The following is a 115343-nucleotide window of genomic DNA, read 5'->3' as shown; positions in this document are numbered from 1 at the left end:
GGTTGGTCGTTGACGATTGCCGGTCCACCTAAGTGGTAATTCGTACCTTTAGCAAAATGAATGCCCAATTTAGATAAAGCCGACCTAGCCATTCCTGAAATGCTAGCTACGATATTAAAACGTTTGGTAATTGTTTCGCTTCCGCCAAATGCTCTTACGTTACGAGTAGCTTCTTTAGCCGGAGCAGATGCATTATCAATACCAGTCATTGTCTTAGACCCAGGTGTAATTCCTTTAAATCTATTTAATGCATCACTACCACGATTGGCTTCGCTAACTACACTGTTCGAGTTACCAGTCAATTGCTTTTGTGGTGGATTATTAGATGCATAGCTATTTAACGATTGCTCGCTTTGTAATGCTTTATTTAACAAATCTTGGTTATTCGCATACATTTGCTTAATACCAATCGGTAACGCATTCCATTCATTCATGCGCTGTTCTGATGATAGTATTTTAAACAATGCATCTTGGTTGTTTGCTAACATTAATTTCTCGTTGCTAGGCAAAGCGTTCCAACGATTAAAGTATTCTTCCGACTCATAAATCGTCATTTTGAGATTTTCGTTTTTAGCCAGTAATTCCTTGACTTCGACTGGCAATGTTCCCCAAGATTTTACTTTTTCTTCAGATTGATTAATCACATTTAAAAAGTCGTAATTGCTAGCTTTTAATTCTTTAATCTGTGGTGCGTATTGGTCCCACAATCCTAAATTCATTAATGTTTCTGCCATGACTTCTGGTGTGTTTGAATATAGGACAGCTTTCTTTTGTTCAAAGGTTAAATTATCCCAGTCACCTTTAACTTGTAACGCTTGGGTAATTGTTTTAGTTGCATTACTCTTGATTAATGCCTGTTGCTCGGTAAACGTCATAGATTCCCATTTACCATTCGCAATTGCTGCCTCTGCAATCATTAACTTAGCATTAGATGATAATTTTGCTGTTTTACTTGCAAAAATTAACTGATTCCATCCTTGCTCTGAGTTAGCTGCTTCGTTAATAGCTTCTTGTGCGTTGGTTTTGATTTCTCCTGTCTTAGGATCTAACACTAAGCTATTCCAAAACTCACCGTACTCATTTGCTTCATCAGCCATTAATTTTAATGTCTTAGCATTCTTTTCAGCTGATTGCGCTGATGTAGTTGTTAAATCGCTAAACGATTCCATCATGCGTTTATTTTGCGCAATCATCGCTTGCCCTGCGCCGTTGCTAGCGTCAATAATTTGACCGTTGGCTAAAAAGATTTGATTAGCTAATTCTGGATATTTTTCTAATATCATTGCCATTTGTTGGTCAACGGCTGTAGTGGCTGTCTCGGAGCTTTCTTTAAGCAAGTTGAGGATATTCTTCGCATACTGGCTGTTTAAATCATAACCTGCATCCTGCAATGATTTCTTGGTATTCTCAACTAATTGGGAATATTCTTGTTGTGCATTTTGTCGTTGTTTTCCTAATGACTCTAGCCACGCTCTTGCTTGCGACTCGCTCGCTTCTTGCACGTTACCAGTCATTGCAGCTAAAATCTGTTTCGTTTCCTTTTCGGATTTTCCTAAAGATTGGACATAAGCGGTCGCACTTTCATTGGCTAACTGTTTAATTTGTGTCGTTTCAGCAAAAGTTAACTGGCGATGATGATTGGATGCTTGTTCACGGATAGCTGCAATCTTATCGTTATTTTCTTTAACGATATTCAGATATTCTTGCTGATTATTGATTTCGTCGTTTGTTAACTCATTAGCTGCATTTTGGATATCTTGTGGCAATTGATTAACTAATTCTTTTAATTTCGTAATACGATTCGTCATTTCTGTTTCAATTGCTGTACCCATTTTTGCGAAGTTAGCAACTGCCTTATCTGTATTACTAGATATGCCTTGCTCTAGCAAAGTAAACTGACCGCTTGCTGTTTGTGCGCTGTTTGATACTTTGGTTAATGCTTCATCGGTTGCTTGGCCGACATCGCTACCCCAACGTTTTGTTCGTTGCGCGCTGTTCCACGCTTCTTCGCCCCAAAGCTTCCATGCGCCGTATCCAGCGCCTAACGCTAATACTGTACCACCTATTGCTAAACCAACTGGTCCGGTCAATACACTAGCAAATCCAGCTAAGCCACCAGCACCACTTGCCACACTAGCTGATGTACCTACACCGGTTAGGGCTGTGGAAATACCTGTAGCAGCTGCCTTGGCTTCTGCTTGTTTAGCGATTAAGTTGACTAAGCCTTTTTCTAACGTTCCAAATGCTTTAAATAATCCGCCTATCGTGGTTATGCCGCTACCTAAAATTTTAAAAGTAGGTCCAGCAGCTGCACCCATCGCAATCCATTTCAAAATACTTCGTTGTTGCTCTGGCTCTAGCTTACTAAATCTATCTGCCATATCGCCGAGCGTTTTTAGCCAAGGTTTCGCCGCTTGCAAGCCATCACGTAAGGCATCTACCAACGGACCTCCAAAATCAATTGCTACATTAACTGCTTCGTTACGTAGCATTTTTAACTTAGATTCAGTCGTTTCATATCGTTTGCTTGCTTCGTTGGCTAAAGCATTATTTTCATTGAATGCTTTATTACCACCTTCGATGGCTTTAGTCATTAAGTCACCGGCATTTGCAGCACGAAGTAAAGTGTCTCGTAAACGTACTTCGGTAATACCCATTTCGTCCAAGACTGCAATAGCTGATTTACCATGTTTTTCGGATTCTCCTAACCCTTTGATAAATCGTTCCAAAGCTACTTCTGGCTTGGATTTAAATAATTGTGCGAATTTATCGCTTGTCATCCCGGCTACACTAGCGAATGATTCTAATGATTCACCGCCTTTTTCGACTGCCAATTGAAGAGAGACCATCAATTTGGAAAAGGCAGAACCACCTTGTTCTGCTTCAATTCCGACAGAACTTAAAGCAGCAGCAATCCCCATGATAGAACCTTGAGATAATCCTATTTGTTTACCAGCACCGGCTAAACGTAAGCCCATTTCAGTAATCTCTTTTTCTGTTGTGGCAAAATTATTGCCAAGAAACACGATTGAGGATCCTAAATTACTAAACTTATCTTGTGACATACCAGTAATATTGGCTAAGCGCGCCAACGCTGTACTTGCTTCATCTGCTGATAAGTTAGTCGATTCGCCCATATCAATCATAGTCTTAGTAAATTCGACGATGTGGTCGGTCGAAATACCCAACTGGCCGGCGTTTTCTGCAACTTGTGCAATTTCTGCATGAGTTGCCGGTAATTGTGTAGCTAAATTTTTTAATTGACCTTCTAATTTAGCGTAGGAATAAGTCACGTTTCCGTTTGCATCGACCATTTCGTTGACTGTTTTTTTAACACCAGTAAATGCCGACTCCCAATCGATTGCTGCTTTAGTCACTGCAATTGTGCCGGCCATAATTGGAGCAGTAACACCAACGGTCATCGATGTTCCGATACTAGACAATCCATTACCAAACGTTTTTAATCGTTCGCCATTTTTAATCAGATTATCGCCAGTTTTATTCAGCCATCCGGTAAATCCTTGTGTTTCCACTTGCAATCTAGCCATATCAGCTGCTGTCTGATTAATCTGACCACGATAACCTTGTAATTTAGCTTCAGCTTGTGCTAGCTGTCCGGCTAGTCGTTCTGTACGCTTAGTTGCTTCGCCATTTTTATCAAACGAATTAGCATAATCTGTTTTTAATTGATCAACGACTTTCTGCTGCGCTTTCATCGCGTTAGTTAGACCGTCATATTTTGATTTCAGCCCATCCAACCGATTACCGCTAGCAACAGCTGAATTCATACTTGCTCGTGTGGCTTGTTCCCACATTCTGACTTCATTTTTAGCACTTTGAAGTCCTTTACCGAACTTTGATGAATCAAGCCCTAATTCAACAATCATCTGTCCTAAAGGTGTACCCATATTTGCCATTAAACGTTAACACCTCCTGTTTCTAAAATCCACTGTTCCATATCCATGACTTGTGGTTGTTTTGATTTTTCGGATGCAAAAATAATGTCATCCAAATACTTCACATCTGTATTTAATAAGTCTTCAAGTGACCAACTCGGGAATGCTTTTAAAATTTCTCGAGTTAACTTCAAATAGCTTTCGTGTAGGTCACTTCCACTTATTTTGGGGCTTCTTCATCCTCGTCTTCTTTTTTGTAGCCCAACACATCGTACATGATAATATTCATAATTTCGTCAGTAGCGTCTGACGGTTCCAATCCGTCTAAAATCGCATCTTTCGTAACTGCCTTATCATCAAATAAATTCGCTACAAACTCTGCGCGAAAATTGGCTAATTTTAATTCATAGGCAGTATATTCAGCAGTAGGAATAATAGGTTTATCGTTGCCATCTACTGGTAACTGTTGGACGAATTTTTCGTATTCATCCGTAATTTCAGCTTCTTCTTTCAGATAATCCAAACGTTTACGATATGGCACGAATTCCTGGTAATACGTTTTAAATTCGCCTTTCTTATTTCGCAATTTTAATTTAATAGCCATTGTTTTTTCTCCTTTAAAAATAAAAGGCTAGCAATTACTCACTAGCCTTTTTCTTTGTTTTAAAGCCAACCAAATCCACACGTTCGGATTCTAATCCATTCTCTAACGTGCAAATTTGATATGTTCCTTTTCTAATCGTTTGACCTGGTTTCAATCCTTTAATGGTTAAAGGACTTTCTCCTTCTGCGACTAATTCATCTTTTTTGTAAATTCGATAAATCATGTTAAGTCACATCCTAGGCAGCGGCATTAACGAATAATAAATTTTCTAATGCAGTAACTGCTGTATCGCCAACCGCTTTAGCCACATACTGTGCTTTATCATCAATTGTCTTAGCGGAAATAGCCACTGTATACTCATCAGGTTCTGGCGTAGGTGTCTTATCTTCTTTAGTATTTGCAGACATAGAATCTTTCGAGAATTTACCGCAGAAGATACCAACCGCTACACGTTCGCCGTTCAATGCTTTGGATTCTAACATAATCGCCACGTTAGGCGCTTTCGTTGCTTCGCCATATAAAAATAAACCTTCTGATTTCTTTAATGTACCTAAGATTTCATTTTCGATATCGAATGGTAAATCTAAAAGATTTAATTTCATGTTAGGGTCGCCTACACCATCTTGCACGACATAGTAAGCGACGTCCGAACCGTATGCTTTGACTGCTTCACTTGACAATCCGCTTAATTCAAAGCTTGATGTAGCACCTTTGCCTTGCTTCCCTTCGACGACATATTTCTTAGTAGACACTACTTTTAATTCGTCGTTTAAAACTGCGATTGTCGCTTTTTTAAATCCTACAAGTGCCATAATTGTATCTCTCCTTTAATTAATAATCTGTTTTATAAATATCTGATACATAAATGTATCGTCTGGCGTCCACGTATCTTTTTGTTTCCTTAAAATACGCATCTAAACCGCCTGTTAACTGGCTAAATCCCAGTTGTTTCAATAGCTTTTTGACTTCTAACTGTACTTCTTTTGCTTTCATGCGTTTGGTAGCTTCCACATTGACTTGATAAGTCATTTCCATCGCTAATTCATCGTCCGAACCGTAATAGCTAGGCTCTGGTGGCGCCAATGGCGAGATAACGATAAAAGGAGCAGAATTTAAATTCATGTTTTCTGGAGTTTCGTAAAATTTAATACGTTTGTTGTCAATGATTGTAGATGTAGCTAATTTATTGTAAATCTCCATTAACATATCATTCATAGTCCTAACTCCTTTTTAATTACGTCCATCATTATTTCTTTAACTTCATTTTGCATATCATTCATGGATTTCTGAACAGCTCCATAACCTGCTGGAGTAATTCTATTAAACGTTCCATGAGCGTTATATCCAAATTCATTTAAATGGACTAATCGCCATCTTTCCATCGGTCCTTCCCATCCTATATCTATTAACCTCTCACCATATTGATTTCTAACGCGCGACAAAACGACTTCATCTACAGTAGCACCTGTTCTTTTAAAGTACGAAATATCATTTTGAAGTTTATCAGCACCATATTGTCCAGCTTTTTTTAAAGCTTTGTTACTGACAGTAGCTATCACTCTGGAACCTAACTTATTTTCTAAATTTCTTAGTACACCTTCAACTCCATATATTTTGTAATCGTTAGCCATCAATCATCACCAACCACTCCTAACACGATAGTATATTTATCATCTGTTGGGCGAATGTCATAGATGTTAAACGTTTGATTTTGATATCTATAATCATCCACTTTAACTTGTAAATCTCGCGTCGGAATAAACGCTGTCGATTGATTTCGTATCACAATGGTCATTCCGAATTTCGCATTGATATTATTCAAAATCTCAATATCTTTCATCGACGAATTGTAGATTTCACAAAACGTAGAAAAGACTTCTGATAATTCATCTTCACTTGGTTCTGGCCCATCATAGCTATTGCTTAAAAAATGGACTGGCGTTTTCAAACGACCATTATTCAGTGGTTTCTTCCATTCAAACGTTGGCTTCATCATCAGTCACCGCCTTCTTTAAGTTAGCAATGCTAGCTGTTCCTAAGTCATTGATAAAATTATCATAAAAAAATTCTAAGCTATCATTGTATACATATCGACTTCGTTCAATGACTAACTCACGGATAGCTGGATCAGTCAAATTATCACTACCTGTTAATTTTTCAATGGCAGATACGGACGACTCTAAGATAGCTTTTAAATTTTCGTCATCCGTATCATAGCCGATTCGCATACGTTGCTTAAATAATGTTAAAAGGCTATCATTCATCGTCGATACCCCCATTAATTAACTTCCACCATAGCCGTGGTCTCAGTAGTGGTTACTCTGGCCAAGCTAGGTGGAACGGGGGCTTTTACTCCCCCGGAATAGCCAAAGTCCACACAGCAGCAGCAGTATTATCGTCTGCTTTACCGTAAGCAAATGTCTTAGCAGTGTAAAGATCCATATCTTCCATTGCTAAAGTTTCTTGATACTTGCGAATTGTAATACCGCCACCAACAGTAGCATAGTAGCGATCTTTAACGAACGTAGTTACTTTGCTTGCTGTTTGCGCTACAGATTCGATAATTTCTAAGTTAAACGGCATAGCTGTCACATAAACACCCATTGCATTTAAGGTTGTGTATTGCGCGCGTACTTCCCATGCGTCTTGTGGATTTACAACCATTACTAACTTACCGGCTGTGGCTACTGCTGTCTTACCGTCTTCTTTTACGCTGTGTAATTTAAATACCTTAGTCAATTCTTTAACAGTCGTTTTAGCATCAGCAAATGTTAAAGTACCGCTAGGGTCTTTTTCTGGATACACGCCACCGGATACAGATACGCCCTTTTGTACTTGGCGAGTTAATCCGATTGGTTTGTCCTTGCCGTCACCTGATAAAAACGCTGCTTCTAAAGCAACCGCGAACACTTCATCGATTTGTGTACGAACAAAACGTTCAATCCAACCAACACCTAAGTCTTGCAAATCTTTAGGAATAACCACAAAGGCAGTTAATTTAGAATCGATGTTTTCTTCTTCGCTAAATGCTGCATCTAATTGGCCTTTGATTTCTCCATAGATTTTACCCCAAACAGCCTGACCACTAGTTGTTGATTTTAAAATTTTACGACGCATACCACTATTCACTACGCCAATAGCTGTTAATAATGGATGTGCTGTTTCTAAATCTTCAAAGATACGATCAATCGTTTCTTGTGGTAATAATTTTTCTTCTTTGTAGCCGACTTCTTTCGTGATTTCGTTAAAGAATTTACGTTCGCGAGCAGATAATTGTCCATCTAATGGATTAACTGCAATTGCTGCTTCACTTGCTAAACGCGCTTCTGCAACCACATCTTCACGTAAAACATCTAGCATTTCTGCATATAACTTTCCTTGCGTTTCAACATCTACGCCACCTTTGATAGCTGAGATAAATTGGTCGCGGATGTCAGTAAATTTTTCTGATAATCGAATTGTCATTCTTCATTCCTCCAATTTTTGAGTATTAAAAAACGAACCTGTCAAATCCTAGCGATTGTTGTTTAGGTTTCGCTTTCGATTTAGGTTCGTCTTTTTCGGTATTTTTCAATTTTTCTGCCACCTTATCGGCTAACTTGTCATAGTCGATATTAAGTGGCTGTTTGATTAAATTCGCAATCTTTTCGACTGCTTGATGTGGTAAGCCACCACCGATATTCGCTGCAATATCTTGTGGTTGAATTTCTTCTTGGAAAAGCATTTCATCCGCTAATCCAATTTCAATAGCTTTCTCAGCGGTAAACCACGATTCTTTTTCCATGATAGCCAGTAACTCATCTTTAGATTTACCAGTTTTCAACATATAAGCATTCGCAATAGATTCGTTGACGCCACGTAATACTTCTGCTTCTTTTTCAAAGTCAGATGCATTACCACTGGCTGTCGTCCATGCGTTGTGCAACATCAATTGAGCGGTAGGCGATATTTTAACCACATCTGCTGCCATGGCAATAACTGATGCAGCACTAGCAGCAATTCCTGTAACGGTAATCGTTACTTTACCTGGGTAAGATTTTAAAATTGTATAAATCTCGCTTCCGGCAAATACGCTACCGCCGTAGGAATTTAATTCAATTTCTAAATCTTCGCCATTCGTCGGTAGACTACTTAATTTTGATGATGAAATATGTGGGATTCCCAACCATTCATAGATAAATGCATCATCACTATCGATAACTGTTCCATTAAGTTTGATTTTCATTTTCACTCACCTCCTTTTCATAATTCTTGGTAATGTAATATTCATCACCATTTTCGATTGCGTCATAGTCTAACTCTTTTCGAATTTCATTACGATTAAATGCACCACTAGCAATCAACTTATCAATTGCTTCTGCTAAATCAAACAAATCTCGGCGATTAATGCCAATTACATTAATGGCTATTCCGCTTTTGATTTCTGACTCGGTTAGAAACTTCGCATTTAACTCGCCTTCAACTTTCTTAACCAACGGTCCTAAACAATACGCATTAAATATTTCTTGCGCTTGTTCTAACTCGCCAATATCGCCATGTAATAGCTTAGTCGGTATACCAAGCAAATCAGACACATCATCAATGTACTGCCGCTTCCATGCTTTCAATTCTTCAACCGACTGCGTACTGTTACCGACTTTATTGGTTATCTCGCTATACTCTAACTTGTTAGGTACATTGACTACCGACACATCGTTCGTGCTAAACGATTTAAATAGCTTGTTGATATACGTTTGCAATACTTCTAAAGTCGCTTCATCCTGATACAGATTACCGCCGATTGTTTTTAAAATTCCGCGTATCTGGCCATTACGTTTAGCTGCTTCGTACATTCGATTGTATAAGTCGTTAAAATCCTCATACATTCCATTGATGTAATGACCTAAACTCGTATTTGCGTATTTTAAATAAATGACTTCATCAGCGCTAAATGTACGTTTGTATTCATAATCTTTCACAACTACATTCGTAAACGTATCAACATACACGGCGTATTCTTTGCGATACCACGAATCAGCTATCAGTAACTGGTCATCATCCGTTTTAATGATTAACACTTCATTTTTGGTAATTAACCGATAAACAACGCTATGCCAAAACTCCGGGGACGCTTGGTCTAAATTCGGTCGCGTGTTTAAAAGATACTCGATGCTCTTTTGATAATTCGTTGGGTCGGACCGATTATTCGTGCGTATCTTAAAAGTCGACTGGCTAAATGCCCTAGCTAAAAATTCAGCGTTGACATCCAAAGCAAGTTGCTTCATATACAAGGCACTCACTTGTTCTTCAAAAGCAAGGATTTCTTCAATTGAGCTAGCTATCTGCGCTTCTCGATTGCCAAACAGCCAATTAAAAATTCCCACATTCCCACCTCCTTTCTAAAACTCCAAACTATTAACCATACCGAGCAAGTCCGCCATCGAGTCTTCCACTAATATCTCACGTTTATAAAGTGCTGCAATGAAAGCGTGGAAACCGTCTGTCTTACGTCGTACTGGTTCTTTCTTCAAATAGCGTATATTCCCATTCCCATCTTGCTTCGTGTATGTATTATCAACATACCAAAGCATGGACGGGTTATCAGCAAAAATAAAACGTTCATTTTCAAATCCATCTTCGATAATCGGCGCAACTTTTGATTGCACACCGCCAGGATTTCTTAAAAATTCATACTCATAGCCATTTTCTTCTAGTAATGGTTTGATTAAATCCATTCGGAAACTATCGCCGACTACAATATCAATCACGTAGCCTTGATTGCGCCATTCGTTGATTTTATCCACGATTAAGCGTGGATCAATCGAAGGGCCATCAACTAATGTGATAATTCCTTTTTCTTCCCACTCATCAAATGGTGGCTTCATCGCAAATTCTTTAATCGCTTGTTTTCTAGCGAATGAGTGTTCTTTCCAAACGTACTCATCGCCATATTTAAACAGCATTCCTACGCTTGCAAAGTCTTTGATGCTTGCAAAGTCGATACCAACCACACAAGATGACCCACGAAAATCGTAAGGAATATTCCTTTGAGTAGCTAATAATTTCTGACGGCTAGTAACATCTTTCTCTGCATCGGCAGTTGTCATATTCATGCGTTTGGTCATAAATTCTTTTCGTCGACTAGGCTCTGCATCCAAAGATTTCCACGCTTTCATAACTTTATTAAACAGTCGTTTAGCATAAGGTGTATCTTCGTCAAACATCGGATTTGCCTTCGCCCAATTGTCAGGATCTTCCACTTCATCTGGATGGTCTAACTTGCAGATAAACGGAAATAAATGGATATCGTCTTTGGATTCGCCTTTTAACAAATTCATCGAACGTTCAGTCAACTTGTCATAAAAGCCATCACGTACGTAGCCGTTCGTACCGTTGTAGAATGTTCTTGAGTGGGCGATTTTTCCAAGTCCTGACATTTGAATATCTACGGCATCTTGATTTTCAAAACCGTGTATTTCGTCAAATTCTAGGCAACCATCACGGGCCGAGTCCATCGTTTTTGGATTGTTGGTCCGATATTTAAACTCGCTTGTATTCGCCTTTCCTAAAATCAACGTCTTGGTCAAATAGAAATGATTTTCTAAAGACTTCGTAATAGCCACATCGTAGACTTCTTTAAAGCTTACTTTCGCCTGGTCTTCCGAATTAGCGGTAATTGTCACGTTATATCCACGTACTGGATAAAGTGGCGAGATGAAAAACATATCTCTAGTAGACATAAATCCGTTCTTTCCGCCACCACGAGCAAGCGTGATGAAAAACTCATCGAAGAACGGTTCGCCATCTGATTTTTGGAACAGAAACATAAATGGCGTAATGAATTTTTGATATTTTGCCAGCGGAAAGAAATTTTTTTCAGCAAAGCGAACATACTTTTTGATTAAGTCATTATCAAAATACACATCATCACGAGTTAGGATGTATTTCTGTAGATATTCAATTAACATGATTCGCTCTTTGTTTAAAATGATTTTTCCACTCTGCCACAATTCAATATATTCATCAATTAATGGATGACTGATCATAATAAGTCACTTCCTACTGGAGCAGATTCTTTTAATTTATCTTCGACTTCTGGTGGCAAGTAACTAGCCAACTGTTTGATGATTGCTTGATACGACTTATCATAAGTGGCAAATTGTTTAACAATCGGTCGTTCGCGTTCATACGGTTCGGTTTTTTCAGATTGCGAAAAATATTCGTATCGACCATTTTCGCAAATGTCTACCCAAGCATCATTCATCAAAATCCTTAATCGACTCGCTTGGATAATCAGACCTTCAATTAGTTTCATCTGATTATCTGGAACGTTGCCTTTGAATAATTTAGTCAGCCGATTTTTCTCTTTTTTGACTTCTTTTTCAAATTTTTCTAAGTCGTTCATTTCCGCCTCACTCCTTTCTATCCTTGTCGTGGTGGGGTTACGCGCATATCAAGGCGCATTTCCTGACAGTTGACCCCTCCCACCGGTTCCTGAGTTTGTTATTTTATCGAATTCTTTTGCATGGGGGGGTACTATTTTCCCCACCATTCCGATTTCCTGAATGTAATTTTATTATTTTTGTTATTTGACCTAAACTGAAACCTATGATGCCGTTGGTTATGATGATACTTGCACAATGTACGAGTGTTATCCAAGTCATAAGCAAGGTCTGGACGTTCCGACACCTCTAGGATATGGTCGACCTCCAACACTCCTCGTTCTGGATCCTTACCCACATTCACATAACCTTCGTTTGCGCACCATTGACACTCATAATGGTCCAGCATCTTACGCTCGTCCCGCAACGCTCGCCACTCAACAGAGTTGTAAAACTTTCGCCGACCTTCTTTGGTCTTTAACTCAGTCGTGCTTACTCTCATCAAAAGCAGCCATGATGATAGCTGCTATCATACATACGATAGCTACCAGGATTAATATTCCGAATGCATAACCGATTAATTTTAATAGCAACATTTTCATCCGTCCTTTCTGCAAAATAAAAGACACCCACTTTTCGTGGATGCCATGAATAGGGTAAGGTATTAATGAAAAAACAAGAAAACATAAGGAGGTTGTCTTTCCTCTATTTTTGTAGCATTCTTTCGAATTTTCTACGTTAATAGAATAACACACTCAAAACAATAAAAACATACAAACACTGAGTGAACATTTAGTGAACATGGAATTTTAAAATAAAGAAGTTTGCTGATATTTTTTATCTAAGTCGTAATAATCAATGTCATTTTTCTTGCTTTGCCTACTTTCAGCGTTCGATTCATAATCATCCAAAAATGTTAGGATGTTTCTAATTTCGGAATGCTTTTTTCTGATATATGATTCACTATATCCAGTTTGTTCCGCTATTTCTTCAAGCGAACAATTTTCGATATATTTTAACCTGACAATGTCATTTTCCAATCCTTTAAAAGTGTCGATTATTTTGAGCAATTCTTCTTTCTGATCAGCAAGAATTTTCAGTTCATCTTCAATAGCAATAATCGTTTCTTCCAGTTTACTAGAGCGAGAATTCTTTTCGATACGAATTTTGGCTAAATCACCAGATATCCAGCGGTCTAGTTCTAGTTTGCTCTTATTTAAGTTCCATTTTAAAAATAAAATTTGGTCTTCTAAATCCTGGTAATTTTTAAGCCATTCAAATCTCAAAATACTCACTCCTCGTAGAAATTAATCCTCTTGCTCTAACTTGATGATAAAATTCTTAATTGTTGGACCGCTAACACAATATCTTCGGCCAATCACGCTAAAAGGCAATTCTTGTTCATTTCTCATCTGCAAGATTTCATCTCTGTGCTTGTATAATTTGTGTTGTTCGACTGGTACTGGTCCAGTATGTGTTGGTTTCTTCGGTTTTGGTCTTTCCTTATACTTAATTAAGTTAGACAATCTGCAATCCATCAAATCGCTGTTTTTAAATCCGATACGCTCTTTTGTCGGCCCTTTGAAAGCTTCGTAAATAGTTATATGTAATTTATAATTACAACTATTATGACTGTAAGACAAACAACCATTTTTATCAAAAAGCAAATTTTTATGCTTTGCAATTACTATTAACGATTTAGAATTTTCTTCAACCACACGGATTACTTGGATAATATCCGCTTGTTCACTTACTATAATATCATTAAAACGATAAGCATATTTCCAAAATTTACCTTCGAATTTAAAACCATCTCTGTATTTCATAAAATGAATACTTGTAAATTCGTTTCCTAAATTGTAATTACCACCCATAGCACGACGGACAAAATATAATTCTTCATCCGTCAGCATAGTTACAGCAATTTTCCAGTCTTTGTCGCATTTGTCGTTTAACAACTTAATTGCTTGGAAATATTCTACTGATGGCATGTGGTAGCCTCCTTTCGTTGGTTAGGCGTTATATTTCCTAAAACTCAATCTTGATTCTTAATTGCATATCCACTAATGCCACGATAATCAAATGTGGCTTTTCTCCAAACTTTCGTGGATGCTCCAAAATATTCAAATTCAATTCCATTTGTTGTTGGTGTTAAGTCTTTAACACCTTTAAATTTGTAAGTATATCCATTTGTTGTAAAAATAATTATTTCCATGTTTAACTCTCCTTTTTCTCGCTTTACTAATTCATCTATTTGTTCAGGGGTTTCCTTAACCATTACGCTCTGTTCGCCACACCATATGATTGTACTCCCTTTGTATTCAATATCTGTTACTTTGTAAAAATCTACATAAAATCTCTCTCCTGTCAAACTATCCGTCAACTTAATCAATCTCATAATCAAATCGCCTCCGCCTGTTTGATAAGCTGTACGATTTTTTCTGGTGTTTCCACTACTTCGAATGCGGCACTACTTGTACTCATGTATAAGTAGGTCGTATTTTTTAATCGGCTAAAATTTTCTATCTTGTCTACGTTAAAGTATCTTTCTTTGTAAACTTTGCGTGTGTTCGTGACTTGCATTTTCAAATTACGTGTTTGTAGTCGGTTCACTTCCGTCAACTTAATAAATCTCATTTCTTCACTGCCTTTCCATATCTGATGCAATTTTCCAAATACCTTAATTGCTGTTTAGCGTATGCTTCGTCTTGTCTATCTCTCAAACGATTGTATACATCATCTAAAACTCGTTGGTCAAAGCGATATTCGCTTACTAATTGATTGATTTTCTCCCATGTTTCACTCATTTGTCGTTACCTTTAAACAAATCAACGTCATTAACAATTGTTAGATTGCCTTTTTCATCTTGATCAATTTGGTCGACAAACAAATAAAATTCATCCTTCTTTAAAACATACTCTCCCACTTTTCTCAGAAATTCTAATTTCGTTTCTGCAGCGACTACTGCTCGTTTGTCATCTTCGTCACCATTGTAAAGTAAGTACATATTAGTTATTCTCCTCTCGTTTTCTCGTCGTGCTTATTTCAACCAACGTATACATTTCGTCTTTAAAATAAAATCCAAAGTCTAACCAATAAATTCTAGTTTCTGTTTTAAAACACAGATATAGGTATAGTCCTAGAACGTTAACGCTTACTATTAATCGCATTCGTCCACCTCAATCAATTCATACTTACCTTCCATATCTTCCAAAAACTCTCTTACTGGTTGAATGGATTGTAATTCATCTTTTGTAAAGTGAGTTTTAGCAGAGTCAGTACATCTTTTACTGTTTATTTCGATACTATCATTCTTTTTATAATAATTCAGATATCTAAAATGCTCTTTCCACCCACGCATATTGAATTTAACCAAATACTTTTTAGGTTCTGGCGGTATCAACTCGACTTCATAATTCAAAAAATCACCACTAATTTTAAAATAACCACCTAATTCTCTGCGGTATTTAGTATTACTATAAAAGGCTTTAAACTTCCCATTAAATGTGTACGTACATAGTTTATCAATAGGTTGATATATTTCTAATATTGTTTGGTCTTTGATTTTTCCTTCTGTCATCATATTAAGCACGTCTATCATTTTCATTAATCTTCCACCTCCTCTTTGATTCCGTGTTGCTCGATAAATTTTAGTAACATATTTTCGTCGATTTCTTCTTGTGTGAATTTTGTTTTATAACCAACGTATTCATTTTTACCTGCTATTTCGTAAGAAGCGTACTTATTCAGATTGATATAACTTAATTTATCATCTCCATCTAATCTCAAATAGTATTTCTTTTCTTTTGGTGTTATCAGCTCGACGTTGTAATTTAGAAACTTATTACTAATTTCGAAATCACCACCTAATTCGTCGTTGCATTCATCGTAAAATGCCTTAAACTTTTCATCAAACGTATACGTGTATATATCGCCTATATGGTCATATATTTTCAATATCGTTTGGTCTTTAATTTCATCATTAGCCAATTTAATAAATACATCAATCAGTTTCATTGTTCATCCACCCTTTCAAATAAAATTGTATAATCGTCAATATCTAATATTTCAGCAATGCGTTGGACTGTGGACAATTTAATATCTTGTGTCCCATTTCTATATTTAGCTGTTCTTTGACCAAAGGATAAATCCTTCCAATTCAAACCCTTATTTCTTCTGTGCCAGTCAACGTTTTCCCAAAATATTTTTATAACATCCTTTTCCAACGATAACCGCCTCTTTCTTCGATTTATTCCACGCTCGCATGAGTTGATTGTTTCTCTGTTTCTGATAAACTTTATTCCATCTGTTCTGAGATTTAGCCATTTTCCCCACCTGCTTTCTTTAACACTTCCATATTCGCCTGTGTCACGAATTCATCCACATAGCTATAGCTTTCTTTAATTTTTAAAATCTTTCCATCTGTCAGCTGTATCATCGTTCCACCGACTGTTACGGTATAGTTAATAATCAGATAAGGGTCGATAAAATGTTCGCCTTTAACTTCTTCTGGCCATTCTACGGTAATCTTCATCATAATCTTCTCAACCATCCTTGATTAATCTTTCCGACATTGACCACCGGACCTTGCTTATTACATCTTGGACATTGACGCACGGTAATCAAATTCTCACTGTGTCGTTCCGTCACGATGCGTCCTGTTCCGTTGCATAAGGTGCATTTTTTATTTACCATTCTGATCACTTTCCTTTCCGTATTTTTTTAGTGATTTCTTACCAACAATCATCAAGTGACAACCAACAACACATCCATTCATCATAGTGTTCTTTGGCGGATTCAAAATATTTATCCAAAAATCTTTGCATCTCAAGCATTGTTCCGTGTTCCCAATCGAACACTTCATCAGTCGCATATTGTTCACATATTTCAACAGCCCATTTCTGTTTATCAGTCGCAACATCTTTGGCTAGCCGTTTATCACTTAGGTCATAAATGTATCTTGCCAATCCACTCATTTTTATCACTTACCTTTCAAAAGTGGGGCAATTCCCTACTTTTTCCCTACTTTTATTTCAAAGTATGCCACTATCTAGCCTTACTCTCTCAACGGATTGATTAAAATTGCCCCACTTGGTCCACTTTTTGTGGCTACTCTTTATATATATAATATTTATATTATTATTATTTATTTTTCTTTTAAGTAAATAAAAAAAGTAGGACAAGTGGGGTAAATGTATTAAAAACATAGATATATCAACACTTTAAGGGTGTCCCACTTTTATAAAAAAAGTAGGGCAAAAGTGGGGTAATTCGTCAAAAGTAGGGCAATTATTCGTTCGATTCATCATTTGTAAACTTATAACAGTAATACCGCCTACCCATCATCATTTTTCTTTCTCGTGTATACCCCAATCCTTTCAACCTCTGCGTAAATTTCGTTTGAGAATAAGGCTTCGCACTACTTTCATCACAATATCGCTTGTATTCTTCATAAACTGCTTTTGTTGTCAGATTTTCAGAAATTCCTTCTTGAGCGATAAAACCTAAAATTGAGTCACTTTCCACAAAATATTCTTTCGTCACTTCGTCAACTGTATCTGATTGGGAAAGGCGGCCGCCATTTTCGTTGATTCGTTGCATGGCGTTCAAAGCGACATTTAGTAAATATGATTTAGCATTATCTGTTGATAGTTTTTCATCAATCTTAGGATCAGCTTTCTTCACTGTGTTTTCGCAAGGAATGACAACTACACGTCTTGCAATTCCACCTGACTTATCTTTAAATGTTGGCATCTCATTGGCAGTGAAGATTAAAGTCGCTTTATTTTTGAGCTTATAAGGTTTTGAGTAAATCGGTCGAACCATAATAGTGTTTCCGGATGCAAGCGTCTTAAAGTTCATAGACTTTTCCATGTAGCCAGCGTCGATATCGTCACCTACGTTAACTAGCTTTCCTTCCAATCCCATCACTGATGTTTGGTCATTGAATTGTTCTAATGCTAAGTTAATTCCTAAGTCACCAACGAAGGCATTGAGCATTTCCAAAAATGTTGATTTCCCATTGGCACCACTCGCGCCTACCAAGAAAAACACTTTGTGTGGAAAACCAGCAGTCATTAAAATGTGACCAAGTAATTCTTCCACAATTAATCTCAAGTCTTTCTTATCACTACAAAGAAAATCTAAAAATTTATCCACAATTTCGTCATAGGCATCTGGGTTGTATTCAACATCAAGAAAATAAGGTGTGAACTCTTTGCTTGCCATTGGTATAATCTCTCCACCGTCTAGCATGAAATTATTCCTAAATTGAATCGGAAAATCAGCTGCTTCCACCAACTCGCCTTTGACTGGCAGTAAGTCTAATATTTCTCGCCATTGTCTAGGCTTTAACTTAATCCGCTGATCAATGTTCCTTAACAGTTTATTCTTGTCATTTATCCAATAGTTGTTTTCTTTGTGGAAAATCGAACCATTGAAAAATTTCACGTTCAATAAATCGGCAATCGCTTCACTTGTTTCCACCATATCTTTAGGATTCAGATAAGTTTTTTGACGTATTTCCTTTTCACTAACTGAATGAATCAGCGATTGAATATCTCTGTCCGGTAATTTTTCACCTAGCACTTCTTCGTTAATAAAATTGGCAATCTTAGATAAGGTATCATAGTCGAACTCATACATCTCTCTAGCTGTTAGCAGGTGCGAATATAGCGAACTGTTTCGGCTGCCTTCTTTCATTCCAGCAAGTTCCACTTTTAATTTGCTTGGCAATAATTCAAGCGGTAAGGTTGGTAAGTTTTCAAACATATCCAAATCGCCATGTATTTTTCTCAGTTTGCCATTCTGCTTAATCGTGGCAGTCGATTTATTTCCTGTTTTATAGTCAACCAACGCGCCACTGATAGTTAGTTTTTTGACAAAGTTTTTAAGCAAGATTTTGTGGCCGTTAATCTGAATTGGACGGTGATAGTAGAGATGCAGGCCACGCTTTGTTTCAACAGCTAAAGTAGGATATTTGGCAAGTAATTTAAAGCCAATGTCAGCATGGTCGTCAAAATCAACTACAACCGTTTCTTCATTCAGAAGTACCGCTGCATTATCTAACTTAGATAAATCTGTATAGAAATCATCAAGGCTTTTTTGGTCCGGCTTTTTCTTTCCAGCTTCCAGTTTTATAAATTTCAAAAATTCTCACCACCTTGCTTTTTTGATTGCTTAACTTCTTAAAACATATTTTTCTCGATCTGCTGAACATACCATTTGACATCAATATCTGATTTTTTCGCCTGATCCATACGCATAAAATGTTCAGGAGAACCAGGCAGCTTGGAATGCATATCATTTTTAACTTGATACACACCACCGAATGCTTTATTAGTAGTTGCTACGCCATGAATCGTATTGTTTAACTTACGATAGGTATCGCCTACTTGATGTTCGATACATTCAAAATCGCCTTGAAGTTTTCCAACATACTGAAATTTAGACAAATTACCATTTTTGAATGCATCCACTACATATTTCTGTGGCTTGACTCCATGAACTAAACATTCAAACATCCCTTCATAAACGACTGGTGTATTAGCCGATAAATAATTCTGTTCAGCAAAGATACCTTTTCTGACATAACTACCATCTTGCATTTTGAAAATGTAGTTGTTCACATCTTTCTGCCAGATTTCTTCAATCACTTTGACTTTTACTTTCTGATGAAAATGTTCGCACCATAAATCCAATATTTCCTGGATAATTTGCGCCATTTCATGCTTTATCTTAATGACGATACCATCTGTATTCGTCTGAATTAAATCTTCATAGAAGCCTTCTAGTAGCTTTATCAGATGCGTAATAATCAATTGACCATTTACAGTTACTGAATAATATTTTTGTGGATCATACAAATTTGAAAATTGAGTATTCATAGCTCCGTTGATTGCATTAATTAATATCTTGTAGGTTAGCTTGTTCGTTTCTACTTTCTTCTGATAGAGATGTTCAAACATTTTATTATCTTGTACACCAACGGCTAGCAAATCATTGTTTTTGATAATTGTTGGGAAAAACTGATTGATATCTATTAATAAAAACAAACCTTTCTCATGATATTTTTCTTTTGCTGCATGCACGCCACCAACTCCGAATGTATGTGTTAAATTAGCAATCGTCATTTTCAACTTGTCATTTTTGTGCTTTTCTTCCTGGTCGCACTTGTATTTCTCAGACATGTCATGATAAAAATCAACTAATTGCTGTGGTAATTCATTTTTAGGTAAATATTTATCATACTTAAAAAATAAAATGTTTGGACGTTTAGGCGTCTTCTTCGCTTTTAACAGTTCAGTAGCCAATCTTGCGCGTGTGTAAGTAATCGCTCTTGCCGGTAGCTTGAATTCTTCCACAATTTCAAATTTTGTTTCTAGGTATTCTTCACGCTCTTCAAATATTCTTTCGCAAATAGCAATGCGCTTTTCGCAAAATTCTTTTGGTGTTTTTGCTTTTATATCTAAATTCAAGTAATAACCAATTTCTTCAATTGTCCTGTTTTTTATTTCTTGGCTAAGGTCAATACTTAGATATTGTTGCAAATAGTCACTTTTGCCATCAGATAAAATCTTAGCTAAAAACTTATCGCTGCTTTGATAATTCCCATAGCTGACCAAAATTTGAGCAGAAGAGAGAGCTTTTTCTAGGCTCTCTTTATCTTCTGCATAGATAAATGTATTATCTTGTTTAAAAACTGCTAGCCATTTTTCTTCGTATTTAAATAGCCAGTAAAATATAAACATACTTACCACACCCTAATTAAAATGGTAATTCTTCATCAGATACTTCCACTGCCTCAATCGCTTGCATATCTTCTTCGTCATAAGCTACGAAGTCGTAGTTTGCGTAAGGGCGAGTAGGTTCTTTTTTATTAGGTGTTAAAGTTTTGGTTAATACAAATTGTGAACCGATTGAATCTTTGAATGCAGCTGCTAAAGTTTGTTCATCTTCCCAATCTTCATCAGTTAGCACTAATCCAATGACAGATGCTAATTTTGATACAACTTTAATATTTTTAGACAAGACAAACTCATGTAAGTCTTCACCGAATCCTAGATTAATAAATTCACGTTGACCTGCGTGTTCACCAACGGTTACTTCTAATGTGATAGATAGAGCTTCCCATCCACTTTTTTCGAAAACTTTAAATTCCACGTTGCTTAACACAACATCAAATTCGCCTTCTGGTAGTCCATTATTGCTACCTGCATTTGGATCATCTTTCTTTGGATCAAAATTTTCTAAAACTTTTTGTGCATAATCTTTTAAACTCATTGTATATTCCTCGCTTTATATATTATTTTTTTATTTATTAATTAACCCTAAATTTTAGGTTTAATTCGTCTTTGAGCAGTAGCATTAACTGCTGGTTTAACTGTTGATTCTTTTTGATTTACCGGAGCAGTTTTCTTCTTAGCTACCGGTTTTGCTTTCTTAGTAGCTGATTTTGTGTTTTCTGTATCCGTATCCGTGTTTTCCGTATCCGTGTTTGTTTCTTCTTTCGAATCTCCATTCGAATTTCCTTCCACTTTCAACACATCTTCTTGTTCTTCAAGTTTTTTAACAATTTCATCTTGAACCTTTCGTGATGTCTTAGCAGAACGACCAAATACTCCGGTAATCGTATCTAAGATAGCTAAGATTTTTTCGTCATCCACTTGGTCACGCATATAATCTTTGCGTCGTGCTTTAGCTACACGAATATAATTCTTACCAACTTTTTTGCATTGGATTGATAAGTCACAATTTCCATTTACAATGTTTTGATGCTTTTCTTTTAACGAAGGAATTTCGATTTCGATATTCCCCTCTGTCTTAGATGCATTACGTGAGATGTAAATCACGTTCATTGGCAATGATTTCAATTCGATAACCAATTGTTGGAAAATGTTAGTGAATGCAGCATATCCTTTGCCATAAGGAATATCTCCAATAGTTTCCACATCTTCCTTGTCACAGATGTATTGTTCAATCATGACTACAATATCGTCAATAACATCAATGACTACCGTCTCATACGTATGCTTTTCTGTTTGTAAAGCAGCAATTAACTTGTCTAATTGATCAACAACCGACCGAGTAATTTTTCCGTCTACTCCTTTGATATTTCGAATTTGTACACTCGGTACCGTGTTGGCTTCGGCATTCCCATCTGTATTAAATACAATAGGATCTGGGAATTGAGATGCTAGGAACGATTTTCCGCCCATTGTTGGTCCCCAAATAAAAAAGTTACGTGGCGTATCTACAGGTGTTTGTGGTTTGTTTGGTGGTAAAATTGACATAGTTTTTTTTTCTCCTTTGTTAAAATTCTCTAGTAATTTCAACTTCGTAGTATTCAGCATAGCTTTTACTGCTCTTTTGTGTAATCTTCTGACTGACTACATTTCCATAGGTGGATTCAAGTTCTTCTTTGACCTTTTTCTCTGCTTCTTCTCGATTGTCAGCAAAATATTTGGTTGTTTGTTTCAGTCTTAAAATCATAAACTTTCTCCTTTACTTGTTTTTAGATTCAGCAATACGAATCGAACCTTTTACTTGCGATACCTTCAAATATTCTTCATAGATATCTGGTTGTTCTTCTTTTAATCGTTTACTATCAACAGATTTGCGTTCTGTTGGTAATACTCTAGTGATAACAATATTTCCAGTATCAATCTTCTTGATGTCATTTTCTTCCACCTTTTGATAGAGTTTTTCTCTATATTCTTTCTGCTGATCCTCAAGCAATTTTGTTTGTGCTTTAAATTGCATCATCTGCAATTCAAATTTTTCAACTCGATTGACTAGCTTATCAACATCATTCCCAATCGAATAATATTCTGATTCAGTCATATCAGGTTTTTCTTTTAGATATTCCACACGAATCCAAAAAGTTTCAATCGAATCTAAAATCTTTTCAATTGTTGCATCATCACGTTCAATTTCTTTAACTGCCAAACGCTCGCGGTCAAATTCTAAATCAAAATCTTTTGGGCGGTGATACATAGCTAACCATCCAATTTCGCAACCAGTTTGATGAAAATACAGCTGCATTTGTGCTTCGTATACTTTCTCTGTTGGATTTGAACCGTGCGTTTTAATTTCTAGCAAAATTTTATTTTCATCATCAATCCCATCCACGTTTGACCGGAGCATATTCTCTTTATCAATAAATGTGTCCGGATGAAAGTGCAAACTATTCATGGTGTTGATGTATTCACGAATGACTGGCTCTAACTTATTCCCATACTGAATATAAGGATTAGTCGAATGATCTGGTTCAACAACTCCAACCTTTTCTTGTGCCAGTTGAAATTGAGTTTTATATTTCGATAATCCTAAAATGACTGGCACATCTGAACCACCAACGTATAATTGGCGATTTTCAGTTACGTTTGCATCCTGTTTCTGTAGTCCAAACATTAAATCTCACTCTCCAATTTCGTGTTTAAATATAGTTGCTCTGAGAAATCTTTCTTGTTCCCCAACGCTTCGTATACAGCTTGTTCAATCGTATTTTGAGTAATAAATCGATAAGCCGTTACTTTGCGTTCTTGACCGTTTCTGTACGCTCTGCCAAGTGATTGTTCATAATCTTGATAACTATAAGTAGGTGTGTAGAAAATCACTGTGTTTGCATATTGCAACTCAATTCCAGCTGCACCGGCCATGTATTGAACAAACGTGACGGTATTCTTTAAATCTTTCCAATCTTCTCTTGCTGGTAGCGAAGATTCTTTTCCGTTCACTGTATAGAATTTTTTGTTCTTGATTGCCTGCTTTAATGCATCAATTTCTTTTTGGTAGTAATAAAAGATGACAATGTTATCTTCGGTACTTTCGCATAACATGGACGCATAATCTAGTTTGTCCTTCTGATTAGCGTAATACCTTAGCGCGTGTGCTAACTTAGAAGGTGTATCAAATTCTTCATCACCCAAAACTCTATCTCTAGCCACTTTGGCATAATCAGTACTCCGAATAAATTTCACGTCTTCGAATACCAATGGTGGTAAATCTAAAGCGTCATCTTTACTAATGGATATCGTGAATGAATCGTACATGTCATACAATTGTTCTTCGTTCTTCCATCCTTCGATTTTTGGTATTTTCCTTGCACCTAGATGCAAAGTTCCCCACTTAGCATATCTGTCATTCATTTCTTTTTTTGAATGAAAGTATCCAAACATGATAAAGTAATTATAAGTATCTCCCCATCCATTGCTTGCTGGTGTGGCGGTCAACAAGTTAAAATGTGTAGATTGCTTGGCTAGCTTTTTAGCCGCTCTACCACGTTGGCTAGTAGGATTTTTGATGTAATGCGCTTCATCAAAAATGACAAACCAACCTTTATATAAATTGTACATATCCGCCAGTTTTCCATAACTCAACTCTGAATATTGGATAATTACACCGTAGTAATCACATACCGCTTGAATATCCCTTTTCCAGCCACCTTCTTTTAATTTCTGTGGTGGTGCCACAATTAATAGTGGTTCGCCTTTGGAATATTTTAGGTACTGATGTATAGATGTGATTGTCTTTCCTGTACCTGTATCCATAGCCAACAAGTAGCTTGGCCCAATTTGATTGATGATGTCTTTTTGAAACTCATACAACATTTTCATATTTGAGCATTTTGGATACGTCTTCCACTGATCTTGCAACAATAGCGACACCTCCACTATTTTTGATATGTTTCAACTTAGCTTTTTGCAACTCAGACACGACACCGCCATTGGCACGCTTCACTTCGATAGCCACAAATCGACCATTCACGCAAGCTAAAATATCTGGTGTTCCAGCCGGTTGAAAAGCTGAACCATGCACTTTTAAATAGTAAGCTCCTAGTTTGTCAAGATATCGCTTGATTTGATTTTCTACTTTCTTTTCTGGCCCTGCCATTTATTGACCGCTCCTTTCGTGGTATACTGTTCTTGTAATTTATTTATTTTTGGTCACTAGTTAGCGCTAGTGGCTTTTTTTATATTCTGTAACTCGTGAAAAAAAATTAACTCGTTCAAAAATTTCACTAATTTCTTGTGTATCAAATTTTTCAACCAAAAACCCACACAGCATTGATTGCAGCATTGTCTGTTTTCCGTATATTGATCCTGTAACTTCATTTTCATTTTCGAGCATAAAAATTAGCGACATATCGTTTTCTTTACACAATTCATATATTTTATTTTTCATTTCCAAAACTTCTTTATACGCTTCTTCGTTTTTCATCATTATCTTCCTTTCTCTTTTTAGAAGAACCATTCTTCTAACCATTTCTCGAAGTCTTTTTGCGCTGCTTCTGTTAATTTAGCTACCTTTATTTCCACATAGCCACTTGCGATTGTTCGAATGACTTCATCTTCAATGACACCTGCATCAACTAGCGCTTGCCACATTCCTTTATTTTCGGAGTAATCTTTAATTTGGACAGTAGATTCGATATTTTTATGTCCTGTATTAGTAGTAGCTACCGAAATTAATTCTTTTGTTTTTTCATCAACCAACTGGATAGCGATGTTATTATTTTCGTAGTACATTGACCATTGAACGATGCAATTCCATTTCTTATATTTAACTTTCATCAGATTCTAACCTCCTGATCCATCCATCTTTTTCAGACATCTCGAAATGCTCCTTTATGTAATCTTCTGCATACATATCAAGCAGATGTCTATCAAATGCGATGTTGCCTGATATTCCTCTTTTAAAAATATCAATAATTGCGACGTTATCACTAACAATTAATTTGACCGTTCCGTGGCCGCTGCTGTATTTTTTCATCACTCTTTCCCTCCTTTACTTGAGTAGCAACATAATTACCAACTCAACAATGATGATGAACTCTAAATATGCGAGCAATTGCCACCGTCTAATTTTGTACTTTGGTTTCAAATTTTCGTCTGCTACTAATCTTTTCATTGCGTTACCTCCTGTTTTAATGTTCCGCCACTTACAAGGTGGAATAATGCAATACTACTAAATTTCCAATCTGTACCAACTTTACATGCAGGCACCAAACCTTTTGCAGCTTGTTTTGCTAAAGTAGCTCTGCTGCACTTGAGATATTCACTTGCTTCATCCAGGTTCCACACTTCGTTTTTGATTTGCTTTTCCGCGAACAACTTTCTTAAATCATCCATGTTTACTAACGCAAGAGTTTGCATGTTGAATCATCCCCTATCTGATTTTGTACGCTTCTATTATTTTGGTTAAAGTTTCGTGTGCCTTTTTACTTTGGTTATTTCCATTTAGGTAATCGACCAAATCTTGCTTTTTAATGCCAAAATAAATGCTGACTGTTGTAAGAGAAATACCGTTGCTATCTAAATAATTTCTTATCTTTTCTCTACCTGATTTTGTATCTGGCATTTAACTCACCTCGTTTCTAATAAAAATAGTAAGTTAAATTGATAGATTTTAGTTGAAAACAATTGACTTACAGTTAAAAGTTTTGTATTATATGGGTGTAGAAAATAAACCTATTAAATAGCCTTTTATGAACATATCTCCGCCAATTTATATTCTTTAAAGGTATTTTTTAGATTGCTTTTTTCTATCAATTTAACTTACAAACACAGTATAGTACAAAACTTTTAACTTGTAAACATAAAAATTAAAAGTTTTTAACTTAAATAACGCTGTGTGAATTAACGAGGTGTAGAAATGAGTCTATATGAAAGGATTGAAGAGTTAGCAAAACAACAAAAAATTTCTGTATTTGATTTAGCTATTAAGCTTGGATTAAGTAGAAATTCTATTTATTCTTGGAAAAATAGCAGTCCAAAAGCAGAAACCTTAGAGATAGTCGCTGATTATTTTGGTGTGTCAACGGATTATTTACTAGGTAGAACATCTAACAAACAACCTGAACCTTACTATGCATTAACTGACAAAGAAAAGAATGACATAGCGATTCAGGCAGAAAAACTAATGGAGGGGATCGAGAACGGAGAGAATTTAAACTTTTATGGCGAACCAGCCACAAAAGACCAAAAAGACCGCTTATTGCTAGCAATTAAAACTGCAATGGAAATGAATAAGCAAGAAGCAAAAATGAAATACACACCTAAGAAATATCGCAAGTAGGTGATGAAATGTCACGTATTGATGACGAAGTTGAAAAAGTTTTTAAATACTACAAACCAAATTCGCTACAAGATTTAGTTACAAAAGCTAAATGTAAAATATTGTATTTTGATTTGGATGATGAAACTGGTGGATGCACGATTGTTAACAATAAATGTAAAACAATCATTGTTAATCAAAATTGGAGTTACGCCTACCAGCAATTTGTGATTGCGCATGAATTTGCACATATTAGATTGCATAGTGGTGCGAGTACACCTTTTTATAGAGGATTAGAGCTTAACCGATTTGTAAATAAAATGGAACGAGAAGCAAACATGATGGCAATGCAGCTACTGTTGAAATTAAACCCAGAATTATATGAATTTGAAACAAAATACGATATCTTAACAGCACTTGGTTTGAGTGAAGAATTTGAAGAATATGTTTATTAGGAGTTGTTTATTATGAAGAAAAAAATATTATCAGTCACTATTTTATGTACATCATTATTACTAGTCGCATGTGGTAACCAACAAGAAAATGTAAGTTCCAGTTCGAATAAGGAAAACTCAGAAATAAATAAAAAGCAAGACTCAGAAAATTCGAATAAAAACAGCAAAGAAGAAAAGGTTGAATCGGAAGATAAAACGTATGGACTTAACGAAGAAGCATTCATAACTGATTCACAAGATAATAATAGATATAGTTTAAAAGTGCTTAAAGCTACAACTGCTTTGAGTGAGACAAGCGACTTATATACCTCCGGCAAACCCCAAAATACGGTAGAAGTTACTTATGAATATAAAAATTATGCGGTAGAAGAGCCTATGTTGGTTAGTGTACAGTTTGTACATGCATTCGATAAAGATGGCAGAGCCGGAAGCGACCAAAGCATGCAATCTGGTCAAACAGAAGTAAATAAAGGTCGTTCAGCACAATCAACAGTTTGGTTTGTTATGCCAGAAGAACAAACTAATGAAAATGAAATTGAAATCGAATATAGTGACGATTTTTCATTAGGATTTGAAAATAAAACAATAAAATTTAAAGTACCTTTAGAGCATTAATATAATGACAAAAAAAGAACACCACTCTCTCCGCCAAGTTCGAGTGATGTTCAAGCGAATAATACCCTAGATACAATAGGTTTATTCCGCATGCCTATTGTATCACAGAAATTGGAGTGAATACAATATGATAAAAGATATTAATGGTACAGTCAAAAAGATGACTGATAATAAATATAAACTTTTAGTAACTTATTATAATGATTTTGAAGAACGTCAAAGAAAACAAAAAGTAATAGAAGTTGATTCTACACGCAAAGCTTATGTAGCATTGGATGAATGGATAGAAGAATTGACTCGGAATGGATTCGGTAGTTTAGATAAGATTACCTTGGAAACATTCTACAAAAAAATGTGGATGAAAGATGCTGAATCTTTGCTAGAATCCAGAAGTTACCTAGATTACATGAAAATTATGGATACACGAATCATCCCCACTTTTGGTAGCATGAAAATAAAAAGCATTCGAACATTTCATATTCAAAATTATATTAACCAAGCAAAGAATTTAAAAAATGGCAATGAACTAGCTTACACCACAAAGAAGAAAATACTAAATGTGTTAAGCTCTGTATTTAATTTAGCGATTGATGTTTATCGTATTATGGACGAATCACCAGTGGAAAAAGTGAAGATAAAAAGGAAGAAGAAAGAAGTCAAGAAAGTATGTAAGCCATACAATTTATCTGAAATCAATTTGTTTTTAAAAGCCGCCAACAAGCCTAAAACATCACTGGATACTAAAGCCTTCTTACTAACCGCTTTTGTTACAGGAGCCAGAGAAAGTGAACTAGCTGGATTACTCGAATCTGATATTGATTTTAATCAAAAGAAAATTTGGATACACCAACGAATTACTAAAAGACCTAAATTTGAAGAAGATGATTTAAAAGAAGAATATTACTGTGCACCAGGTACAAAGACCGGGGATGAATTAACTATGGTAGTTCCAGACGATTATCTGAAAGTCATGAAAGAATTTATACTGATGAAAAAGAAACAACGATTAACTCTAGGAATTAATTCGGACAAAGCTTATCTATTCGGTAACGCTGACGGCAGTTTTGTCCTACCAACATCCCTTTATCGTAAATGGACAAGATTTGCTAAAAGGAATAATCTGCGTGTCATAAGATTACACGATATCAGACACACTACTGCTTCGTTTTTAGCTGCCGATCCCACTGTACCGTTGAAAGTTATTCAAGAGCGATTAGGTCACAAGGATATTAGAACAACAATGAACATGTACGCATCAGCTTTAGAAGAGAGCGATATTATTGCGTCAAATGCAATTTCAAGTGTGTTTCGATAATTTTATTTTAAAGTTGTCAAATAAGTTGTCAACACACATGTAAAAATAAGATAATACAAGATAAGCTAATGCATTGAAATCGAGTTATATCAACACATAAACTTACATATTCAATTACATTTATGCACTCGTAACGCGTAGGTCACAGGTTCGAACCCTGCAGCTGGCATATCAATAAAACCGTTGATCCCCACAAGGTTCAGCGGTTTTTTTTTTATAAAGAGGACGCTTATGCTATTCTATCTAGCTGTATTTACTCAAGGAGAACGTTATATTACTGTCACATTTCCAGATATTCCATCAGCAATCACACAAGGAAAAACACAAGAAGAAGCCCTTGAAATGGCACAAGAAGTTTTGGGTTTTGCTCTTGAAGATTACGAAAAATATCCTAAAGCTAGTGACATTGTTGAATTACAAAAGCAACACCCTGAAAGTACTATCGCTGTAATCGGCATTGATATGGCTGCTTATAATCGAAGATATCATTCAAAAAAAGCACCTAATCCATTCGACTAGATGCTAGTTATTTGTTTTTTTTCTATCTTTTCCAAATCTCTTTTTCAACATGCTTCAAACTGTTCGTTAAAAACTTTTCTCGCACGATTGTCTCCGGTGTACTTGCTACTCTACCTAAGACTTTTGGTAATATTTTGTTATTTCATATTGGAACACTATATTTTTTCATCCTAATTTTTCTAATACAATTGACTTATAATTCCAAATTTCCTTTTTCATATTCTTTTTTGAAGTCTTTATAAACCCGCAAAATATAGTCCATATCTTCTGTTACATTTTCCTCATATTTCAGCTTTCCTAACATAATTAATGTCCCAGTTGCCCATTCAGAAATAGGAATCTTTGCAGTGAAAAAAATCGAGGAATCACTTTGAAAATCCCGCAAAATTTCAATAGTTTCTTCACTATCATCATTTAAGATTGCAACATCACGACAAAATTTTGCTCTGTCAACTACATTCATTGGTTTTCGCTTCATTGTAATCCCCACTTTCTAGATTTATCCCGACTTTATTCTACAAAAATAGCTACAAAAAAGCACCTCTTTGCAGCAAAAAACTGTCAAAGAAGTGCCTAAATTGCTATGATTATTTAGTACCGAATAGACGGTCTCCAGCATCCCCTAAACCAGGAACGATATAACCATTTTCATTTAATTTTTCATCTAGCGCAGCAGTATAAATATCAATGTCTGGATGCGCGTCTTGTAAAGCTTTAACCCCTTCAGGAGCAGCCACTAAACAGACAAAGCGGATATTAGATGCGCCACGTTTTTTCAATGAATCAATCGCCATAATTGCTGAACCACCTGTTGCTAACATTGGGTCAACCACAAATAATTGACGACTATCAATATCTTCAGGCAACTTCATGAAATACTCATGTGGCTCTAAAGTTTCTTCATCACGATACATTCCGACATGACCAACTTTAGCTGCTGGAATTAACTCTAAAATACCATCCACCATGCCGATACCTGCACGTAAAATTGGCACAATCGCCACTTTTTTACCAGATAAAGTCTTTTGTGTTGATTGACAAATTGGTGTTTCAATTACAACGTCTTCTAATGGCATATCGCGTGAAACTTCATACGCCATTAACATCGCAATTTCATTTACAACTTCACGAAATACCTTAGTACCACAATTTTTATCACGAATCATCGTTAATTTGTGTTGAATTAATGGATGATCGATTACTTTAAATTTGCCCATTTTTTCCACCTCGTCACTTATTTTATCTACTATATTCTAAAGGAAACTCACTAAACTTTCAACACCTAAGTAAAAGGTTTACTCTAACTCTAAAAAAACAGATTTCAAAAATGAAACCTGTTTTTTTTAGAACTATTTATAAATTGGATATTTATCCGTTAAATTCTTCACTTCTTGTTTGACTTGAGCAAGCACATCGGTATCATCTTTATTTGATAAAACTTTGACGATTAACTCAGCGACTTTAGCAGCATCTTCTTCTTTAAAGCCACGGCTCGTAATCGCAGGTGTACCAATACGGATACCACTTGTCTTGAATGGACTTAATGTTTCAAATGGAATAGAGTTTTTGTTTACCGTGATATTTACTGAATCAAGTAAATGTTCGGCCTCTTTACCATTTAGACCAAAACCAGTCACTTCCATTAGTAATAAATGATTATCTGTATCACCAGAAACTAAGCGGGCTTTAGGCTCATTATTAAAGACATCCACCATCGCCTTAGCATTTTTAACTACCTGTTGCGCATATTCTTTAAAACTTAGATCTAGCGCTTCTTTAAATGCCACAGCTTTACCAGCAATCACGTGTTCTAATGGGCCACCTTGAATGCCAGGGAAAATAGCAGAATTCACTTTTTTCGCTAATTCTTCGTCATTCGTCAAAATCATGCCCCCACGAGGCCCGCGTAACGTTTTGTGGGTAGTTGTTGTAACGATATCCGCATATGGTACTGGATTTGGATGTAAACCAGCGGCAACAAGACCAGCAATATGCGCCATATCGACCATTAATTTTGCGCCTACTTCATCGGCAATTTCTCTAAATTTTGCAAAATCAATCGTTCTTGAGTAAGCAGAGGCACCAGCTACGATTAATTTTGGCTGGTGTTCGCGTGCTAAAATACGAACAACATCATAATCAATGACTTCAGTGGTAGGATCAACGCCATAACCAACAAAATGGTAAGTCTTGCCACTAAAGTTAACAGGTGAACCATGTGTTAAATGTCCGCCTGCTGAAAGGTCCATACCTAAAACAGTATCACCAGGTTCAATTAATGCTAAATAAGCAGCTGTATTTGCTTGTGAACCAGAGTGAGGTTGTACATTTGCAAATTTTGCACCAAAAAGTTCTTTTGCACGTTCGATAGCTAAAGTTTCCACAACATCAACAAATTCGCAACCACCATAGTAACGTTTATTTGGATAGCCTTCTGCGTATTTGTTTGTTAAAATACTGCCTTGCGCTGCTAAAACACCTTTAGAAACAATATTTTCAGATGCGATTAATTCCAAATTATTTTGTTGACGTACGCCTTCATTTTCAATTGCTTGCCATAATTCTGGGTCAAATGCCTTATAATCCAAGTAGGACACTCCTTTTTAAAAATATTATCAGTCAAGGTGTGCTTGCTGATGAAAAAATGCTACAAAAAGAAAAAATCTCAAGTAGTTGCTTAAATTCTAGCATAAAACCGAATAAGAATCAGCTACTTTGTACTAATTGTATGTAAAATAACTTTGACATTTCGATGTAAACCTTTTCTACAAAACGTGTTATAATTGGTTTGAGGTGATGCACATGTCTGAAAAGCTAGAAAAATTAACAATCGAGGAATATAATCTATATCTGAAAGCCGCTATAAAAAATTTAGGCGGTAGGAATGCATTATAGGAAATCTATCTTCTGAACTCAAGCGCTTAGCCAAACTTTATACAATAGAAGAAGTCAAAAAGAAAGAATTTGGTTTTTGGAAATGATAAAAAGGACGACACCAAACCGTCCTTTTTTCATCTATTCTTTTTTCCTTAGCATTCCAAATATAATAATGACAATGGCAAAGGCTGTGTAACAAGCAATAAACATCATTTTAATCTGAAATTGAATTGTGTTTAAGACAATGATTGATAAGCCTAATGGTCCGCCAATTTGATGCATGGTATTGGTTAAAGCACTGGATACCCATGATAATTCAGTTGGTGAAAAACGAAAAATCTCGCCAATTTGTAATGAGCTCGTAAAAATAATCGAGTTATCCATTAAAATATGAAAATAACGTAATAGGTAAAATCAACCCCTGCTTTTTGTGCATTTCATTCTCTTCACCACAATTGATGTTTATATTTCAACCTTATCAACTTTCGACTAAAAATAATGGATAATTTTTGTTTACTCAATTATTCCTCTGTTGCTAACATTCTTTGCATAAACCATTCGACTTGTTGAGGTGCGTCATGATCAAAAAATGCTGATTCTCGTAAATCCAAGTTAGCAATCACTTCCATATCATCACTAGATAACTCAAAATCAAAAATATCAATGTTTTCTGCCATTCTTTCAGGTCGAACTGATTTTGCCAAAGCTACAATGCCTCTTTGCATCAACCATCGCAATACAACTTGTCCTACTGATTTATGATATTTTTGACCAATTTCAGTTAATATCGGATTCGTAAACAATTCATGACGTCCTTCTGCAAATGGCGCCCAGGCTTCGATTTGTACACCATATTTTTCATGCCATTCTTGATCAACATTTCTTTGATACCATGGATTAACTTCAATTTGATTAATTTGCGGTTTTACTTCATTTAAACCAACAAATTCAATCATTTTCGCCGATTTAAAATTAGAAATACCAATCGCACGTAATTTTCCACTTTTTTGTAAAGCAACTAGGGCACGCCAAGCACCATAAATATCCCCATAAGGCTGATGAATTAAATATAAGTCTAAATAATCTAATCCCATCACTTTTAATGAATGTTCTACAGTTTCTTTTGCACGGTTTTCAGGTGCTTGTAAGATAAATAATTTAGAAGTGACAAATAACTCTTCTCTTGTAACGACGCCTTCTTCAATCGCTCTCTTAATTCCTTCCCCTGTTTCTTTTTCATTTCCATATACCGCTGCAGTGTCAATCAAACGATATCCTGCCTTAATTGCTTGATATACAGCTTCTGCAGTTTGTTCTGCTGGAATTTGGTACACTCCGTAACCTAATTGTGGCATAACTACTCCATTATTTAATTCAATTGTGTTCATTTTTATGATTCTCCTTTTACTTGATATATTTTATTCTAAACTTTGGCGTAAACTCCATGGCAAGTGATTTTAGAATTTTTTCTCCCAGAGTTTTTCAATTGTATTCTCATTCATCTTACCTGCTTGAAATTTTGCCAAATGTTCATCATAAGTTTCTATTTTATAACTTAACAACGCTCTAACTTGTTCCATTTCTTGAATTTTTTCATTTAATTCAGCCAACTGTTCATGTAGAATTTGTTTTTGCGCCTCAGCTACATTGATTTTCTCGCGCATTTGAGCCAGCTGTACGAATTCGATTAACGATTCAATTGATAAACCTGCATGACGTAAATTTTTTGCTAGATAAATCCAATTTAGATCATTCACTGAATATTCGCGATAGCCACTTTCATTACGCTTAACTGGTGGAATAACCCCAATACGCTCATAATATCTAAGTGTATCCACACTTAAGTCAAATAATTCTGCCGCTTTTTTGATATTCATCATATTCACCTCACAATAAAATAATAAACCCTAGAGTGAACTCTAGGGCAAGTAAAATTTAACTAGTTAACAAATGATTTTTTTCTAAAAATTCTTTAGCAACCATCTCAGGCGATTTCTTCAATACATCTACCTGATAATTCATCTGTTGCATTTGCTCTTCAGTAATTTTTCCAGCTAATTGATTTAATATTTTCTTTAATTCAGGATATTTTTTTAAGGTAGTCTCACGAATTAAAGGTGCTCCTTGATAAGGTGGAAAAAGCTGAAGATCGTCTTTAAGTAAAACTAGATTGTATCTCTTGATGCCACTATCAGTTGAATAGACATCAGCAATCTGAATACTTCCTTGCTCAAGTGCTTTATAGCGTAAAGCAGGTTCCATCGTCTTGACTTGTAAAGAAAGCTGATATTTTTCTTGTAAACCGAGGTTACCATCTTTTCGTTGGTTAAATTCTAAGGTAAAACCAGCAATGGCTTGATTTTCTACCTTTTTTAAGTCACTAATCTTCTTTAATTGATGTTGTTTAGCATAATTTTTTGGTACAGCTAATGCATAAGTATTCTGATAGGCCATAGGTTGCAAATAAACTAAATGATCTTGACGATAAATGCCTTTTTTTGCCTGTTGATAAACTGTTTTAGGATCAGTTGAAGTTGTTGGTGTTTGCTTCAATAAAGTGCTCGTAATCGTTCCTGTAAATTCTGGATAAAGATCAATTGAGCCTTTTTTTAACGCTTGATATAAAAAACTTGTTTTTCCTAGATTTTCTTTTAATTCTACATGCAAGTCTGACTGGTCTTCAATTAATAGTTTGTACATATGTATTAAGATGTTGGGTTCAGCACCTAATTTACCAGCAATTACGATTGTATTATTGGTTTGTGTTTGTAAAAAGAACGGCACAAAAGTTAAACCTGTTATGGCAATCAAACTAACAAAGGTAATCCCAACTTGCTTAAGCTTCAATCGTTGAAGCCATTGTAATAAAAAACTAAATAATATTGCTAATCCTGCCGAAGCAAGCGCTCCAATTAAAATCAACTGATTATCTTGACGATCGATTCCCAATAAAATATACGTTCCTAGACCACCTGCTCCAATTAAAGCCGCAAGTGTAGCTGTCCCTATAATCATGATGGCAGAAGTCCGGATACCAGATAAAATCATCGGCATAGCCAATGGCAAAGATAATTTTTTTAATCGCTCCCATCGCGTCATTCCAAAGGCTCGCGCTGCCTCATCTAGACTTGGATCAACGTTAGCTAGACCAACTAGCGTATTTTGTAATATAGGAAAAATCCCATAAATGATAAGTGCAATTAAAGATGGTGTAAAACCAATGCCCATAAACGGAATAAATAATCCTAATAAGGCTAATGAGGGAATGGTCTGCATAATTCCGGTAATTTGTAAAATAACTGCAACTACACGCTTAAAGGGTTGTAAAATTAAAGCTAAACCAATTGCTAAGAGGCTTGCTAATAACAATGCACTCATAGAAAGTTGTAAATGTTGAAAAATTGCTTGTAAAAGGCTAGGCATCATATTCACGTCCTTTCAAAACCTGTGCAACAAATGCATTTTGCGGATTGCTTTGAATAACTGAAGGACTAGCAAATTGGACTAGCTCACCGTTTTGTAATACTGCAATTCGATCAGCTAGCTTTAATGCTTCATCCATATCATGCGTAACAAAAATAACAGTTAAATGTAATTCTTCATGCAATTGTTTGAGCAAGTCCTGTAACTGTTGACGACTTAACGGATCCAAAGCACTAAATGGTTCGTCCATCAATAATATCTTAGGTTGCGTAATTAATGCTCGCACAATACCGACACGCTGTTGTTGCCCACCAGATAACTCTTTGGGATAACGATGTAAGACTTCTTTAGGATTTAGACCAACCTTTTTGAGCCAAAAATTTGCCATTTCTTGCCATTTAGCTTTAGGAATTTTTTTTAATTCGGGAATTAAAGTAATATTTTCATAGACAGTCATATGTGGAAATAAGGAAATCTGCTGAATCACGTAACCAATTTGCAAGCGTAACTCTCTTAATTGCCACTGATTAATTGATTGATTATCTAATAAAATTTGACCATTATCAGGAGTGACTAGTCGATTAACCGTCTTTAATAAAGTCGTTTTCCCACTACCACTTGGTCCAACTAAGCAAATGAATTCGCCTGTATTTATTTGCATTGAAATATCTTTTAAAATAGCAGTCTTGCCATAATTTTTACTTATATGTTGAAATTTAATCATATTTACTCCTTCTTAGGTATTTGTAACTAATTTTATCATCTTTAACTTTCAGTATACGGATTATTTTATCATAAGCAAAATGATTGGCCTGCATTTTCTTTTCCAGATTGATTCCTGTTCATTCAAAGCTAATCACAATATTTCAAAATTCTTTAAACTAAAAAACATTGACTATCCATTATTGGTAGATAGACAATGTTTTAAAAACTATACTTAAGATTCTATACTTCATATATTTTTTGTGCAGCGGCTTTTTTTAGTCGATTCATATAGGCCTGACCTAACCCAGTTTCCGCAGTCGTAGTGACTAAAATCAAATCTAAGTCCTGTTCATCTAAGGCACGCAAACCTGCAAACAAACCCTTCGTCGCAGCTTCAACCGATTCATCTTCATAAGCTAAAACCAACTCAGTGTTTAGGCCTACTAATTGCTTCGGACTAGCCAATAAACCTAATTTCTTACCCTGCGCTTTCAAATCGGCGACAGCTTTGGCAAGATTTTCTGGTTGAACCATCATCACTGGTGTATTTGGTGAATAATGTTTGTATTTCATTCCAGGTGATTTTGGGGTTTCACTTTCTTTGACTAAATGTTTGTCCAAAAGAATCTCCATATCTAGAAAATCTGCTAACATTTCCCTCGTGATGGCACCTGGTCTTAAAATCATTGGTGCTGCTTCAGGATTACTCAAATCTAGGACTGTAGACTCTACCCCAACCTGACAATTGCCCCCATCCACAATGCCAGCAATTTTTCCTTGCAAATCATGATAGACATGACCAGCGCAAGTAGGACTAGGCTTTCCTGAAGTATTGGCACTTGGTCCAACTAACGGCACCCCAGCTTGATGGATCAAATCTAAAGTCAATTTTGCATTTGGCATCCGAAAAGCGGCGGTCGTCAAGCCACCTGTTACTTCTTGTGGCAAAGAGCCCGGAATAATTTCAAAAATTAACGTTAAAGGTCCTGGCCAAAACTGTTGGACGATTTTTTCTGCCAAAGGATGTATCGTTTGAATATATTTTTTTGCTTGTTCAAAACTTTCTACATGGACAATCAGCGGATTATCACTCGGGCGGCCTTTTACTGCAAAAACTTGTTTAACCGCTTCTTTATCCAAAGCATTGGCACCTAAGCCATACACTGTCTCAGTAGGAAAAGCCACGACTTGACCTGATTTTAATAACTGTGCCGGTGTCGCTAAATCCTGTTTATATATGATTGTATCCACAACTTATCCACATCCTTTTTTCATACATTTCTTGATTTATACACATTTCTTACTTAATTATCCCCAACTTGTGGAAAAGATATCCACTTATCCACTATTCCACCACAATCATTCGGTCATTACCAAATAAATCTTGATGAATCGAAACTTGCTTTTTTGGAAAGGCTGCTTGAAATAGTTCTTTCACAGCAGGACCTTGCATAAAACCAATTTCTAAAAATATCTTGCCATCCTTAGCTAACTTACTTTGTGCTTGTTTGGCAAGTTTTTGATAAATCGCAAGGCCATTATTTTCCGCAAATAAGGCCATTTTTGGTTCAAACTCGCGGACACTGACATCCATTAATTCATATTCATCTTGGCTTATATAAGGCGGGTTGGAAATTAAAACATCAATCGTGCCTGCTACTTCATCTAAGCAATCACTTAAAACAAACTCAAGTGCCACACCAATTTGTTGGGCGTTTTCTTGCGCAACTTCTAATGCAGCCGAAGATAAATCCACTGCGCACACCTGCCAAGTGGGCCGTTTATCTTTTAAGCTAATCGCAATCGCACCTGTTCCCGTTCCTACATCAACGACTTTCAAAGCTTGATGTGCTTGCTTTTGCGTTAACTTTAAGCATTTCTCTACTAATTCTTCGGTTTCAGGACGCGGAATCAAGGTATCCGGAGTCACTTTAAAGCGATAATCCAAAAATGCTTCACTACCAATTAAATATTGCGGTGGATAGTGGGCTAATAGCTTGGCCATATCCTCATCAATTTGCTTTTGATCTTCTGCAGTTATTGTCTCATGCATATGCAAAAGATAATCGGTTTTATTCCAGTGTTTGCGTTGTAAGAAGACATATTCAATCATATGACCTTCTAATTGATTTTGCTCTAAAAACGAAGAAGCCCTAGCTAGGACTTCTCGATAACTATTTTTACCCATTTTGCAACTCTTCTAATTTTGAAGTTTGATCATAGACGATTAATGCATCAATGACTTCATCTAGTTTACCAGATAAAATTTGGTCTAATTTTTGAATCGTTAAACCAATGCGATGATCTGTGACACGATTTTGTGGGAAGTTATACGTACGGATGCGTTCAGAACGATCTCCTGTACCGACAGCTGATTTACGGTTCGCATCATATTCACTACGAGCTTCTTGTTGCATTTGGTCATAGACACGTGCACGTAATACTTTCATCGCTTTTTCACGGTTTTTTAGCTGTGAACGTTCATCTTGCATGGCAACCACGATTCCAGTTGGGATGTGAGTCAAACGTACCGCAGAGGCAGTCTTGTTGACGTGCTGACCACCGGCACCTGATGCATGATAAATGTCCGTACGAATATCTTTGTCTTCAATTTCAATTTCGACTTCTTCAGCTTCTGGCATCACGACAACCGTTGCAGTAGAAGTGTGAATACGACCTTGAGATTCTGTAGATGGCACGCGTTGGACACGGTGAGCGCCTGATTCGTATTTTAATTTGGAGAAGACATTATCACCAGTAATCATCATAATCACTTCTTTATACCCACCGATACCTGTGATATTCGCATCCATCACTTCGACTTTCCAACCTTGAGATTCAGCATAGCGTTGGTACATATTAAATAAATCACCCGCAAATAAAGCTGCTTCATCTCCACCAGCAGCACCACGGATTTCCATAATAATGTTTTTATCATCGTTTGGATCTTTTGGTAATAATAAGATTTTGATTTTTTCTTCTAGTTCTTCTTTTTCTTTCTTCAAATCAGCTAATTCTTCTTTAGCTAATTCCGTCATTTCAGGATCTAAGTTTTCTGCTAGCATTTCTTCCGCATCACTTATTCCTTGCACGACTTGTTTATAACGGCGGTAAGTTTCCACGGTTTCTCGCGTATTCGCTTCTTCTTTTGACAAAGCCATAAAACGCTTAGTATCCGCAATGACTTCAGGATCACTTAATAATTCGCCTAATTCTTCATAACGGTCTTCAATTGCTTGTAATTGATCGTACATTGTATTCTCCTTTATTCATTTTTATTTTTCGTCGTTCGTTTTTTCATTCATTTCAGGATGGAAGTAATGATGGCGACAAACTGGATAATACGCTTCATTGCCTCCAATTTGTACTTGGTCACCTTCATAGACAGGTTTTCCATCAATATAGTGTAAATTCATCGTTGCCTTTTTATGACAGAACCAACAAATCGTCTTCATTTCTTCTATCTTATCGGCATAAAGCAATAAATACTGTGAACCTTCGAATAATTCATTGCGAAAATCATTTTTCAAACCAAAGGCCATCACAGGGATATTTAACTCATCGACCACGCGCGTAAAAGCCAATACATGATGTTTTTTCAAAAATTGCGCTTCATCAATCAATACACAATAAGGCTTTTGTTCTAAATTGGCAATCGTTTCATATACATCCGTCTCATCAAAAATTGGAATGGCTGTACGCTCTAAACCAATCCGACTAGCAACATTACCAACACCAGAACGCGTATCTAGACCACTAGTCATAAGTACGACTGGCTTATTCTGCTCTTCATAGTTATGCGCGACTTTTAAAATTTCGATGGATTTTCCACTATTCATCGCACCATATTTAAAAAATAATTGGGCCATTTTTTCACTCCTCAAACATTCCTTTAGTATTATACTTGATACACTAGCTTTCATGCAACCTAATCTAACTAGGAAAGTCGGAAAAGTGCCATTTAGGCTACAATCGCTTATCTTCACCATAAAAAATATCTAATACCTTTTGATTGACTCATTGGTATTAGATATCTGTTGGAAATATTTAGTTTTTGAAAGTTGAAATCTCATCAAATGGGAAGTAACGTAAGACCACTTCACCACGCATTAATTTCTTAGTGATAAAACCAAATTCTCGACTATCCATAGACACCAAACGATTATCTCCCATCACAAAATACTTACCTGTTGGGACTTTTACAGAAAAATCCGGTGTGAAATTACTAACTACCTCTGCTGTTTGTTGGTATTGAGTCGAATAGCGATACTCTTCTTGCAAACGATCTTTGGCAAATTTCGCTTTAAAATCTTTAAGGTAAGGTTCATTATAAGCTTTGCCGTTAATCAATAATTGATCATTTTTATATTCAATCGTATCTCCCGGTAACCCAATCAAACGCTTAACAGCTACTTTACTTTGATCATTGGGCTCGACTGTCGTAATGATATCAAATCGTTCTGGTTGAAATACTTTACTTACAATTAACTTTTGACCATCTGCTAAAGTCGGATCCATCGAATGGCCTTTTACAGTTACAGGCTTAAATACAAAAAGACGAATGGCCAAAATCACTAATACGATAAAAATAAGCGAGCCCCACTCGTGTAAAAACTTCTTCAAGAACTCTCCACCTCATTTAATTCCACATAATTACTTTCATTTTAACAAAAAAACAAGGAGAATAAAGCAAAATATAAAAAAATGGGAAAAATTTTAAAAATCGCCGTCCGCTATCTGACTAGACAAATGTCTTAAAAACTTTTACCATGAGTTATAAGAAAAAAATGGAAGTGATTTTATGTTTGAGTTGTTAATCTTAATGATGGAACGTGTCGGTTTAATCATTTTAATGGCTTTTTTACTAGTAAATATTCCTTACTTCAAACAAGTTCTCTTGAATCGTCAAAAATTGCAAGCTAAAATTATTTTAATGGTTATTTTTGGGATATTCGTTATCATTGCCAATCTAACCGGGATAGAAATCACCAAAAATACGATTCTGCCAGCGAACTTTTTACCAACAATTTCGACCCAAGCAGCTATCGCCAATACTAGAACTTTAGTCATTACTGTATCTGGTCTAGTAGGTGGTCCAGTTGTTGGGACTGCAGTCGGATTCATTGCAGGAATCCATCGTTTATGGCAAGGAACAATGAATGATTTTTTCTATGTGCCTTCTTCAATACTGATTGGTTTTATCGCTGGTTGGCTCGGACAACGTAAAATGCATCGCCACGCCTTTATTTCGACAATGGAGGCTACCTTGATTGCTGCTTTAATGGAATGTGTCCAAATGGGCTTTATTTTATTTTTTAGTCCTAGCTTTACAAGTGGCTTAAATTTGATTCGTTTTATTGCTTTTCCTATGATTTTACTTAACAGCGTGGGGACCTTTATCTTCATGTCGATTTTAACCATTACCTTCAACCAAGAAGAACAAGCCAAGGCCGTCCAAACCCATGAAGTGCTCGATCTTGCTGCCCAAACTTTGCCGTATTTTCGTGAAGGGCTACATAAGGATTCAGCGCGCAAAGTTGCGAGTATTATCCAGCATTATACGAAGGTTAGTGCCATTAGTATTACCGATACGCATCAAATATTGGCTCATGTCGGCAAAGGGGATGACCATCATATTCCCGAACTAGAAGTCATTACCGAGCTGTCCAAACGAGTCTTAAAAACTGGCGAAATGACGATTGCTAGAAGTAAGGCTGAAGTTGGGTGCTCGCATCCTGACTGTCCCTTACAAGCTGCCATAGTCATTCCTTTATTTTCAAAAAATCAAATTGTTGGCACGCTGAAAATGTATTTTGATAATCCTGATGACTTGACCCATGTGGAAGAGCAATTAGCAGAAGGACTAGCCTTGATTTTCTCCAGTCAAATCGAACTTGGAGAAGCAGAAGTGCAGTCGAAACTCTTAAAAGAAGCCGAAATCAAATCCTTACAAGCTCAAGTCAATCCTCACTTTTTCTTTAATGCCATCAATACCATTTCTGCCTTGATGCGTATCGATAGCACCAAAGCCCGCGAACTATTGCTACAACTCAGCAAGTATTTTCGTGGCAATTTACAAGGGGCCATATCGACAACGATTCAAGTCCAACAAGAATTAGAGCAAGTCAAAGCGTATCTGGCCTTAGAGCAAGCACGATTCCCTGAGCGATATCATATTGTCTTTGATGTCGAAGAAGATTGTTTCGAATGTTTAATCCCACCTTATGCCATTCAAGTGTTAGTCGAAAATACGATTAAACATGGCTTTAAAAACCGCAAAGACAATAATCAAGTCTATGTACAAATCCAAAAAGATGACCAAGCCTTGCACATTGATGTCTTTGATAATGGCGAAGGAATTCCAGAAAAACGTCTCGCCTTATTAGGGAAACAAACGGTAGAATCAGAAAAAGGAACAGGCACTGCACTGGAAAATCTCGCCCGACGTATCCAAACCCTTTATGATAATCAAGGAAATTTCCTCATTGAAAATAATCCTGAAGGTGGTAGCCATGTCGCGCTGACCATCCCTCAACGCAAGTAAACATTGAAAGGATAGATTTTATGCACGTATTAATCGTTGATGATGAACCATTAGCTAGACAAGAACTCGCTTATCTTGTCAAGCAGCACCCGCAAGTCACCTCCATCGCGCAGGCAGATAGTGTCGAGCAAGCCATCGCCCAACTAATCGACCAAAAAACGGACTTACTCTTTTTAGATATTCATTTAACCGGAGAAAGTGGCTTTGACTTAGCGGAAAAATTGCTCAAAGTCCAAAATCCACCCTACCTTGTCTTTGCTACAGCTTATGATCAATATGCGCTCAAAGCTTTTCAAGTCAATGCCAAAGACTATATCTTAAAACCTTTTGATGCCGAACAAATCCAGCAAGTCATCCACAAAGCCAGTCAAGCAAATCCAGCATCCCAACCTACTAGCCAACCTGTCTCAGTAAATGAAAAAGAAGATTTTGATGCCTTTGCGATTCAAGGAGAAGACCGGATTTACATGGTAGCGCCGAAAGATATTTACTGCGTCTGGGTGGAAGAAAAAACCTTAAGTATCAATACCAAAGACCAAACGTATCAAATGCCGGGTAGCCTGAATCAAATGGAACAAAAACTACCAAAAAGCATATTTATTAAAACCCATCGCAGCTATTTAATTAATCGTAAAAAAGTCCAAGAAATCCAACCTTGGTTCAACCACACTCTGCAAGTTATCCTAACTAATGGGCAAAAAGTACCCGTTAGCCGCTCTTATCTGAAAGAATTTAAAGAAATATTTGGCATTTAAAGCATTGTCTTTTAGGCATCTCAAGTGTAATTGGGCATTTGAGGTGTCTTATTTTGCATTTCGCGCACCGTTTGATTCATTTAATGGTAAAAACGCTTTATTTATTTTAGAAAGCGCTATACTTTAATCAAGAAAACGTTAAGGAAGTGCTTAAACATGAAAAAATCTGAATACTCATTTTGTCAACAAGCGGTCATTTTTGCTATCATTATTTTAATTTCGAAATTTGTGGCCAACCTACTTCCTATCCCCGTTCCTTCATCGGTGGTGGGCATGATTTTATTATTTATCTCCTTATGTACCGGTGTGGTCAAACTCGAACAAGTAGAAGGTTTAAGTAATAGTTTATCTAAAGTCATTACCTTTTTATTCGTCCCATCTGGCATCTCACTTGTGAATTCCTTAGATTTAATGGCAAGCTATGGATTACAAATTGTATTCGTGCTTCTCGTAGCTACCTTAGCTTTATTATTCGTTACGGGTTGGTCTGGTGCATTACTCTTAAAATTACGCCAAGCCAAAAAATTCCAACTATCCGACCTTATCCCATTCAAACAAACCCAAGCCAACAAAGGAGATGTTAGATTATGAACGCTTATATTGGAATCATTATTTCATTAGTTGTATTTGAAATTGGTGTCTTTTTATTCAAGAAAAGTAAAAACTTCTTCTTATTTACGCCTTTATTTGTCGCAATGGTTTTGGGTGTGATTGTCTTAAAAGTCACAGGTATTAGTTATGAACAATACAACGAAGGCGGCAAATACATTAGCTTTTTCCTAGAACCAGCCACCGTTGCTTTTGCGATTCCTTTATATAAAAAACGCGATGTCTTAAAAAAATATTGGTTTGAAATCGTCTTAGCCTTAACGATTGGTTCGATTGGTTCCTTATTCAGTGTAATTGTAGTAGGCAAACTCATCCATATGCATCCAGCTATCATTGCCTCTATTTTGCCACAAGCCGCAACAACAGCCATCGCGGTACCTATTAGTGAATCTATTGGCGGTGTGGCTTCCATTACAGCCTTTACGGTTATCTTTAATGGGGTGTTGACCTATGCTTTAGGTAAAATGGCGCTACGTTATTTTAGAATCAAAGACGAAATCGCTCAAGGTCTATCATTAGGCGCGGCTGGTCACGCACTAGGAGTGGCTGTAAGTATGGAATTAGGCGAAACCGAAACAGCCATGGCAAGTATCGCCGTAGTTATCGTCGGCTTAGTGACGGTGGTTGTCGTACCTATCTTTGCCCCATTTATCGGAATTTAATGACGTATTCCCTCTCCTTTGTCTTATTTGATTTGTTGATGTACAAGTCAGTAAGGCAAAGTTTTTTTATTTTTTATAAAATCTTGCTTATTCCTTCATGCGCATTATCTTTTTGGGACATTCTATGGTATGATAGTTCTGTTAATTGAATAATTGGAGGAAGATTTATGAGTATCAAGAGTCTTTTGGCCACAGCTGTCGGTAAAAGTTCTTTATGGTTTTTAAAGACATTTATGAAAGGTGGTTCAAGCTTACCAGGGAAGTTAGCCTTAAAGATTGACCCACAAATATTAGATCACTTAGCTAAAGATTATCAAGTCGTTGTCGTTACTGGTACCAATGGCAAAACGTTAACAACGGCTTTAACTGTAAATATATTAAAACAAGAATTTGACCATGTTCTAACCAATCCAACAGGCGCAAATATGGTCCAAGGAATCGTCTCTACTTTTTTATCTGCTAAAGTGAAAAAAGGGGAGAAAAAATTTGCCGTTCTAGAAATTGACGAAGCTTCTTTAAGTAAAGTTACTGAATATATTAAGCCTGAACTCTTTGTCTTTACGAATATTTTTCGCGATCAAATGGACCGTTACGGCGAAATCTATACTACTTATCGTTTAATTGTCGAAGGTGCCGCAAAATCTCCACAAGCGACCATTTTAGCCAATGGAGATTCGCCTATTTTTAACTCGATTGACACGGTAAATCCTAGAATCTATTATGGCTTTAATCATCAAGAAGATCAGGAACAAATGGCCCATTACAATACGGATGGCGTGCTTTGTCCACATTGTCATCATATTTTGCACTACAAGCTGAATACCTATGCCAATCTTGGAAAATATTACTGTCCAAACTGTGATTTCAAACGTCCAGCATTAACCTATCAATTAACCGATTTGAAAGAAATGAGTAATACGCATGCCAAATTTGTGATTGACGGGGAAGAATACGGCATTGAAGTGGGCGGAATGTATAATATTTATAATGCTTTAGCTGCTTGTGCGGTGGCTGAATATTATCATGTTAGTCCTGAAAAAATCCGCAAAGGCCTAGCTTATGATGAAAAAGTCTTTGGTCGTCAAGAAGTCATCCAAATTAAAGATAAAAAATGCACCCTAGTTTTAGTAAAAAATCCAGTTGGGCTAAACCAAGTCATCGATATGATTGGCCTTGCTCCTCGTCCTTTCTCTTTAGTTTGTCTATTAAATGCGAACTATGCCGATGGGATTGACGTCAGCTGGATTTGGGATGGCAATCATGAAGCCTTTGCCGACATGGCGATTCCTCAAGTGATTGCTGGTGGCGAACGACATAAAGATATGGCCCTACGCTTAAAGGTTGCCGGTATTGAAGAAGATAAACTGACTGAAGTCCGCGAACTAGATGAAGTCATTGAACAAATTGCAACTTTACCAACGGAAAATGTCTATATCTTAGCAACTTATACCGCCGTGTTACAACTACGCAAAAAATTAGCTGAAAAAGGCTACATTAAAGGAGGAATGGATCGTGGCTAATTATGAATTACACCTTTGCCATTTATACGGAAACCTCCTCAATACGTATGGCGATAACGGAAATTTATTAATGCTTCAATATGTCGCCAAAAAAATGGGCATTACCTTAACAACAGAAATTGTCAGTATCCATCAAAAATTTAAGGCCGATGATTTTGATTTAATTTTCTTTGGGGGTGGGCAAGATTTTGAGCAAGTCATCGTGGCTGAAGACTTACCTACGAAAAAGGAAGAACTCACTCGCTATATTGAAAATGATGGGGTCATGTTAGCCATTTGTGGTGGGTATCAATTACTTGGACATTACTATATCGGTGCTCATGGCGAACAAATTAAAGGTATTGGTGCACTCGATCACTATACATTAAGCCAGGAAAATAATCGTTTCATTGGCGATACCGAGATTTATAATGAGGAATTTGATGAAACTTATTATGGCTTTGAAAATCACAATGGTATGACCTTCCTAGGAAAAGGCGAAAAACCTCTGGGCAAAGTCATCCAAGGAAAAGGCAATAATGGACAAGACCAAACAGAAGGTGTGATTTACAAAAACGTCTTTGGGAGCTACTTCCACGGTCCTATCCTAGCTAGAAATGAAATCCTAGCCAAACGCTTAATATTAACCGCACTAAAGAAAAAATATCCGAATGAACAATTTGAATAACAAAAAACTCGTACGCCCAGTCAGACTGGTTGTACGAGTTTTTTTACAATGCTAATAAACGTTGAATATCCACTTGTTGATAATCTGTCACTATCTTATCGGCGGCTGATAAATCCTGCTTGGGATATTCGGGATTTGCAAAACCAATCGTATACATCCCAGCATTTTTAGCTGCGCGACTGCCATTTTTCGTATCTTCAAAAACAATACACTCACTAGGATTGCGCGCAATACGTTTAGCCGCTTCTAAAAAGACATCCGGAGCAGGCTTACCATGTTCGACTTCATCAGCGCTCACATAGGCACTAAAACAATCGATAATCCCTAGTTCAGTAAGATATTGTTTAATCTCATTTCTCGGTGATGCTGATGCCACTGCCAACTTAAACCCTGCCTGATGCAACGCCTTGACTAATGCCACTGCTCCTTTGATTGGTTTGACCCCAGTTTCTTGAAAAATAGCTTTGCGGCGTTGATTCATCTCTTGAATATATTCATCCACTGATTTTGGTAGGTCAAATTCTTTTTTCATTTCTTCCCACATAAAAGTAAAAGTCGTGCCCATAAACTGGTAATGATAACTCGTTTCTACCGGATGACCCGCCTGAGCTAACATATCAGACTTACTCTTAAAAAAAGTATATTCAGAGTCCACCAATACCCCATCCATATCAAAAATCACTGTTTGCATATTCTCGCTTCCTTCCTCCACTCATCTACATACTTAGTCTATCACAAACAACTTTTGCAAAACAATCAAGCTTGAAAACGCAACCGATTTCCAAACAATTAATTACCAATTTAAGCATTGTCAATCCTTGATATTTACCTCAAAAATATTTTTTTCATTTTTTTGCATTTTCAACTTGACTTGCGCAACCGTTTGCGTTTAAAATATAAGTGACTTAATAAACGGAGGAGTATATCATGAAACAAATTAAACGATTATTTGAAATTGATCCCTGGAAAATTCGCACAACAAAATTAGATAAAGAAAATCGCCGACTACAAGAATCGCTAACTAGTATCGGTAATGGCTACATGGGGATGCGCGGAAACTTTGAAGAAACTTATAGCGCAGACCACCATCAAGGAACTTATATTGCTGGGATTTGGTTTCCGGATAAAACTCGTGTAGGTTGGTGGAAAAATGGTTATCCTGAATATTTCGGGAAAGTCATTAATGCAGTGAACTTCTTAAGCCTTGAAATCTTAGTTAATGGTCAAGTATTAGATTTAGCTCAACTTGATCCGCAAGACTTCAAAATGGAATTAGACATGCAAAACGGCCTACTTTCTCGCTCATTCGTCGTAGCTTTTGACGATTGTAAAGTTCGTTTTGAATTTGAGCGTTTCTTAAGTATCGTGAAAAAAGAATTAGCTTTTATCCGTCTAACAGCAACTGTACTTGAAGGAGAAGCAACCATTCAAATTAATTCTAGCTTGGACAATAATGTAACCAATGAAGACAGTAACTATGATGAACATTTCTGGGAAGAAGTTGCACAAGGAGAAACAGATGGCTTTAGTTATGTCACTGCCCGCACGATCGCTAATCCATTTGGTGTCCCACAATTCACTGTCACTTCTGCAATGAAACACAACTTTGAAAGTGAAGCAAGCTTAGAAGCACCTTTAATGATCAGCAATCAATTTGTCTTTAACAAAAAACAAGGAGAAAGCTTTACTTTTGAAAAAGAGGTAGTTATCGTAACCAGTCGTGATGTTGAAGAAGACGAACAATTAGCTAAGGTTGCTGAATTATATGCTGCTTTTGGTAATGACTATGAAGCCTTGAAAGCAGAACAAGCTCAAGCATGGCAAAAACGTTGGGAATTAGCCGATGTCGTGATTAATGGCGATGATGCCGCTCAACAAGGTATTCGCTTTAACTTATTCCAATTATTCTCTACCTACTACGGTGAAGATGAACGCTTAAATATTGGTCCTAAAGGCTTTACTGGTGAAAAATATGGTGGTGCAACTTACTGGGATACAGAAGCTTATGCCGTACCATTATACTTATCTTTAGCTGATCCAAGCGTGACTCGTAGCTTATTGAAATATCGTCATAATCAATTACCACAAGCTTATCATAATGCACGTCAACAAGGTTTAGCTGGTGCTCTTTATCCAATGGTTACCTTCACAGGGGTAGAATGTCATAATGAGTGGGAAATCACATTTGAAGAAATCCACCGTAATGGCGCGATTGCTTATGCGATTTACAACTATACGAACTATACTGGCGACACAACTTATCTTGCTAAAGAAGGTTTAGAAGTATTAACAGGAATTGCACGCTTCTGGGCTGACCGTGTGCATTATTCTAAACGCAATGATAAGTACATGATTCACGGTGTTACTGGTCCAAACGAATACGAAAACAATATTAACAACAACTGGTATACCAACTACATCGCACGTTGGGTTCTAAAATATACATTAGAAAGTTATCGTCGTTTCCAAGACCAAGCTATCTTAGAAATTACTACTGAAGAACAAGCGAAATGGGAAGATATCATCGAAAAAATGTATTTCCCTTACGATGAAGAATTAGATGTCTTTGTTCAACATGATACTTTCTTAGATAAAGATTTACGTCCAGTTTCTAGCTTAGACAAATCAGACTTACCATTGAACCAAAATTGGTCATGGGATAAGATTTTACGTTCTTGCTTCATTAAACAAGCCGACGTTTTACAAGGAATTTACTTCTTTGAGGATCAATTTACTTTAGAACAAAAACGCAACAACTTTAACTTCTATGAACCAATGACTGTCCATGAATCTTCTCTTTCAGCATGTATTCACGCAATCTTAGCTGCTGAACTAGGCATGGAAGAAAAAGCAGTCGAAATGTATGAACGTACAGCTCGTCTAGATTTGGATAACTACAACAATGATACTGAAGATGGCTTACACATTACTTCTATGACTGGTAGCTGGTTAGGTATCGTTCAAGGATTTGCTCAAATGAAGACAGCCAACGAAACATTAAGCTTTGCCCCATTTGTGCCACAATCATGGAGCAACTATGCCTTCCACATTAACTATCGTGGACGTTTATTAGCGATTAATGTCGATAAAGAAGCAGTTACTGTTGAAAAATTAAGTGGCGATGCTTTAAGTCTAAAACTTTATGATAAAGATTATGAATTAACCGATAAAATTACTGTTGCGTTAAACTAAAATCAATTGCAACCAGACACTAAGACGGATGCACCTTCTCTGGGGCACCGTCTTTTCTTATTTTTATGCAAATGTTGCGTACAAATGTATTCTTTCACTAGCAAAAGAGAATATTTTCTGATACTATGGTTACGGTTACTTTTAATTGGGAGGAAAATAATGAGTATTACAGTAAAAGATGTGGCGAAAAGAGCAGGTGTGGCAACTTCGACCGTTTCTCGTGTGATTAATAATCATCCCAGTATCTCGGAAGAAACAAAAAAACGAGTCCGCGCCATTATGGATGATATGGGGTATATTCCTAATTTAACCGCGCGCAATCTTGGTAAACAAGTCTCCAATGCTATTGGAATTATCTTGCCTCCACTAGACTCCAAGGAACGCTTAGGCAACCCTTTTTATTTAGAAACAATTGAAACAATCAATGAAGAAGCTCGTCAATCTGGTATGACTGTGGCAATTGCAACGGCCTTAAATTTTGATTCTTTATTAGAAAATGTCAAACAAATGCATCGCCAAAAACAAGTGGATGGGTTTATCTTGACTTATTCAGATAATCATGACCCGATTATTCGCTATTTGATGGATGAAGAAGTACCATTTACTTTAATTGGACAACCTTATAACCATGAGCAAAAAATTACCTATGTCGACAATGATAACCAGCTATTAGGCAAACAAGCAACTGAATACCTGATTAACCATCATCATCAAAAAATTCTTTTTGTCACAAATACGACACAAGAAAACGTTTATTTTGAACGTTACTTTGGTTATCAAAAAGCGATGATGTTAGCCAATCTTGAAGTCAAACCGGCTGTGACTTTTCAACATCCAGAAGACTATGTCAATTTTGAAGAACTTTTGAAAATCGAAAAACCAACAGCCTTAGTGGTCATTGATGATTTATTTGCGATGCGTATTATCCAATTGTTAAATCTCTATAAATATCAAGTACCCGATGACTTATCCATTATCAGTTTTAACAACTCGATTTTTGCGACTCTCGTTCATCCGTATTTAACGAGTATCGACGTCGATGTTGCTGAATTGGGTAAGATGGCGACTCAAAGTTTGATACATAAGCTCAATGATAATCAACAAACAAGCGGTCGGATGGTAGTCCCTCATAAATTGATCAAACGCGAAACCGTCATTGATTTCGAACAAAAGTAAAAAAATCCCCAGATAACAGCGGAATGCTCTATCTGGGGGATTTTGATTATCCTTCATTTTTTAGTAATTCTTCAATATACAAACGACGGACTTTCATCGTAGCTGTTCGTGGAATATCATCAAAATCGCGAATAATTGGCGCATTTAGATGAGGTAGATCTTCTACTTGTTGCCACCAAGCATCCCAGTCCATTTCGCAATCTGGCGCTAAGGCAATCACTGGTTGGGCATGTCCTTCTTTATCGCGCACCATCACGACTTCTGATAAGAAATCTAAATGGTCTAATAAGAAGTCTTCTAAAGCTAAGTTACTATCAATATTTTCGATTAAATCTACTTGACGATCTTTCAGATATAAATGGCCTTGTTCATTCATGCAACCATAATCACCAGAATCCCACCAAGCACCGTAAACATTATCTTTAAAGCGTTGATCTTCTTTATAATAAGTCAAAGCACGACCTTTTGATAAGAAATGAATATGACCATCTTGATTCGCTGGTAGCACATTGCCTTTTTCATCTGCAATGCGCGCTTTGGTTAACTCACCTAAACCTACCCCCATGTCACGGGCATTATCCGTTGGTAAGGTCGCAAGTGTATGCGCTTTTAGAATCATTGGTCCACATTCACTTTGACCATAGACTTGTAAGAAGATTGGATCTTGCTTTTCACTCGCTTTTAAGAAAGTATGCATGGTCTTATTGTTAATAGCATCAAAAGTCGAATGATAATAACGAATACTAGCAAAACTTTCTGGTTGTTTCGCAGCGGTAAAACTCCATTGCACAAAATTATTTGGATGGGTTTCTAGCGCGATTGGCTGATATTTAGCCAAAAGATGAGCTACTTTCTCACCATCCGATGTAGCTAGTGGCATCATTGGAAAAGCCATCGCCATCAATGAAGACACACCAATATTAAACCGTGAATGAACAGGAGAAATATGAAAAGCCACCAATTTTTTCTCTGCAATCTTCGTAAAGACCGTTCTTTGCCAAACCGTACGCCAACCCATCGAATGATAAGAATGACAAATTAATTTTGGAATCCCAGTCGTTCCTGAAGTATGCGTCATATAAGCAATTTCATCAGGATCTAGGCTAACTTGTTCCACAGGAGTTGTATCGCTAGCTAAAAGTTGGGCCACTTCGATTTTACGTTCATCGCCTAAATTCTTAATGGCAAGTACGCGTTCTTTGGTTTCGTCATCATAAATAATAAATGGCTTTTCTAAACGATCCACGAATACTTCCATGGTTTCAGTTGGAAAATGATAAGAAATCATCACCGGAACCGCACCTAGATAAGACGCAGCCACCGCTAATAAATAAGTATCGAATTTGGGACTCTTGTACATAATCACCTTATCGCGTGCCTTAATTCCCAAAGTTGCTAATTGACAAGCACGTTCCACAATGATTTCGTGACTGATTTGATAATTAGTTTCTAAGCCTAGTTCCGGAAAAGCCGGTAATACTTCATCCAACAGAATAGGCGTTGTTGGATAATTTTGTGCTGCTTGTTGATAATTGGTATATAAATTAAGTGGTTGATACGCTGTTGCATCCATTACTTTCACCTCAACAAAAAAATTTGAACTCTAAAGTGGTAAAACCTACTCGCTTCAAAATCCGTTGTGACAATGTAAGATTCTCTCACACTTTTACATGATAACACTTCCAATAAAAACTAGCTAGATTTTTTGTGAAAATTTATTTAAAGTGAATTTTGTTAGTGCCTGTTGGTCTAGTGATACGCCGATTCCTCTCCCTCTAGGCACGCGAATCTCACCATTTTCTACTACAAATGTTTGGGAAATGATGTCTTGTTCAAAATAATGCACGGTGGCACTTAAATCGGCTGGAAAATCTAGCCCTTTGATGCTTGCAACATGCAGATGAAACGCTCGGGCAATCCCTGCTTCATACATTCCACCGATCCAAGCTTTTACTTGATGTGCTTTGGAGTATTCTAGCATTTCTAAAGCTGGAATCAATCCACCGACACGTGGCAATTTTAAATTAATCACTTGGCCACTATGAAGGGCAGTCATTGTCTTTAAATCGTCCATTTGACAGATATTTTCATCCAAACAGATAGGTGTTGAAATCTGTTGTTGCAATTTGGCATGTTCAACAAAATCACTAACACGCAAAGGTTGTTCAATCATCGCCAAACCTAGTTCATCTAGTCGTTTGAAAGTAGTAGTTTGTGCCAAAGTATAACTCGCATTTGCGTCGGCCATTAAGCATAGATTGGGATATTTTTGCCGAATAGGCGCTAAATAATCATAATCCTTATCTGGGGCTATCTTGACTTTTACTCGCTGATAGCCTTGCAAGACTGCTTGATCGACCTTAGCTAATAAGGCTTGGGGCGAGTTCTGGATACCAAAACTAATACCTACCTGAGCCGTGCTTAAAGTTGGTGGCAAAAAGTACGAAAGCGATTTCTCTTGTAACTTTGCATATAGATCCCATAAGGCCATCTCAATCGCCGCTTTTGCCATCTGATGACCACGAATCTTTGCGGCTTTTTGCATAAACGATTGCGGTGTGAGGTCTTGATTGGCTAATAATGGCAATAAATAGCGTTTTAAAACCAATAATTCTCCTGCTAAAAACTCCTGGACATAATCCGGATGTGGCAAGGCAGTTAATTCTCCCAAACCCACTAATCCTTGATCAGATTGTAAAGTAAGCACGACACATTCTTTATGCGTTAATTGTCCGTAACTTGTTTGAATCGCTTGTTTAAAAGGGATTTGAATATGATATAACGTAATATTTGAAATTTTCATCATGATTTACCATTTTCCACAAACTTTTTGATATTTTCCACCACGGCTTTGGGATTTTCCAGATGGATACAATGACCCGCACTGCTAATGACTTCCAACTGTGCTTGATTTTGCCATAAGTGTACCATTTCTTGACCAATCTGACAAAATTTCGCATCGAATTCACCCGCTAAATATAATAGTGGCATCTCCGTTTTCGCCAACTGTGACCAATAGTTTTGCTGCGCACCAGTCCCCATATGCGCTAAACTATTGGCTAACCCCCAACGATTTTGGCTCATTCGCTCTTGATAGACACGTTTTTGCACAGCTTGTGGTAAGGATTTTTGAGAGGCAAATAATGGGACTTCCTGCCATTGCTGCACAAAATCCTTAAGCCCCTCTTCTCTTAACAAGTGAATCCATTTTTGGTCTTGTTTTCGCCGGTTTGCTCGCAACACTGCCTCTTTTATACCTGCTGTACTACTTTCTAAAATCAAGCCTAGGACCATTTTTGGAAAAGTTGTCGCAAAAGCCAAAGCCACACGTCCACCCATCGAATAGCCAAAAAGGAAGCACTCAGTTAAGCCTAATTTTTCCAAAAAAGCACGTACATCTTTTACGACCTGACTCATCGTGTAATGCACAATAGGGACATGCACACTCGTTTGACCATGACCAATTAAATCTAGTGCTAAAATATTCACGCCAGGTAATTGGTTAGCCAAAAAATCAAAGGTATGTAGAGTCCCTGTAAAGCCATGCAGACAGACTAACGTAGGCACACCTTCTTGAAAGGAACCGATATATTCATAATGAAAGCGAACTTGATTGGCCCTTACAACTGGCATCCTTTCATCCTCTTTTCCTTGAAGTTACTTAACACCGCTTGCCAAAAATCAACAGGCACTTGGGCTTGACTCGTTAACTCAATCAAGTTTGCACCAGTCAGTTTGCGTGAAGTGGCAATCGCTTGTTCAAAGTCCGCTTCACTCTCAACTTTTTGATAAGCTAATTCATAGGTCTTAGCTACTTGGGCGAAATCTAAATCAAGTGGGGTCGCAAACAAAGGATCAAAGTCATCTGCTGTTAAACTACGCTGACTCAAAAAAGAGAAAATCCCGCCAGCATTATTATTTAATAGGAGAATCGTCACCGGGAGATGGTAAGATTTCAATAATTGTAGCCCATTCATGTCATGGAAAAGTGTCAAATCTCCAACCAATAAATACGTGCGTGCTTTCGTTTGCATCGCTAGCCCCGCAACCGTTGACAAAATCCCATCAATGCCATTGACACCACGATTGCCAAAAATTTGAAAGCTATTCTCACTAACACCTGATAAGCGATCCACCAAACGAATCGCATTACTATTTGCGACAAAAAGCTGTTCGCCACGCGCTAACGTTTTCATCAAAATCATAGCCAGTTGACTCTCATGAAAGGCAAACTGCTCACTCGTTTCATCAATGGCTTGACTCGCTAGTTTTTGCAGATTTTGCCAAGCTTGCAAATAAGGCTGGTCACTTTTTGGTGTACTTTGAAGAATTTGTTTGGCCACTTTTGTTAGTGATTCAGCGACGAGATACTGACTGCGATACAGATAATCAGGCCATTGTTGCGTCTCATCGACCAAGATTTGTACTGCCAAACTATCACGCAAGTAAAACATCACATTTTTTGTCACCGGTACCTTACCAAAACGTAAAATCACCTCAACTTCAGGTAAATCACGCGTCTCTTCAAAAATTACATCAGCTTGTTTAACATAATTTTGCGTCTCTCCATCGCAACTAGCTAATTGACTTAACGGATCACCCACAATCGGCCAACCTAGATGATTTGCTAAAGTTAAAGCAAGTTGCGCTTCTACTAAGCTACGTTCACTTCCTAACACAATGAGCCCTTTTTTCTGAAACCAACCTTGGGCAATCAAGTTTTGTGTGGACGTTTGTGCAAGACTTAAGTCAATCGGGGTGTTTTGTGTTAAATCAGGTAATAACGGCTCTCTTAAAGGAATATTGGCATGCACGACACCTTTAACATCATGCATCGCCCTTGTCGCTAATTGGAATCCTTGCCAAAAACTATAGCGCAACATGAGCGGCGTGCTTTCAGGTAAAGCCAGCTCCACAAAAAATTTCACATGATCGGCATATAACTGATTTTGCGACATCGTTTGTGGGGCCCCAATATTTCTTAATTCAGGTGGCCGGTCGCTGGTTAAGACGACTAAAGGCACATTGCTCGCTTCAGCCTCACAAATCGCTGGATAAAAGTTTGCCGCAGCGGTCCCTGAAGTACAGAGTAAAGCGACTGGCTGCTGACTACTTTTGGCTAATCCTAGCGCTAAAAAGCCAGCCGAACGCTCATCAACCGCGACAAAATATTGCAAATCTGACTCGCGTTTGACTAATAGAGCTAACGGTGTCGAGCGTGAACCCGGACTAATCACAACTTGACGCACCCCACCTTGTTTTAATCCAGCAATTAAATGGCGCAAATAGCTAGTCATTTCTTGTTGCTTATTCAAGGCCTAATAACCCCCGTTTCATTGGTTCAAATTTTAGTTTGGTTTCTTCAAATTCTTCCTCCGCATTAGAATCTTGGACAATCCCACAGCCAGCAAAACATTCGCCATAGATTGCCTCCTCTTGTCCATAGACTCCCGAGCGAATCCCTACGACAAATTCACCACTATCTTCAAACAACCGATAAAAACCAATTGGTGCGCCATACAATCCGCGATCCAAGTTTTCATTTGCTTGTAAGTAAGTAAGGGCCGCTTCTTTGGGATTACCACCTAAAGCTGGGGTTGGATGAAGATTTTCAATCACCTCTAAAAAGCGACTTTTCTCTTGTCGTTGACCAGTTAATGTTAAAAAGATATGTTGCACTTGCTCATTTTTTAAAATTTGTCTTGGGCCTAATGCGACTTTTCCATTTACAAAAGGGGCTAATTTTCCTTGAATCGCTTCAACAACAATTTGGTGTTCTTTGGTATTTTTCGCATCATTCAATAAAAGGTTGGCTAATTGCACATCTTCTTCAGGCGTTTGACCACGGCGAATCGTCCCAGCAACACTGGCCGTCAGATACTTGCTAGCCGTTGCTTTCAATAATCTTTCAGGTGTGGCACCAAAAAAGTGGCGCGTTGGTCCATCTAAATAAAAGCGATACGTATTTTTTTGCAAAGCGACTAAGTTTGCCATCAACTGACCTGGGACTAACTCTGTCGCATGAAAGGCCATTTTACGTGCCAAAACGACTTTATTTAAGATTTGGCTAGACTTTAACATCTGAATCGTTTGTTGAGCTAAATGTGTCCATGCTTCTTTGGCTAAATAGTTAAATTCCGCATTGGCAGATAAAGCAGAGTGTACGTGCCAGTCTTGATCTGCTGCTAAAAATGCTTGAACTTGTTGTTTTAACTGTTGATACTTTGCTTGTGCCTGTGCTTTGGTTTCAGCAAGTACCAAAATACTTAATAATTGCTCCGTCAAAATGATTTCAGGTAAGATAAAATATCCTTGGGCCAACTCTTGCCAGATACTTTCGCCCGTATGCTGAGAATCAAACGCAAAAGCCCCGAATAAAGCCAATGGTTGACGATCAATCACGTTCACTTCTTCCACACTGATTTGAAGCTTATCTTTTAATGCTTGGACTTGTGCAAAATCTAAGCCAAACCACTCAGCCACTTTCCCTAGGCCTAAACGCACTTCATCTTCTGGAGTTTGCCAAAATTGTGCCTGTAAACCACTATTTTTCGCCGCCGCAAATACCGACAAGGCAGAAAATTTCGGGATTGCTTCTTGCCAGACATATATTTTTTGCTGCATCGTATTATTGAAAGTTTGCATCGAATACTTTCACTCTTTCTATTTGAGATAATTGATACTTTTGGATTTTACCACTTGCAGTTTTTGGGAAATCTGCCAACACATAATAGGTGTACGGGTGTTTATACTTAGCTAATGTTTTTAATAATATTTGTAACTGGGCTAAATCAAAATCATCAGAAGCTATTTTAAGATAAGCAACCGGGACATGCCCCCATTTTTCATTTGCTTCTCCTACTACAGCGACTTCTTGGATTTGCGGATGTCGTGATAGGCAGTCCTCAATTTCTTTGGGATAAATATTTTCGCCACCAGAAATGATTAACTCTCCTAAGCGACTCTTCACAAACAAAAAGCCATCTTCATCCAGATAGCCTAAATCGCCCGTATGAAAATAACCTTCTTTATCAAATCGCTCTTTAGCCAATCCGTGCAAATACCCCGGTGTAATACTTGGTCCTTTCACTAAAATTTCGCCAATTGCTTCTTTTTCACTCAGCGGCTTAATTTTACACTGCACATCCTGTAAAGGCAGTCCTGCTGAGCCGAGTTTTGCTAAAGAATAATCAAAAGGCAAGGCAAATATTTGTGAACAGGTCTCCGTCATCCCATAAGATTGCATCACTGGCAATTGATAGGCGAGACATTTTTCCAAAACTTCTGCACGCACCGGTCCACCACCCAGTAAGATGCCTTTCAAACTAGCGGGATAACTTTCTTTAGTCAGGATTAATAAATCTTGTAACATCTTCGTCACAACAGAAACTACAGTGACTTGCCCCGTCTTCAACCAGTGATGCACTTGCTCGGCAGCATACTTAGGCAACAAACGGACACTCAAGCCAATCACTAAACTACGCAAAAAAATCGACAGCCCACTAATATGATAAAGTGGCATAACATTTAGCCAACAATCATCCGCTGTCAACGATAAGCTTTTTTTAGTAGCGATGGCACTTGCTTGGTGGTTACCAAATGTTTGGCGCACCCCCTTAGCCTTGCCGGTCGTCCCAGAAGTATACATAATGCTTGCGACCTGATTGGTTTGATAGCCTAAGTCGAACCAGTCTTCTTTTTTGACAGGCTGAAGTTCTTGAGTCTTTGGTGCTTGAATCAACGCACAAGGGGCAAATGTAACAGCCAATTTCTGGTCAGTGACAATCAGCGCCTGAGCTTGACTATCTAGTAACTGTACACGACATTCACTCTCAGTCAAACGCATATTTAAAAACTGGACCGTCACCCCAAGCTCCCACAAAGCCAAAACCGTATAGATAAACGCTGGGGAGCTCTTGCCATATACCGCCACAATCGTACTATCTATAGGTAATTTTTGCTGATAATCATATGCATAGCTTTGGACCATTTGCTGTAACTCAGAGAAAGTGTGGACTTGCTCTTCATAGAAAAAAGCTGGCCGCTCAGGATGAAGCACGGCTTGTTGAGTCAACCAGCTAGCATATTTTTTATGGGAATTTTGGAAATTGGTCAAAGTTTGGTTCTCGTTTTTCTTTAAAGGCATCACGACCTTCTTTGGCTTCATCCATCGTGTAGTATAGTAATGTCGCATCGCCTGCTAATTGTTGAATGCCCGCTAAACCATCTGTGTCCGCATTCATCGCTGCTTTAATCATACGTAAAGCGAGTGGACTCTTCTTCAACATTTCTTGCGCCCAACTTATCGCTTCGTCTTCTACTTGATCAACGGGCACAACTTTATTAATCCAATTCATCTCTAATGCTTCTTGGGCCGTATATTGACGCGTCATAAACCAAACTTCTTTGGCTTTTTTATGACCAATCACGCGTGCTAAGTAACCAGAACCATAGCCACCATCAAAACTACCGACATTCGGACCTGTTTGACCAAATTTAGCATTTTCACCGGCAATGGTTAAATCACAAACAAGTTGCAATACATTTCCGCCACCAATCGACCAGCCTTTGACCATCGCAATCACTGGTTTTGGAATAATGCGAATTAAACGTTGTAAATCTAAAACATTCAAACGTGGAATTTGATCTTCGCCAACATATCCGCCATGGCCGCGAACTTTTTGGTCTCCACCAGAACAAAAGGCTAAATCCCCTGCCCCAGTTAATAAAATGACACCGATATCACTACGATCACGACAAATACTGAAAGCTTCAATCATTTCAGCCACTGTTTTTGGCGTAAAAGCATTATGAACATGTGGACGGTTAATCGTAATTTTGGCTATTTTTTCAAACTGTTCAAATAAAATCTCATCATACTCTTTAATTGTTTTCCACTCGCGCATACAGACACTTCCTTTAAATCATTGTTAATCATCGTGTTTTGCTAAAATTTTACAAAACACCTCTTTTAAAGTATACACAAAATTAGTAAAATACGCTTGAGATAACCCTTAGAAATTGATTTGATAAAAAACAATAATAAATAAGCGCAATTGAACTCTTGATATATCTAAGTTTTTACAATTTCAAAATAAATAAGCAAAACCATCACTCTAGCTTGTTGGTCTAGGGCGATGGTATGAGTAAAATATTTTTTTGTTAAAAACTATTGCATTCATTTACCGTATACATTATAACAAACTCATAAGGTTAGTAAAGTTTAAGGCGGTTAGCAATTCTCATTTCTGGGGGTGGTGCTTATGAGTGTAACAACTCTGCAACGCATTCTAAAGAAAGGAATTTGCAAAATGTCTGCTTATGAAGCGCTAAGCCTAATGATTGCTTTTGCGACATTAATCGTGCTAGTGAATAATAATAAAGACAATAAAAAATAGCCATCTAAACTTTTAGCGAGGTTTTCGGCTATTTTTCAATTAGTATAAAATCAAGCTACCGTCTTCAAACGGTGCTAACCTTTTTCTATTTACACTATATCATGTTTAGAAAAGAGGTGCAAGCGATGCAATCAGAAAATAAACAAACCATCGCTAACCGTAAGTATAGAGAAAAGAACAGAGAAAAAACCAATCAACAAGCATATAAGCGATCTGGTAAATTATTCATTTTAAATTACGTATCTGAGGAAGATTTACAATTGTTTGAGAGTTACGTACAAGAAAATACATAATTATCCTAAGAATGTGTGAATAAGCAATTTCTCAAATCAAATCCACCCTCGTACTTCCATTTTTTGCTATAATGAGAAAAAAACGGAGGAATGCCCATGAATTTATTAGAACATCTCGATATCCAAATCAAGCAAACCAGCCCCGAACAAGTCGAACTTTCGCTTATCGTTCGTGAAATCCATAAACAACCCTTTGGCATCATGCACGGAGGGATGAACGGTGTCTTGATTGAAACAGCATGTAGTTTAGGTGCAAATCAAAATGTCGCTCAAAACGAATATTGCGTCGGTGTCGATTTACAAGTCAATCATCTACAGGCAGTATCGACGGGCGAACTAAACATCATCGCTACGCCAGATAAAATCGGACGCACACTGCAAGTTTGGCAAGCTACAGTCTATCAGATAAACAAAAAAATTGCCGTTGGACGCTGCACTCTCATGACGCAAAAAGCACAAACAAAAGACTAGGGCGGAAAATTCCTGTGCCTAGTCTTGTTTTGTTGTTATACATTTTCTTCTACATATTCCTTGAAATGATTCAGAATGGCTTGCCAACCTTGCTTTTGGAGCTCGACTGGATTTTGGCTTTCGGCTTCAAAGGTCTCAACCACATGAACCAAACCAGGTGCAATCTGAGAAAAAGTAACAGTAACTTCACGACCATCCCCTAATGTATAGGCTAAACATTGATTTGCCACCACTTCTGTATACACGCCGCCAAAATCAAAGCCCATCGCTCCATCTTTGGCTTCCATGCGTGAGGTTAAGCTGCCTCCCACACGTAAATCATTTTGCGCATTGATTGTATGCCAGTCAGGTGAAGCACTATGCCATTGCTCAATATGTTTTGGTTCATTCCAGTAATGTCAAATAGTCGCTAAATCTCCTTGTACATCTACTTGAATTTGGATGATTTCTGCCATTTATTATCCTACTTTCTATCATTTTTCCTAAATATAGCATGATTCATGTATAAAATCCGCTTTTTTACCTCGAGAAAATAAGATACTTATGCCACACTTTTCATAACAAACACTCTACATCATAAAACCTCAACTTTTTTCAAAAATAATTTTATTTTATTATCAAAATTCTAAAACCTTTACTAATATATCAACCATCAAACTAGATAATAACATTTCATCCAATAGTAAAACAGTTTACAAAATAGTTCTAGTAAAAATAACTCTTTTCTTTTATCATTAACAGCATTATAATGACATCGAACAAATGTTTATAACTACAAACAAATGTCCTAAATCTTATTTTGGTTAAAAGAAGGTGATTGCATGACTTTATCAGAAAAAGAAGCGCAACTATTTAATTTAATCAAGACGAATCCTTATTTTTCGCAACAAGAACTCGCCGAAAAGATGAATCTCTCACGCTCAACGGTGGCAAATATGATTTCCCGTTTAATTGAGGAAAAATATCTACTGGGAAGAGCCTATGTCGTGAATGAAAAAGATTATTTGGTATGTATCGGAGGCGCCAATGTCGATCGTAAATTACAAAGTTTGGCTCCACTTCAAGCTGCTACTTCTAATCCTGCGACATCAGCTTTGAGCATCGGTGGCGTGGCAAGAAATATTGCCGAAAATCTTGGTAGACTCGGCCATCCAATCTCTTTACTGTCTGTTTGCGGGAAAGATAGTGATTTTGAAGCGATTAAGCAACATTCACAATCCTTCATGAATCTAGATGCCATCTATCAAACAGAAGAAGTGGCGACGGGATCTTATACCGCGGTACTCGACGCAGATGGTAATATGGCAGTGGCTTTAGCGGATATGTCGGCGTATGATTTACTCACTCCGGCAGTGATCCAGCTCAATTTACCACTTTTACACGGGGCACGCGCGATTATTATCGATTTGAATTGTCCAGCCGAAACGCTCCATTTTATCATTCAATTTGGCAAGCAATATCAAATTCCAGTGATTGTGATTCCAGTCTCCTCACCGAAAATGGCCCACTTACCTAAAGATTTAGCGGGAGTGAGTCTACTTATTGCCAATCGCGATGAAAGTGAAACCTTCCTGGACACGCAAATCACCGATACGCAATCTTGGCAAGACGCAATGCAAAAATGGCTAGCTTTAGGCGTAGAAAATATCGTCATTACCAATGGCCAACAAGGGGCTATGGCGATGAGTCAAACAGGAGAGCAAGCCTATCAAGCAGCCATCTGCGTTGAAAAAATTATCGATGTTACAGGTGCTGGCGATGCGTTTAGTGGGGCATTTATCGATAGTTGGCTAAACGGAAGAACGCTAGCTGATTGTTTGAAGTTTGCGACAACCAATGCGGTATTTACAATTCGTTGCATGCATACTGTACGCACGGATTTAACCAAAGAAAAATTAATTCAAAATAGAGAGGAACTTGCATTATGAACCAATATTTATCATTTTCAAAAGAAGTCTTAGCAGCAAAAGAAGAAGGCAAAGCAATTGTTGCCTTAGAATCAACTATTATCTCACATGGTATGCCTTACCCACAAAATGTCCAAACCGCACGTGAAGTTGAACAAATCATTCGTGACCATGGTGCTTGTCCTGCCACCATTGCTTTAATCGATGGTCAAATTAAAATCGGATTATCTGATGAAGAATTAGAAATGTTTGGCAATAGTAAAAATGTCGCTAAAGTTTCGCGCCGTGACATGGGCTATATTTTAGCAACGAAACAACTAGGTGCTACCACAGTTGCTGCGACAATGATTGCTGCTGAACTAGCAGGCATTTCCGTCTTTGTTACTGGCGGCATCGGTGGCGTACATCGTGGGGCCGAAACTTCAATGGACATTTCTGCGGACTTAGAAGAATTAGCGATGACTGATGTCGCTGTTGTTTGTGCTGGGGCAAAATCAATCTTAGACCTTGGATTAACATTAGAATATCTTGAAACAAAAGGTGTGCCGGTTTATGGTTACCAAACAGACTATCTGCCATCTTTCTTCTCAAGAACAAGTCCATTTGCTTTACAATACAATATCCAAAATCCAGAAGAATTAGCAAAAGCCTTGAAAGCGAAATGGGATTTAGGTCTACACGGTGGCGCTTTAGTAGCTAACCCAATCCCTGAAGAATATTCAATGGATGAAGCTTATATCAATGCTGCAATCGACCAAGCCTTAAAAGAAGCCGATGAAAAAGGAATTGTTGGAAAAGAAATCACGCCATTCCTACTTGGTAAAATTAAAGATATCACGGATGGCAAGAGTTTGGCCGCCAATATCGCTCTAGTAAAAAACAATGCGAGAGTCGGCGCCCAATTAGCTGTAAGTTATCAAAAATTATAATCACAAAAACCCACCTTTTAAGCGAATAGCCAACTTAAGAGGTGGGTTTATTTTATTATTGTCTTCTCACCCATTTTTGAAAGACATGGGGATAAATATTTTCTTCGTCTAATACGCCAGGAATTTCTTCGACTAGCTCAAAATCACTAAAGTCAATCTCACCAATATAAGCATCGCCTGTAAATTCCGCATCAATCAATGTACGATAAATCACATCGGTATACGGCAAGAATAAGCGAAAAATATCGCCACCGCCCCCAACGTGCAAGTCTTCTACAGCTAAGACTTCTTCTGGTGAGTGAATAATTTCAGCATTTTCATATAGTGACAACTCATTTTGACGAGTGCAAACATAAATCTTCTTATAAGCTTTGGATCTTTTTCCTAGCCCTTCATACGTTTTTCGCCCCATCACTAAGGTTCCGTTCATCGTTTTGCTCTTAAAAAAATTCAAATCATTCGGTAATTTCCATGGTAATAACCCATCTTTACCAATTAAACCATTTTTATCTTGCGCCCAAATTGCTGTTATCATTTTATCCGGCTCCTTTTGTTCGTTTTTTTCATTATAACGAATATCAAGGAAGAAAGAAATACTGAATCTAACTTCCATATGGTAAAATCAAATTAGAATGTAGAAAGTAGGGGATAGCATGGCATATTTTTCTTTAAGTATATTATTTGAAGCTTTTGAGGCAAAAACAAAAATCTCTAGAAAAGCTTATGAACATCGCATCGTTTTAGTCCAATTTCCAGCAAAACCTGACAAAGCGACACTAATTGAGTATTGTAAGCAGCATTTGACCGAAGAACCTTATCAAACAGCTGATGGTTCACTTGATTTTTGGCAAGTAAGCAAAATAATCGACTGTTTTGAATTAGTTGAAGAAGTTCCCGAAAACATCCATACGCCGCTTGAAGTATACAGTAGATATTTTGCGGATGACTTTGATAGTACTCGCGAAGAAATTCTTGAAAAATATTTTTCCGATTACGTGTATGAAGATCAGGAAAATGATTAAATAACCCAAATTAAAAAAGCAAATCTATCTGTTGGGGCAGACGGATTTGCTTTTTTAAAGTAAACAATTACAAAAACTTGATAAGAGCTAAATTAATGGGTTGGACGAGTAGTATTGTCCATGTGGGTTTTCACTACGAATACATCCACTTTTGAATTTTGAACGATAAAATCAGTTGTAGAACCGATGAATAGACGGGTAAATGAGTTCGTACCACTTGCCCCCATCATGATTAAATCGGCATTTTGATCTTTGGCAGTTTCAAGAATGGCATTTTTTGCACTACCTACTTCTAGAATCGTTTTACAATTAATATTATCTTTGGCTGCATCTTCAGCATAATCTTCTAGAAATTCTTTTGCAGTATTCATTAATGGATCAATTTCGAATCCACCGCCGTAATCATGCATGGCGATTCCAGATGTATCGACAACAGATAATACGATTAAGTGTGCATTCGTTTGTTTGGCATAACGTTTTGCTTTTTGATAAGCTAAATCCGCTAAAATGGAACCATCGATTGGTACCAAAATTCTACGATAATTTGCCATACGACATCCCTTCTTTCCTATACCTTTATTTTACCGTGTTTTTTCGTGAATTCAACAACAAATCGCCTTGACGAATTACTTTTTTTCTGCTTCATTCGGATTCACAATTTCTAATAAAATAAACTTCTCATCTTCATAGGCGAATTTTAAAATGCAACAGTTCCCTAAACGTTGATGAGTATCCGTTTTTGCAAACTCCTCCCAAACACGCATAAAATTACGACAAGCAGCGCCATGAGAGACGACCAGAGTAGGCAAATCATTATTCACTTCTTGCATAATTGCTTGCATGGTGTCGTTCATTCGCTGCATCAGTTGTTCTTGACTTTCTCCGCCATAATACACAAAAAAATCGCCATAAGGTAGCGCTGGGTTTAAAAATTCTGGTTCTCCTTCAAAGCGACCAAAATTCCATTCTTTCAAGCCTTTTTTACGTTGGTAAGGCAAGTCACAAACAATTTCTAAAGTATCACAAGCCCGCTCTTGAGTCGATGCATAAGCCTGACCAAACTGGATACCTTGTGATTGAAAATATTTCCTTGCTTGCCGGGCCTGTTCTTTACCTAATTCGGTTAAGGGCGAGTCACACCAGCCTTGTACTTTTTTTAATTCGTTAAAAAGCGTCTGTCCATGCCGCATTAAATATACGATTTTTATCATTGTCATTCCCTACTTTCAAAAAGAGCCGCTCCTCAAGAACAGCTCTAATCATTATTTATTATTCTTTGCGGTATCAGAGGCAATTATTCTAACATCGCCTTTAATTTGCCATTCCTTCACTTGATTTGGCAAAATACAGCTTGTGCCCATATTTAATTCATATTCTTTACCATCCACGACTAGATAACCAAAACCTTCAATCACCGTCATCAAAGTATACGGCGCAAAAGCTTTGAAAGAACATTCTCCCTTTACAAGCCATTCATAGACATTGAAAAATTCAGTTTGAAGATAAGTGGTAATCGCACTGTTGCCTTTACGAACTTCCTTAATCGCTAATTCTGGCGCATGGTCAGGGACATTGGTAACGTCGATGGATTGTTGGATGTGTAATTCACGTGTATTTCCTTGCGCATCTTTGCGGTCATAATCATATACCCGATAAGTCGTATCTGAGCTTTGTTGGGTTTCTAAAATCATGATTCCTTTACCAATCGCATGCATCGTCCCACTCGGAACAAAGAAGAAATCCCCTTTTCTCACTGGCACATGTTTTAATAAATCATCCCAACGTCCCTCTTGAATCATTTCAGCTAATTCTTCTTTGGTTTGCGCATGATGACCATAAATGATTTCAGCTCCTGGCGCGGCATCAATAATATACCAGCACTCAGTCTTACCTAGCTCACCAGCATGATGTTTGCCATATTCGTCATCAGGATGGACTTGAACAGATAAATCATCTTCCGCATCCAAAATCTTCACTAATAACGGGAAAACTTCTTCTGATTGATGACCGAATAATTCTTGATGGTCTTGCCAAAGTTGATCTAAAGTTTGACCTTTGAAAGGACCATTTTCAATCACACTTTTGCCATGGGGATGCGCACTGATTGCCCAGTCTTCTCCTATCTTGTCACTAGGAAGTTCAAAACCAAAGACCGTATGTAATCTTGAGCCACCCCAAATTTTATCTTGAAATACGGGTTTCATAAATAAAGGTTCTACCAAATGAATCACTCTTTCTTGTATAGGTTTACAAACAAGTCCATTATATCACAAACTAGTTTGAATAATCATTTCTTTTTCTTTTAAATAAATCGCAATTAATTCATCTCGTTTTTCCAAATATTCTTGTCTAAAATCATAAGGATGCACACGGTTAGATAGGAAAATAAAGGCCTGTTGCAACTTAGGATCAATGCATAAAAACGTCCCAGTATAGCCTGTATGGAATAAAAAGCCATAACGCAAATCCCAACCTAATGAACGCTTTCCCTCTTTACTTGGTGTTTGGTCTTGATAAAGCTGAGCAATCGTTTCTCTTTGCAAAAAGGCCCGTCCATCAGGTAATTGCCCTTCATTTAGATACATTTGGGTAAATTTTAATAAGTCGGCTAAATTCGTGAATAGTCCCGCATTACCCGCATGCTCGGCTAAGACTCGGGCTTTAGGATCATGAGTTTGACCGCACAAAGTATCTTCTGTTGCAGCAATCGAATAATGCATATCAAGTGGTGGAAATTGGCTCTCGGTCATCTGCAACGGTTCAAAAATTTCTTCTTTAAAAATAGTTGTGACTGGTTTTTGAAAGATTGCTTCTAACATGAATCCTAGCAAAATCGTCCCCGCATCGGTATATTTGACGACTTTTCCCAGATTATCACCCGCTCTTAAAGTCAAATAAGTCTGCATTAACTCCTGTTGGTTGAGCTGATCACGATTCGGAATATAAGTCACAATATCAGCTGTATGGGTTAATAAATGTCGTAAAGTAATGCTTTCATCGCCATAAGCTGGCAGATACTTCTTCAAAGGTTGGTCAATCTCGATGAGGCCTTGTTCCATCAATTTTAAAATCATCGTCGTGGTACAAACAACCTTTGTCAAAGAGGCCACATCAAATAACGTATTTCCAGACATCACCCGTTTTTCTGGGATTAAAGACGCATAACCAAAATGCTTGTGAATCATCTTTTCTTGGTCAATAATTGCATAACAAACCCCTGGAAAGACCTTTTCATTTAGATATTCTTGAATTTTTGCTTGTGTTTTTGGATAAAAATTTTCTTGCATGTTCTTCCTCTATCTCTTTTCATAAAAAAAACGCCTAATTGGTTGGACGATTCATCCGGCAACCAATCAGACGTCTTTGTATGATGCAATTAACGTAAGAACCACCATTCTACACCGACTGGATCATACACCGTTAAAATCTTTTGTTTGCTATCAAGGTAATGTTTCATTTGACTTTCTTGAACATGTTTTAATAATTGTTCAAACTGTTCATCTTGTAATTGGAATTTCAAAAAGTCTAAGCCTAAAATTTGATGACTTGGGATTTTCACATTTTCGGTATCATGCTTGACAATGGAAATACCAAATTCGCCATCTGCTAAGGTTTGAAAAGCAATATTATTTTCATCAAACTCAAAGCCTAGTAAATCAGCTAAAAACTGGCATTCTTCTTGGACATCTTGTGCGTGAAGGCCCAGTGCCGCAATCCGTGCTTTACTTGATAATTTTTTATTTGGATCAGCTGAAGTTAAAAGTGAAGTTTCGTCAATGCTCACTGTTTCAGGTGTGCGAATCGCCAACTGATTGCCTTCAGGATCCACGATAGTAAACTGACATAAATCAGGTGTAAACTCGGCTTGAATGACCGGATATTTAGCATGAACTAATCGTGAATACACTGCCGCAAACTCAGATAAAGTTGGCACCTCTACTTTATAGTAGTTCAGACGCTTCACTTCACCAAAACGTTCCGTTGCACGTGGGCTTTCTTCTAACCAAATGCGCTCATGACTACCATCTTCGGCTACTAAAATCGCTAATTCATTTTCTTCGGTTTTTAACTTAAATCCTAACATCTCGCAGTAGAAATTAATCATTTGGTCACGATTTTTGACACGCAAAGCCACAATACTTAATCGACTACTGGGATCAAAACTAAATACTGACATTGAAACGGGTCCTCCTAAATTCCAATTGGCAATAAAAATTACCACTACTCATCTGAATTCTATTATTTTCATACATATCAAACTGTATAGATTATACTTTGATTCCCTTTCCTCATCCATTGTACTTAGAAATCTTATTTATCGCAAGGAATATGGTTGAAAATTTAAACAAGGCTTGCTAATTCTCATTTTTACCCACGACATTTCACCAATATTTTCAAAGTAAATACTAACCAAATGACCTAAAATATGTTAAAGTAAAAGTACAACACAACGTTTATTTATTGGAGGAAAAACTGATGGAAGATTGCATTTTTTGTAAAATCATTAATGGAGAAATTCCTAGCTATAAAATTTATGAAGATGAGGTCGTTTATGCCTTTTTAGATATTACCCAAGTGACACCTGGCCATACTTTAGTGGTACCTAAAAAACATGCCAAAGATATTTTTGAATACGATGAGGAATTGGCTTCTCAAGTCTTTACCCGCATCCCTAAAATTGCACGTGCCTTAGAAAAAGCTTACCCAGACATGCAAGGATTAAATATTATTAATAACAACCGTGAAGTGGCCTATCAATCTGTTTTCCACTCACATATTCATTTGATTCCTAGATTTAGTCCACACGATGACTTCTCTATGCACTTTGGCAACCACCAAGACCAATACAACCCAACCTTGATGGAAGCCATCGCCAAAAGAATTAGAGAAAGCTTTGAGTAAAAGGTTGTAAATCGACTTGGTCAGCTACGAGCGGATAAGGTTTGTCCAACACGTCGGGAAAGTCCAAAAAGCAGAGACCTTCCCAGACGGGGTGGCTTATACGCCGAAGTAGCTAGTCGATTTACACCGTCAAATAAGGTTGTGAAGCAGCTCGCCCAGACATGAAGAAATTCGTGTGCTTACCTACCGCTGAGAAAACCGGATGAAAGGAGATTTTCTCAAGCGGGAGGGCGAATTTCACAATGTCTAGCTGCTGAACACCGTGAATCTAAGGTTGTGAGAAGGGGCGATCAGCTACAATTATCTAAGAAAGGATGAGTGCAGTGAAAGGATTTTTAAAGGGGTTACTTTTTGGTTCAGCAGTTGGTGCTATCGTGACTTTACTAACAACGGAAAAAAGTGGTAAGGAAAATCGAGAAGCTATCAAAGAAACTGTGGATGAATCCATGTCTAAAATCAATGACGTAACCACGAGTTATCAACGAGTGCAAGAAAACCAAATCATCTTACAAGAAACCATGGACCAAACCATCCCATCTTTCAAAGAAGGGATTGAAAAAGATTTAGCTGCCTTTGAATTCCAAGTTCAGCCTCGTCTTGCTAGAATCAAAGAACAGTTAGAAACATTACAATCGCACCTTGAAGTAAAAAAATAAACCAAAAAATCAGCAAGCCTACTCAAAAAAGTGGACTCGCTGATTTCTTATTTTCTTAACACATCTTGATATTCTGACTTTTGACTAAATTCTTTTTTGGCAAAGGGACATAGCGGAATTACTTGATAATGGTGTTCTCTTGCAAAGGCTACCCCATGTGCCACTAACTGTTCGGCCAAACCTTGTCCACGATAACCAGGATCAACAAAGGTATGGTCAATAATCATGATTTGGCTGTCCCCTAAAGACCAGGTCATTTCACCTATCTCTTTATCGCCGTCTAATAGCGCAAAACGATTTTCTTCTAATCTAAATTCCATCTCATTTTCTCCTTTGTAGACATATTTTAATGCCCCCGTTGTACAGGTGTTCACGACACGCATTACTTCTTGTGCCTCACCATTGTCACTTAAAATCCAAGGTTTACGCCCGACTTCAAAAACTTGTGGATTGCCTCGAACACAGTTACTGACATGCTCACAAATGTTACGATTATAGTAAATATCGACTTTTTCGCCTGTATATTTACGATAACCTTGTGCTAACAATTCTTCTTCCGTTACTGTCAAAAAAGCCACCTAATGCCAATCACAGCACTAGGTAGCCTTTGTTCATCGATTATTTAGATTCTGAAGTTGAAGTAGAAGATTCTTTTGTTTCTTCTTTACTTGAACTTGATGATTCTTTTGTTTCTGATTTTGAAGATTTAGTCTTTGATGATGAACTTGTCTTCGTTGCATCAATGTAAGTAGATAATACATCTGCGAAAGTCTTATCTTTAATCTTCACATTAGCTTTCTTCAATTCTTCACCAATTGTTTTTGTCACAAAGGTAGAATCATTTAATTTATTATCAGTAGCAATCTTCTTAAGCGTCTTTTTATATTTATCCATGTCGTTCCCTTTTGCTTGGTTTTTCACCATTTTAACGACATAATAAGAAGTTTGATAAGTAGATGCATCAGTTACAGCGATTGGTTCAGCTGAAATTTCGCCATCTTTTAACGCAAAGGCAGCTGATTTCACTTCTGTAGGTACATCTGAACTTGTAGAATCAAATTTCACATCTTTACCTTTATTGCTTGTTGCGATTGATTTTTCTTTCGCAATTTTTGCAAAGTCTGCGCCATCTTTCTTCGCTTCTTCAATGACTTTTTTCGCTTCATCTTCACTTGAAACTTGGATGAATTGTGCAGTGACTTCTGGATGGAATGAATCCCAAGCAGTCTTATAATCTGCATCGGTTAATTTTACATGTGCTTTCAAACCAGCGTCTAAAGCTAATTGTTGACGAATGGTTTTCTTGAAGCTTTCTTTTGTATAGCCAGCAGCTTTTAATTGAGATTCGAAGCTATCACCGTATTGTTTCGCTTGTTCTTTGTATTTTGCATCAACTTGTTTATCGGTTACTTTATCGCCATATGCTTTGTCAAACACATCGTAAATAATCATGCTACGAACCACGCTTTGGCTAGTAGAATTTGATTTAATTTCATTATAGAAATCTTGAACGGTAATGGTTTGGCCTTTCATTGAGGCGATAGTTTGATCAGAGTCTTTGGAACAAGCTGCTAAACCTAAAACAGAAACAGCCGCCAAAGTAGCTAACAATGCTTTTTTCTTCATAACTAAATTAACACTCCTAAATTCTTTTTCGAGTTCACAAATCTTACTATACCACAAATCCACCAAAATAATAGACTTTTAAAAACATATTTCATAAAAATTTCAAAAATAAGCTTTTCTTAATGATTAGTTTAAGTTTGGTACATAAAAACTACGATTATCCATGCCAAAAATACGATCCGTGTATTCACCTGGTGTTGTTTGACGAATCGAAGTCAACATCATTTGCATCGAAGCATCGATATTATCAATTTGATGTAAAATTTCGGCCTCCATAATTCTTGGACGCACTGGAGAACCATATTCTAATAACCCGTGATGACTTAAAACCATATGACGTAAAAGGACAATCTCTTCTTTATTTGGATCTAGTTTTAATTCCATACATGCTTGGGTGATTTCTTCATCGACTAAGACTAAATGCCCAATCAAATTACCAGCCACCGTATATTCTGTCGTCATCGCTCCACTTAATTCCAATACTTTACCTAAATCATGCAAAATAATTCCGGCATATAGCAGTGAAGCATTTAACTCAGGATAAATATCAACGAGTGAATGCCCAATTTTTAGCATCGTTACGGTATGATAAGCGAGTCCTCCTGAAAAGGCATGATGATTTTTCTTCGCAGCCGGAAATTCAAAGAAAGCTTTCTTATACTTACTTAAAAGATGGCGGACAATCCGATTCCAACTTGGATTTAAAATTTCAAAAATCGTTTTACCAATGTAATCTTCCATTGCCTCCCTTTTCATCGGTGCGCGTTCCATATAAAGATTAGGATCACTAGGCTCTTCTAATTTAGCCAAGCGTAAATGTAAAATTTTCACCTGAGGATTGCCATTATAGATTTCACGCTTGCCGTTTAAAAAGACCACTCTGCCAGCTTCAAAACGGGCAATTTCTTCTTCAGAGGCATCCCAAAACTTGCCATCAATCGTGCCGGACGTGTCTTGGAACGTAAAAGCAATAAATTTCTTGCCATTTTTCGCCATCCGTACATCGGCATTTTTAATCAAAGCAAAGAGTTGCATTTCTTCATCGACTTGATATTCTTTGATTTTTTTCATCTGCACATTCCTTCTTTCTTAAGATAATGGTTTGACTACTTGATGAAGTTCTTGATAATAGCTTACCATTTCTCGGTCCGAAGATAAACAAATCACTTGATAATCTTTCGCAAATTCTGCTAAAAGTTGCGCCAAAGACCGTTTGCGCTGACTATCATAATGTAGCCACCCATCGTCAATCACCACTGGACTAATATTTTTTTGTTGCACCGCCAAATAAGCAAATCGCAAGGCCATAATCAATTGGTCTTTAGTCCCGGTAGAAAGCTGATAAATAGACTGTTGGTTGACAAATAACTCATTTTCTTTCATCTGAATTTTATCATAACGTTGATTGGTTAAGATTTGCATAAAATGCCCTGCCTGTTCGAACAAATAAGGAAGTTGTGATTCAGAAAGTTGATCAGCCATGAATTGAAGTTGCTTTTCAATGACAAAGTGCACACTCCATTCATAGATTAGTTCTTGAATTTCCGACTTTAATTGCGCTTCTTTTTGATAGAGTTCTGGCAAGGTTAGGTCCTTCATCTGTTGGGCAAGACTGACTTCAATTTGTTTGATTTGCGTCAAATTTTGATCTTTTTGCACTTGTAGCTGTGTTTCTTGACTTAAAATGTGTTGCTCTTGACTTGCTAACTGCTCTTTTGTCATAGAATCTGGATACAACCCTTTTAATATTTGCGCTAATTCTGTTTTACGTTTTACTTGGCTTGCTCGTTCTTGCATTTGCCTAAACCATAACGGTAGATCAGATACCTGTTGGATTTGATATTTAGCCAATAAAGTCTGATTTTGTTTTAACAAATCTTGCTGCGCTTGTCGTTTTTGCCTGATTTGTTCCATGATTTGCGTCACCGGATGAGCCGCGCGTGCCATTTTTTCCTGCTGCATTTCTTCTTTAAATTGACGGATTTGTCCTAACTGTTCTGCTATCGTCAAATGAGCAATTGGTAACCACTCATATAAAAAGGCCGCTGTTTGCCGAAATTGGGCCATATTTTGATCGAGTTGCGCCAATTTAGCACGTAAAGTTTGTCGCTGTTGTTGCGCGTTTTTACTTATCTGAGCGGCTTGATACCGCTTAGCTAACTCTTGAATGAAAGAAACATGATCCAAATGCTGTAAATCGAGCGGTAATTGACTGCGTAGCGCTTGGAACTTCTCTTGCATTGTCCCTTGTTCTTCCAAAAGATTTTGATAGGCTTGATTTTTCTCATCTAAATCTTGTAAATAAAGGCGCCACTGCTGCTTGATTGGTTCATTATCTGAAGCACGATAAACCCGTACATAAAGAAGTCCTACCAATAAAATCGTCGATACAAAGACTAAGCCACCAAATAAAGGCGATAATTTCATAAGCAATAAACTAAGCAATACACCCACCATTCCTGTAATGATTAGTGGTTTAGGACTGGTTGGCGCTTTTGTTTGGGCAAAGAGTTCAGGATGTTGTTGCTCAAACTGATTTAATTTGTCTTCAGCGACTTGTTGGGTGTGTTGCGCATGCGTAAGTTGGCTCGTCAAGGTTGCTAGCTGGGACTGAATTTGCGTATACTGAACAACAAATTCTTGAGAGACTGTTTCTTGTACTTTTGTGTTATCAGGAAGTTGCGCTAATTGCTGCGTGATTTGTTTATGCGCCTGAATATCTTGATATAGCATCCCTTCACTTTGCAACAATTGGTCGATTTGCTCTTCATGATCTAAATAAAATAAATAGCGTTTAGATAATTGCTTTTGCTCAAGTTGTGACAATCGACTTTCCAAGACTTGAATATCTTGATTCAACTGTTGACTTTGCTGCATAAATTGCTGTAACACCTGGACATCTGCAGCATCAGCTAACTGTAAATCCTTTTGCTGCAAAGATTGGTATTCTTCAAATAGTGAAAAATGTGTTTGCTGTTGCTTGATTTGTTGGGATTGTTTTTGCACAGATAGCCATTGTTTTTGTAAAGCTTTCTGTGCATTTTTCAACGATTGTAGCTGTTGAGACTGGGCGGCTAACTCTTTTTGTTTTTCGGCTAAAGTATAAATGTTTGCCTGCAATGCTTGATACTCCGCCAATTTTTGGTTTAATGGCAAGACCCGACCTCTTGAAGTAAAGATTTTATTTCGCTCTTTTTCTTCTTGCTCGGCCTGTAGAAATAATTGCTGACTACCAGTAATGCCCAATGATAACAAAGCAGACTGCAAATATTTTTCATCTAATTGGGTGATTTGCTGTAACTGTTCTTGATCAAACGTAAAGACTTGTTCAAATAATTGACTATCTAAAGGGGCTAAACGCTTTTGTAGATAACTTTCGGGAAAAATTTCGTCCCCGATAATTACCGTTGCTTTGCCTTTATTGAGGTGTTTCATCCGCTCAATCCGCAAAACTTCGCCATCAATTTCAATTTCCAACGCGCCCCCATAATAGGCGTGGTTGGTCTCATAATCACGCTTTCTTTTTTGTTTTTTCGGAAAGCCAAATAACATCGCCTTGATGAAATGATAAAGAGTAGATTTTCCAGCTTCATTTGCGCCAAAAATTAACTGATTGCCTCCTGTAAAGTCAAAGCTAAACTGACGATATTTACCAAATTCCGTAATTTCTGCTTTTAATAGTTTCATCTGTTATTCCTTTTCTTCTGCTCCATAACCTAAATTTTCTCGTGCCTGTCTCATCACTTCTGGAATCAATTCCTCTAAAGAAACAAAGCTTAATAGCCCGTTTTTCGCTAATTCCTCCGTTAACTGTTTCGCCAAGACTTCTGAGGCAAATGCTTGACTTGAAAGCATAGAAGGCAAGATAGTAGGACTCGTCTCCTGTTCTTCATGGTCGATTACTATTTCATAAACAAAGACATCTTTTTGGGCACGCTGTAATTGTGCATTTAAATAATCTAGTATTTCCAAGCGAGTGGCAGCTGAATATTCTAGTAACTGTTGCTCTGATAAATGATGCCAATGAAGTTGATAAAAGCCTGGTGATACTGCTGAAAATTTTGCCATTAAATCAGCCAACACTTGGGTACGTTGACTTTGAACGGGCATAGGATAATCCACTTGACCAAAACTAAGACTCGCAACATGAGAGGGCGTGAAATGACAACTTTGAGGCGTTAATTCGACTAACATCACACCTGTAGCTACTTCTTTTTTCGTATGTCCTTGTGGCGTACCTGGATACACAATAGCCGGCTGTTCATTTAAAATCGTCGGTACATGAATATGCCCCAATGCCCAATAATCATAGCCCTTACTTACTAGTTCCGAAATTTGAAAAGGTGCATATTTGCCTGCCTGTTGCCCGTGATAAAGGCCAATATGATAATCACAATCCACCGCTTTATACGGAAACTCGATATCCTTTCTTGCTTCAATCCATGGTTGACAATAACTAAAGCCACTAAAAGCCACACGTTCATTTGACTTAGTTGTCAACGTCAGTGTCGAGACTGCTTCTTCGGTAAATAAATGAACATTTTCCGGAAAGTCAAACCAATAACGCTGTGGGGTGTAATAATCATGATTGCCAAAACACATCACAACCTCGATTCCTTCTTTTTCAAGTCGTTGCAACGCTTGACAAAAAATATTTTGAATATATAAACTTGGCTGATTCTGATGGAACGTATCTCCTGCTAAAAGAACAAAATCCACTTGCTTTTCAATCGCTAAATCAACTATTCTTTGCCACACTTCTTGATTCACTGTAAGTAACGATTGCTGCCATTTGCTCAATTGTGGCATCCCTTCAAAGCTACGATCCAAATGCAAATCCGCACAATGTAAAAAACGAACCATTCTTCTTTTTCCTTCAATTTTTTCTTTCATTGTACCATTAATAATAGCAAAAGTCACATTTTAAACGAAAATTTGTTCGCTATTTTAGATACAAAAAAACATATCTCTACTGCATCTTCAAACAGCAAAGATATGTTTTTACTTCTATCAAATTAAATGGAAAGTAAGCGCAACACCAAAGCAAAGAAAAACAATGCCCATCAAACCACCACTGTATAAACCAAGTGGTAGGAAAGCTGAGGTACTTTTATTTCCATGTTTTTTCGTGTAAACAAATACATTTCGTGTTGCATATAGTTGATAACAGCCTAATAACAATAATACAATCCCTACAATCGTTTCAAACATTTTTCATGCCTTCTTTCAATATTAGAACCATTTTGTATCCGCTGCTCTTTGCAAAGTAAACGGACCAAACGTTGCTTCAATCGTTACATCCTTATCGCTAAGAGCGGTTTTTTCTTTAAATTCTTTTTCAAAAACGACCGGATCAGCAATTGGTAATTCATTTGATTTTAAAATGAGTACATAATGTCTAGGTAAAGGATTTAACCAAGTACCAAATTCACTCAACTCAGCCAATGCTAATTCTGGAACACTTTCAGCCAAAATAATTTTGTATTGTCGAATATGTAAAACATCATTCATCCTAACAACATCTCCAATTTGAACATTTTTTCTCATACCTATTTATAATAACCCAAAAGATTCCATATATATTTTAGGTCATATCCTGCTCACTAATGACTTGGTAACTTTTCGCAAACTGTTTTGGGGAGAGTACTTTCCGATTAGTTATATCTATGACATCACCAGGAAAGCCCAACGTGTACATCGAATAACCTAAGAATCCACCACCGCCAAGTGAACCAGTTGCCCCTTTTTTGATATTTTGACTAACGGAAGGTGAGATACCAGCTAACAAAATTCGCAGATGGTTGTCTATCCAAACCAAATAGTTTTTCGCAAACGCATCTTTCACCCAAATTGGTTGAGGCCCTTTGCGACTAATTTGCCAGATTTCAACTATTTTTCCTGTTTTATCCCTTGCTCGCATAAATAATCCTCTCACCTTCGTTTTCTAAACAAGTGATGTATTAATAGTTAGTAAACCCTCTGACAATTTAGCTTTATCACTTATTAAGAAATTCACTTACTGGTATAATCATAACATTTACAAACGCTTTCTCCATGGGACTAAGGGCTGATTTTTTATGTGCTGAAAAAACTCCCAATAGCCAACGCCTAAACCTTGCCTATTAGGAGAATGAATTAATAACCATAACGAATATTTGATAAACGACTTAATTCTTTCAATTGTTCCGCTGGTTTTTCTGATAAAGTGATGCCATGATCAAGCAAAACCTTCGAAACTTCAATGTTGAAACGACTTAAGATATAAGGAATAGCTGACTGTTCTTTCATCAACTCTTCATGATAGCTAACTAACATCTTACGCAAAGGCTCTAAATGGGCTTCATTTGGTAACTCTGCCATCAAGCTTTCGATTAATTTCATCGCTTCTTTCTTACGTTCTGCACCACCAGCATACCATTTTAAATCAGACATCATATCGCCTCCAAAAACAACCCGCTAACCAAACTTGTTAGCATTAATTAAATGATTCACAAAAGAATTATATAACACCAATTATCTAGTATAAATATTTGAGTAATCGATTTTAGAGATTCTTAAAGATTGGCTATTTGGTTAGTTAATATTTTAGGATTAGTTAACATAAGCAAATGATTATCTGGCGTAATTTTTTCATGAGGTATTGGTAATGCTATACTAGAATATATTATAAGTTGATTCACTTGCTGCCTTATTTTAGCCAAAGTATTTTTTACTGAATAATTCGAATAGCAACGAAGATAAGAAATCATATTCTCATTACTTAATTTCGTATGATACCTTTCTTGATAAAAAGACAAGTTATGGTTCAAAATTTCTAATAACTTCATATCCTGTTGTTCATTTTCCTCAAGCATACGATTATAGTAATCTTGCAATGTGGCATATTGGTTTGTTGGTAATTGATTTGCGAATTGATTAAGTTCGTCATTCGTTGGCAATGTTTCAAATCCGTCAATTAATATAAGTTGATGACACTGATGATTATGCGTACTCAAATAATAGCCCACCACCACAACCCCAAAAGAAGCAGCAACCACTATTCCATCAGGCTTCAAACGACACAATTCATAGGATAGTTTTTCTTCAATTTTTTCTAGATTCACTTGTTCATAAGAATGATCCAAAAAATCTAAAAAGGCCACTTCTTTTTCCTAAAGAAATGGGCAAATTTTATCCCAAATATGTCGACTCCATCCCAATGGTGAAACAAATAATACATCTAAATCCAATTTCAACATAAAACAACCTCCTCCGAATACAAAAATCCCACTAAAATTAGACTAAGCGTGGCAGCTAGCTCTTTTTAGTGGGAAAATATTTTATTGATACAAATCATTCACTGGTTTTAAGACAATGCGGTTTAATTCATTGATTAATTGGCTAAAAGCTTGTTCTTTCATCATAACATCTGAAACCAATGAATCGCCTTGCATCTTAGTCGTTAAATCTTCAGCTTTGTGTGCATCGGCATCTGATAATTCTTCACCAGCCATCATTTTTTGTTGCATCGATTGTTGGAAGGCTTGGAACTCTTTGAATAAATCATAAGACGCTTTATTTTCTTTTAAAGCTTTAACTGCTTGCTCCAATGCTTTAAATTGTTCTGTTTGGCGAATTTCACGTTCTAATTGATTCGCTGTATCGTAAATATTAATCATCTTTTATCCTCCAATGTTTTTTAATTCCGTTTTCATTGTAACACATCCACAGCAATTAGGCACGAAGGAATTTTAATTGTTCCCTTGGATTTTTTCTACCAAGCCACCAAACAGGTTATTAAAGCCTTCTTTGACTTTCTGACCAAATGTTTCCAGCCCTTCTTTGGCTTGAGCAGCAAAATCATCAACTTGTTTTTTCACAGATGGTTGGTTCGCGTCTTGTGCTTCTTCGGGACTCATCACTTTACCACCTGTCTGATAGGCATCGACCACTGGAAAGGCAGTATTTTTCGTATAAGGTAAAATTCCTTGGGCTTGAGCTTTAAAGACTTGGCCCACGCCTTGACCACTCGATGAAGTTAGATAGTGCTGTGTAGTCGTTTTTTCATAACCCAGCCATGTCGAAATCACCACATCAGGCGTGTAACCGACAATCCATTGGTCATTGACTTTGCTAGCATCAAAATTCGTTTCCGTCGTTCCGGTTTTTCCTGCTACTTGATAATTATAAGGTTGTGCATTAACGGCCGTACCATTAGAAAAGACACCTAACAACATACTCGTCATTTCATTGGCTGTACTTTCTGAAATCACTCGTGAGCCTTTCTTACCCGTATTATCCACAATGACGGCACCTGTCGCATCGATAATTTTCGCGATAAAGTGACTTTCATAATACGTTCCCCCATTTGCAAAGGTCGCATAAGCACTAGCCATCGTTAGCGGACTTTCTCCATAACGCAAGCCACCTAAAGCCAAGCCCCAGTAGCGGTCTTTATCGTCCAATGACAGACCAAATTCCTTCGCTTTTTTGAATCCTTTATCTAAGCCGATTTCATGCAATAACCAAACAGCTGGTAAATTCAAACTTTGGGCTACAGCTTGATACATTGGAACTTCCCCAGCGTAGGTGCCATCATAGTTTTTCGCTTCATAAAAGTCTAAAGGTTCATCTTTTAAGAGACTGTCAGGATGGTACCCTGATTCTAAAGCCGCTGCATAGACACTTAATGGTTTTATCGTCGAACCAGGCGAGCGTTTCATTTGGGTCGCAAAGTTATAGCCCAAAAAGGTGTACTCTCCTCTACGTCCAACAACTGCTTCTACCCCACCATTATCAGGATTAATCGCCACAGATGCTGACTGAACCATCGTACCATCCTCGGCATTTTCTGGAAAATAACTATCTTCTTCGTAAACCGACTGCATTTGGCGTTGGTAATTTGGATCGAGATAAGTATAAATCTTATAGCCATTTTTCATAATATCTTGTAATTTCAAATGATATTTATTCGTGGCTTCGTTAATTACTGCGTCAAAATAATACGGATAAGCATAGTCGCTTTGGTTTTGTGTATAAGTATCATTTAAAAGAGAAGCCAAATTAACTTGCTGCGCTTGAGTAGCTTCTTGTTGACTTATTTTTTGATTACTTACCATCAGTTCTAAAACCGTATCGCGCCGGTTCGTAGCATTTTCCAAATGATCGATTGGATTATAAATCGAGGGTCCTTTTAACATACCGACCAAGCAAGCTGATTCGGTTAAATTTAAATCTTTAGCATCGACACCAAAATATTTTTTCGCCGCATCTTGAATGCCCCATACCCCATTACCAAAATAAGAAGAGTTCAAATACATGGTCAAAATTTCATCTTTTGAATATTTTTTCTCAATTTCGATGGCTAAGAAAATTTCTTTGGCTTTGCGATTAAAAGTTTGATCCAACGTTAAATACGCATTCTTGGCTAACTGCTGGGTAATCGTACTTCCGCCGCCGCCTTCAGTTGACCGATTAATGACCATCCGTACCATTGCCCGACCAATTCCTTTGATATCAAATCCATGATGCTGATAAAAACGGCGGTCCTCAGTGGAAATCAAAGCATCTACTACATAAGGCGAAATCTGTGACAACTCGACATAATTTCCTTTTTGTGAATGAAGACGACCTGCTTCTTCGCCTTTATAATCATAAATAATGGTCGATTGCTTTAACCCTGCTTCTAATTCCGAAACTTTGGTACTCTTCGCAACAAAAAAGAGATAAACACTTGCTGCTAAGGTCGCAATCATCACTAACAAGATTAATATTTTATTGATATGATATTTTCGCCAAACACGTTTCCGCCAGGCCGAAAATTGCTGCCAATAAGGCGAAAACCATGTCCAAAAACGGGAAAATCCTGTCTTTATTTTAGATCCGATTGTTTTAAAATCCATAACATTTCCTTTCGATTAAACTTTTCATTGCCATTTTATCAAAGCTATTTTACCATTGATATATGAAAAATAGTTTGCAAAAGACTTAAATTTTCTAAAAATCAGACTTTAGTAGGAAAGGAATACTTATGCAATATGATATTCAATTACCGATAGATTTTACTCCTTGTACCATTCGCGAAGTCTTAGAAGAACAATGGTTGGTACCACGAAAAGTCCGCCATTTCCTAAGAGTGCGTAAAAATGTCTTACTAAATGGTGAGGTAGCCATGTTTCATCAAGTGGTCCAACCTCTAGATACGCTCACATTAATTATAGAAGAGGAAGATTACCAGTATCAAAAAGTCCAACTTGGTCAAGCGCAAAATGTCACGGTACTGTATGAGGATGAACATATGATTGTAGTGGATAAAAAAGTCGGTATCAAAACCCATCCCAATCAACCCACCGAAAATGGCACTTTACAAAATGATGTGGCGGCCTATCTAGCACAACAAGGAGAAGGTGCTTTTCCCCATGTCGTACACCGCTTAGATAAAGAAACAAGTGGGGTCGTACTTTTTGCGAAAAATCCGTTTGTTTTGCCAATTTTGGGACGCTTACTTGAACAAAAGGAAATCTTTCGTAAGTATCAGGCAATTGTTGAAGGACGGCTGGATAAAGATCTGACCATTCGCAAAAAAATTGGTCGCCATCGCCATGATCGTCGGAAACGAACCATCGATGAACGCAATGGACAAGAAGCCATTACCCATGTCCAAGTACATCAAGCAAGCAAAAAACAGTCGCAAATCTATTGTATCCTAGAAACTGGTCGCACCCATCAAATTAGGGTCCACTTAGCAAGCATCCAACATCCAATTGTCGGTGATCCTTTATATAATGAACATTCCCGTGCGAAACGTTTGATGCTTCATGCTTATCAAATGCACCTGACCCATCCATTTACCAAGGATAAATTGATGATCACCTCTAAGGAAAAGTTATTTTAAAATGATTGCAAAAAGCTCTTTGTTGCACGCATAAGTTGCATAAAACAAAGAGCTTTACTTTTGTTATTTAGTATAATTAGATTATTGATACCGTAACATAGAATAGGTTCGCTGAATACCATAAGTGAAACACTAGGATTAGTCAAAACTACCCCAATAGCTCGTGCGTCGATGGCCAACACACTCCCCGCTTGCAAGATAACCATAAGTACCATCCGCCCGTGGCTGGCGTAACCACACATAGCCATCTTTGTAACCATACGCATCATACTGAATATATGAACCCGTACCTAATAACGCGATTTTATCTGATTGGACAGTTGGCGCTGTACGTAGATAGATAGGCGTATTCGTGATAAAGTGCCATTTTTCCGAAATCCACTGAATGTCTGCAGCTGGTTTTGAAACTTGAGCGCTTATTTTTGGCTGAGAGGATGAGGTTTTTTGATCTAAACGGTAAACATACCACCCCATACTATAAGGACAGGCAGTCGCTTCATTTTCGATGAACACACCATTAACGCTATCACTTTTCCATGTACAGTGAATAATTTGGGTGTTGCTGATGAAAATCACTACATGTCCTGCAACGCCACCTGACTTACCTTTTTCACCAAAGATAACAATATCATCTCGTTTGGCAGACCACGCTTTATTATGGGCGATTAATCTAAAACCATTTGTTACTAACCAATCATGCATGCTGTCCGTATTTACCACCCAGCCAGCGTCTGAGGCACCTGCTTTTCTTAATGCCGCATAAACCGTCCCACTACAATCTCCCGTACCATCTGCTCCTGTCCGCGAATAATCCATGCTGTAACGGATATTTTTTGCCCTTAAACCATACATGTAATCGATAGCTGTATCCATATCAATCATTTTTCATCATCCCCTTTTCCAAGCAATTTCGTAATAGGACCTAATAAATTAGTATCAATCCCGGCATGTTTGAGATTTTCATTGATAGAGACTAATTCGTTGTAGGTTTCTAGCAAATAAATACCAATAATAACCGTTGTACTCACTACATTAGGCAAGACAATGGTTAGCGGCACAATGACAATTAACACCAGTAAAATCTGAACTTTTTTCAAAATTCCATCGCCAATTTTTTTACTATTAATATTTCGATTGATTTTCGCTTGAATTAACCCGGTGATGACATCCACACCCATTAAAAGTAAAATAAAAATCAGCCATACTAAAATCTGACCATAATCATCTGCCATCAACTGCTTCATCCAATAAATGATTTGCATATTTATCACCCTTACTTTCCTTTAAACAATGATGAGACTAAACAACGTTGTCATCTATAATAACGAAGAAAGTAAAGTAAATGTCAAAAAAAAATCAACTTACCTAAAAATAAGATAAGCTGATTTGAAAATTTTAGTTTTGACCATAGTATGCATTAGCTCCATGTTTACGATAATAATGTTTATCTAACAAATATTGGTCAATTCTAGCAATTTTAGGGCTTAATTGTTCAGTAACCGTTGCCATTTTAGCTACTTCATCTAATACAATGCTATTTTGAACAGCTTTAGTGACATTTTCTCCCCAAGTAAATGGACCATGACCGCTCACTAGAACTGCCGGACAAGCCAGTGGATCCAACTGTCTTTCTTTAAAAGTTTCAACAATTACATCACCCGTTGCCTCTTCATAGCGTTGGTTAATTTCCTCTTCTGTTAAGTCACGTGTACAAGGAACATTGCCATAGAAAGTATCCGCATGCGTTGTACCATAAGCAGGAATATCACGTTTTGCTTGGGCCCATTGAACGGAATGAACAGAATGTGTGTGAACAATCGCACCAACTGTTGGAAATTCACGATATAATACAACATGTGTAGGTAAGTCAGAAGATGGACGTAAACTATCCTTTTCTAATAAATTTCCTTGTAAATCAGTCACTACCATATCGTCAATTTTCATTTTTGCATAATCAACGCCACTTGGTTTAATGACGATAACACCTAATTCACGATTAATCTCGCTGACATTTCCCCAAGTTAATTTTATTAAACCTTCTTTTGGCAATTGCTCATTTGCATAAAAAACGCGTTCTTTCATTTCTTGAATTACTTTTTCTCTATCCATGATATTGGGCCTCCTGCATTTTTCCTAAGATAAACGATTTTGCTTTCTTGATTTCTTCTGCGGGATGTTCACTTGTTTCGCTCCACATTTCGATTACCATTGGACCGTTATAATTTAATTGTTTCAAAGTTCTAAAGCAGCCGACAAAATCTACACAGCCTTCTCCAAATGGGACTTCCTTAAATTTACCAGGAAAGTCTTTAGTTACTGCCAAAGTGTCTTTTAAATGAATTTGATTGATATGACTAAAGCCAATCTCTAATTCATGCGCCACATCATTTTCACCCCAAGCAGAAAGATTTCCTAAATCAGGATATACTTGTAAATAAGGAGACGGTACTTGAGATTTAATCTTTAAAAATTTAGAAATAGAAGAAATAAATGGATCGTCCATAATTTCAATCGATAAAACTATTCCTTTTGCCGAGGCAAGCGAAACGGCTTTTTGTAAATTCTCTAAAAAGTAAGCTCTCGTCGTAACATCTTTCTCTTCATAATAAACATCATATCCTGCTAGTTGGATACTGCGAATACCTAAATCCAAAGCTAATTGAATGGCTTTTTCCATAATAATCATTGCTTCTCGGCGAATTTTTTCATCATGTGAGCCAAAAGGAAAACGACGATGGCCACTTAAACACATAGATAAAATCGGGATTTGTGTATCGAAAATAGCCTGGCGTACTTCTGCTCTTTCGTCTTGCGTCCAATCTAGACGAGATAAGCGTTCATCTGTTTCGTCAATGGATATTTCAACAAAGTCAAAACCTAACTCTTTCGCCATCATTAATCGTTTGCGCCAAGTAATTCCTTTAGGGAGTGCTTTTTCATAGATTCCTAAAAGCCCCATATTACTCACCCCAAATCCGTTTAATCTCAGCCATAAAATCTAGTGCTGCTTGACGTGGATTTTCTGCTGCAGTAATGCCACGGCCTGTAATAAAGGTATAAACATCAATACCTTCAAATAATTTCAATGTATCCACATTTAAACCACCTGTGACAGATACTCTAAATCCCATATCAATTAATTTTTTGACTTTGGTTAAATCTTTTTCACCCCAAGTTTCACCTGCAAGTAAGGCATCGCGACTTTGATGATAGATTGCTTGACTAATTCCAGCATCTAACCATTGTTGGGCTTGTTCATAAGTCCAGTCTCCATATAATTCTACTTGTACTTCAGAGATTTCTTTTGCAGCCGCTTTCATAGTTGGGATGGTTGCTGCACAAATGACTGTCATCCAATCGGCCCCGGCATTTGCACAGTTTCTTGCTACGGTCGTTCCCGCATCTGCACATTTCGTGTCGGCTACAATCTTTTTATCAGGAAATAACGCTCTAAAACTTTTAATCGTTGTATCGCCAGTTTGTAACAAAAGAATTGTTCCAGCTTCGATAATATCTACTACATCGCCAACATTTTTAATATCAGCTAAAGCGCTTGGTAAATCTGAATGATCGCATGCAATCTGTAAATTTGGTCTTGTCATTTCTTATTCCTCGTTTCTTTTGAAAATCATCAAGCAAGGAAAATCCTTACTTGATGATTCGGCAATTATTTGATAAATCTAGCAGCTAAATCCGTTTCTCTTACTCGGTCTGTAATTTCTTTTGGTGACATTACATTCTTAACACCGATAACTGTTACACCTTTTTCCTTTGCATGATCAAACATGTTTACAAAATTCATTGGTGTAAAGACAACATCATAGTTTTTAGCTGTACTTTTTCCTTCTGCAATTGCGCAGTGATGAATATTGGTAATTTTAAATCCTTCTGCTTTAAGTGCTTTTTCCACACTTCTCATCATCATTAAACTTGTTCCTGAACCATTTGCACATGATACTAATACTCGCATTTTATATTCCTTCCTTTCGCTTGACGCATTTAAAATTTCATCTTAAGGGGGATTATGAGCCATCCCCCAGTTATTAACATTTACGCTTTTTGTGCTTTATACTCTAAATAAGCATCATAATCATCTACAATTAAGAAGTAACCTTTAGGATCTGCACGATATTGTAATTGTGGAATCGCTAACAGTAAGACAACGACTAAAGCCACACCGATAAATCCTAAGAACTTCATCGCTACCGTAATTCCTGGCCATACAGTTGCCCAGTCAAACATACCAATATAGCCACCAAATTGTGCTAAACCAACCCATGAAGCAATTAATGCAGAACCTCCGACTTGAATTAAGCCAGAAATGAATGGGAAGATCATCGCTGCTTTGATACCACCACGGTTATTAGAAAATACTGCAATAGCGGCGTTGTCAAAGAATAATGGGATAAATCCTGCAACGACAATCGTTGGTGATTTCAATAAGATAAGTAGCATAATCATCACAAATTGTCCTAATGCACCAAATAAGAATCCTACAGTAACTGCATTTGAAGAACCAAAAGCAAAGGTTGCTGCAATATCAATACCTGGAACCGCACCTGGTAACAATGTGTTTGAAATACCGTTAAATGAATCTGTTAATTCAGCAACGAAGGTACGTACCCCCAATTGTAAGATAGCTAAGTAAACCGCAAACATTAATGAAGTCTGTAAAATATAGAATAAGAAACTTTGACCCGGTTGCATGAATCCTGCTTTAAGCAAGTAATCTTGACCTAAAACTAGCAAAATAATACCGAAGAATAAAAGCATTAAGATTGAAGTTGCTACCATATTTTCATTGAACATTGATAAAAATCCTGGTAACTCAATATCTTCTAAACGTTTATTAGATTTATTCTTTTTGAAGCGTTCAGACAACTTAGCAAATAAATAAATACCAAACATTTGTTGGTGAGCAACGGCAAATCCTGCACCTTCAGTTAAATCTTGGCAAATATCTACTGTCAAATTAGAGCCCACAGCCCAGTAACAACCTAAAATTAAGCCCATAACTAATAATACTTCAATTCGCCCAAGTTGTGGGAAACAAAATAGCAATAACCAGAATGCTGTGGCTGCTTGTTGTACTTGAACATTACCGGTTGTGAAGACTGCACGTAATTTGGTGTATTTTCTAAAACGAACTAATAGAATATTAAAGATAAATGCAATGAGCAATAAGAGCATTGTATCACCAAATGTACGTCCAAAAGTTTTTTCAATCCCTTCAGTGACCGCATTTTGTCCAAAATATGGGTCAGTTACCATCGCATGCAATTGAAAACGATCTTTCAAACCTACTAAAATCGGACGGAAATTATTAACCAAGCCGCCAGAACCAACAGTTAAAATAAGATAACCAACTGTTGCTTTTAAGAAACCTGAAATTGATTCATATAGTGGTCGTTTTAAAAGCACATAACCCACAAATACAATCAACCCGATTAAAAATGCTGGTTGGGTCAAAATGTTCTTTGCAAAATAAGACCAAATGACTAGTAAGATATCGCCAATTTTTTCCATTTTCGGATTCCTCCTCGAATTTAAATATTATATTTTTTCATTATTGCCAGGTAATCATCCATGGTTTGAATCGTTAACAAATCATCGACTAAGCCATCTGTCATTAACATTTCTGAAAGATTAGCGATATTTTGCATATGTTCTTCCCCATTTTTAGCGGCAAGTGTGAAGAAAAGCTTGGCCTGCTTTTCTTCATTGCCTTCTTCAAAATAAACTTTTTCTGGAAGAATGGTAAAACCAATTCCAGTACCTAATACGCCTTGATTGTTAGCAGATGAGTGAGGCATGGCTACATTAGGAATAATCACTATATATGGTCCATACTCATGAACATCACGAATAACTGATTGAATATATTCATCGGTAATTAAGCCTTTTTCTTTTAAGACTTCACCACTGATTTCAATCGCTTCTTCCCAATTTTTTGGATGTTTTTCCGTGATATTAATTAGTTGGTTATCATAAAAGTATTTCAACATTGCTAACAGCCCTTTCAATTATAAGAATGATGGGAATGGGGTATCATTTTCTTGAACGAAGCAATCTGAGAAGCCGCGATCAAAATTAAATTCCATGTCATCTTTATTGGTTGGATAGACAAATTTACCGCCTACTTGCCAAATATATGGTTTAAATTGATATTGCAAACGATCTTTTTTGAATTTCCAAATTTCGGTAATTTCTTTTGGATCTGCCATAAAGTTTGACCAGATATCATAATGAACTGGAATCACCACTTTTGCATTTAATGATTCAGCCATTCTTAACATATCTACTGAAGTGACTTTATCTGTAATTCCTCGTGGGTTTTCACCATAAGCACCTAAGCAGACATCAATTTCGTATTCATTCCCGTGTTTTGCAAAAAGGTTTGAATAATGTGAATCCCCCGCATGATAAATGTTTCCGCCAGATGTTTTGAATAGATAGTTTACTGCAATTTCATCCATATCTTGAGGCATTTTACCTTTTAAGCTAACCTCAGGATCACTACATGTTACTAAAGCTGTACGGTCAAATGCTTCCAAAGCAACAATTGTAACATCTTTAATCTTCACTTCGTCTTTAGGAAGAACTACGATTGTCTTTTCTTCAGGAATTCCCCAACCTAACCATGTATTAACGACTTCTTGTGGTCCAATAAATTTGGCCTTTGGACAATTTTTGTGAACTGCAGCGGCCGTATTAATATCTAAGTGATCAGAATGTATATGGGTGACAACTAAAGCATCTACATCTTTCACTTCAAATGGATCGATAACGAATGGCTGAGTACGAAGATTTGGTTGTAATTTCTTCACACCACTCATTCTCATCATTTGGTGTCCTTGTTTCATTAAGCCATTCCCATGGGTACGTTTACCTGTTCCGCACCATAAATCACATAAAATGTTGGTTCCTTCATGTGACTTTAACCAAATCCCGGTACAACCAAGCCACCACATAGCAACAGTTCCTTCTTCAACTTTAGTATCCGCTATTTCTTCATTTAAATACGTTCCCCACTCAGGAAATGTAGAAAGAATCCAACTTTCTTTTGTTACTTCGTTTACGTTATTTGCCATGATACATTCCTCCGAAACATCATTTATTTTTCTTTACACTCTCATTATAGTGTTTTTGTATTCGTTTACAAACATAATATATGTTAGTTTTAGATATTTTATGTTAATGTATCATTATTATATGGTAATTAAGTATTTTATATGTTAATATCCAAGTGAGGTGAGAAAGATGAACAAAAACACAGGTAAATATCTCATATTATTTGTTAAACAATACTATATTTGGGGCGCAATTGCTGTTTTTGCATTATACTTAGCATTAACAATCATAAAAGCACCATCAATAAGTGGAAAAATATTTTTCTTTATAGTAGGAATCTTCATTTTAATCGGGGCAACTTATTATGAGTACTTGAAGAAACTTTATCAAAAAATGATTATCGCTCAAACACAAGACGTAAATCCAACACTGGCTAAACAATATCAAAGCAAACTTCAGAAATTGGATATCTTTCGTGGCTTTAAAGGTTCATTCATATTGTTTGATACGTTATGCTTGTTTGATCAACAACAATACGACAAATGTTTAAAGCATCTAATTACTAATGAAAGATTTTTTAAAGCGAAATTAGACTATCTATTTATTTTTTACTACTATCAACTTTTGTGCTACTATTTTCTTGATGAAAGCGATAAAGCTTTAATGATGATAGATAAACTGAAACAATTTCAATCAACAAAACAAAAAAATCTATCCCCTTTATTTTCTTTTTCACAAATCGAGGAAATCCATTACATTTTAAATGGCAGAAACCAAAAAGGAATACAAGCCCTAGAAAATACCGATATCAATTATTTTAACACTAGAGAAAAAATAATTCATTATCAAATAATAATAAAATCTGCTAAAAAAATTGGTAACACAACTTTGATAAAAAAATATACTACAACTTTACGTAAACTAACTGAGGGTGAAGAAAATGAAGCGCTCTAATGAAGAAATCAGGCAAAGAAGAGAAGAAATCCTACATTATTTGAAAGAAAATGGAAGAACAGAAATAAAAGATTTAAGTAAATATTTTAACGTTTCTGAGATGACTATTCGCAGAGATTGTGCAAAGTTATCTGAAATGGGGCAAATTATCCAACCTTTTGGCTATGTAGAAATTTTTCAAGAAGTAGAGGGACAAAAAAATGATCCTCTTGAACAAATCAAGCTAAGTATTGCTAAAGAGGCAGCCAGACATGTAGAAGATGGAGATACTTTATTTATCAACACTAGTTCAACTGCCACTGCGTCCCTACAATTTTTGCAAGATACAAGCATCATTTTGATGACAAATAATTTAGCAGTCGCAGATATCCAACACCATCCTGACTCCTCAATCATCTTAAGTGGTGGTGAAATTCGTTACTCAAAAAAAGCCTTAACAGGAGATATCGCTGTCGATTCTTTTGCCCATGCTAGATCTGATGTCAGTATTATTGGTTGTGATGGGGTAGATTTAACGACCGGAATTACCACCTCTGTCTTTCATGAATCTAAAATCAATCAGAAAATTATCGAAAACTCAAGCACATTAATTGTTGTTTGTGACTACCGTAAAATTGGTCATCAAGCAAACTTTACCATTGGAAAAATCGAGGATATTGATATATTAATCACTGACTCCTATGCTGACGAGAGAATCCTTACTGCTCTTGAAAAATCTGGCGTACAAGTAATTCAAGTTTAAGTTCGACTAAAAAAGCGTATTTCATTGAGACAAGCTCTCCTATGAAATACGCTTTTTATTATTTTATTTTAATCTCAAGGCATACGCAGGATCCACGAACCCTTGCCAATTTGGTGTTTTAGCTAGTCCAAAGTGAAGATGGACACCCGTTGAATTTCCGGTCGTACCCATTTTACCAATGACTTGACCTAGGGCAACATTATCTCCTGACTTCACTAAAATTTGATTTAAATGCAAATAATAGCTATAAAAACCATTATCGTGTTTGACAATGATATAATTTCCTGCGCTTGGATGACTACCGGTTGTCACAACTTGACCAGCACGAGCAGCTAATATATTTTGATTGAGACTTCCAGGTAAATCAATTCCATCATGCTGTGTACCAGACTTACCATTTGGATCAGGGCGGCCACCAAACCCACTAGATACGACTAGACGCGTTTCTAATGGAGAAGCAAAACCAGTCACTTTGGCTTCGGCTTCTTTTGCTTTCTTTTTGTCCTCTTCTACTTTTTTCTGTTGAAGAACTTTTAAATCTGCTTGCAATTTATTTGACTGTGCATTCAAGTCTTTCACTTTAGCTGTTAAAATGGCTCGTTGGGACTCGCAAGTTACGCGCTTTTCTTGGTAATAAGTAACCTTTGATTCAAGGTCTTCAATGATTTTCGGATATTTTTCAGCTTTTTCATCCAAGAAGCGAATCTTATCTTTTAAATCAATTAACTGATTGGTTTTCTTTTCCAATTCTTTTGGTGTTAAAATTTCATCATTTGATTTAGATAGACGATTGTACTTATGCTGTAATTTTTCGATTTCTTGTTCTTTCTTTTCATAAACGTCCTTTTCTTTCAAGACAGCTTTTTCAAAATCTTCTTCTTTTGTCTTATTCTCATTCATTTCTTGAAGATAATGTTCAATCTGTGATAAAAAAGTCTGTGTTTGTTGATGCACTTGATTTAATTGGTCTTGATTTTGCTTCATTTGTTGTTCAATCTCACTTGCATGAACAGGACTCCCCCATAAAAAGAAACCTGCTCCTACAACTAAGGGCACTATTTTGTTAAATTTCAAAAACTCATCTCCCATTTTTTCAATAGCGTAACTACAATTATAAATCCTTAACCTCAAAAATCAAGAGCTATGCAAAGGTCTATCTTTACATAGCTCTCATTTTGTCTATTTTTGTTGTAATAAATCTAATTCTTCAGCAGTTAACGCTCGATATTCACCTAACGCAAGATTTTCTGGTAAAGTTAGATTTCCCATACGAATTCTTTGCAAATAAGTCACCGTTTTGCCACAAGCCTGCATCATCCGTTTGACTTGATGAAACTTCCCTTCATATAAAATAAGCTGTGCCGTGGAGGTTTGTTCACTTTCATCGACCGTTAAAATCTTTAATTCGGCAGGCAAACAGATTTCCCCACCATCAATCTTTAATCCCGCTGCCATCTTTGCTTGATCTTCTTTTGTTAGACAGCCGCTCACTTGGACATAGTATTCTTTAGGCACATGACGCTTAGGAGAAAGCAAACGATGAGATAACGCACCATCATTCGTAATCACTAACAACCCTTCCGTATCTTTATCTAAACGCCCCACCGGAAATAAATCTTCCCGATAATCTTCATCGCTAAATAAATCTAATACCGTTTCTTCATAATCATCAATCGTCGCTGAAATAACGCCTTGTGGTTTATTTAAAAGGTAATAAAATTCTTTTTGATAGCCAATCACTTCTCCATCAAATGTCACTTCATCTACTTTTTCATCGACTTGGTATTTATCGGACTTAATCACCGTACCATTGACAGTAACGAAACCTTTTTTGATAAATACTTTGACTTCTTTTCTAGAGCCGATTTGCATATCTGCTAAATATTTATCTAAACGCATGAAATTACCCTACTAAATTCTTAATTTTTGACGTAAGCGAGTCATACTTGAACCTAATAATCTCTCAGCAATACCAACTTTCAAAATCAAGTACAAGTAAACCGCCCCTCCGACTGCCGCAACCGGAATACATAGTAAAAAGGCTGTCATCTTATGATCTGGGCTGAAAATGAGACCAAAGACAACTTTTGCAATCGCCGCAGCTAACAGCATCATCACTGTTAAAATTGTAATTAATAAAATGCGTCTCAAGGTTAATTTATAATTAAAGTGTGTGGCTTGTTGCAACTGACGGATATTTAGATAACATGAGACAGCCATGCCAATCGTTGTTGAAAGTAATGGTCCATAAATTTGGAATAATAAAATACATGGATATTGCAAAATAAATTTAATGACAATCCCTACTGCAAAGAATTTTACCGCTGCTTTATTGTAATACATTCCTTGTAAAGTAGAAGAAGTAAGCATAAATAAGCCGACAAACACTCCAGATAGACAGGCTTCTATCAAGACTTTTGCTGCTAATTTATCCGGTTCATAAAAGAAGGTATTCAATGGATAAGCTAGCAAAATCATGCCAAAAGTCGCTGGAAACATTAATAAAGCATAGAGTTGGAAATTATTGTTAATTAAACGAGCTAAATCGCGGTGTTTTCCTTGCGTTACTGCTTCAGTCACTAAAGGTAGACTCGTAAACGCCATTGAAGTAGCCAAGCCAATTACGACCATGGTTAACTTATCAGGGTTTCCGCCAAATACGGCCATTTGTGCCACTAATTCGTCCTTGGTAAATTTCGTAAACGACTGCATCATATGTACATAGGTCATTTGGTCGACTAATTTATAAATGGTCGTTCCTGCACCAACAATTGTAAAAGGAATAGCCTGACGAATAGTATCAATGATTAAAGCTTTCGTATCGAGCAATTCACCAGGTAGGCTAACTTCTTTTTGGACTTCAAATTGAACTTCCGCCTTTTTCCAGAAGTATATCAAAGCCGCCATCGAAGCAAGTGCCCCAATAAAAGCCGCAAAAGTTGATTGTTCGACTGCTTTTAAATAATCGCCGTGCATCACTTTAATGATAATGAAAGTCGCTAATAGCATGTAAAAGACGCGAATGACTTGTTCTGCTAATTGTGAAACAGCATAAGGTCGCATATCTTGATTTCCTTGGAAAAAGCCACGAATCACACTCATACAAGGGAAAATCAAAATGGCGGCACTTAACGAACGCATAATCGGAATCAACTCTGCGCCACCACCAGACATCCTTGCTAGTGCTGGTGAGGCGATATACATGATTCCAGCACTGATTAAGCCGACAATTCCCATAAATATCAACGCTTTTTTAAATAAACGATGACTTAATTCATATTGTTGTTTGGAATTATAGTGAGCGACTTGTTTAGCAATAGCCGCGGGAATCCCGGCCGTTGAAATCATTAAAAATAACGCATAAACATTATAGCCCATATTAAATAAGGCATTTGCTTCTCGTCCATGACTTCCCATCCAGTAATACCATGGTAAAATATATATAACACCGATTAAGCGTGAACCGACATTACCTAGCGTCATCCAGGCTGATCCACGCGCCATTTTTTCCTCATTGGTTAAAGAGGCTTGTTGTTTAAATTGTTCTGACATTGATAATCCTCTTACATTCTAAAAATTTTGTCTTACCGTCTTATTTTAATCGGAAATTTTGCAACTTGCAAGCCAACTTTGTTAATTTTCCTACAATTGTAACGTGCATACAAAGATAAACGAGAACTGTCTATACGACTAATTCTCGTCTCTTGTTCTTTTCATAAATTAAGCTTTTTCTTCAGCAATATAAGCTTTTACAATTTCAATATCACTTTCATACGGCGTTGCTTGTCCGTTTACTTTAATTGTTTTTTCACTGCCCTTACCCGCTAATACAACCGCACTTTGACTATCCGCCATCGCTAATGCTTGCAAAATGGCTTGCTTGCGGTTTTCTTCAAGAATGACTTGGACACTTGGATTGGTAATGGCAGCTTTGATTTCCTCACTAATACTTGCAACTTGTTCAAAATTTGGATCATCCGCTGTTAAAAAGGCAACATCTGCTTCTTCACTAATTGCCTTGCCCATATCCGGTCTTCTAGATAAGGCCTTCCCACCGGCACTACCTGTTAAAATAATCAATTTACCGTCTGGCTTAAGTTGTTTTGCTGCATGACTGACCGCTTTAAGACTTAAATAGTTATGCGCATAATCCACCAAGACTAATGCACCATTTGCCAAATAAAAAGCATTCATCCGACCAGGCACACTCACTTCACTTAAGTCTTGTCCAGCTTGTTCTAAAGATAACTGGCTATCTACAAGACGTGCCACCATTATTGCTGCCGTTGCATTGGCATGATTAAATTCACCAACTAATCCTAAGTGAATGGCTTGTTCTTGATTTGTTTGCTGATCTTTCAAGATAAAATCATGCTGACTTTTACTCGTATATTGGTAATCTGCTGTCACTGATTTTTCTGAAAAAGTGAGATAGTCGACTTTTGCTTGCTGACAGGTCTCTACTAATAAATCAAAATAAGGCATATCTGCATTTAAAATCATCTTTTTACTGTGCAAGATTAATTGCCGCTTACAGTAAAGATAATCTTCAAATGTCGGATGCTCAATCGGACTAATATGATCATGGCCAATATTTAAAAACAAGCCGACATCAAAGGTCAAACCATATACGCGCTTAATCTTGTAGGCTTGTGACGAAACTTCCATCACCAAATGCGTCATCTTATTTTCGACTGCTTGAGCCATTTGTTGATAAATAACCAAAGCTTCTGGAGTCGAAAGCGAGGATTTCATCTTCGTTTTGCCATCTAAAATCGTTTCCTCTGAAGAAAATAGTGCACATTTATGATTCGTCAACTGGTTGATTAATTGATGCGTCAAATAAGCGGTAGTCGTTTTCCCTTTTGTCCCCGTAATGGCAATGGTAAATAACTGCTCTTGCGGATTTTGGTAAAAGGCTTGAGCTAATACCACCATCGCTTCTCTAATATCAGTAACAACAACAGCAATGGCAGCTTGGTGTTCATAATAATTTTCAGAGACATAACAAGTTAATCCTTGAGCAATGGCTTGAGCTAAAAAGCTTTCTTTAAAATTGAGTCCTTTACAAAAAAATAAAGAATCCCTACCTACTTCACGAGAATCATAAGTCATATGGTGAAAGATTTTTGCACTGATTTTGTCAGAGGGTGCGTAATGCCACTGACCATCTATAATAATTTCTTTTAATAATTGCTTTTTTAATAATATTTCTTGGATTTGTGGTAAGGAAATTTGATACTCCATAAAAATCTCCAATCTTTTACTTTCATTTGTCATGGACCATTTTAACACAAGACGAACTTCACGTACACCATCACAAAAAAGAAGAAGGGACTAGCCGCTTCTTCTAATTTTGAATCAAATTATTTATTCTAGTAATCCACTGAATAGGCCAACTACAAAATCAGTTGGGCTAAATGGTTCTAAATCATCTATGCCTTCCCCTAGACCGACTAATTTTACAGGTAGATGCAATTCATTGCGGATAGCTAGCACAATCCCACCTTTGGCCGTACCATCTAATTTGGTTAAGACTAAACCTGTGACATCGGTTGTTTCCCTAAATTGCTTGGCTTGAACCATCGCATTCTGTCCAGTCGTTGCATCTAAAACAAGCAAAACTTCATGAGGGGCATCAGGAATTTCACGCTGAATCACCCGTTTGATTTTATCTAATTCTTTCATTAAGTTGACTTTATTTTGTAGACGCCCAGCCGTATCCACTAATAAGATATCGGCCTGTTCTTCTTTTGCTTTTTGAATGGCATCAAAAACGACTGAAGCAGGATCACTACCAGGTGCTTTAGTTACCACTTCGACACCAGCACGTTCTCCCCAAACAACTAACTGATCAATGGCTCCAGCTCGGAATGTATCCGCAGCAGCTAATAAGACTTTTTTGCCTTGTTCTTTATATTGGTGCGCCATTTTCCCGATGGAGGTTGTTTTTCCTACACCATTCACTCCTACAAATAAGATGACTGTTAAACCATCTTCTTGAATGTTCAAGTCATTATTTTCATTTAGCCCTTCTTCTTCATATAAGTTGACTAATTTTTCGATAATCGCATTTTGGACTTCGGCACGTTTTTTGACATTTTTGAGTTTCACTTCTTGGCGCAAAGCATCAGCAATTTTCATCGATGTTTCAAAGCCAACATCGGCACCAATTAAGGTCTCTTCTAATTCTTCAAAGAAATCTTCATCCACTGAACGGAAATTGGCAAAGAGCTCATTCATGCGTTCACCGAATGTTTTACGCGTTTTTTCAAGACCTTTATCATATTTCTCTTGTGTCTGTAATTCTTGTTCGTTACTTACTTCTTCAGTGGGTTGTTCTCCGGTAAAAGCACGTTTAATCTTATCAAAAAAGCCCATTATGACACCTCTTTTCTTTATTTTAAAACAAATTTCTCAACAGCTTTAGCAACACCGTCTTCTTCATTACTTGAAGTGATATAATCAGCGGCTTGGCGAACTTTTTCAACTGCATTTGCCATAGCCACACCCATACCTGCATATTGAATCATCGATAAGTCATTTTCTTCATCACCTAAAGCCATCACTTCATCGCTCGTCATCCCTAAATACTGTGCCAAGTGATCTAATCCAAATGCTTTAGTCACTCCTTTTGGCATAAATTCTAATAAATTACTACGCGTTTTAATGACTTCATAATCTGCTTTAAATTGTACAGGGATTTTTTCAATTTGTTGGTCTAAAAATTCTTGATGATAAGCCATGACGACCTTATTGTAAAGACCATCTGATGTTAAATCTGCTAATTTAGCTGGTTTATAAGTTAATAAGCCATTTAATTCAGGATAAATGGATGGATGATTCGTTGAAGTTGGTAATTGTAAAACCACTTCTTCTGATAAGACATCTAATGGTAAATCTAGATCGATCATCAATTGGCTAATTCTTTGTACATCTTCTAAAGTCATCGCTGATTTACTTAAGATTTCACCAGTATCATTTTTTTGGACTAATCCACCATTAAACGTAATGCTGTAATCACCAGGTTCGTTTAATCCTAATTGTTCAATAAATGGTGTGATGGCAGCTAATGGACGCCCAGTACATAAAACCACTTTAACACCTTGTTCTTTTGCCTTTTGCAACACGGTTAAATTTTTTTGTGAAATTCTTTTATCATCAGTCAGAAGCGTACCATCTAAGTCAATAGCTACTAATTTAATCATGATTGTCCTCTTTTCTATTCAAATTACCGCCTTCACTAATTTCTTCTAGACGGACAGATAATACTTTTGAAATACCTGATTCTTCCATCGTTACCCCATATAAAACATTGGCTGCTTCCATTGTTCCTTTACGGTGAGTGACGACAATAAATTGGGTTTCGTCTTGATAGGTCTGTAAGTATTTGCCAAAGCGTAATACATTTGCCTCATCCAAAGCGGCCTCCACTTCATCGAGCACACAAAACGGTACTGGACGAACTTGAATAATCGCAAATAGCAAACTAATCGCGGTCAATGTTCTTTCCCCACCAGATAATAGATTTAAGCTCTTTAGATGTTTTCCTGGTGGTTGGGCTTCGATTTCAACACCAGTATTCAGCAAATCATGTGGATCTGTTAAACTCAAGCGTGCACGTCCACCACCAAACATATTTGGAAATACACGTTCAAATTGAGTCGCAATTGCATCAAAAGTTGTTTTAAACCGTAATTTGACTTCCTCATCCATTTCATTCATCGTTTCAAACAACTGATTTTTCGCTTGTAATAAATCATCGCGTTGACCAGTTAAGAAATCATAGCGCTCTTTGATTTGTTCATATTGCTCAATGGCTGATAAATTAATCGGTCCTAATTCTTGAATCGCTTTTTTCAATTCATAAATTCTTGCCTTTGCTTTCTCGATATCGCTTAGTTCAAGTGCTTGTTTTTGCGCTTGTTCAAAGGATAATTCATACTCTTCTTGCAAGTAATTCAAGCGATTATCCAATAATATTTCTGAACGATTGGCTTGAACTTCTAGTTTGGTTAACTGAGATAATTTCGCCTTTTGTTCTTGATTGAAAGTATTATATTGTTGATCGAGTTCGTCGATTTGACGCTGTGTTTGATAACGATTTTCTCGTAAGGCCTGCATTTCTTCTTGGAGTGCTAATTTACGTTCATTTAATTGGGATACTTGCTGATCTAAAGTCTCTTCATCTAATTCTTGATCAGAAAAGTCCGCATCAAGCATCGATAACTGAACATTCAATTGCTCTAGATTTTTTTGTGCTTCTTCTAGGGCCATTTTATTTGCCGTAAAGCTTTGGCGCAATTGGTTTACTTGCTCTTTGGTTACTGCAAATTCAGCCTGTTTATCGGCTAATTCCTGTTGCAAGGCTTCTCGTTTCAGTTCTAGATTATCAGCTTGCGTGTTTAGCTGATCCATTTCTTCATTGAGTTTGGCTAATTGCTGTACCATTACTTGCAATTGTGCTTGTTTATCGGCTAAATCACGGTCATATTCTGCTAATAGTTCTGTAATTTCGCGATTTTCAAACTCAAAATTGGTTAAATCTTGTTGTAACCGTGCCAGTTTTTCCGCTTGATTGGTCACCTGATTTTCTTTTGTCGTTTGGCTCATGCGTAATTGCTCAAGCGCTTGACGCATTTTTTCGACTTCTGCCTGTTTTTGCGCTAAGTCTTGTTGGAGCGTCTTTACTTGACTTTCTGCTTGTATTAAACGTTCTTTGACAGAGGCTTCTTTGGCTTTTAATTGGTTTAGTTCTTGTTGATGACCTAAGAGTGTCGTTTGGCCTGAGCGTTTATTCGCACCACCGGTCATCGAACCTCCAGCATTCATCACATCGCCTTCTAAGGAAACAACACGATAGCGATAATTTAGACGACGGGCCAGTTGATTGGCGCTCTCTAAATCTTCACTAATCAATGTAGCACCGAGTAAATTTTCCATGATGGCACGATGATTTTCTTCAAAGGTCACCAATTCACTCGCCACACCTAAAAATCCTGGAATACTAGCGGCTTGTTGTTTGACATTTTCCGTAACTTTTCGTGATTGTATCGTAGTTAGCGGTAAGAAAGTAGCTCGACCTGCGCGTTGTTGTTTCAAGAAGGTGATCGCTTGTCTGGCAGCTTTTTCATCTTCAACCACAATATATTGGCTAGCGGCACCTAAAGCTGTTTCAATAGCCAAAGCATATAGTTGATCCACGTCTAGCAATTCAGCCACTGCACCAATGATTCCGGATAATTGTTTACGGTGGGTTAAGACTTGACGTACCCCTTGATAATAGCCCGTATAATTTTCTTGCAAGTCAGCTAAAGTCTTGCGGCGTGCTTGGACTTGCTGACTTTCATTCATCAAACGATACATCATCTGTTGGGCTTTTTGTAAATGTTCTTGTTGGGTGGTCACTTGTTTTTGCGCAGCGGCTAAAGCTTGTTGTTTTGCCTGAACTTGATTTTGCAACGCTTCATTTTCAACAGTCAACTGATCCAATTTTACTTTTGATTCACGGACGGTTGCTTGTAAATCTTGCTGTTTTTCTACGGTCTGTTGATTTTTCTGTTGATCTTGTTGCTTTTGCTTTTCGATAAATGTTAATTCATTTTGCAAATTAGTCTTAGCCTGCAATTGATCCAAATACTGGTTACGTAATTCTTCCAACCATTCTTTGGGAGATTTTTGATATTTTGCCAATTCTTGCTGTAGTTGGACTAATTGCTTTTCGATTTGTTGATACTGTCCATTTTTTTTCGAAATCTTTTGTATCAATGTTTGCTGATTTTCTTCCAGCTGTTCGATTTGTTGCTGTACTTGTTCAAGATTATGACGCAATTCTTTGGCATTTTTTTGCTGATGGAAAGAGCGCTCCTGTAATACTGCCTTTTTTCCTTCCGCTTGTTTCAAGGCTTCTACTAAATGTAGGTGGTCTTGGTTTTTTTCTTCTAACTGCTCATCTAAATGTGCGCGGTCTTGACGTAAACGCAATAATTCATTTTCACTTTGCGTTAAGGCATGGGATAATTTCTGAACTTCTTGCTTCAGACTTGCGATTTGCGCTTTTTCTTCTTCCCATACTTGTTTGCTTTGTTGCATTTCTTGTACAACATAGGAAACATCGACTTGAGTTAATTCTTCTTTATAAGTTAAAAATTGTTGCGCAGCTTGCTTTTGTTGGGCAAGTGGTATTAATTGCTCGGTTAATTCATAAATAATATCTGCTAAACGATCTAAATTATCCTGAGTCTCAAATAATTTCTGTTCCGCTTGTTTTTTCTTTTGTTTGTACTTTAAAACCCCAGCAGCTTCTTCAAAAATACCGCGACGATCTTCAGCCTTGCTACTAAAAATCGCTTCTACTTTCCCTTGAGATATAATAGAGAAAGACTCACGACCTAAGCCAGAATCCATAAATAATTCTTGAATATCGCGTAAACGACAACTTTGATTATTCAGATAAAATTCGCTATCCCCATTACGAAATAAGCGTCTTTTCACACTAACCTCGGCATAGTCTACCGGTAAGTAATGGTCGCTATTATCTAAAACCATAGTTACTTCTGCTAGATTTAAGGCTTTTTTAGCATCTGAACCCGCAAAAATGATATCAGGCATCTTTCCACCACGTAAACTCTTGGCGGATTGCTCTCCTAATACCCAACGAATCGCTTCCGTAATATTACTTTTCCCACTACCATTAGGACCCACTATCGCCGTGACATTCTTTTCAAAATCGATAATGGTGCGATTAGCGAATGATTTAAATCCTGAAATTTCAATTCTTTTTAGATGCACCTTGTTTCCTCGCTTATTCTTCAATATGGCTTAAAGCATCAGCCGCCGCCGCTTGTTCTGCTAGTTTTTTCGAACGACCGCTACCTGTTCCAATTAAGACTTGATCACAATAGACTTCTGTTGAAAAAAGTCGATCATGGGCAGGGCCTTCTTCTTTAATCAGACGATAATCAATCAATACATCGCCTGCTTTTTGTAATATTTCTTGTAATCTTGTCTTATGATCCATCTCATGTGAAAAAGCACCAGCTAATACTTTAGGATAGATAACTTGTTTTAAAAATTGTTCCACCACTTCTAAACCTTGATCCAAATACAAGGCACCTAAGAAAGATTCAAATAAATCACATAGCAAAGAAGGACGCTTGCGACCACCAGAATTTTCTTCCCCTTTACCTAAACGGATAGCTTGGTCAAATTGGCACTCTTTAGCAAACTGTGACAAAGAATCCTCTCTAACAATCGCTGCCCGTAGTTTGGTTAACTTACCTTCTGTGACATTTGGATAAGTTTGGAATAAAAAGCGTGAAACGAGCAATTCTAACACGGCATCACCTAAAAATTCTAAACGTTCATTATCAGACAGATGCAAATTGCGATGCTCATTCACATAAGACGAATGGGTAAATGCTTGCTCTAACAAACTTACATTATTAAAAATAATTTGATAGTTTTCCTTTAAATTTGTAATTAGCTTTTGATCCATTACCAACATTCCTTTATCTTTTAATATGAAAATACATTCCTATTATACTAAAATCCCCTTAAAATGCAAACAAACCCTTGATATTATTGACTTTTTATCAGTTTTTTGATGGCTTTTCCAAACTATTTGTCCGAAAAACAAAAAAATACGCGCGGTACAAGCAAGACCTTCTCACTTATCCTCCGCGCGATTGAATTCACATAAACCTTTTTAAGCTAAGTGACTAGCAATATAATCTACTGCCGCACCCACTGTTTCGATTTTTTCTGCATCTTCATCAGAAATCTCTGTACCAAATTCATCTTCTAATTCTAAAACAAACTCCATTACAGAAATTGAATCAGCATTTAAATCGTCTTTAATATTCGTATTTTCTTTCACATCTTCTGCGTTGATTTCAAAATGTTTGGCAATAATTGCTGCCACTTTACTGAATACTTCTTCTCGTGTCACGGGCATTCACCTCCAAATAGTGACTTCTTACTGTTCAGTCACTCTACATTTTACTGATAAATTGTCTCTTTGTCTAGCTTTTTTTATTTTCGTGACAATCGTTGCAGACAAGTATCACTATTCTTCTTCAAAATGAGCAACTAATTTTTCTACTACGCGACTTTCTAGCATCGTATGTATTTGCTTAATTGTAGCATAAACAGCCTCTTCTTTAGAGGAACCATGGGCTTTAATGACAGGTGCCTTCAAACCGAATAATACCGCGCCACCGTGCTTAGAGTAATCCATTTGGTTTTTTAAGTCTTTTAAGCCACCTTTTAAAAGTAGTGCACCCATTTTTCCTTTGACACCACTATCTAAAATCGCATGCTTCAGTAATTTCATCATGCTAAGGGCGGTTCCTTCAATTGATTTTAATACCGCATTACCTGTAAAGCCATCAGTAACTACCACATCGGCACGTCCTTCTAGAATTTCACGCGCTTCGATATTACCAATAAAATTAATTTCTGGTGTTGCTTTTAATAATTCAAAGGCTTTTTTGGTTAATTCATTACCTTTTGAGTCTTCGGTGCCGTTATTGAGTAATGCGACTTTTGGTTGGGCCACTTTCCGAACATTTTCCGCATAATAAGAGCCTAAAATGGCATATTTGACTAGATGTTCTGGCTTGTTATCGGCATTGGCACCCAAATCAAGCATGTCAAAACCGCCAGTCGAACCAATCACCGGCAAAGTAGACATCAAACCAGGTCGTTCAATTCCTTTAATCCGTCCGACAACAAATAAGCCAGCTGCTAATAATGCTCCGGTATTGCCGGCAGAAAGAATCGCATCAGCACGTCCATCTTTTACGGCTTGAGCGGCTAAAACCATCGAAGCTTGTTTTTTACGACGAATGGCTTTTACTGGCTCATCATCACTATTGATTTTTTCATCTGTATGAATAATCGTAATATTGCGATCATCTGTTAAATATTTTCTAATTTCTGCTTCTTTACCATAAAGTTGAAATTCAATATCATTAAATTTTTCACGGGCCAACATCACACCTTTAACGATTGCTTCTGGAGCATAATCGCCGCCCATTGCATCGACTGCTATCTTCATTTCTTCGCCTCACCTTTTTTCATGGAATAATTCTATTATATCTGTTAGTCGAAAAATTCGCCATTATTTTTATCAGTCCCTAGATAGTTTACTAAATCCTGATATATCGGTAAAATCTGCCAATCTTTTTGCGCATAAATCGCTTGGGCTTCTTCTTTTGCTACTTCTAAAATATGCGCATCAGCCACAATATCGGCAAAATGAAAGACCGGTAAGCCTGATTGACGATTTCCAAATACTTCTCCTGGTCCTCGTAATTCCAAATCTTTTTGGCTGACCACAAAGCCATTATTAGTCTGTGTCATGATTTTCATTCGCTCTTTCCCAACTTCATTTTTGGGATTTGCCACTAAGATACAATAGGAGGCTTGACTTCCCCGACCGACACGCCCTCTTAATTGGTGAAGTTGTGCTAAGCCAAAGCGATCTGCATCAATAATAATCATGGCCGTCGCATTCGGTACATTCACTCCTACTTCAATGACCGTTGTCGAAACCAATACTTGTAACTGATTTTCTTTAAAAGCTTGCATGACCGCATCTTTTTCATCATTTTTCATCCGTCCATGTAAGAGTCCCACTTGATAATCAGGGGCATAATAATCCCGTAGCTGCTCATAAATTTTTTGCGCATTTTCCACATCTAAACTTTCTGATTCTTCAATGAGCGGGCAGATGACATACATTTGATGGTGGCTTGCAAGTTCAGTTTGCCCCCATTTCAATACTTGGTCGAGCTGTTTAGGAAGCACCCAACGCGTCACAATTGGAATGCGACCAGCTGGCATCTCATCAATAATTGATACATCCATCTCTCCATAGGCGGTAATGGCCAAAGTTCTAGGAATCGGCGTGGCGGTCATGAATAAAACATCTGGTTTATAGCCTTTTTCACGCAAAACTTTACGCTGATTTACCCCAAATCGATGCTGCTCGTCTGTAATAACCAACCCTAGATGCGCAAAATCAACTTCATCTTGTATCAAGGCATGAGTCCCAATGATGATATCTAACTCTCCAGATTTCAAGTCAGTTAATATTTGCTGGCGTTCTTTGGTTTTGGTCGATCCTGTCAAAAGTGCGACATTCACTTCAAAAGGACGCAATAATTCAGCCAATGATTGGTAATGCTGTTGCGCTAAGATTTCGGTAGGCACCATCAATGCGCCTTGAAAGCCTGCAGTGGTTGCGGCATAGAGCACAATCGCCGCCACAATAGTTTTCCCACTCCCTACATCTCCTTGCAAAAGACGTTGCATATGCTTAGGGCTTAACAAATCTTTGCAAATCTCATTAGTCACTTTCTTTTGCGCATTCGTTAATTCAAATGGCAGACTCGCAATAAAGGCCTTTAATTTTTGGATATCATAAGGAATGCTGAGCCCGTTTTTCTCCGCTTTTTCCTTTGTCTTTAGTCCTTGAATCTTCATCTGAAAAATAAAGAATTCTTCAAAAATCACTCTGCGTTTGGCTTGATGATGATCTTCCATTGTTTTTGGAAAATGCATCGCCCACATCGCTTCATTTCTAGCAAATAAACGATACTTATCAACGAGATTTTGCGGTAAATTCTCCTCGATATAGCCATAATATTGTTCAAAAGCTTGCTTAATTAATTGAATCAGCGTTGTTTGTCTAATGGATTTATTGACGTGATAAATCGGCGAAAAACCTTCATTTTGACTACTACTGCTCAAAATTTTCATGCCATTTAGTGTCTGGCGTTTGGCATCCCAGCGTCCATAAATAGCAATTTCTTCACCAACCACGACTTTATCCTTTAAATAGGGCTGATTAAAGAAACTAACCATAAACACATCATTTTCCTGCATCAAACGAAAAGAAAGTTTGGATTTCTTATAACCAAAACGATTTAATACCGCTGGCGAGACCACCAAACCTTTTAATGTTACCTTTTCTTGATCATTAATCTCTTGAATTTGGCGTTCCTGAATATCTTCATAGCGAAAAGGATAGTAGCTTAATAAATCTTCAATTGTTTCAATCCCTAAAGTGGCTAAGGTCTCAGCGCGTTTTTCCCCCACGCCACTTAAAGCTGTTACTGGATCTTGTAAATTCATCTCACACCACCTTATATAAAAAAAGAGTGCAGGTTTTCCCACACTCTCCACCATTTATACTTTATTCTGCTGAGAATAGATATGGATAAACTGGTTGATCTCCTTGATGGATTTCAATTTCAAGTTCATCATTGATTGCTAATAATCCAGCCTCAATTTCTTTTGCTTGAGATTCGCTACCTTCTTCACCAATGATAATCGTGATAATTTCTGTATCTTCATCCATCATGGCTTGTAAAGTATCCATACATACAGCTAAAATCTGTGGTTTAGAAACGACAATCTTGCCATCTACCATCCCTAAGAAATCGCCCTTTGTAATCTCGATACCATCAATACTTGTATCACGAATCGCATGAGTTACCGAACCACTCACGACATTTTCAAGCATCTCAGTCATTTGTTCTTTATTTTCATTTAAGGTAGCTTCTGGATTAAAGGCTAGTAAAGCAGTCATTCCTTGAGAAATCGTTCTACTTGGTACGACTGCAACTGGAATTTCAGCTACTTCAGCCGCTTGTTCAGCCGCCATAAAGATATTTTTATTATTTGGTAAGATAATCACTTGTTCCGCATTGATGGCTTCGATAGCATCCATAATATCTTGGGTACTTGGATTCATCGTTTGACCACCACTGATGACATAATGAACACCTAGACTTGTAAATAATTCTTTCAAGCCTTCACCTGCCGCAATTGCAATGACGCCAAATGGAATTTTTGGTTTTGCTTGGGGGGTCGCTTGTTGTTGGTCATGCTCTAAAATTGTTTCATGTTGTAAACGCATATTGTCTACTTTGACTTTAATCAATGAACCAAATTTTTGACCATAATTCATCACTTCACCAGGATGTTCTGTGTGCACGTGAACTTTGATAATTTCATCATCATTCACCACTAATAAAGAATCTCCAAGTTCATTTAAATAATTACGGAAAGTATCATAGTCAAATTCACTATCTACAGTTGGGCCTTCCCCGATTTTCACCATAATTTCTGTACAGTAACCAAACTTGATATCTTCAGTGGCTAATTGACCTTGCACCGAGCGCTCATGTTCTGCGTGAACCATTTGATCCATAGAAGCCAATGTTAACGTAAACTGTTCATCTTCTTCAAAATTACCAGTTAAAGCATTTAAAAAGCCTTCATAAACAAATAATAATCCTTGACCACCACTGTCTACTACGCCTACTTCTTTTAAGACTGGCAATAAATCAGGAGTCTTGGCTAAAGCTTTTTTCGCACCATTTACCACTGCTTGCATGACTTCAACGCAATCGTCACTTTCTTTTGCTTTACGTTCACCAAATTCAGCGCCGACACGTGCAACAGTTAAAATCGTTCCTTCAACCGGCTTCATCACAGCTTTGTAGGCTGTATTCACACCATTGGTAAAGGCCGCTGCTAATTGTTTGGCATCTAAGCTCTCAAAATCAATCATTGCTTTACCAAATCCACGGAATAATTGTGATAAAATCACTCCAGAATTCCCACGAGCACCCATTAGTAAGCCTTTAGATAAGCATTTTGCTAACTCACCGACATGCTCACTAGCTGAATCACTCACAGCTTTTGCCCCAGAAGTCATTGTTAAGCTCATATTTGTCCCAGTATCACCATCAGGAACTGGAAAGACATTTAAAGAATTGACATATTCTGCATTTGCTTGTAATCGTGTTGCCCCAGCTTGTACCATTTCTTGGAACTGACTAGCGCTAATCTTATTTACCACCACTTGAAAAAAATCCTCCTCATTAAAAATTATCCGCTAGTTTATTCTGGTAAGACACGGACACCTTGAACAAAAACATTGACTGAGTTTGCAGTTACACCAAGCATTGTTTCAAGATTATATTTCACTTTTTCTTGGACATTGCGAGAAACTTCAGAAATCTTTGTTCCATAACTAACGATTGTGTACACATCTACTGCCACGCCATTTTCTTCTTGACGGACAACCACACCTTTTGAGTAGTTCTCTTTTCGTAAAATTTCATCAATATTATCTTTAATTTGCTTTTTACTAGCCATACCGACAATCCCAAATACATCTGTAGCCGCGCCACCTACTACTGTTGCGATTACATCATTAGACATTTCGATTAAGCCATTTTGCGTCATCATTTTTACAGCCATCAGAAATCCTCCTTCATCTGGACCTTATTTTTATTCAATAAGTTTATTTTATCATAGCTACTATCTTATGAAAAGGGATAGCTCAATGAATCCCTCTAACCTTGTTTAATTTACAATGTTTAAGAAAAAATGTCAATGAATTCTAAAATATCTCTTGCCTTTTTTTTCAGTATATGATAAATTAATTTGGTATGAGACGAAAATAATCGCTCCCACATCAAGGCAAAGGAGGAAAAACACATGGCAAAAGTTTGCTACTTTACAGGTCGTAAAACTAAAAGTGGAAATAACCGTTCACACGCAATGAACGCTACAAAACGTACAGTTAAACCTAACTTACAAAAAGTTCGTGTATTAATTGATGGCAAACCTCAAAAAGTTTGGGTATCAACTCGTGCTTTGAAATCTGGAAAAGTTGAGCGAGTTTAATTAATAAACGAAATGACGAAGCTGCATTTAGTTGTGGCTTCTTTTTTTTGCCCATTTTTATGGTACAATGTTTTTACACTCCTGAGTTTTACAGTTATTTAATTATAAAACGCCCCTAATGCTTGATACATAAGCTTTTAGGGGCGTTTCTTACTTTATTCTATTTTCGTACTTTTTTCTGAGTTAACCACTCTAGAAAATTTTTTTATATATTTTTGCGATAATATCTTTCTAGCCACTTGGAATCCAAAAATATCCATCAATTCATCAACTAAATCAGTTCGGTCAAAAGCAGGAGTATAGTTTGAACCTTCAAGATAAACGATATTCATTTGACGTAAGGTTGTAATGATTTGCTCTGGACTATATTTTTCTGACAAATAATGTTTTTCAAGAATTCTATAAACAAGAAGAGCGATAAAGCAGGTTAATAGATGCCCGTTGATTGATTCTTCTTTTCTAACATACATAGGTCTGGTTCGAAATTCACTTTTCATAATTCGAAAACTTTCTTCGATTTCCCATCTTTGACGGTTAGCTTGAATGATGATACCGATATTTTTATCTTCTAAATCAGTCGTCACTACGTAGAATCCATCTAACTTTGCTTCATTTTTAATTTTTTCTGTATCTAATTGAATGACCTTGTTAGAGGCGATTTCTCCATCCTCAGTAGTTGTGGTCGTTTTTATATAATAGCTAGGCTGTCTTTGATTTTTACGATCTAACTTGCTTGGATTTTCAATAAATTTAAGAGCACGATCAATTTTTTTCTGACGAATATGTTCGTGATAAGCTTTCTGACGAAAGCTGAACGATACAATATAACGTTCTTCAAGAGAATATTTATCTTTGGCTACGTCAGATTTTTTTGTTGTCTTTTCCCATCTTTCTTTGTAAAAAATCAAATCATAAACATTTCGTTCCGTACCGTCAATATTTATTTTATAATGTTTCAAATCAGTTTCGGCATTTTCTGCGGCGTTCATGATATCCTGTAAATTGAATTTCTCTCTAGAGCCGCTAATTCTCCAACCTGAAGGATCAATAGCCCATTCCTGTAGTGATTTTTTTAATTTCTTGATAGGTTGTGTCACAATATAGGCATGATTGTTTTTCATGTTATTATACACTTTATTTTCCCAACCATTTAATCCAGCATCCGCAACGACAATGAACTTTTTCAACTGAAAATCTTCTTCAATTTTTTGTTCTAATTTGCGTAACGTAGGCTGCTCATTCATATTCCCTGCGAAAGCATAGTCCGCTAAAGGTATCCCATTACCATCCATAAACAACCCATATTGAACAATTGGATTGGGACGATGTTCTTTGCTAAAACCATATAATCTAAATTCATCTGGTTCTTCTGTTTCAAAGTAAAAATTTGTACAATCGTAGTATAAAACATTAGTATTGCGCGGATATAATTTTGTAGATCCTTGATATAATGCATTTTCAATCGTATATCGTTCTTGATACAAAATATGAAGTGCCCGATACACATCTTCCAATTGATAAGTAGATTGATGTAAAAAACGTTTTTTGTATTCAAAGGTTGCGCGTTTTGAACAAGGTTCAATAATACGTGTACAAACTAAATCACATAAGATATCAAAAAGATTAAATTGTATTTTGTATCGAGTTTGAATTTCTTGACATATACGCTTTAGCCCTAGAGAACAAAGAATATCCTTGATATACAAATATCCAACATTGTAAATTCTGGTTTCATCTTTTTCTATTAAATCCTTTTGAGCAACTTCAATAAGCATTTTACCATTTTCTGCCTTCAGTTGTTGTTTTCGCTCTTCGATATAATCTTTCAAATGATTGACAACTACTTCTCTGTCTGTAGTTTGATATTTTTCCATCAATGAATTTAAAGAACCTAGAGCCTCCACAACAAATGTAGAGCGTTTATTGGTTTCAGGATGAGTATAATCATCAATAATTGAAAACGACTCTGAATATTTAGATTTTGTTGATTTTAAACGCATTCCCATAGTAATCACCCAACTCTATTATACCATAAAGTACGAAAAAGTACGAGTGTAAAATTGAAAAAATTTGACAAAAAAATAGCTTTATACCAAGGCATAGAGCGAAAATATTTCAATTCAACTGTAAAACTCCCGGAAATCTGGAAAAGTTGAGCGAGTTTAATTAATAAACGAAATGACGAAGCTGCATTTAGTTGTGGCTTCTTTTTTTTGCCCATTTTTATGGTACAATGTTTTTACACTATCTTTATACTGAGGTTATTCATTCATGAAGCAATATATAAAACAACATAAAACTTATTTACTCGCTAGCTTTTTCATACCAGTAGCTATCATGGCACTTGTCTATCTTTTAAATGGTATCTATCCTGGAAGTGATCGTAGTATTTTAGCCAGTGATGCTTTTGCCCAATTTTCCAACTTTCATGCTAGTTTTCAACAAGTCTTACTGGGCAAACAAAGTATTTTTTACACCTTTAATGCCGCACTTGGCTTAAACTATCTTTCACTAGCTGCCTATTATTTGGGAGGAATTTTTACTCCTTTGGTGCTCTTTTTCCCAAATCAACTGATGCCTGATGCCCTATACTTCTTAACTTTAGTCAAATTTGGCATGATGGGTTTAAGTTTTGGGGTACTAGCCAAGTCAACTTATCCCAAACTAACAGACACACTGCGACTTGCTTTGGTCACTTGTTATTCACTTTTATCTTTTGCTGTTGCACAATCAGAATTAATCATGTGGCTCGATGCTTTTATTTATCTACCATTAGTGATTTTAGGTATTCAACGACTCATCGCTAAACAAAAAGTTGGCTTATTATTTATCAGTTATTTTCTTTTATTTTGCACAAGTTTTTATTTTGGTTTTATGATTGGTGTATTCTCTGTAATGTTCTTTTTTGTTCAACTTGTTGCAAATTTCAGACAAACCAAAGCCTCCATTATCCCATTTTTCATGACGGGAATTTGTAGTGGCTGCGCTTCTATGTTTATCTTATTGCCCACGCTCATTGACTTAAAGACAAACGGTGAATCGCTCACAAAAATCTCCCAATGGAAAACCGAAGATACCGCAACACTCGATTTACTAGTCAAAAATTTTATTGGTGTCTATGATACGACAAAATACGGCTCTATTCCCTTTATTTTTGTAGGGCTACTGAGTCTAATTTGCTTAACCTTATATTATCTTAATAAACGTTTTTTACTTAAAGAAAAAATTGCTTATACCGTTTTAATTGCCATACTGATAGCAAGCTTTTATTTAGAACCTTTAAATTTGTTTTGGCAAGGTATGCACGCCCCTAATATGTTTTTATTTCGTTTTGCCTTTTTATTCTCATTTATTGTCGTTTATTTAGCAGGGTTTGGCCTCACGGATATCTATCACTATTCAAGAATAACATTATCCTATACATGCTTATTTTGGCTACTTTTATTTGCGATTGCCTATTTTGGAAAAGCTGAAAAAGAATATCTTTTTCTTACGCCTTCTTCAGCATGGATAACTGCAATTGTCCTTACGATTTACATGATTCTTTTTATTTATCGGAATCACTTTTCTAAAAAAATATTTTCGCTTGTTTTACTTGTCATAGCATTTGGCGAAATGTCTATCAATTCCTATTACTTAATTTTAGGGATTCGCAATGATTGGGTCTATGCTTCACGTTCACTATATACAGATCCTTATCCAGCTATTTCGGCATTGGTTGGTTATACAAAACAGCATAATCAAGATTTTTATCGTCTAGAAAATCTCGATCCTGTCTCGGTGAATGATGCTTTTCATTATAACTATGCTGGGATTGGCTTATTTTCATCTATGCGTAATCGTCACGCTTCTAGCTATTTAAATCAACTCGGATTTCGGTCACGTGGCACCAATCTTAATTTACGTTACCCAAACAATACCCTATTGATGGATAGCCTTTTTGATATCAAGTACAACTTATCTACGCAACCAGTGGAAAAGTACGGCTTTAGCCAAAAGCAAAAAGTAGGAGATTATCAACTATATGAAAATCATAATGCCCTTGAATTAGGTCTACTTGCGCCCAAAGATATCTATAAAGTCCAACAACCTCAATTCGATAACCTAGCTAGCCAGAAAAATCTATTCAATGCCTTATCACGACAAAACCAGGAATATTTTAAATTTACTATAGTCTCTTTAGTGCAACAAACCAACACTAAAATTGATGAGAATGGCAATATTACTACCTATATTCAACAAAATCCGGACCAAGAACAAAAAATTACTTATCAAGTATTTATTCCAGCAAATACCCAAGCTTATGTCAGTCTGTTTCCTTTTGACTTCTCGCAATTGGATGCAAGTAGCGCAACAGTAACAACAGCTCATTCAAGCTATGAAAGTCAAATCGATATTAATGGTCAATATTATAATTTAGGCTACTTTAATCAGGATACTACTTTTCAATTCACAATCAGCCTAAATGGGAATCAAAAGCTATCCTTCCTAACACCTAAAGTACTACTACTTGATACCAACGCTTATCAGCAAGCCATCAATGTACTAAGACAAAATGAAGTAGCTTTCCAAGTGAATAAAAACCAAGCGACTGCGACCTTTGAAGCAAAAGAAGATCAAGTTCTCTTTACTACCTTAGCTTATGATAAAGGTTGGCAAGCCAAAATTGATGGGAAAAAAGTACCAATAAAAGCCTTTAAAAATGCATTAATTACGATACCCGTCAAAAAAGGCAAACACACACTAACCTTGACGTATTATCCACCAGGGTTATTCTTAGGTACAGGAATCAGCATGACTGCAATTGTACTTTTTAGCATATATTGCCATTATCAACG

Annotated in this window: 126 protein-coding genes and 3 pseudogenes (2 of these 129 running past the window's edge); 26 read left to right on the top strand and 103 right to left on the bottom strand. The window is 37.0% G+C overall.

All coding sequences use genetic code 11. The features are described 5' to 3' along the window. From I567_RS03790 to I567_RS03610, 39 genes are all read right to left on the bottom strand, one after another. A protein-coding gene (locus I567_RS03790) for a phage tail tape measure protein (protein WP_016250925.1) crosses the window boundary here: on the bottom strand, positions 1-3917 show its 5' portion. 415 nt of this gene lie to the left of the window's left edge; 3917 of the gene's 4332 nt are visible here — the first part of the coding sequence; it begins with the start codon at positions 3915-3917; its stop codon lies beyond the left edge, outside the window. Next, positions 3917-4090, bottom strand: a complete 174-nt coding sequence (locus I567_RS12625) for a hypothetical protein (RefSeq protein ID WP_018345405.1) — start codon at positions 4088-4090, stop codon at positions 3917-3919. Before I567_RS12625 ends, I567_RS03790 begins: the two co-directional genes overlap by 1 nt. A gap of 26 nt (positions 4091-4116) precedes the next feature. Continuing rightward, positions 4117-4500: a phage tail assembly chaperone G gene (gene gpG, locus I567_RS03785; protein ID WP_016250924.1), complete on the bottom strand. Its 384-nt coding sequence runs from the start codon at positions 4498-4500 to the stop codon at positions 4117-4119. A gap of 34 nt (positions 4501-4534) precedes the next feature. Further along, on the bottom strand, positions 4535-4723 hold the full coding sequence (locus tag I567_RS03780; RefSeq protein ID WP_016250923.1) for a hypothetical protein: 189 nt from the start codon (positions 4721-4723) through the stop codon (positions 4535-4537). A 13-nt stretch (positions 4724-4736) separates the two neighbouring features. After that, the gene (locus I567_RS03775) at positions 4737-5312 is read right to left on the bottom strand and encodes a major tail protein (protein ID WP_016250922.1); all 576 of its coding nucleotides are present in this window, start codon (positions 5310-5312) and stop codon (positions 4737-4739) included. A gap of 19 nt (positions 5313-5331) precedes the next feature. Continuing rightward, on the bottom strand, positions 5332-5715 hold the full coding sequence (locus I567_RS03770; protein WP_016250921.1) for a hypothetical protein: 384 nt from the start codon (positions 5713-5715) through the stop codon (positions 5332-5334). Further along, the gene (locus tag I567_RS03765; protein WP_016250920.1) at positions 5712-6131 is read right to left on the bottom strand and encodes an HK97-gp10 family putative phage morphogenesis protein; all 420 of its coding nucleotides are present in this window, start codon (positions 6129-6131) and stop codon (positions 5712-5714) included. Before I567_RS03765 ends, I567_RS03770 begins: the two co-directional genes overlap by 4 nt. Then, positions 6131-6496 (bottom strand): hypothetical protein, encoded by a 366-nt coding sequence (locus I567_RS03760; protein WP_018345406.1) that lies wholly within the window; start codon positions 6494-6496, stop codon positions 6131-6133. Before I567_RS03760 ends, I567_RS03765 begins: the two co-directional genes overlap by 1 nt. After that, positions 6477-6764, bottom strand: a complete 288-nt coding sequence (locus tag I567_RS03755; RefSeq protein WP_016250918.1) for a head-tail connector protein — start codon at positions 6762-6764, stop codon at positions 6477-6479. Before I567_RS03755 ends, I567_RS03760 begins: the two co-directional genes overlap by 20 nt. Before the next feature lie 85 nt (positions 6765-6849). Beyond that, entirely contained in the window at positions 6850-7965 is a 1116-nt protein-coding gene (locus I567_RS03750; RefSeq protein ID WP_016250917.1) for a phage major capsid protein, read from the bottom strand. 25 nt (positions 7966-7990) lie between these two features. Then, positions 7991-8725, bottom strand: a complete 735-nt coding sequence (locus I567_RS03745) for a head maturation protease, ClpP-related (RefSeq protein ID WP_016250916.1) — start codon at positions 8723-8725, stop codon at positions 7991-7993. Next, positions 8709-9863, bottom strand: a complete 1155-nt coding sequence (locus I567_RS03740; RefSeq protein ID WP_016250915.1) for a phage portal protein — start codon at positions 9861-9863, stop codon at positions 8709-8711. The genes I567_RS03745 and I567_RS03740 overlap by 17 nt, the downstream gene beginning before the upstream one ends. 15 nt (positions 9864-9878) lie before the next feature. Then, on the bottom strand, positions 9879-11525 hold the full coding sequence (locus tag I567_RS03735; RefSeq protein ID WP_016250914.1) for a terminase TerL endonuclease subunit: 1647 nt from the start codon (positions 11523-11525) through the stop codon (positions 9879-9881). Further along, the gene (locus tag I567_RS03730) at positions 11522-11884 is read right to left on the bottom strand and encodes a hypothetical protein (RefSeq protein WP_016250913.1); all 363 of its coding nucleotides are present in this window, start codon (positions 11882-11884) and stop codon (positions 11522-11524) included. The genes I567_RS03735 and I567_RS03730 overlap by 4 nt, the downstream gene beginning before the upstream one ends. Before the next feature lie 131 nt (positions 11885-12015). Further along, complete coding sequence (locus tag I567_RS03725) at positions 12016-12270, bottom strand: HNH endonuclease (RefSeq protein WP_322785886.1); 255 nt, start codon at positions 12268-12270, stop codon at positions 12016-12018. A 400-nt stretch (positions 12271-12670) separates the two neighbouring features. Beyond that, the gene (locus tag I567_RS03720; protein ID WP_016250912.1) at positions 12671-13147 is read right to left on the bottom strand and encodes a sigma-70 RNA polymerase sigma factor region 4 domain-containing protein; all 477 of its coding nucleotides are present in this window, start codon (positions 13145-13147) and stop codon (positions 12671-12673) included. 21 nt (positions 13148-13168) lie between these two features. Beyond that, positions 13169-13852, bottom strand: a complete 684-nt coding sequence (locus tag I567_RS03715) for a hypothetical protein (protein ID WP_016250911.1) — start codon at positions 13850-13852, stop codon at positions 13169-13171. 44 nt (positions 13853-13896) lie between these two features. Beyond that, positions 13897-14259, bottom strand: a complete 363-nt coding sequence (locus I567_RS03710; RefSeq protein WP_016250910.1) for a hypothetical protein — start codon at positions 14257-14259, stop codon at positions 13897-13899. 2 nt (positions 14260-14261) lie between these two features. Further along, the gene (locus tag I567_RS03705) at positions 14262-14498 is read right to left on the bottom strand and encodes a hypothetical protein (RefSeq protein ID WP_016250909.1); all 237 of its coding nucleotides are present in this window, start codon (positions 14496-14498) and stop codon (positions 14262-14264) included. Then, a complete protein-coding gene (locus I567_RS12730; RefSeq protein WP_016250908.1) occupies positions 14495-14668 on the bottom strand; it encodes a DUF6877 family protein in 174 nt (57 codons plus the stop codon). Before I567_RS12730 ends, I567_RS03705 begins: the two co-directional genes overlap by 4 nt. Next, positions 14665-14868, bottom strand: coding sequence for a hypothetical protein (locus I567_RS03700; protein WP_016250907.1), 204 nt, complete (start codon positions 14866-14868; stop codon positions 14665-14667). The genes I567_RS12730 and I567_RS03700 overlap by 4 nt, the downstream gene beginning before the upstream one ends. Positions 14869-15021: 153 nt before the next feature. After that, on the bottom strand, positions 15022-15468 hold the full coding sequence (locus I567_RS03695; RefSeq protein WP_016250905.1) for a hypothetical protein: 447 nt from the start codon (positions 15466-15468) through the stop codon (positions 15022-15024). Next, the gene (locus tag I567_RS03690; protein WP_016250904.1) at positions 15468-15878 is read right to left on the bottom strand and encodes a hypothetical protein; all 411 of its coding nucleotides are present in this window, start codon (positions 15876-15878) and stop codon (positions 15468-15470) included. Before I567_RS03690 ends, I567_RS03695 begins: the two co-directional genes overlap by 1 nt. Continuing rightward, positions 15875-16087, bottom strand: coding sequence for a hypothetical protein (locus I567_RS03685; RefSeq protein WP_016250903.1), 213 nt, complete (start codon positions 16085-16087; stop codon positions 15875-15877). The genes I567_RS03690 and I567_RS03685 overlap by 4 nt, the downstream gene beginning before the upstream one ends. Before the next feature lie 92 nt (positions 16088-16179). Continuing rightward, positions 16180-16413 (bottom strand): hypothetical protein, encoded by a 234-nt coding sequence (locus tag I567_RS03680; RefSeq protein WP_018345412.1) that lies wholly within the window; start codon positions 16411-16413, stop codon positions 16180-16182. Positions 16414-16594: 181 nt separating this feature from the next. Continuing rightward, complete coding sequence (locus I567_RS03675; protein WP_016250899.1) at positions 16595-16837, bottom strand: hypothetical protein; 243 nt, start codon at positions 16835-16837, stop codon at positions 16595-16597. A 313-nt stretch (positions 16838-17150) separates the two neighbouring features. Next, positions 17151-19010 (bottom strand): phage/plasmid primase, P4 family, encoded by a 1860-nt coding sequence (locus tag I567_RS03670; protein ID WP_016250898.1) that lies wholly within the window; start codon positions 19008-19010, stop codon positions 17151-17153. Between the two features lie 38 nt (positions 19011-19048). After that, positions 19049-20611 carry a hypothetical protein gene (locus I567_RS03665; RefSeq protein WP_016250897.1) on the bottom strand — a complete coding sequence of 521 codons (1563 nt, stop codon included), beginning with the start codon at positions 20609-20611 and terminating at the stop codon, positions 19049-19051. A 16-nt stretch (positions 20612-20627) separates the two neighbouring features. Further along, positions 20628-21143 carry a hypothetical protein gene (locus I567_RS03660; RefSeq protein ID WP_016250896.1) on the bottom strand — a complete coding sequence of 172 codons (516 nt, stop codon included), beginning with the start codon at positions 21141-21143 and terminating at the stop codon, positions 20628-20630. 47 nt (positions 21144-21190) lie between these two features. Further along, on the bottom strand, positions 21191-22153 hold the full coding sequence (locus I567_RS03655; protein ID WP_016250895.1) for an AAA family ATPase: 963 nt from the start codon (positions 22151-22153) through the stop codon (positions 21191-21193). Positions 22154-22172: 19 nt separating this feature from the next. Continuing rightward, on the bottom strand, positions 22173-22352 hold the full coding sequence (locus I567_RS03650; protein WP_016250894.1) for a hypothetical protein: 180 nt from the start codon (positions 22350-22352) through the stop codon (positions 22173-22175). A gap of 12 nt (positions 22353-22364) precedes the next feature. Beyond that, complete coding sequence (locus I567_RS03645; RefSeq protein ID WP_016250893.1) at positions 22365-23273, bottom strand: lambda-exonuclease family protein; 909 nt, start codon at positions 23271-23273, stop codon at positions 22365-22367. Beyond that, the gene (locus tag I567_RS03640; RefSeq protein WP_026209987.1) at positions 23273-24472 is read right to left on the bottom strand and encodes an SNF2-related protein; all 1200 of its coding nucleotides are present in this window, start codon (positions 24470-24472) and stop codon (positions 23273-23275) included. Before I567_RS03640 ends, I567_RS03645 begins: the two co-directional genes overlap by 1 nt. After that, positions 24462-24755 (bottom strand): VRR-NUC domain-containing protein, encoded by a 294-nt coding sequence (locus I567_RS03635; RefSeq protein WP_016250891.1) that lies wholly within the window; start codon positions 24753-24755, stop codon positions 24462-24464. The genes I567_RS03640 and I567_RS03635 overlap by 11 nt, the downstream gene beginning before the upstream one ends. A 66-nt stretch (positions 24756-24821) precedes the next feature. Further along, positions 24822-25082, bottom strand: coding sequence for a hypothetical protein (locus tag I567_RS03630; protein ID WP_018345414.1), 261 nt, complete (start codon positions 25080-25082; stop codon positions 24822-24824). Between the two features lie 20 nt (positions 25083-25102). Next, positions 25103-25435, bottom strand: coding sequence for a hypothetical protein (locus I567_RS03625; RefSeq protein ID WP_016250889.1), 333 nt, complete (start codon positions 25433-25435; stop codon positions 25103-25105). After that, positions 25425-25634, bottom strand: a complete 210-nt coding sequence (locus tag I567_RS03620) for a hypothetical protein (protein ID WP_016250888.1) — start codon at positions 25632-25634, stop codon at positions 25425-25427. Before I567_RS03620 ends, I567_RS03625 begins: the two co-directional genes overlap by 11 nt. Positions 25635-25768: 134 nt before the next feature. Further along, positions 25769-26017 carry a helix-turn-helix domain-containing protein gene (locus I567_RS03615; RefSeq protein WP_016250887.1) on the bottom strand — a complete coding sequence of 83 codons (249 nt, stop codon included), beginning with the start codon at positions 26015-26017 and terminating at the stop codon, positions 25769-25771. Between the two features lie 13 nt (positions 26018-26030). Next, positions 26031-26222 carry a helix-turn-helix domain-containing protein gene (locus tag I567_RS03610; RefSeq protein ID WP_016250886.1) on the bottom strand — a complete coding sequence of 64 codons (192 nt, stop codon included), beginning with the start codon at positions 26220-26222 and terminating at the stop codon, positions 26031-26033. A gap of 294 nt (positions 26223-26516) precedes the next feature. Between I567_RS03610 and I567_RS03605 the strand changes: the two genes are divergently transcribed. From I567_RS03605 to I567_RS03585, 5 genes and pseudogenes are all read left to right on the top strand, one after another. Beyond that, complete coding sequence (locus I567_RS03605; RefSeq protein ID WP_016250885.1) at positions 26517-26939, top strand: helix-turn-helix domain-containing protein; 423 nt, start codon at positions 26517-26519, stop codon at positions 26937-26939. Positions 26940-26947: 8 nt separating this feature from the next. Next, positions 26948-27373 carry an ImmA/IrrE family metallo-endopeptidase gene (locus I567_RS03600; RefSeq protein WP_016250884.1) on the top strand — a complete coding sequence of 142 codons (426 nt, stop codon included), beginning with the start codon at positions 26948-26950 and terminating at the stop codon, positions 27371-27373. Between the two features lie 12 nt (positions 27374-27385). Next, positions 27386-27988, top strand: a complete 603-nt coding sequence (locus I567_RS03595; protein ID WP_016250883.1) for a hypothetical protein — start codon at positions 27386-27388, stop codon at positions 27986-27988. Positions 27989-28115: 127 nt separating this feature from the next. Next, on the top strand, positions 28116-29303 hold the full coding sequence (locus I567_RS03590; RefSeq protein ID WP_016250882.1) for a tyrosine-type recombinase/integrase: 1188 nt from the start codon (positions 28116-28118) through the stop codon (positions 29301-29303). 231 nt (positions 29304-29534) lie between these two features. Further along, positions 29535-29801: pseudogene (locus I567_RS03585) on the top strand (type II toxin-antitoxin system HicB family antitoxin); the annotation flags it as partial. Between the two features lie 214 nt (positions 29802-30015). On the opposite strand, the gene I567_RS03580 reads toward I567_RS03585, so the two are convergent. From I567_RS03580 to lepB, 13 genes are all read right to left on the bottom strand, one after another. Continuing rightward, positions 30016-30300, bottom strand: coding sequence for a hypothetical protein (locus tag I567_RS03580; RefSeq protein ID WP_016250880.1), 285 nt, complete (start codon positions 30298-30300; stop codon positions 30016-30018). 109 nt (positions 30301-30409) lie between these two features. Continuing rightward, entirely contained in the window at positions 30410-31039 is a 630-nt protein-coding gene (gene upp, locus I567_RS03575; protein ID WP_016250879.1) for a uracil phosphoribosyltransferase, read from the bottom strand. 132 nt (positions 31040-31171) lie between these two features. Then, positions 31172-32410, bottom strand: a complete 1239-nt coding sequence (gene glyA / locus I567_RS03570) for a serine hydroxymethyltransferase (protein WP_016250878.1) — start codon at positions 32408-32410, stop codon at positions 31172-31174. Positions 32411-32837: 427 nt separating this feature from the next. Next, positions 32838-33083, bottom strand: coding sequence for a hypothetical protein (locus I567_RS13115; RefSeq protein WP_016250876.1), 246 nt, complete (start codon positions 33081-33083; stop codon positions 32838-32840). Between the two features lie 137 nt (positions 33084-33220). Beyond that, positions 33221-34087: an aldo/keto reductase gene (locus I567_RS03560; protein WP_016250875.1), complete on the bottom strand. Its 867-nt coding sequence runs from the start codon at positions 34085-34087 to the stop codon at positions 33221-33223. A 69-nt stretch (positions 34088-34156) separates the two neighbouring features. Continuing rightward, entirely contained in the window at positions 34157-34576 is a 420-nt protein-coding gene (locus tag I567_RS03555) for a MerR family transcriptional regulator (RefSeq protein ID WP_018345416.1), read from the bottom strand. A gap of 58 nt (positions 34577-34634) precedes the next feature. Continuing rightward, positions 34635-36122, bottom strand: coding sequence for an ABC transporter permease/substrate-binding protein (locus tag I567_RS03550; protein WP_016250873.1), 1488 nt, complete (start codon positions 36120-36122; stop codon positions 34635-34637). After that, positions 36115-36846: an ATP-binding cassette domain-containing protein gene (locus tag I567_RS03545; RefSeq protein ID WP_016250872.1), complete on the bottom strand. Its 732-nt coding sequence runs from the start codon at positions 36844-36846 to the stop codon at positions 36115-36117. Before I567_RS03545 ends, I567_RS03550 begins: the two co-directional genes overlap by 8 nt. A gap of 221 nt (positions 36847-37067) precedes the next feature. Next, on the bottom strand, positions 37068-38078 hold the full coding sequence (locus tag I567_RS03540; RefSeq protein WP_016250871.1) for an L-threonylcarbamoyladenylate synthase: 1011 nt from the start codon (positions 38076-38078) through the stop codon (positions 37068-37070). Positions 38079-38172: 94 nt separating this feature from the next. Continuing rightward, complete coding sequence (gene prmC / locus I567_RS03535) at positions 38173-39015, bottom strand: peptide chain release factor N(5)-glutamine methyltransferase (protein WP_016250870.1); 843 nt, start codon at positions 39013-39015, stop codon at positions 38173-38175. Next, entirely contained in the window at positions 39008-40081 is a 1074-nt protein-coding gene (gene prfA / locus I567_RS03530; RefSeq protein ID WP_016250869.1) for a peptide chain release factor 1, read from the bottom strand. The genes prmC and prfA overlap by 8 nt, the downstream gene beginning before the upstream one ends. 21 nt (positions 40082-40102) lie before the next feature. After that, positions 40103-40696 carry a thymidine kinase gene (locus I567_RS03525; protein ID WP_016250868.1) on the bottom strand — a complete coding sequence of 198 codons (594 nt, stop codon included), beginning with the start codon at positions 40694-40696 and terminating at the stop codon, positions 40103-40105. A gap of 178 nt (positions 40697-40874) precedes the next feature. Then, on the bottom strand, positions 40875-41450 hold the full coding sequence (gene lepB / locus I567_RS03520) for a signal peptidase I (protein ID WP_016250867.1): 576 nt from the start codon (positions 41448-41450) through the stop codon (positions 40875-40877). 178 nt (positions 41451-41628) lie between these two features. Here lepB and I567_RS03515 point away from each other — a divergent pair, with 178 nt between their 5' ends. From I567_RS03515 to I567_RS03490, 6 genes are all read left to right on the top strand, one after another. Beyond that, the gene (locus I567_RS03515; RefSeq protein ID WP_016250866.1) at positions 41629-43371 is read left to right on the top strand and encodes a sensor histidine kinase; all 1743 of its coding nucleotides are present in this window, start codon (positions 41629-41631) and stop codon (positions 43369-43371) included. 20 nt (positions 43372-43391) lie between these two features. Further along, entirely contained in the window at positions 43392-44126 is a 735-nt protein-coding gene (locus I567_RS03510) for a LytR/AlgR family response regulator transcription factor (protein WP_016250865.1), read from the top strand. Between the two features lie 156 nt (positions 44127-44282). Then, a complete protein-coding gene (gene lrgA, locus I567_RS03505; protein WP_016250864.1) occupies positions 44283-44717 on the top strand; it encodes an antiholin-like murein hydrolase modulator LrgA in 435 nt (144 codons plus the stop codon). Continuing rightward, entirely contained in the window at positions 44714-45397 is a 684-nt protein-coding gene (gene lrgB / locus I567_RS03500) for an antiholin-like protein LrgB (protein ID WP_016250863.1), read from the top strand. The genes lrgA and lrgB overlap by 4 nt, the downstream gene beginning before the upstream one ends. Positions 45398-45564: 167 nt before the next feature. Beyond that, positions 45565-46917: a Mur ligase family protein gene (locus I567_RS03495; protein ID WP_016250862.1), complete on the top strand. Its 1353-nt coding sequence runs from the start codon at positions 45565-45567 to the stop codon at positions 46915-46917. Continuing rightward, on the top strand, positions 46910-47584 hold the full coding sequence (locus tag I567_RS03490; protein WP_016250861.1) for a type 1 glutamine amidotransferase: 675 nt from the start codon (positions 46910-46912) through the stop codon (positions 47582-47584). Before I567_RS03495 ends, I567_RS03490 begins: the two co-directional genes overlap by 8 nt. 43 nt (positions 47585-47627) lie before the next feature. Here I567_RS03490 and I567_RS03485 read toward each other — a convergent pair whose 3' ends face one another. Next, positions 47628-48275, bottom strand: a complete 648-nt coding sequence (locus tag I567_RS03485; protein WP_016250860.1) for an HAD family hydrolase — start codon at positions 48273-48275, stop codon at positions 47628-47630. Positions 48276-48511: 236 nt separating this feature from the next. Between I567_RS03485 and I567_RS03480 the strand changes: the two genes are divergently transcribed. Continuing rightward, a complete protein-coding gene (locus tag I567_RS03480) occupies positions 48512-50776 on the top strand; it encodes a glycoside hydrolase family 65 protein (RefSeq protein WP_016250859.1) in 2265 nt (754 codons plus the stop codon). 159 nt (positions 50777-50935) lie between these two features. Beyond that, positions 50936-51952, top strand: a complete 1017-nt coding sequence (locus tag I567_RS03475; RefSeq protein ID WP_016250858.1) for a LacI family DNA-binding transcriptional regulator — start codon at positions 50936-50938, stop codon at positions 51950-51952. Between the two features lie 46 nt (positions 51953-51998). On the opposite strand, the gene I567_RS03470 is transcribed toward I567_RS03475, so the two are convergent. The 7 genes from I567_RS03470 to menB all read right to left on the bottom strand — a co-directional run bounded on the left by I567_RS03470 (position 51999) and on the right by menB (position 60858). Beyond that, positions 51999-53525, bottom strand: coding sequence for an AMP-binding protein (locus I567_RS03470; protein WP_016250857.1), 1527 nt, complete (start codon positions 53523-53525; stop codon positions 51999-52001). A 123-nt stretch (positions 53526-53648) separates the two neighbouring features. Continuing rightward, the gene (gene menC, locus I567_RS03465) at positions 53649-54758 is read right to left on the bottom strand and encodes an o-succinylbenzoate synthase (RefSeq protein WP_018345418.1); all 1110 of its coding nucleotides are present in this window, start codon (positions 54756-54758) and stop codon (positions 53649-53651) included. Then, a complete protein-coding gene (gene menH, locus I567_RS03460; RefSeq protein ID WP_016250855.1) occupies positions 54755-55585 on the bottom strand; it encodes a 2-succinyl-6-hydroxy-2,4-cyclohexadiene-1-carboxylate synthase in 831 nt (276 codons plus the stop codon). The genes menC and menH overlap by 4 nt, the downstream gene beginning before the upstream one ends. Continuing rightward, on the bottom strand, positions 55573-57267 hold the full coding sequence (menD, locus tag I567_RS03455) for a 2-succinyl-5-enolpyruvyl-6-hydroxy-3-cyclohexene-1-carboxylic-acid synthase (protein WP_016250854.1): 1695 nt from the start codon (positions 57265-57267) through the stop codon (positions 55573-55575). Before menD ends, menH begins: the two co-directional genes overlap by 13 nt. Further along, positions 57260-58597, bottom strand: a complete 1338-nt coding sequence (locus I567_RS03450; RefSeq protein ID WP_016250853.1) for an isochorismate synthase — start codon at positions 58595-58597, stop codon at positions 57260-57262. The genes menD and I567_RS03450 overlap by 8 nt, the downstream gene beginning before the upstream one ends. Continuing rightward, positions 58581-60098, bottom strand: a complete 1518-nt coding sequence (menE, locus tag I567_RS03445) for an o-succinylbenzoate--CoA ligase (RefSeq protein WP_016250852.1) — start codon at positions 60096-60098, stop codon at positions 58581-58583. The genes I567_RS03450 and menE overlap by 17 nt, the downstream gene beginning before the upstream one ends. Beyond that, positions 60043-60858: a 1,4-dihydroxy-2-naphthoyl-CoA synthase gene (menB, locus tag I567_RS03440; protein ID WP_016250851.1), complete on the bottom strand. Its 816-nt coding sequence runs from the start codon at positions 60856-60858 to the stop codon at positions 60043-60045. The genes menE and menB overlap by 56 nt, the downstream gene beginning before the upstream one ends. 357 nt (positions 60859-61215) lie before the next feature. On the opposite strand from menB, the gene I567_RS12900 reads away from it, so the two are divergent. From I567_RS12900 to I567_RS03435, 3 genes are all read left to right on the top strand, one after another. Continuing rightward, complete coding sequence (locus I567_RS12900; protein WP_231940213.1) at positions 61216-61350, top strand: putative holin-like toxin; 135 nt, start codon at positions 61216-61218, stop codon at positions 61348-61350. 125 nt (positions 61351-61475) lie between these two features. Further along, a complete protein-coding gene (locus I567_RS12725) occupies positions 61476-61643 on the top strand; it encodes a hypothetical protein (protein ID WP_016250850.1) in 168 nt (55 codons plus the stop codon). A gap of 96 nt (positions 61644-61739) precedes the next feature. Continuing rightward, complete coding sequence (locus I567_RS03435) at positions 61740-62114, top strand: PaaI family thioesterase (RefSeq protein ID WP_016250849.1); 375 nt, start codon at positions 61740-61742, stop codon at positions 62112-62114. A gap of 35 nt (positions 62115-62149) precedes the next feature. On the opposite strand, the pseudogene I567_RS03430 reads toward I567_RS03435, so the two are convergent. Next, a pseudogene (locus I567_RS03430) lies at positions 62150-62497 on the bottom strand (SRPBCC domain-containing protein); the annotation flags it as partial. A gap of 438 nt (positions 62498-62935) precedes the next feature. Between I567_RS03430 and I567_RS03425 the strand changes: the two are divergent. Both I567_RS03425 and I567_RS03420 read left to right on the top strand, forming a co-directional pair. Then, positions 62936-64042, top strand: a complete 1107-nt coding sequence (locus tag I567_RS03425; RefSeq protein WP_016250847.1) for a PfkB family carbohydrate kinase — start codon at positions 62936-62938, stop codon at positions 64040-64042. Further along, complete coding sequence (locus I567_RS03420) at positions 64039-64950, top strand: pseudouridine-5'-phosphate glycosidase (RefSeq protein WP_016250846.1); 912 nt, start codon at positions 64039-64041, stop codon at positions 64948-64950. The genes I567_RS03425 and I567_RS03420 overlap by 4 nt, the downstream gene beginning before the upstream one ends. Positions 64951-65005: 55 nt before the next feature. On the opposite strand, the gene I567_RS03415 is transcribed toward I567_RS03420, so the two are convergent. Beyond that, a complete protein-coding gene (locus tag I567_RS03415) occupies positions 65006-65485 on the bottom strand; it encodes a dihydrofolate reductase (protein WP_016250845.1) in 480 nt (159 codons plus the stop codon). Positions 65486-65603: 118 nt separating this feature from the next. Here I567_RS03415 and I567_RS03410 point away from each other — a divergent pair, with 118 nt between their 5' ends. Then, entirely contained in the window at positions 65604-65972 is a 369-nt protein-coding gene (locus I567_RS03410) for a hypothetical protein (protein WP_016250844.1), read from the top strand. A 92-nt stretch (positions 65973-66064) separates the two neighbouring features. Here I567_RS03410 and I567_RS03405 read toward each other — a convergent pair whose 3' ends face one another. From I567_RS03405 to I567_RS03385, 5 genes are all read right to left on the bottom strand, one after another. Further along, positions 66065-66523 (bottom strand): universal stress protein, encoded by a 459-nt coding sequence (locus I567_RS03405; protein ID WP_016250843.1) that lies wholly within the window; start codon positions 66521-66523, stop codon positions 66065-66067. 75 nt (positions 66524-66598) lie between these two features. After that, positions 66599-67183, bottom strand: a complete 585-nt coding sequence (locus I567_RS03400; RefSeq protein ID WP_016250842.1) for a histidine phosphatase family protein — start codon at positions 67181-67183, stop codon at positions 66599-66601. A gap of 51 nt (positions 67184-67234) precedes the next feature. Beyond that, positions 67235-68194 (bottom strand): mannose-6-phosphate isomerase, class I, encoded by a 960-nt coding sequence (gene manA / locus I567_RS03395; RefSeq protein ID WP_016250841.1) that lies wholly within the window; start codon positions 68192-68194, stop codon positions 67235-67237. Between the two features lie 45 nt (positions 68195-68239). Next, positions 68240-69259 (bottom strand): serine hydrolase domain-containing protein, encoded by a 1020-nt coding sequence (locus I567_RS03390; protein ID WP_016250840.1) that lies wholly within the window; start codon positions 69257-69259, stop codon positions 68240-68242. Between the two features lie 89 nt (positions 69260-69348). Then, the gene (locus tag I567_RS03385) at positions 69349-70149 is read right to left on the bottom strand and encodes a VOC family protein (RefSeq protein WP_016250839.1); all 801 of its coding nucleotides are present in this window, start codon (positions 70147-70149) and stop codon (positions 69349-69351) included. A 299-nt stretch (positions 70150-70448) separates the two neighbouring features. Here I567_RS03385 and I567_RS03380 point away from each other — a divergent pair, with 299 nt between their 5' ends. Next, entirely contained in the window at positions 70449-70874 is a 426-nt protein-coding gene (locus I567_RS03380; RefSeq protein WP_016250838.1) for an HIT family protein, read from the top strand. A 314-nt stretch (positions 70875-71188) separates the two neighbouring features. After that, positions 71189-71530, top strand: coding sequence for a YtxH domain-containing protein (locus I567_RS03375; RefSeq protein ID WP_018345420.1), 342 nt, complete (start codon positions 71189-71191; stop codon positions 71528-71530). A 47-nt stretch (positions 71531-71577) separates the two neighbouring features. On the opposite strand, the gene I567_RS12830 is transcribed toward I567_RS03375, so the two are convergent. The 13 genes and pseudogenes from I567_RS12830 to I567_RS03310 all read right to left on the bottom strand — a co-directional run bounded on the left by I567_RS12830 (position 71578) and on the right by I567_RS03310 (position 83037). Next, a complete protein-coding gene (locus tag I567_RS12830; RefSeq protein ID WP_034863849.1) occupies positions 71578-71850 on the bottom strand; it encodes a GNAT family N-acetyltransferase in 273 nt (90 codons plus the stop codon). After that, positions 71851-72108, bottom strand: a pseudogene (locus I567_RS12825) ((4Fe-4S)-binding protein); the annotation flags it as partial. Positions 72109-72148: 40 nt separating this feature from the next. Continuing rightward, positions 72149-73156 (bottom strand): peptidyl-prolyl cis-trans isomerase, encoded by a 1008-nt coding sequence (locus I567_RS03360; protein ID WP_016250835.1) that lies wholly within the window; start codon positions 73154-73156, stop codon positions 72149-72151. Between the two features lie 126 nt (positions 73157-73282). Next, positions 73283-74227, bottom strand: a complete 945-nt coding sequence (locus tag I567_RS03355) for a 3'-5' exoribonuclease YhaM family protein (RefSeq protein ID WP_016250834.1) — start codon at positions 74225-74227, stop codon at positions 73283-73285. 18 nt (positions 74228-74245) lie between these two features. After that, a complete protein-coding gene (locus I567_RS03350; protein WP_016250833.1) occupies positions 74246-76843 on the bottom strand; it encodes an ATP-binding protein in 2598 nt (865 codons plus the stop codon). A 3-nt stretch (positions 76844-76846) separates the two neighbouring features. Continuing rightward, positions 76847-78019, bottom strand: coding sequence for a metallophosphoesterase family protein (locus I567_RS03345; protein ID WP_016250832.1), 1173 nt, complete (start codon positions 78017-78019; stop codon positions 76847-76849). Between the two features lie 147 nt (positions 78020-78166). Beyond that, positions 78167-78367 carry a hypothetical protein gene (locus I567_RS03340; RefSeq protein WP_016250831.1) on the bottom strand — a complete coding sequence of 67 codons (201 nt, stop codon included), beginning with the start codon at positions 78365-78367 and terminating at the stop codon, positions 78167-78169. A gap of 21 nt (positions 78368-78388) precedes the next feature. After that, positions 78389-78667, bottom strand: coding sequence for a hypothetical protein (locus tag I567_RS03335; RefSeq protein WP_016250830.1), 279 nt, complete (start codon positions 78665-78667; stop codon positions 78389-78391). 73 nt (positions 78668-78740) lie between these two features. After that, complete coding sequence (locus I567_RS03330; RefSeq protein ID WP_016250829.1) at positions 78741-79076, bottom strand: hypothetical protein; 336 nt, start codon at positions 79074-79076, stop codon at positions 78741-78743. A 215-nt stretch (positions 79077-79291) separates the two neighbouring features. Then, positions 79292-79588 carry a hypothetical protein gene (locus I567_RS03325; protein ID WP_016250828.1) on the bottom strand — a complete coding sequence of 99 codons (297 nt, stop codon included), beginning with the start codon at positions 79586-79588 and terminating at the stop codon, positions 79292-79294. 122 nt (positions 79589-79710) lie between these two features. After that, positions 79711-80298, bottom strand: a complete 588-nt coding sequence (locus I567_RS03320; protein WP_016250827.1) for a hypothetical protein — start codon at positions 80296-80298, stop codon at positions 79711-79713. Between the two features lie 177 nt (positions 80299-80475). Continuing rightward, a complete protein-coding gene (locus I567_RS03315) occupies positions 80476-80814 on the bottom strand; it encodes a YlbF family regulator (RefSeq protein ID WP_016250826.1) in 339 nt (112 codons plus the stop codon). A gap of 72 nt (positions 80815-80886) precedes the next feature. Beyond that, a complete protein-coding gene (locus I567_RS03310; RefSeq protein WP_016250825.1) occupies positions 80887-83037 on the bottom strand; it encodes a PBP1A family penicillin-binding protein in 2151 nt (716 codons plus the stop codon). 128 nt (positions 83038-83165) lie between these two features. Here I567_RS03310 and I567_RS03305 point away from each other — a divergent pair, with 128 nt between their 5' ends. Then, positions 83166-84029, top strand: a complete 864-nt coding sequence (locus tag I567_RS03305; RefSeq protein ID WP_016250824.1) for an RluA family pseudouridine synthase — start codon at positions 83166-83168, stop codon at positions 84027-84029. Between the two features lie 138 nt (positions 84030-84167). Here I567_RS03305 and I567_RS03300 read toward each other — a convergent pair whose 3' ends face one another. From I567_RS03300 to ulaG, 9 genes are all read right to left on the bottom strand, one after another. Further along, positions 84168-84911, bottom strand: a complete 744-nt coding sequence (locus tag I567_RS03300) for a peptidoglycan amidohydrolase family protein (RefSeq protein WP_016250823.1) — start codon at positions 84909-84911, stop codon at positions 84168-84170. Beyond that, positions 84908-85291 (bottom strand): phage holin family protein, encoded by a 384-nt coding sequence (locus I567_RS03295; protein WP_016250822.1) that lies wholly within the window; start codon positions 85289-85291, stop codon positions 84908-84910. Before I567_RS03295 ends, I567_RS03300 begins: the two co-directional genes overlap by 4 nt. A gap of 133 nt (positions 85292-85424) precedes the next feature. Next, entirely contained in the window at positions 85425-86138 is a 714-nt protein-coding gene (locus tag I567_RS03290; RefSeq protein WP_016250821.1) for an L-ribulose-5-phosphate 4-epimerase, read from the bottom strand. Beyond that, the gene (locus tag I567_RS03285; protein WP_016250820.1) at positions 86131-86988 is read right to left on the bottom strand and encodes an L-ribulose-5-phosphate 3-epimerase; all 858 of its coding nucleotides are present in this window, start codon (positions 86986-86988) and stop codon (positions 86131-86133) included. Before I567_RS03285 ends, I567_RS03290 begins: the two co-directional genes overlap by 8 nt. 1 nt (position 86989) lies before the next feature. Beyond that, positions 86990-87631 (bottom strand): 3-keto-L-gulonate-6-phosphate decarboxylase UlaD, encoded by a 642-nt coding sequence (locus tag I567_RS03280; RefSeq protein ID WP_016250819.1) that lies wholly within the window; start codon positions 87629-87631, stop codon positions 86990-86992. A 65-nt stretch (positions 87632-87696) separates the two neighbouring features. Further along, positions 87697-87999: a PTS sugar transporter subunit IIB gene (locus tag I567_RS03275; protein WP_016250818.1), complete on the bottom strand. Its 303-nt coding sequence runs from the start codon at positions 87997-87999 to the stop codon at positions 87697-87699. An 80-nt stretch (positions 88000-88079) separates the two neighbouring features. Continuing rightward, positions 88080-89555: a PTS ascorbate transporter subunit IIC gene (locus tag I567_RS03270; protein WP_016250817.1), complete on the bottom strand. Its 1476-nt coding sequence runs from the start codon at positions 89553-89555 to the stop codon at positions 88080-88082. Positions 89556-89575: 20 nt separating this feature from the next. Continuing rightward, the gene (locus tag I567_RS03265; RefSeq protein WP_016250816.1) at positions 89576-90034 is read right to left on the bottom strand and encodes a PTS sugar transporter subunit IIA; all 459 of its coding nucleotides are present in this window, start codon (positions 90032-90034) and stop codon (positions 89576-89578) included. Positions 90035-90052: 18 nt separating this feature from the next. Then, positions 90053-91120, bottom strand: coding sequence for an L-ascorbate 6-phosphate lactonase (gene ulaG, locus I567_RS03260; protein ID WP_016250815.1), 1068 nt, complete (start codon positions 91118-91120; stop codon positions 90053-90055). 169 nt (positions 91121-91289) lie between these two features. Between ulaG and I567_RS03255 the strand changes: the two genes are divergently transcribed. After that, positions 91290-92054, top strand: a complete 765-nt coding sequence (locus I567_RS03255) for a hypothetical protein (RefSeq protein ID WP_016250814.1) — start codon at positions 91290-91292, stop codon at positions 92052-92054. Next, complete coding sequence (locus I567_RS03250) at positions 92041-92796, top strand: DeoR/GlpR family DNA-binding transcription regulator (RefSeq protein WP_016250813.1); 756 nt, start codon at positions 92041-92043, stop codon at positions 92794-92796. Before I567_RS03255 ends, I567_RS03250 begins: the two co-directional genes overlap by 14 nt. A gap of 63 nt (positions 92797-92859) precedes the next feature. Here the strand turns inward: I567_RS03250 and I567_RS03245 are convergent, their stop codons facing one another. From I567_RS03245 to I567_RS03185, 13 genes are all read right to left on the bottom strand, one after another. Then, positions 92860-93870, bottom strand: coding sequence for a M23 family metallopeptidase (locus I567_RS03245; RefSeq protein WP_016250812.1), 1011 nt, complete (start codon positions 93868-93870; stop codon positions 92860-92862). Between the two features lie 105 nt (positions 93871-93975). Further along, entirely contained in the window at positions 93976-94695 is a 720-nt protein-coding gene (locus I567_RS03240; protein WP_016250811.1) for a pseudouridine synthase, read from the bottom strand. 12 nt (positions 94696-94707) lie between these two features. After that, positions 94708-96348 (bottom strand): putative polysaccharide biosynthesis protein, encoded by a 1641-nt coding sequence (locus tag I567_RS03235; protein WP_016250810.1) that lies wholly within the window; start codon positions 96346-96348, stop codon positions 94708-94710. Positions 96349-96516: 168 nt separating this feature from the next. Beyond that, entirely contained in the window at positions 96517-98043 is a 1527-nt protein-coding gene (gene murE, locus I567_RS03230) for a UDP-N-acetylmuramyl-tripeptide synthetase (RefSeq protein ID WP_016250809.1), read from the bottom strand. A gap of 123 nt (positions 98044-98166) precedes the next feature. After that, positions 98167-99177, bottom strand: a complete 1011-nt coding sequence (ftsY, locus tag I567_RS03225; RefSeq protein ID WP_016250808.1) for a signal recognition particle-docking protein FtsY — start codon at positions 99175-99177, stop codon at positions 98167-98169. Positions 99178-99194: 17 nt separating this feature from the next. Continuing rightward, a complete protein-coding gene (locus I567_RS03220; RefSeq protein ID WP_016250807.1) occupies positions 99195-100004 on the bottom strand; it encodes a Cof-type HAD-IIB family hydrolase in 810 nt (269 codons plus the stop codon). Beyond that, positions 99997-103587: a chromosome segregation protein SMC gene (smc, locus tag I567_RS03215; protein WP_016250806.1), complete on the bottom strand. Its 3591-nt coding sequence runs from the start codon at positions 103585-103587 to the stop codon at positions 99997-99999. Before smc ends, I567_RS03220 begins: the two co-directional genes overlap by 8 nt. A gap of 13 nt (positions 103588-103600) precedes the next feature. After that, positions 103601-104293: a ribonuclease III gene (gene rnc, locus I567_RS03210; RefSeq protein WP_016250805.1), complete on the bottom strand. Its 693-nt coding sequence runs from the start codon at positions 104291-104293 to the stop codon at positions 103601-103603. Positions 104294-104503: 210 nt separating this feature from the next. Then, positions 104504-104746 (bottom strand): acyl carrier protein, encoded by a 243-nt coding sequence (acpP, locus tag I567_RS03205; protein WP_016250804.1) that lies wholly within the window; start codon positions 104744-104746, stop codon positions 104504-104506. A gap of 117 nt (positions 104747-104863) precedes the next feature. Beyond that, positions 104864-105856 carry a phosphate acyltransferase PlsX gene (gene plsX, locus I567_RS03200; protein ID WP_016250803.1) on the bottom strand — a complete coding sequence of 331 codons (993 nt, stop codon included), beginning with the start codon at positions 105854-105856 and terminating at the stop codon, positions 104864-104866. A 44-nt stretch (positions 105857-105900) separates the two neighbouring features. After that, complete coding sequence (gene recG, locus I567_RS03195; RefSeq protein WP_016250802.1) at positions 105901-107937, bottom strand: ATP-dependent DNA helicase RecG; 2037 nt, start codon at positions 107935-107937, stop codon at positions 105901-105903. Positions 107938-107998: 61 nt separating this feature from the next. Continuing rightward, positions 107999-109675 (bottom strand): DAK2 domain-containing protein, encoded by a 1677-nt coding sequence (locus I567_RS03190; protein ID WP_016250801.1) that lies wholly within the window; start codon positions 109673-109675, stop codon positions 107999-108001. A gap of 38 nt (positions 109676-109713) precedes the next feature. Then, on the bottom strand, positions 109714-110076 hold the full coding sequence (locus I567_RS03185; RefSeq protein WP_016250800.1) for an Asp23/Gls24 family envelope stress response protein: 363 nt from the start codon (positions 110074-110076) through the stop codon (positions 109714-109716). A 240-nt stretch (positions 110077-110316) separates the two neighbouring features. On the opposite strand from I567_RS03185, the gene rpmB reads away from it, so the two are divergent. Next, positions 110317-110505, top strand: coding sequence for a 50S ribosomal protein L28 (gene rpmB, locus I567_RS03180; protein ID WP_016250799.1), 189 nt, complete (start codon positions 110317-110319; stop codon positions 110503-110505). Positions 110506-110660: 155 nt separating this feature from the next. Here the strand turns inward: rpmB and I567_RS03175 are convergent, their stop codons facing one another. Further along, positions 110661-112511, bottom strand: a complete 1851-nt coding sequence (locus I567_RS03175; RefSeq protein ID WP_016250616.1) for an IS1634 family transposase — start codon at positions 112509-112511, stop codon at positions 110661-110663. A gap of 265 nt (positions 112512-112776) precedes the next feature. Here I567_RS03175 and I567_RS03170 point away from each other — a divergent pair, with 265 nt between their 5' ends. Further along, positions 112777-115343: the 5' portion of a YfhO family protein gene (locus I567_RS03170; RefSeq protein WP_016250798.1), read on the top strand. 19 nt of this gene lie beyond the right edge of the window; only the first 2567 of its 2586 coding nucleotides appear in the window; the start codon lies at positions 112777-112779; the stop codon falls past the right edge of the window.

It is taken from the genome of Enterococcus cecorum DSM 20682 = ATCC 43198 (genome assembly GCF_000407565.1).
Taxonomy (GTDB): domain Bacteria; phylum Bacillota; class Bacilli; order Lactobacillales; family Enterococcaceae; genus Enterococcus_E; species Enterococcus_E cecorum.
Note: the sequence above shows the minus strand (reverse complement) of the source record. Positions and strands in the feature narration are given on the sequence as shown.

What these genes read in the sequence shown, in the direction of transcription:
- I567_RS03745 (WP_016250916.1), bottom strand. Translation starts at nt 8,725, where the DNA reads ATGAAAATCAAACTTAATGGAACAGTTATCGATAGTGATGATGCATTT.
- I567_RS03610 (WP_016250886.1), bottom strand. Translation starts at nt 26,222, where the DNA reads ATGCCAGATACAAAATCAGGTAGAGAAAAGATAAGAAATTATTTAGAT.
- I567_RS03700 (WP_016250907.1), bottom strand. Translation starts at nt 14,868, where the DNA reads ATGTACTTACTTTACAATGGTGACGAAGATGACAAACGAGCAGTAGTC.
- lrgA (WP_016250864.1), top strand. Translation starts at nt 44,283, where the DNA reads ATGAAAAAATCTGAATACTCATTTTGTCAACAAGCGGTCATTTTTGCT.
- upp (WP_016250879.1), bottom strand. Translation starts at nt 31,039, where the DNA reads ATGGGCAAATTTAAAGTAATCGATCATCCATTAATTCAACACAAATTA.
- I567_RS03410 (WP_016250844.1), top strand. Translation starts at nt 65,604, where the DNA reads ATGGCATATTTTTCTTTAAGTATATTATTTGAAGCTTTTGAGGCAAAA.
- I567_RS03310 (WP_016250825.1), bottom strand. Translation starts at nt 83,037, where the DNA reads ATGGATTTTAAAACAATCGGATCTAAAATAAAGACAGGATTTTCCCGT.
- I567_RS03545 (WP_016250872.1), bottom strand. Translation starts at nt 36,846, where the DNA reads ATGATTAAATTTCAACATATAAGTAAAAATTATGGCAAGACTGCTATT.
- I567_RS03240 (WP_016250811.1), bottom strand. Translation starts at nt 94,695, where the DNA reads ATGCGTTTAGATAAATATTTAGCAGATATGCAAATCGGCTCTAGAAAA.
- I567_RS03360 (WP_016250835.1), bottom strand. Translation starts at nt 73,156, where the DNA reads ATGAAGAAAAAAGCATTGTTAGCTACTTTGGCGGCTGTTTCTGTTTTA.
- I567_RS03725 (WP_322785886.1), bottom strand. Translation starts at nt 12,270, where the DNA reads ATGCTGGACCATTATGAGTGTCAATGGTGCGCAAACGAAGGTTATGTG.
- I567_RS03680 (WP_018345412.1), bottom strand. Translation starts at nt 16,413, where the DNA reads ATGGTTGAGAAGATTATGATGAAGATTACCGTAGAATGGCCAGAAGAA.
- I567_RS03640 (WP_026209987.1), bottom strand. Translation starts at nt 24,472, where the DNA reads ATGTTGTATGAGTTTCAAAAAGACATCATCAATCAAATTGGGCCAAGC.
- I567_RS03510 (WP_016250865.1), top strand. Translation starts at nt 43,392, where the DNA reads ATGCACGTATTAATCGTTGATGATGAACCATTAGCTAGACAAGAACTC.
- I567_RS03350 (WP_016250833.1), bottom strand. Translation starts at nt 76,843, where the DNA reads ATGAAACTATTAAAAGCAGAAATTACGGAATTTGGTAAATATCGTCAG.
- I567_RS03695 (WP_016250905.1), bottom strand. Translation starts at nt 15,468, where the DNA reads ATGAAAATGATAGACGTGCTTAATATGATGACAGAAGGAAAAATCAAA.
- ftsY (WP_016250808.1), bottom strand. Translation starts at nt 99,177, where the DNA reads ATGGGCTTTTTTGATAAGATTAAACGTGCTTTTACCGGAGAACAACCC.
- menC (WP_018345418.1), bottom strand. Translation starts at nt 54,758, where the DNA reads ATGATGAAAATTTCAAATATTACGTTATATCATATTCAAATCCCTTTT.
- I567_RS12830 (WP_034863849.1), bottom strand. Translation starts at nt 71,850, where the DNA reads ATGGAATTTAGATTAGAAGAAAATCGTTTTGCGCTATTAGACGGCGAT.
- I567_RS03525 (WP_016250868.1), bottom strand. Translation starts at nt 40,696, where the DNA reads ATGGCCCAATTATTTTTTAAATATGGTGCGATGAATAGTGGAAAATCC.
- murE (WP_016250809.1), bottom strand. Translation starts at nt 98,043, where the DNA reads ATGGAGTATCAAATTTCCTTACCACAAATCCAAGAAATATTATTAAAA.
- I567_RS03375 (WP_018345420.1), top strand. Translation starts at nt 71,189, where the DNA reads ATGAGTGCAGTGAAAGGATTTTTAAAGGGGTTACTTTTTGGTTCAGCA.
- I567_RS03750 (WP_016250917.1), bottom strand. Translation starts at nt 7,965, where the DNA reads ATGACAATTCGATTATCAGAAAAATTTACTGACATCCGCGACCAATTT.
- I567_RS03625 (WP_016250889.1), bottom strand. Translation starts at nt 25,435, where the DNA reads ATGAAAGTTAAATATAAGAAATGGAATTGCATCGTTCAATGGTCAATG.
- I567_RS03480 (WP_016250859.1), top strand. Translation starts at nt 48,512, where the DNA reads ATGAAACAAATTAAACGATTATTTGAAATTGATCCCTGGAAAATTCGC.
- I567_RS03420 (WP_016250846.1), top strand. Translation starts at nt 64,039, where the DNA reads ATGAACCAATATTTATCATTTTCAAAAGAAGTCTTAGCAGCAAAAGAA.
- I567_RS03255 (WP_016250814.1), top strand. Translation starts at nt 91,290, where the DNA reads ATGAACAAAAACACAGGTAAATATCTCATATTATTTGTTAAACAATAC.
- I567_RS03305 (WP_016250824.1), top strand. Translation starts at nt 83,166, where the DNA reads ATGCAATATGATATTCAATTACCGATAGATTTTACTCCTTGTACCATT.
- I567_RS03550 (WP_016250873.1), bottom strand. Translation starts at nt 36,122, where the DNA reads ATGCCTAGCCTTTTACAAGCAATTTTTCAACATTTACAACTTTCTATG.
- prmC (WP_016250870.1), bottom strand. Translation starts at nt 39,015, where the DNA reads ATGGGTAAAAATAGTTATCGAGAAGTCCTAGCTAGGGCTTCTTCGTTT.
- I567_RS03660 (WP_016250896.1), bottom strand. Translation starts at nt 21,143, where the DNA reads ATGAGTTTAAAAGATTATGCACAAAAAGTTTTAGAAAATTTTGATCCA.
- prfA (WP_016250869.1), bottom strand. Translation starts at nt 40,081, where the DNA reads ATGTACGATCAATTACAAGCAATTGAAGACCGTTATGAAGAATTAGGC.
- I567_RS03645 (WP_016250893.1), bottom strand. Translation starts at nt 23,273, where the DNA reads ATGTTTGGACTACAGAAACAGGATGCAAACGTAACTGAAAATCGCCAA.
- I567_RS03315 (WP_016250826.1), bottom strand. Translation starts at nt 80,814, where the DNA reads ATGATTAATATTTACGATACAGCGAATCAATTAGAACGTGAAATTCGC.
- I567_RS03555 (WP_018345416.1), bottom strand. Translation starts at nt 34,576, where the DNA reads ATGAATATCAAAAAAGCGGCAGAATTATTTGACTTAAGTGTGGATACA.
- I567_RS03405 (WP_016250843.1), bottom strand. Translation starts at nt 66,523, where the DNA reads ATGGCAAATTATCGTAGAATTTTGGTACCAATCGATGGTTCCATTTTA.
- I567_RS12725 (WP_016250850.1), top strand. Translation starts at nt 61,476, where the DNA reads ATGCAATCAGAAAATAAACAAACCATCGCTAACCGTAAGTATAGAGAA.
- I567_RS03280 (WP_016250819.1), bottom strand. Translation starts at nt 87,631, where the DNA reads ATGACAAGACCAAATTTACAGATTGCATGCGATCATTCAGATTTACCA.
- I567_RS03275 (WP_016250818.1), bottom strand. Translation starts at nt 87,999, where the DNA reads ATGCGAGTATTAGTATCATGTGCAAATGGTTCAGGAACAAGTTTAATG.
- I567_RS03755 (WP_016250918.1), bottom strand. Translation starts at nt 6,764, where the DNA reads ATGAATGATAGCCTTTTAACATTATTTAAGCAACGTATGCGAATCGGC.
- I567_RS03710 (WP_016250910.1), bottom strand. Translation starts at nt 14,259, where the DNA reads ATGAGATTGATTAAGTTGACGGATAGTTTGACAGGAGAGAGATTTTAT.
- I567_RS03580 (WP_016250880.1), bottom strand. Translation starts at nt 30,300, where the DNA reads ATGAAGCGAAAACCAATGAATGTAGTTGACAGAGCAAAATTTTGTCGT.
- I567_RS03495 (WP_016250862.1), top strand. Translation starts at nt 45,565, where the DNA reads ATGAGTATCAAGAGTCTTTTGGCCACAGCTGTCGGTAAAAGTTCTTTA.
- I567_RS03675 (WP_016250899.1), bottom strand. Translation starts at nt 16,837, where the DNA reads ATGAGTGGATTGGCAAGATACATTTATGACCTAAGTGATAAACGGCTA.
- I567_RS03220 (WP_016250807.1), bottom strand. Translation starts at nt 100,004, where the DNA reads ATGATTAAATTAGTAGCTATTGACTTAGATGGTACGCTTCTGACTGAT.
- I567_RS03765 (WP_016250920.1), bottom strand. Translation starts at nt 6,131, where the DNA reads ATGGCTAACGATTACAAAATATATGGAGTTGAAGGTGTACTAAGAAAT.
- I567_RS03345 (WP_016250832.1), bottom strand. Translation starts at nt 78,019, where the DNA reads ATGGTTCGTTTTTTACATTGTGCGGATTTGCATTTGGATCGTAGCTTT.
- I567_RS03425 (WP_016250847.1), top strand. Translation starts at nt 62,936, where the DNA reads ATGACTTTATCAGAAAAAGAAGCGCAACTATTTAATTTAATCAAGACG.
- lrgB (WP_016250863.1), top strand. Translation starts at nt 44,714, where the DNA reads ATGAACGCTTATATTGGAATCATTATTTCATTAGTTGTATTTGAAATT.
- I567_RS03770 (WP_016250921.1), bottom strand. Translation starts at nt 5,715, where the DNA reads ATGAATGATATGTTAATGGAGATTTACAATAAATTAGCTACATCTACA.
- I567_RS03615 (WP_016250887.1), bottom strand. Translation starts at nt 26,017, where the DNA reads ATGCAAACTCTTGCGTTAGTAAACATGGATGATTTAAGAAAGTTGTTC.
- I567_RS03325 (WP_016250828.1), bottom strand. Translation starts at nt 79,588, where the DNA reads ATGTCTGATTTAAAATGGTATGCTGGTGGTGCAGAACGTAAGAAAGAA.
- I567_RS12730 (WP_016250908.1), bottom strand. Translation starts at nt 14,668, where the DNA reads ATGAGTGAAACATGGGAGAAAATCAATCAATTAGTAAGCGAATATCGC.
- I567_RS03730 (WP_016250913.1), bottom strand. Translation starts at nt 11,884, where the DNA reads ATGAACGACTTAGAAAAATTTGAAAAAGAAGTCAAAAAAGAGAAAAAT.
- I567_RS03175 (WP_016250616.1), bottom strand. Translation starts at nt 112,511, where the DNA reads ATGGGAATGCGTTTAAAATCAACAAAATCTAAATATTCAGAGTCGTTT.
- I567_RS03735 (WP_016250914.1), bottom strand. Translation starts at nt 11,525, where the DNA reads ATGATCAGTCATCCATTAATTGATGAATATATTGAATTGTGGCAGAGT.
- I567_RS03760 (WP_018345406.1), bottom strand. Translation starts at nt 6,496, where the DNA reads ATGATGAAGCCAACGTTTGAATGGAAGAAACCACTGAATAATGGTCGT.
- I567_RS03620 (WP_016250888.1), bottom strand. Translation starts at nt 25,634, where the DNA reads ATGAAAAAATACAGCAGCGGCCACGGAACGGTCAAATTAATTGTTAGT.
- I567_RS03415 (WP_016250845.1), bottom strand. Translation starts at nt 65,485, where the DNA reads ATGATAACAGCAATTTGGGCGCAAGATAAAAATGGTTTAATTGGTAAA.
- I567_RS03435 (WP_016250849.1), top strand. Translation starts at nt 61,740, where the DNA reads ATGAATTTATTAGAACATCTCGATATCCAAATCAAGCAAACCAGCCCC.
- I567_RS03690 (WP_016250904.1), bottom strand. Translation starts at nt 15,878, where the DNA reads ATGAAACTGATTGATGTATTTATTAAATTGGCTAATGATGAAATTAAA.
- I567_RS03665 (WP_016250897.1), bottom strand. Translation starts at nt 20,611, where the DNA reads ATGTTTATATTTTACTGGCTATTTAAATACGAAGAAAAATGGCTAGCA.
- I567_RS03715 (WP_016250911.1), bottom strand. Translation starts at nt 13,852, where the DNA reads ATGCCATCAGTAGAATATTTCCAAGCAATTAAGTTGTTAAACGACAAA.
- I567_RS12900 (WP_231940213.1), top strand. Translation starts at nt 61,216, where the DNA reads ATGAGTGTAACAACTCTGCAACGCATTCTAAAGAAAGGAATTTGCAAA.
- I567_RS03485 (WP_016250860.1), bottom strand. Translation starts at nt 48,275, where the DNA reads ATGCAAACAGTGATTTTTGATATGGATGGGGTATTGGTGGACTCTGAA.
- I567_RS03335 (WP_016250830.1), bottom strand. Translation starts at nt 78,667, where the DNA reads ATGAATGATGTTTTACATATTCGACAATACAAAATTATTTTGGCTGAA.
- I567_RS03285 (WP_016250820.1), bottom strand. Translation starts at nt 86,988, where the DNA reads ATGGGGCTTTTAGGAATCTATGAAAAAGCACTCCCTAAAGGAATTACT.
- I567_RS03250 (WP_016250813.1), top strand. Translation starts at nt 92,041, where the DNA reads ATGAAGCGCTCTAATGAAGAAATCAGGCAAAGAAGAGAAGAAATCCTA.
- I567_RS03475 (WP_016250858.1), top strand. Translation starts at nt 50,936, where the DNA reads ATGAGTATTACAGTAAAAGATGTGGCGAAAAGAGCAGGTGTGGCAACT.
- I567_RS03390 (WP_016250840.1), bottom strand. Translation starts at nt 69,259, where the DNA reads ATGCAAGAAAATTTTTATCCAAAAACACAAGCAAAAATTCAAGAATAT.
- I567_RS03355 (WP_016250834.1), bottom strand. Translation starts at nt 74,227, where the DNA reads ATGAAAAAAATCAAAGAATATCAAGTCGATGAAGAAATGCAACTCTTT.
- I567_RS03655 (WP_016250895.1), bottom strand. Translation starts at nt 22,153, where the DNA reads ATGTCAATTTTACCACCAAACAAACCACAAACACCTGTAGATACGCCA.
- I567_RS03400 (WP_016250842.1), bottom strand. Translation starts at nt 67,183, where the DNA reads ATGATAAAAATCGTATATTTAATGCGGCATGGACAGACGCTTTTTAAC.
- I567_RS03380 (WP_016250838.1), top strand. Translation starts at nt 70,449, where the DNA reads ATGGAAGATTGCATTTTTTGTAAAATCATTAATGGAGAAATTCCTAGC.
- I567_RS03265 (WP_016250816.1), bottom strand. Translation starts at nt 90,034, where the DNA reads ATGTTGAAATACTTTTATGATAACCAACTAATTAATATCACGGAAAAA.
- recG (WP_016250802.1), bottom strand. Translation starts at nt 107,937, where the DNA reads ATGAATTTACAAGATCCAGTAACAGCTTTAAGTGGCGTGGGGGAAAAA.
- I567_RS03560 (WP_016250875.1), bottom strand. Translation starts at nt 34,087, where the DNA reads ATGAACACAATTGAATTAAATAATGGAGTAGTTATGCCACAATTAGGT.
- rnc (WP_016250805.1), bottom strand. Translation starts at nt 104,293, where the DNA reads ATGGATCAAAAGCTAATTACAAATTTAAAGGAAAACTATCAAATTATT.
- I567_RS03330 (WP_016250829.1), bottom strand. Translation starts at nt 79,076, where the DNA reads ATGCGAGCAAGGGATAAAACAGGAAAAATAGTTGAAATCTGGCAAATT.
- I567_RS03290 (WP_016250821.1), bottom strand. Translation starts at nt 86,138, where the DNA reads ATGGATAGAGAAAAAGTAATTCAAGAAATGAAAGAACGCGTTTTTTAT.
- I567_RS03295 (WP_016250822.1), bottom strand. Translation starts at nt 85,291, where the DNA reads ATGCAAATCATTTATTGGATGAAGCAGTTGATGGCAGATGATTATGGT.
- I567_RS03595 (WP_016250883.1), top strand. Translation starts at nt 27,386, where the DNA reads ATGAAGAAAAAAATATTATCAGTCACTATTTTATGTACATCATTATTA.
- gpG (WP_016250924.1), bottom strand. Translation starts at nt 4,500, where the DNA reads ATGGCTATTAAATTAAAATTGCGAAATAAGAAAGGCGAATTTAAAACG.
- I567_RS03650 (WP_016250894.1), bottom strand. Translation starts at nt 22,352, where the DNA reads ATGATTTTAAGACTGAAACAAACAACCAAATATTTTGCTGACAATCGA.
- I567_RS03270 (WP_016250817.1), bottom strand. Translation starts at nt 89,555, where the DNA reads ATGGAAAAAATTGGCGATATCTTACTAGTCATTTGGTCTTATTTTGCA.
- plsX (WP_016250803.1), bottom strand. Translation starts at nt 105,856, where the DNA reads ATGAAGATAGCAGTCGATGCAATGGGCGGCGATTATGCTCCAGAAGCA.
- I567_RS03590 (WP_016250882.1), top strand. Translation starts at nt 28,116, where the DNA reads ATGATAAAAGATATTAATGGTACAGTCAAAAAGATGACTGATAATAAA.
- menB (WP_016250851.1), bottom strand. Translation starts at nt 60,858, where the DNA reads ATGCGCGAGTGGAAAACAATTAAAGAGTATGATGAGATTTTATTTGAA.
- I567_RS13115 (WP_016250876.1), bottom strand. Translation starts at nt 33,083, where the DNA reads ATGGATAACTCGATTATTTTTACGAGCTCATTACAAATTGGCGAGATT.
- I567_RS03235 (WP_016250810.1), bottom strand. Translation starts at nt 96,348, where the DNA reads ATGTCAGAACAATTTAAACAACAAGCCTCTTTAACCAATGAGGAAAAA.
- I567_RS03635 (WP_016250891.1), bottom strand. Translation starts at nt 24,755, where the DNA reads ATGGCAGGGCCAGAAAAGAAAGTAGAAAATCAAATCAAGCGATATCTT.
- I567_RS03630 (WP_018345414.1), bottom strand. Translation starts at nt 25,082, where the DNA reads ATGAAAAACGAAGAAGCGTATAAAGAAGTTTTGGAAATGAAAAATAAA.
- I567_RS03185 (WP_016250800.1), bottom strand. Translation starts at nt 110,076, where the DNA reads ATGGCTGTAAAAATGATGACGCAAAATGGCTTAATCGAAATGTCTAAT.
- I567_RS03600 (WP_016250884.1), top strand. Translation starts at nt 26,948, where the DNA reads ATGTCACGTATTGATGACGAAGTTGAAAAAGTTTTTAAATACTACAAA.
- I567_RS03450 (WP_016250853.1), bottom strand. Translation starts at nt 58,597, where the DNA reads ATGCAAACTTTCAATAATACGATGCAGCAAAAAATATATGTCTGGCAA.
- I567_RS03470 (WP_016250857.1), bottom strand. Translation starts at nt 53,525, where the DNA reads ATGGATGCAACAGCGTATCAACCACTTAATTTATATACCAATTATCAA.
- I567_RS03515 (WP_016250866.1), top strand. Translation starts at nt 41,629, where the DNA reads ATGTTTGAGTTGTTAATCTTAATGATGGAACGTGTCGGTTTAATCATT.
- I567_RS03780 (WP_016250923.1), bottom strand. Translation starts at nt 4,723, where the DNA reads ATGATTTATCGAATTTACAAAAAAGATGAATTAGTCGCAGAAGGAGAA.
- I567_RS03605 (WP_016250885.1), top strand. Translation starts at nt 26,517, where the DNA reads ATGAGTCTATATGAAAGGATTGAAGAGTTAGCAAAACAACAAAAAATT.
- menH (WP_016250855.1), bottom strand. Translation starts at nt 55,585, where the DNA reads ATGCCAGTTGTAAGGGCCAATCAAGTTCGCTTTCATTATGAATATATC.
- I567_RS03385 (WP_016250839.1), bottom strand. Translation starts at nt 70,149, where the DNA reads ATGTCAGTATTTAGTTTTGATCCCAGTAGTCGATTAAGTATTGTGGCT.
- I567_RS03300 (WP_016250823.1), bottom strand. Translation starts at nt 84,911, where the DNA reads ATGATTGATATGGATACAGCTATCGATTACATGTATGGTTTAAGGGCA.
- rpmB (WP_016250799.1), top strand. Translation starts at nt 110,317, where the DNA reads ATGGCAAAAGTTTGCTACTTTACAGGTCGTAAAACTAAAAGTGGAAAT.
- ulaG (WP_016250815.1), bottom strand. Translation starts at nt 91,120, where the DNA reads ATGGCAAATAACGTAAACGAAGTAACAAAAGAAAGTTGGATTCTTTCT.
- I567_RS03775 (WP_016250922.1), bottom strand. Translation starts at nt 5,312, where the DNA reads ATGGCACTTGTAGGATTTAAAAAAGCGACAATCGCAGTTTTAAACGAC.
- I567_RS03705 (WP_016250909.1), bottom strand. Translation starts at nt 14,498, where the DNA reads ATGAGATTTATTAAGTTGACGGAAGTGAACCGACTACAAACACGTAAT.
- menE (WP_016250852.1), bottom strand. Translation starts at nt 60,098, where the DNA reads ATGCCTTTAAAGAAAAACGAGAACCAAACTTTGACCAATTTCCAAAAT.
- I567_RS03340 (WP_016250831.1), bottom strand. Translation starts at nt 78,367, where the DNA reads ATGTTTGAAACGATTGTAGGGATTGTATTATTGTTATTAGGCTGTTAT.